This is a genomic window from Alcaligenes sp. NLF5-7 (assembly GCF_024266725.1).
In the GTDB taxonomy this organism is placed as follows: domain Bacteria; phylum Pseudomonadota; class Gammaproteobacteria; order Burkholderiales; family Burkholderiaceae_B; genus Alcaligenes; species Alcaligenes phenolicus.
Window position 1 is genome coordinate 1955451 of record NZ_CP100755.1, and the last position, 115343, is coordinate 2070793.

107 protein-coding genes and 1 tRNA gene (3 of these 108 running past the window's edge) are annotated in these 115343 nt (G+C 56.9%); 60 read left to right on the plus strand and 48 right to left on the minus strand.

Annotated elements, in window-relative coordinates; all coding sequences use genetic code 11:
- Window positions 1–43, minus strand: the beginning of a protein-coding gene (locus MID00_RS09080; protein ID WP_254500202.1) for a 2OG-Fe dioxygenase family protein. It extends 785 nt beyond the left edge of the window; 43 of the gene's 828 nt are visible here — the first part of the coding sequence; the start codon lies at window positions 41–43; its stop codon lies beyond the left edge, outside the window.
- Window positions 1–1451, minus strand: the 5' portion of a protein-coding gene (locus MID00_RS09085; protein ID WP_250756278.1) for a radical SAM protein. Its footprint begins 46 nt before the window's first position; only the first 1451 of its 1497 coding nucleotides appear in the window; the start codon lies at window positions 1449–1451; its stop codon lies off the left edge, out of view. The genes MID00_RS09080 and MID00_RS09085 overlap by 89 nt, the downstream gene beginning before the upstream one ends.
- Window positions 1452–1860: 409 nt before the next feature.
- A complete protein-coding gene (locus tag MID00_RS09090; RefSeq protein ID WP_254500203.1) occupies window positions 1861–2664 on the minus strand; it encodes an AraC family transcriptional regulator in 804 nt (267 codons plus the stop codon).
- A 334-nt stretch (window positions 2665–2998) separates the two neighbouring features.
- Here MID00_RS09090 and MID00_RS09095 point away from each other — a divergent pair, with 334 nt between their 5' ends.
- The 4 genes from MID00_RS09095 (at window position 2999) to MID00_RS09110 (ending at window position 8122) form a co-directional block, all read left to right on the plus strand.
- Window positions 2999–4954 (plus strand): sigma-54-dependent Fis family transcriptional regulator, encoded by a 1956-nt coding sequence (locus MID00_RS09095; RefSeq protein WP_254500204.1) that lies wholly within the window; start codon window positions 2999–3001, stop codon window positions 4952–4954.
- 158 nt (window positions 4955–5112) lie between these two features.
- Window positions 5113–6930 carry an NAD(P)/FAD-dependent oxidoreductase gene (locus MID00_RS09100; RefSeq protein ID WP_250756276.1) on the plus strand — a complete coding sequence of 606 codons (1818 nt, stop codon included), beginning with the start codon at window positions 5113–5115 and terminating at the stop codon, window positions 6928–6930.
- 596 nt (window positions 6931–7526) lie between these two features.
- Window positions 7527–7871, plus strand: coding sequence for a BON domain-containing protein (locus tag MID00_RS09105; RefSeq protein ID WP_009456877.1), 345 nt, complete (start codon window positions 7527–7529; stop codon window positions 7869–7871).
- Between the two features lie 53 nt (window positions 7872–7924).
- Window positions 7925–8122 carry a CsbD family protein gene (locus tag MID00_RS09110; protein WP_009456875.1) on the plus strand — a complete coding sequence of 66 codons (198 nt, stop codon included), beginning with the start codon at window positions 7925–7927 and terminating at the stop codon, window positions 8120–8122.
- Window positions 8123–8202: 80 nt separating this feature from the next.
- Here the strand turns inward: MID00_RS09110 and MID00_RS09115 are convergent, their stop codons facing one another.
- Window positions 8203–9108, minus strand: coding sequence for a LysR family transcriptional regulator (locus MID00_RS09115; protein WP_254500205.1), 906 nt, complete (start codon window positions 9106–9108; stop codon window positions 8203–8205).
- Window positions 9109–9216: 108 nt separating this feature from the next.
- Between MID00_RS09115 and MID00_RS09120 the strand changes: the two genes are divergently transcribed.
- The 4 genes from MID00_RS09120 (at window position 9217) to fabG (ending at window position 12973) form a co-directional block, all read left to right on the plus strand.
- The gene (locus MID00_RS09120; RefSeq protein WP_254500206.1) at window positions 9217–10095 is read left to right on the plus strand and encodes a pirin family protein; all 879 of its coding nucleotides are present in this window, start codon (window positions 9217–9219) and stop codon (window positions 10093–10095) included.
- 165 nt (window positions 10096–10260) lie between these two features.
- Window positions 10261–10887: an isochorismate family cysteine hydrolase YcaC gene (gene ycaC / locus MID00_RS09125; RefSeq protein WP_009456862.1), complete on the plus strand. Its 627-nt coding sequence runs from the start codon at window positions 10261–10263 to the stop codon at window positions 10885–10887.
- A gap of 91 nt (window positions 10888–10978) precedes the next feature.
- Window positions 10979–11920, plus strand: coding sequence for a pirin family protein (locus MID00_RS09130; RefSeq protein WP_009456860.1), 942 nt, complete (start codon window positions 10979–10981; stop codon window positions 11918–11920).
- A 312-nt stretch (window positions 11921–12232) separates the two neighbouring features.
- Window positions 12233–12973 (plus strand): 3-oxoacyl-ACP reductase FabG, encoded by a 741-nt coding sequence (gene fabG / locus MID00_RS09135; protein ID WP_009456856.1) that lies wholly within the window; start codon window positions 12233–12235, stop codon window positions 12971–12973.
- A gap of 200 nt (window positions 12974–13173) precedes the next feature.
- Here the strand turns inward: fabG and proP are convergent, their stop codons facing one another.
- Together proP and MID00_RS09145 are read right to left on the minus strand one after the other, a co-directional pair.
- Window positions 13174–14706, minus strand: a complete 1533-nt coding sequence (gene proP, locus MID00_RS09140) for a glycine betaine/L-proline transporter ProP (RefSeq protein ID WP_022983652.1) — start codon at window positions 14704–14706, stop codon at window positions 13174–13176.
- Between the two features lie 253 nt (window positions 14707–14959).
- Complete coding sequence (locus MID00_RS09145; protein WP_026483606.1) at window positions 14960–15904, minus strand: LysR family transcriptional regulator; 945 nt, start codon at window positions 15902–15904, stop codon at window positions 14960–14962.
- A gap of 106 nt (window positions 15905–16010) precedes the next feature.
- On the opposite strand from MID00_RS09145, the gene MID00_RS09150 reads away from it, so the two are divergent.
- The 6 genes from MID00_RS09150 (at window position 16011) to MID00_RS09175 (ending at window position 22503) form a co-directional block, all read left to right on the plus strand.
- Window positions 16011–17495: an amidohydrolase family protein gene (locus tag MID00_RS09150; RefSeq protein WP_088451816.1), complete on the plus strand. Its 1485-nt coding sequence runs from the start codon at window positions 16011–16013 to the stop codon at window positions 17493–17495.
- 121 nt (window positions 17496–17616) lie between these two features.
- Complete coding sequence (locus MID00_RS09155; RefSeq protein WP_026483608.1) at window positions 17617–19029, plus strand: hypothetical protein; 1413 nt, start codon at window positions 17617–17619, stop codon at window positions 19027–19029.
- 19 nt (window positions 19030–19048) lie between these two features.
- A complete protein-coding gene (locus MID00_RS09160) occupies window positions 19049–19894 on the plus strand; it encodes a serine hydrolase (RefSeq protein WP_009456850.1) in 846 nt (281 codons plus the stop codon).
- Window positions 19895–19916: 22 nt separating this feature from the next.
- Window positions 19917–20741, plus strand: a complete 825-nt coding sequence (locus MID00_RS09165) for a carbon-nitrogen hydrolase family protein (RefSeq protein ID WP_009456848.1) — start codon at window positions 19917–19919, stop codon at window positions 20739–20741.
- 29 nt (window positions 20742–20770) lie between these two features.
- A complete protein-coding gene (gene hutG / locus MID00_RS09170) occupies window positions 20771–21574 on the plus strand; it encodes an N-formylglutamate deformylase (RefSeq protein WP_254500207.1) in 804 nt (267 codons plus the stop codon).
- An 80-nt stretch (window positions 21575–21654) separates the two neighbouring features.
- Window positions 21655–22503 carry a putative RNA methyltransferase gene (locus tag MID00_RS09175; RefSeq protein ID WP_254500208.1) on the plus strand — a complete coding sequence of 283 codons (849 nt, stop codon included), beginning with the start codon at window positions 21655–21657 and terminating at the stop codon, window positions 22501–22503.
- Here MID00_RS09175 and MID00_RS09180 read toward each other — a convergent pair.
- A complete protein-coding gene (locus MID00_RS09180; protein WP_250756271.1) occupies window positions 22500–24089 on the minus strand; it encodes a diguanylate cyclase in 1590 nt (529 codons plus the stop codon). The two genes, MID00_RS09175 and MID00_RS09180, sit on opposite strands and share 4 nt — an antisense overlap.
- Before the next feature lie 267 nt (window positions 24090–24356).
- Between MID00_RS09180 and acnA the strand changes: the two genes are divergently transcribed.
- Complete coding sequence (gene acnA, locus MID00_RS09185; RefSeq protein ID WP_137430534.1) at window positions 24357–27110, plus strand: aconitate hydratase AcnA; 2754 nt, start codon at window positions 24357–24359, stop codon at window positions 27108–27110.
- A gap of 127 nt (window positions 27111–27237) precedes the next feature.
- Window positions 27238–28653 (plus strand): MFS transporter, encoded by a 1416-nt coding sequence (locus tag MID00_RS09190; protein ID WP_022983646.1) that lies wholly within the window; start codon window positions 27238–27240, stop codon window positions 28651–28653.
- On the opposite strand, the gene MID00_RS09195 is transcribed toward MID00_RS09190, so the two are convergent.
- A complete protein-coding gene (locus MID00_RS09195) occupies window positions 28650–29504 on the minus strand; it encodes an aldo/keto reductase (protein ID WP_022983645.1) in 855 nt (284 codons plus the stop codon). The genes MID00_RS09190 and MID00_RS09195 overlap by 4 nt on opposite strands.
- 301 nt (window positions 29505–29805) lie before the next feature.
- Between MID00_RS09195 and panB the strand changes: the two genes are divergently transcribed.
- Both panB and MID00_RS09205 read left to right on the plus strand, forming a co-directional pair.
- Window positions 29806–30627, plus strand: coding sequence for a 3-methyl-2-oxobutanoate hydroxymethyltransferase (gene panB / locus MID00_RS09200; RefSeq protein WP_009456821.1), 822 nt, complete (start codon window positions 29806–29808; stop codon window positions 30625–30627).
- 64 nt (window positions 30628–30691) lie between these two features.
- Window positions 30692–31657, plus strand: a complete 966-nt coding sequence (locus MID00_RS09205) for a LysR family transcriptional regulator (protein WP_009456820.1) — start codon at window positions 30692–30694, stop codon at window positions 31655–31657.
- A gap of 63 nt (window positions 31658–31720) precedes the next feature.
- On the opposite strand, the gene MID00_RS09210 is transcribed toward MID00_RS09205, so the two are convergent.
- From MID00_RS09210 to MID00_RS09225, 4 genes are read right to left on the minus strand one after another with little or no spacing between them, the layout of a single operon-like run.
- On the minus strand, window positions 31721–32098 hold the full coding sequence (locus tag MID00_RS09210) for a RidA family protein (protein ID WP_035269810.1): 378 nt from the start codon (window positions 32096–32098) through the stop codon (window positions 31721–31723).
- Complete coding sequence (locus tag MID00_RS09215) at window positions 32098–33003, minus strand: alpha/beta hydrolase (RefSeq protein ID WP_254500209.1); 906 nt, start codon at window positions 33001–33003, stop codon at window positions 32098–32100. Before MID00_RS09215 ends, MID00_RS09210 begins: the two co-directional genes overlap by 1 nt.
- Window positions 33003–33875 carry a tryptophan 2,3-dioxygenase gene (gene kynA / locus MID00_RS09220; protein ID WP_021447253.1) on the minus strand — a complete coding sequence of 291 codons (873 nt, stop codon included), beginning with the start codon at window positions 33873–33875 and terminating at the stop codon, window positions 33003–33005. Before kynA ends, MID00_RS09215 begins: the two co-directional genes overlap by 1 nt.
- A gap of 19 nt (window positions 33876–33894) precedes the next feature.
- On the minus strand, window positions 33895–34074 hold the full coding sequence (locus MID00_RS09225) for a hypothetical protein (RefSeq protein WP_021447252.1): 180 nt from the start codon (window positions 34072–34074) through the stop codon (window positions 33895–33897).
- A 114-nt stretch (window positions 34075–34188) separates the two neighbouring features.
- On the opposite strand from MID00_RS09225, the gene MID00_RS09230 reads away from it, so the two are divergent.
- The 12 genes from MID00_RS09230 to MID00_RS09285 all read left to right on the plus strand — a co-directional run bounded on the left by MID00_RS09230 (window position 34189) and on the right by MID00_RS09285 (window position 45818).
- Window positions 34189–34677: an Lrp/AsnC family transcriptional regulator gene (locus tag MID00_RS09230; RefSeq protein ID WP_009455426.1), complete on the plus strand. Its 489-nt coding sequence runs from the start codon at window positions 34189–34191 to the stop codon at window positions 34675–34677.
- A 170-nt stretch (window positions 34678–34847) separates the two neighbouring features.
- A complete protein-coding gene (locus tag MID00_RS09235) occupies window positions 34848–35540 on the plus strand; it encodes a GntR family transcriptional regulator (protein WP_009455428.1) in 693 nt (230 codons plus the stop codon).
- A gap of 35 nt (window positions 35541–35575) precedes the next feature.
- Entirely contained in the window at window positions 35576–37288 is a 1713-nt protein-coding gene (ilvD, locus tag MID00_RS09240; protein WP_254500210.1) for a dihydroxy-acid dehydratase, read from the plus strand.
- Between the two features lies 1 nt (window position 37289).
- A complete protein-coding gene (locus tag MID00_RS09245; RefSeq protein WP_254500211.1) occupies window positions 37290–38186 on the plus strand; it encodes an NAD(P)-dependent oxidoreductase in 897 nt (298 codons plus the stop codon).
- Window positions 38187–38199: 13 nt separating this feature from the next.
- Window positions 38200–39030 (plus strand): hydroxypyruvate isomerase family protein, encoded by an 831-nt coding sequence (locus tag MID00_RS09250; RefSeq protein WP_254500212.1) that lies wholly within the window; start codon window positions 38200–38202, stop codon window positions 39028–39030.
- A 3-nt stretch (window positions 39031–39033) separates the two neighbouring features.
- Entirely contained in the window at window positions 39034–39981 is a 948-nt protein-coding gene (locus tag MID00_RS09255; RefSeq protein WP_254500213.1) for an NAD-dependent epimerase/dehydratase family protein, read from the plus strand.
- Between the two features lie 53 nt (window positions 39982–40034).
- A complete protein-coding gene (locus MID00_RS09260; protein WP_021447249.1) occupies window positions 40035–41075 on the plus strand; it encodes a TRAP transporter substrate-binding protein in 1041 nt (346 codons plus the stop codon).
- A gap of 68 nt (window positions 41076–41143) precedes the next feature.
- Window positions 41144–41647: a TRAP transporter small permease gene (locus MID00_RS09265; protein ID WP_254500214.1), complete on the plus strand. Its 504-nt coding sequence runs from the start codon at window positions 41144–41146 to the stop codon at window positions 41645–41647.
- On the plus strand, window positions 41640–42932 hold the full coding sequence (locus MID00_RS09270) for a TRAP transporter large permease (RefSeq protein ID WP_026483626.1): 1293 nt from the start codon (window positions 41640–41642) through the stop codon (window positions 42930–42932). The genes MID00_RS09265 and MID00_RS09270 overlap by 8 nt, the downstream gene beginning before the upstream one ends.
- Before the next feature lie 15 nt (window positions 42933–42947).
- Window positions 42948–43274, plus strand: coding sequence for an NIPSNAP family protein (locus MID00_RS09275; protein ID WP_009455446.1), 327 nt, complete (start codon window positions 42948–42950; stop codon window positions 43272–43274).
- Complete coding sequence (locus MID00_RS09280; RefSeq protein WP_250757268.1) at window positions 43274–44224, plus strand: 2-hydroxyacid dehydrogenase; 951 nt, start codon at window positions 43274–43276, stop codon at window positions 44222–44224. Before MID00_RS09275 ends, MID00_RS09280 begins: the two co-directional genes overlap by 1 nt.
- A gap of 466 nt (window positions 44225–44690) precedes the next feature.
- On the plus strand, window positions 44691–45818 hold the full coding sequence (locus tag MID00_RS09285) for an alpha-hydroxy acid oxidase (protein ID WP_254500215.1): 1128 nt from the start codon (window positions 44691–44693) through the stop codon (window positions 45816–45818).
- Between the two features lie 166 nt (window positions 45819–45984).
- Here MID00_RS09285 and MID00_RS09290 read toward each other — a convergent pair whose 3' ends face one another.
- Both MID00_RS09290 and MID00_RS09295 read right to left on the minus strand, forming a co-directional pair.
- Window positions 45985–47118, minus strand: a complete 1134-nt coding sequence (locus MID00_RS09290) for an LPS O-antigen chain length determinant protein WzzB (RefSeq protein ID WP_083054915.1) — start codon at window positions 47116–47118, stop codon at window positions 45985–45987.
- Between the two features lie 1093 nt (window positions 47119–48211).
- Window positions 48212–48287: transfer RNA gene (locus MID00_RS09295), tRNA-Thr, on the minus strand.
- A 247-nt stretch (window positions 48288–48534) separates the two neighbouring features.
- On the opposite strand from MID00_RS09295, the gene cysP reads away from it, so the two are divergent.
- Genes cysP through cysW form a run of 3 tightly spaced genes read left to right on the plus strand, consistent with a single transcriptional unit; the run spans window position 48535 to window position 51275 of the window.
- A complete protein-coding gene (cysP, locus tag MID00_RS09300; protein WP_042485687.1) occupies window positions 48535–49539 on the plus strand; it encodes a thiosulfate ABC transporter substrate-binding protein CysP in 1005 nt (334 codons plus the stop codon).
- Window positions 49540–49542: 3 nt separating this feature from the next.
- Entirely contained in the window at window positions 49543–50433 is an 891-nt protein-coding gene (cysT, locus tag MID00_RS09305) for a sulfate ABC transporter permease subunit CysT (RefSeq protein ID WP_051359144.1), read from the plus strand.
- Window positions 50430–51275: a sulfate ABC transporter permease subunit CysW gene (gene cysW, locus MID00_RS09310; protein ID WP_254500216.1), complete on the plus strand. Its 846-nt coding sequence runs from the start codon at window positions 50430–50432 to the stop codon at window positions 51273–51275. The genes cysT and cysW overlap by 4 nt, the downstream gene beginning before the upstream one ends.
- Window positions 51276–51555: 280 nt before the next feature.
- Here the strand turns inward: cysW and MID00_RS09315 are convergent, their stop codons facing one another.
- From MID00_RS09315 to petA, 5 genes are all read right to left on the minus strand, one after another.
- Entirely contained in the window at window positions 51556–51981 is a 426-nt protein-coding gene (locus tag MID00_RS09315) for a ClpXP protease specificity-enhancing factor (RefSeq protein ID WP_254500217.1), read from the minus strand.
- 6 nt (window positions 51982–51987) lie between these two features.
- Window positions 51988–52596: a glutathione S-transferase N-terminal domain-containing protein gene (locus MID00_RS09320; protein ID WP_009455466.1), complete on the minus strand. Its 609-nt coding sequence runs from the start codon at window positions 52594–52596 to the stop codon at window positions 51988–51990.
- A gap of 126 nt (window positions 52597–52722) precedes the next feature.
- A complete protein-coding gene (locus MID00_RS09325; RefSeq protein WP_009455467.1) occupies window positions 52723–53577 on the minus strand; it encodes a cytochrome c1 in 855 nt (284 codons plus the stop codon).
- A gap of 19 nt (window positions 53578–53596) precedes the next feature.
- A complete protein-coding gene (locus tag MID00_RS09330; RefSeq protein WP_009455468.1) occupies window positions 53597–54985 on the minus strand; it encodes a cytochrome bc complex cytochrome b subunit in 1389 nt (462 codons plus the stop codon).
- Window positions 54986–55035: 50 nt separating this feature from the next.
- The gene (petA, locus tag MID00_RS09335) at window positions 55036–55680 is read right to left on the minus strand and encodes a ubiquinol-cytochrome c reductase iron-sulfur subunit (protein ID WP_035269839.1); all 645 of its coding nucleotides are present in this window, start codon (window positions 55678–55680) and stop codon (window positions 55036–55038) included.
- Between the two features lie 126 nt (window positions 55681–55806).
- Between petA and mscL the strand changes: the two genes are divergently transcribed.
- The gene (gene mscL, locus MID00_RS09340; protein ID WP_009455470.1) at window positions 55807–56262 is read left to right on the plus strand and encodes a large conductance mechanosensitive channel protein MscL; all 456 of its coding nucleotides are present in this window, start codon (window positions 55807–55809) and stop codon (window positions 56260–56262) included.
- A gap of 181 nt (window positions 56263–56443) precedes the next feature.
- Here mscL and MID00_RS09345 read toward each other — a convergent pair whose 3' ends face one another.
- Window positions 56444–57220, minus strand: coding sequence for a Nif3-like dinuclear metal center hexameric protein (locus MID00_RS09345; protein ID WP_009455471.1), 777 nt, complete (start codon window positions 57218–57220; stop codon window positions 56444–56446).
- 25 nt (window positions 57221–57245) lie between these two features.
- Here MID00_RS09345 and MID00_RS09350 point away from each other — a divergent pair, with 25 nt between their 5' ends.
- On the plus strand, window positions 57246–58418 hold the full coding sequence (locus MID00_RS09350; RefSeq protein ID WP_009455472.1) for a S1C family serine protease: 1173 nt from the start codon (window positions 57246–57248) through the stop codon (window positions 58416–58418).
- Between the two features lie 279 nt (window positions 58419–58697).
- Here the strand turns inward: MID00_RS09350 and tatC are convergent, their stop codons facing one another.
- The 23 genes from tatC to MID00_RS09465 form a co-directional block, all read right to left on the minus strand.
- Window positions 58698–59465, minus strand: coding sequence for a twin-arginine translocase subunit TatC (gene tatC / locus MID00_RS09355; RefSeq protein ID WP_009455473.1), 768 nt, complete (start codon window positions 59463–59465; stop codon window positions 58698–58700).
- Window positions 59462–59956: a Sec-independent protein translocase protein TatB gene (gene tatB, locus MID00_RS09360; RefSeq protein WP_254500218.1), complete on the minus strand. Its 495-nt coding sequence runs from the start codon at window positions 59954–59956 to the stop codon at window positions 59462–59464. The genes tatC and tatB overlap by 4 nt, the downstream gene beginning before the upstream one ends.
- A 22-nt stretch (window positions 59957–59978) precedes the next feature.
- Window positions 59979–60212: a Sec-independent protein translocase subunit TatA gene (gene tatA / locus MID00_RS09365; RefSeq protein WP_021447245.1), complete on the minus strand. Its 234-nt coding sequence runs from the start codon at window positions 60210–60212 to the stop codon at window positions 59979–59981.
- 12 nt (window positions 60213–60224) lie between these two features.
- Window positions 60225–60593, minus strand: a complete 369-nt coding sequence (locus MID00_RS09370) for a histidine triad nucleotide-binding protein (protein ID WP_009455476.1) — start codon at window positions 60591–60593, stop codon at window positions 60225–60227.
- 83 nt (window positions 60594–60676) lie between these two features.
- Window positions 60677–61030 (minus strand): phosphoribosyl-ATP diphosphatase, encoded by a 354-nt coding sequence (locus MID00_RS09375; protein ID WP_021447244.1) that lies wholly within the window; start codon window positions 61028–61030, stop codon window positions 60677–60679.
- Window positions 61027–61431: a phosphoribosyl-AMP cyclohydrolase gene (gene hisI, locus MID00_RS09380; RefSeq protein ID WP_009455478.1), complete on the minus strand. Its 405-nt coding sequence runs from the start codon at window positions 61429–61431 to the stop codon at window positions 61027–61029. The genes MID00_RS09375 and hisI overlap by 4 nt, the downstream gene beginning before the upstream one ends.
- Window positions 61431–62222 carry an imidazole glycerol phosphate synthase subunit HisF gene (gene hisF / locus MID00_RS09385; RefSeq protein WP_035269852.1) on the minus strand — a complete coding sequence of 264 codons (792 nt, stop codon included), beginning with the start codon at window positions 62220–62222 and terminating at the stop codon, window positions 61431–61433. The genes hisI and hisF overlap by 1 nt, the downstream gene beginning before the upstream one ends.
- A complete protein-coding gene (hisA, locus tag MID00_RS09390; RefSeq protein WP_009455480.1) occupies window positions 62219–62959 on the minus strand; it encodes a 1-(5-phosphoribosyl)-5-[(5-phosphoribosylamino)methylideneamino]imidazole-4-carboxamide isomerase in 741 nt (246 codons plus the stop codon). Before hisA ends, hisF begins: the two co-directional genes overlap by 4 nt.
- A 77-nt stretch (window positions 62960–63036) precedes the next feature.
- On the minus strand, window positions 63037–63684 hold the full coding sequence (gene hisH / locus MID00_RS09395; protein ID WP_254500219.1) for an imidazole glycerol phosphate synthase subunit HisH: 648 nt from the start codon (window positions 63682–63684) through the stop codon (window positions 63037–63039).
- Window positions 63685–63704: 20 nt separating this feature from the next.
- Entirely contained in the window at window positions 63705–64292 is a 588-nt protein-coding gene (gene hisB / locus MID00_RS09400) for an imidazoleglycerol-phosphate dehydratase HisB (RefSeq protein WP_009455482.1), read from the minus strand.
- 25 nt (window positions 64293–64317) lie between these two features.
- Window positions 64318–65622, minus strand: a complete 1305-nt coding sequence (gene hisD, locus MID00_RS09405; protein ID WP_035269855.1) for a histidinol dehydrogenase — start codon at window positions 65620–65622, stop codon at window positions 64318–64320.
- Window positions 65623–65751: 129 nt separating this feature from the next.
- Window positions 65752–66426 (minus strand): ATP phosphoribosyltransferase, encoded by a 675-nt coding sequence (gene hisG, locus MID00_RS09410; RefSeq protein WP_009455485.1) that lies wholly within the window; start codon window positions 66424–66426, stop codon window positions 65752–65754.
- Window positions 66426–67685, minus strand: coding sequence for a UDP-N-acetylglucosamine 1-carboxyvinyltransferase (murA, locus tag MID00_RS09415; protein ID WP_009455486.1), 1260 nt, complete (start codon window positions 67683–67685; stop codon window positions 66426–66428). The genes hisG and murA overlap by 1 nt, the downstream gene beginning before the upstream one ends.
- The gene (locus tag MID00_RS09420) at window positions 67678–67926 is read right to left on the minus strand and encodes a BolA family protein (protein WP_009455487.1); all 249 of its coding nucleotides are present in this window, start codon (window positions 67924–67926) and stop codon (window positions 67678–67680) included. The genes murA and MID00_RS09420 overlap by 8 nt, the downstream gene beginning before the upstream one ends.
- A 4-nt stretch (window positions 67927–67930) precedes the next feature.
- On the minus strand, window positions 67931–68689 hold the full coding sequence (locus MID00_RS09425) for an ABC transporter permease (RefSeq protein WP_254500295.1): 759 nt from the start codon (window positions 68687–68689) through the stop codon (window positions 67931–67933).
- Window positions 68690–68784: 95 nt separating this feature from the next.
- On the minus strand, window positions 68785–69576 hold the full coding sequence (locus MID00_RS09430) for an ABC transporter ATP-binding protein (protein WP_254500220.1): 792 nt from the start codon (window positions 69574–69576) through the stop codon (window positions 68785–68787).
- 186 nt (window positions 69577–69762) lie between these two features.
- On the minus strand, window positions 69763–70434 hold the full coding sequence (locus MID00_RS09435) for a phospholipid-binding protein MlaC (protein ID WP_009455492.1): 672 nt from the start codon (window positions 70432–70434) through the stop codon (window positions 69763–69765).
- 38 nt (window positions 70435–70472) lie between these two features.
- Window positions 70473–71252: a VacJ family lipoprotein gene (locus MID00_RS09440; RefSeq protein WP_254500221.1), complete on the minus strand. Its 780-nt coding sequence runs from the start codon at window positions 71250–71252 to the stop codon at window positions 70473–70475.
- A gap of 40 nt (window positions 71253–71292) precedes the next feature.
- Window positions 71293–71769 (minus strand): outer membrane lipid asymmetry maintenance protein MlaD, encoded by a 477-nt coding sequence (mlaD, locus tag MID00_RS09445; protein ID WP_009455494.1) that lies wholly within the window; start codon window positions 71767–71769, stop codon window positions 71293–71295.
- A gap of 21 nt (window positions 71770–71790) precedes the next feature.
- A complete protein-coding gene (mlaE, locus tag MID00_RS09450) occupies window positions 71791–72576 on the minus strand; it encodes a lipid asymmetry maintenance ABC transporter permease subunit MlaE (protein WP_254500222.1) in 786 nt (261 codons plus the stop codon).
- Window positions 72573–73397 carry an ABC transporter ATP-binding protein gene (locus MID00_RS09455; protein WP_254500223.1) on the minus strand — a complete coding sequence of 275 codons (825 nt, stop codon included), beginning with the start codon at window positions 73395–73397 and terminating at the stop codon, window positions 72573–72575. Before MID00_RS09455 ends, mlaE begins: the two co-directional genes overlap by 4 nt.
- 152 nt (window positions 73398–73549) lie before the next feature.
- Window positions 73550–74080 (minus strand): chromate transporter, encoded by a 531-nt coding sequence (locus tag MID00_RS09460; RefSeq protein ID WP_021447240.1) that lies wholly within the window; start codon window positions 74078–74080, stop codon window positions 73550–73552.
- Entirely contained in the window at window positions 74077–74652 is a 576-nt protein-coding gene (locus MID00_RS09465) for a chromate transporter (RefSeq protein WP_254500224.1), read from the minus strand. Before MID00_RS09465 ends, MID00_RS09460 begins: the two co-directional genes overlap by 4 nt.
- 723 nt (window positions 74653–75375) lie before the next feature.
- Here MID00_RS09465 and MID00_RS09470 point away from each other — a divergent pair.
- The 16 genes from MID00_RS09470 to tssG all read left to right on the plus strand — a co-directional run bounded on the left by MID00_RS09470 (window position 75376) and on the right by tssG (window position 94971).
- Complete coding sequence (locus MID00_RS09470; protein WP_254500296.1) at window positions 75376–77730, plus strand: 3-hydroxyacyl-CoA dehydrogenase/enoyl-CoA hydratase family protein; 2355 nt, start codon at window positions 75376–75378, stop codon at window positions 77728–77730.
- Window positions 77731–77749: 19 nt separating this feature from the next.
- Window positions 77750–78943, plus strand: coding sequence for an acetyl-CoA C-acyltransferase (locus MID00_RS09475; protein ID WP_009455514.1), 1194 nt, complete (start codon window positions 77750–77752; stop codon window positions 78941–78943).
- Between the two features lie 226 nt (window positions 78944–79169).
- Entirely contained in the window at window positions 79170–79766 is a 597-nt protein-coding gene (locus MID00_RS09480; RefSeq protein ID WP_121739824.1) for a DUF3540 domain-containing protein, read from the plus strand.
- 2 nt (window positions 79767–79768) lie between these two features.
- The gene (locus MID00_RS09485; protein ID WP_254500225.1) at window positions 79769–82120 is read left to right on the plus strand and encodes a type VI secretion system Vgr family protein; all 2352 of its coding nucleotides are present in this window, start codon (window positions 79769–79771) and stop codon (window positions 82118–82120) included.
- Window positions 82121–82155: 35 nt separating this feature from the next.
- On the plus strand, window positions 82156–82623 hold the full coding sequence (locus tag MID00_RS09490) for a hypothetical protein (protein ID WP_254500226.1): 468 nt from the start codon (window positions 82156–82158) through the stop codon (window positions 82621–82623).
- A 119-nt stretch (window positions 82624–82742) separates the two neighbouring features.
- A complete protein-coding gene (locus MID00_RS09495) occupies window positions 82743–85265 on the plus strand; it encodes a pentapeptide repeat-containing protein (RefSeq protein WP_254500227.1) in 2523 nt (840 codons plus the stop codon).
- Complete coding sequence (locus MID00_RS09500; protein ID WP_254500228.1) at window positions 85265–86326, plus strand: pentapeptide repeat-containing protein; 1062 nt, start codon at window positions 85265–85267, stop codon at window positions 86324–86326. Before MID00_RS09495 ends, MID00_RS09500 begins: the two co-directional genes overlap by 1 nt.
- A 9-nt stretch (window positions 86327–86335) precedes the next feature.
- A complete protein-coding gene (locus tag MID00_RS09505) occupies window positions 86336–87145 on the plus strand; it encodes a DUF4150 domain-containing protein (RefSeq protein WP_026483655.1) in 810 nt (269 codons plus the stop codon).
- Complete coding sequence (locus MID00_RS09510; RefSeq protein WP_009455524.1) at window positions 87142–87594, plus strand: hypothetical protein; 453 nt, start codon at window positions 87142–87144, stop codon at window positions 87592–87594. Before MID00_RS09505 ends, MID00_RS09510 begins: the two co-directional genes overlap by 4 nt.
- A gap of 187 nt (window positions 87595–87781) precedes the next feature.
- Window positions 87782–88852: a type VI secretion system protein TssA gene (gene tssA / locus MID00_RS09515; protein WP_254500229.1), complete on the plus strand. Its 1071-nt coding sequence runs from the start codon at window positions 87782–87784 to the stop codon at window positions 88850–88852.
- Window positions 88853–88879: 27 nt separating this feature from the next.
- Complete coding sequence (tssB, locus tag MID00_RS09520; RefSeq protein WP_009455528.1) at window positions 88880–89437, plus strand: type VI secretion system contractile sheath small subunit; 558 nt, start codon at window positions 88880–88882, stop codon at window positions 89435–89437.
- Between the two features lie 12 nt (window positions 89438–89449).
- Window positions 89450–90943 (plus strand): type VI secretion system contractile sheath large subunit, encoded by a 1494-nt coding sequence (tssC, locus tag MID00_RS09525; protein ID WP_009455530.1) that lies wholly within the window; start codon window positions 89450–89452, stop codon window positions 90941–90943.
- 50 nt (window positions 90944–90993) lie between these two features.
- A complete protein-coding gene (locus MID00_RS09530) occupies window positions 90994–91476 on the plus strand; it encodes a type VI secretion system tube protein Hcp (RefSeq protein ID WP_009455532.1) in 483 nt (160 codons plus the stop codon).
- A 29-nt stretch (window positions 91477–91505) separates the two neighbouring features.
- Window positions 91506–92048, plus strand: coding sequence for a type VI secretion system baseplate subunit TssE (gene tssE / locus MID00_RS09535; protein ID WP_021447237.1), 543 nt, complete (start codon window positions 91506–91508; stop codon window positions 92046–92048).
- Window positions 92045–93931 (plus strand): type VI secretion system baseplate subunit TssF, encoded by a 1887-nt coding sequence (gene tssF, locus MID00_RS09540; protein ID WP_009455539.1) that lies wholly within the window; start codon window positions 92045–92047, stop codon window positions 93929–93931. Before tssE ends, tssF begins: the two co-directional genes overlap by 4 nt.
- Window positions 93928–94971 carry a type VI secretion system baseplate subunit TssG gene (tssG, locus tag MID00_RS09545; protein WP_254500230.1) on the plus strand — a complete coding sequence of 348 codons (1044 nt, stop codon included), beginning with the start codon at window positions 93928–93930 and terminating at the stop codon, window positions 94969–94971. The genes tssF and tssG overlap by 4 nt, the downstream gene beginning before the upstream one ends.
- A 3-nt stretch (window positions 94972–94974) precedes the next feature.
- Here the strand turns inward: tssG and MID00_RS09550 are convergent, their stop codons facing one another.
- Together MID00_RS09550 and MID00_RS09555 are read right to left on the minus strand one after the other, a co-directional pair.
- A complete protein-coding gene (locus MID00_RS09550) occupies window positions 94975–95565 on the minus strand; it encodes a hypothetical protein (protein ID WP_254500231.1) in 591 nt (196 codons plus the stop codon).
- On the minus strand, window positions 95562–95951 hold the full coding sequence (locus MID00_RS09555) for a TssQ family T6SS-associated lipoprotein (protein ID WP_026483661.1): 390 nt from the start codon (window positions 95949–95951) through the stop codon (window positions 95562–95564). The genes MID00_RS09550 and MID00_RS09555 overlap by 4 nt, the downstream gene beginning before the upstream one ends.
- 186 nt (window positions 95952–96137) lie before the next feature.
- Here MID00_RS09555 and tssJ point away from each other — a divergent pair, with 186 nt between their 5' ends.
- The 6 genes from tssJ to MID00_RS09585 are packed head-to-tail and all read left to right on the plus strand — an operon-like array spanning window position 96138 to window position 105134.
- Window positions 96138–96641: a type VI secretion system lipoprotein TssJ gene (gene tssJ, locus MID00_RS09560; RefSeq protein WP_235484320.1), complete on the plus strand. Its 504-nt coding sequence runs from the start codon at window positions 96138–96140 to the stop codon at window positions 96639–96641.
- A gap of 23 nt (window positions 96642–96664) precedes the next feature.
- The gene (tssK, locus tag MID00_RS09565; protein ID WP_009455549.1) at window positions 96665–97987 is read left to right on the plus strand and encodes a type VI secretion system baseplate subunit TssK; all 1323 of its coding nucleotides are present in this window, start codon (window positions 96665–96667) and stop codon (window positions 97985–97987) included.
- 14 nt (window positions 97988–98001) lie between these two features.
- Window positions 98002–99258: a DotU family type VI secretion system protein gene (locus MID00_RS09570; RefSeq protein ID WP_254500232.1), complete on the plus strand. Its 1257-nt coding sequence runs from the start codon at window positions 98002–98004 to the stop codon at window positions 99256–99258.
- On the plus strand, window positions 99255–102854 hold the full coding sequence (tssM, locus tag MID00_RS09575; protein ID WP_254500233.1) for a type VI secretion system membrane subunit TssM: 3600 nt from the start codon (window positions 99255–99257) through the stop codon (window positions 102852–102854). The genes MID00_RS09570 and tssM overlap by 4 nt, the downstream gene beginning before the upstream one ends.
- A gap of 1 nt (window position 102855) precedes the next feature.
- Complete coding sequence (gene tagF, locus MID00_RS09580; RefSeq protein WP_254500234.1) at window positions 102856–103599, plus strand: type VI secretion system-associated protein TagF; 744 nt, start codon at window positions 102856–102858, stop codon at window positions 103597–103599.
- An 8-nt stretch (window positions 103600–103607) separates the two neighbouring features.
- On the plus strand, window positions 103608–105134 hold the full coding sequence (locus MID00_RS09585; protein WP_254500235.1) for a PEGA domain-containing protein: 1527 nt from the start codon (window positions 103608–103610) through the stop codon (window positions 105132–105134).
- Window positions 105135–105215: 81 nt separating this feature from the next.
- On the opposite strand, the gene MID00_RS09590 is transcribed toward MID00_RS09585, so the two are convergent.
- Together MID00_RS09590 and MID00_RS09595 are read right to left on the minus strand one after the other, a co-directional pair.
- Window positions 105216–106130 carry a DMT family transporter gene (locus MID00_RS09590; RefSeq protein WP_083054887.1) on the minus strand — a complete coding sequence of 305 codons (915 nt, stop codon included), beginning with the start codon at window positions 106128–106130 and terminating at the stop codon, window positions 105216–105218.
- 84 nt (window positions 106131–106214) lie between these two features.
- Complete coding sequence (locus tag MID00_RS09595; protein ID WP_254500236.1) at window positions 106215–107606, minus strand: PLP-dependent aminotransferase family protein; 1392 nt, start codon at window positions 107604–107606, stop codon at window positions 106215–106217.
- A gap of 128 nt (window positions 107607–107734) precedes the next feature.
- Between MID00_RS09595 and MID00_RS09600 the strand changes: the two genes are divergently transcribed.
- The gene (locus tag MID00_RS09600; RefSeq protein ID WP_203145835.1) at window positions 107735–108598 is read left to right on the plus strand and encodes a DMT family transporter; all 864 of its coding nucleotides are present in this window, start codon (window positions 107735–107737) and stop codon (window positions 108596–108598) included.
- Between the two features lie 78 nt (window positions 108599–108676).
- Here the strand turns inward: MID00_RS09600 and MID00_RS09605 are convergent, their stop codons facing one another.
- Window positions 108677–110167, minus strand: a complete 1491-nt coding sequence (locus MID00_RS09605; protein WP_125301999.1) for a nucleobase:cation symporter-2 family protein — start codon at window positions 110165–110167, stop codon at window positions 108677–108679.
- Between the two features lie 1002 nt (window positions 110168–111169).
- Here MID00_RS09605 and MID00_RS09610 point away from each other — a divergent pair.
- Both MID00_RS09610 and MID00_RS09615 read left to right on the plus strand, forming a co-directional pair.
- Window positions 111170–115144, plus strand: coding sequence for a type I polyketide synthase (locus MID00_RS09610; protein WP_254500237.1), 3975 nt, complete (start codon window positions 111170–111172; stop codon window positions 115142–115144).
- On the plus strand, window positions 115059–115343 hold the 5' end (the start) of the coding sequence (locus MID00_RS09615) for an SDR family NAD(P)-dependent oxidoreductase (RefSeq protein ID WP_254500238.1). 3402 nt of this gene lie beyond the right edge of the window; the window shows 285 of its 3687 coding nt (coding positions 1–285); the start codon lies at window positions 115059–115061; the stop codon falls past the right edge of the window. The genes MID00_RS09610 and MID00_RS09615 overlap by 86 nt, the downstream gene beginning before the upstream one ends.

Genomic DNA, 115343 nt, shown 5'->3' on the forward strand with positions numbered 1-115343 from the left:
AAAGCTTCAATATGTTTTCTTGTAATGCCGCGATAGAAATCACAGGCTGACTCTTCTACTGCCCTTATTGAGTCGAATTTTTTCTCTAACGGACCCAGACAAAGTCCGGCGCAGAACCCTTCTATTTCACAGCCCTGACAGAAGTCTGGATTCTGTTGTCGTAGGCTCGCGTGCTCCAAATAGGGTTTTTCGTTCAAGATTTTGGTTTCATCACGAATATCTCCCAGCAAAGTGGAGCCTGCTTTGCAAGAAAATACTGATCCATTAGGTTCTATGCTGAATTGAGCACCTTTAGCCGAGCAGTTTTTGAAGCCCCGGTAACTCACTGTGTTGAAGCCCAGCATGACCTGAAAAATCTGGTGCCAGTAACCAGTTAAAACCACACCCTTTTGGCGGCCGTACTGGATAACATGCCAGAGTCGATCAACGATGTTAGCGGTACCGTATGTAGAGTAAAAAGTAGGGTCAAAGTCGACTACAACCCCAATTTCTTTAGCTCCTACCTCAACGGCTAAATCTACAATCCCTTCATTGAAGTCGTCCCATGTAGCAGAGGTCAGAGCTGCGTTGAGGGCTACTCGATTGTTGTGCTGCTGTAGCTTTTTCAGGCCGTTCATGACAATGGGCATACTGTCATTCCCATTTTTTAGTGGGCGGCTGGGACTGTTTGGTGAGTCCACACTGACACAGACGGCAACTTGGTATTTGCGGAATGTTTCGGCTACCTCATCGGTGATTAGAGAGCCATTCGTTACCGTTGAATAGTGGATAACCATTCCATCATTTTCTCCACGCCCAAATCTTTCAAGAACCGCTTTGATGGTTCGCCAGTTCAGAAGAGGCTCCCCTCCAAAGAATTGAACCATGACCTCCTGAACCCCCTCGGACCGCGCTACGTTGAGTGCGGACTCTACATAGGTCACCCCATCTTCTGGCTTCATGGAGCGATTTTTTGGACTGTATTGGTGTTCGAATCGCTCTTTAGATGCATACATTGAGTTTTCAATGTTTATTTTTATGCTGTCTTTAGCGACGATTCTGGATTCTTCTATTTTTTTTATTTCATCTTCTGCCGACATTTCCTTGCCTTGAATTCCTTCAAAGCAGTAGGTGCATCCAAAGTTGCAGGCATTGGCTAAGACTAACTGAATAATATTTATTTTTTTATTTATTTCTTTCTTTGATGTTTTTTCCTCTTTGTCTTCTATCAATATTTTTCTTGCTATTAGTTGCTGGATCAGCTCTTCTTCTCTATCTCTTGCACCCTCTGTAAAGAGGTGGCTTGAAACCGATTTTCCGTCTTTAAAGGACTGGAGAATATTTTGGCCAGCGTCATCCAATAAGAAAAGGCCTCCCAGCAGTCTGTGGTAGGTTGCAGTTCTATCGCCGATACGTTTCTGGACAGTGTCTTTAGATAGAGTAAATATTTGGGTTTTCACTGCGTTTATCACAAAGCAATCCTCATCCTGTAGATGTGTGAGAGGCCACCCTTGCGGGTGGCTCGGTAAGCTACTTGGTTAAACGAGTAGCTAATTCCACACCAGGCTGACCAAGAGTCCCACCTACAGTGCCACCTACGGTACCGCCAACCGTCCCACCAACCGTTCCACCAACTGTGCCACCCACAGTACCGCCGACCGTACCAGCCATTGGGTTTACTTTGCTGTTAAATGTCATGGTCTTTCCTTTTTAAGCATTTTTAAAAGAATTTTTTACCTTATTTGTGAGTAAAAAATTTCGTTTTGAAGTCAAAGAAAATAAACAGAATGTACAAATAAATATTCAGTAATTTTTTTGAATTCAGAGAGATGCTAGTTATAAAAATGTAAAAAGGTCTTGTACGATCGTGCAAATTTTGCGTTAGCTGCGGAGCATTAGGTCGGCCCAACGGCCAGGTGGAAGCCCGTACACCTTGGAGAAGTGATGCGTCATATGGCTTTGGTCGGTGAAGCCACAAGCGGCAGCGACGTCAACTAAGGCTGTGCCAGTGATAATCATTCTTTTGGCTTTATCCAGACGTCTTAGACTCAAGTAGCGATAAGGGCTTGTTCCAAATAAGGCGCGAAAGTCTCTTGAGAGGCTCCATCGATCTGTGCCTGAAATTTGTTCTAGTTGATCCATGGTAACTATCGCACTGGATGTGTCGAGCATGAATTGCCGGGCTAGCTCAGCTGCTTTGTAATTTAGCTTTCTTCTTTGCCTACCTGTCTGTGATGCACTATGAAGAGCTTGGGCAATATCATAGATTCCATCTTCTTCTTCCAGACTATCAAGTTGAAAATCCAAACTAATGAGCATATTAGAAATGGCTGACACAATTCTTTGGTCTGATGAAATACCTCCAGGAATAAAAGGTAAAGGATTTCCACCAATTATTTCCTGAATTATTTCAGGTTGAATATAAAGAATTTTATAGTGAAAACCTGCCTCCGTTCCTGCCTCACCATCATGCAGTTCGTCGGGGTGAATCACTACTGCATTTCCTGGCAGGCTATGCCGCATGGTTTTTTGGTAGTTAAAGCTGTGAACACCATTGAGGGTGATGCCTAGTGCATATGTGTCGTGCCTATGAGGTGCAAATCCATAACCAGAAAAGAAGGCTTCCATCCTTTCTATTTTTGAGCTTGTTTGAGTGATTCTTGTCCAATCTTTTTTGTTTTCCATTTTTTGGCCTGGGTTTCTGATTTTTAGTGAATTTCCTTAGGCGGTTAATTGTTTTTGTGATTTGTTAATCATTTTATATTGTTTTATTATTTTTTTCATATCCATTGTTTGGTTTCTGTTTTTTGTTGATTTTTGAATATATAAAAAACTCTTATATGGAAATTTCTTTTGGTTATTGATGTGTGATTTATTGACTATGACATGACAGGGGAATGGCGAGCTTGCTGCACCGCATCTCAAGGAAAACCTCCATGTACGGCGGCTAAGCATGGCGGCACACTGAAAGATAGGCCACGCCCGCCCGGGGCTTGGCCTATTTTCGGGATGAGGTCTGATGCAGTCTTCACATGTGGCACACGTCCAAGAGATCACGGCTGTTTGGCAGGGCAGCCTGTCCCGGCGCGATCAGGCTGTGGTCCACAGCTGGAGACGATGCATTGAGCATCACAGACTGGACCCGGCGCAGGCTTGCGAGGCCTATATCGTGCCGGACTCCCAGTTGCGCGAGCACCGCCAGCAGTCCGAAGCCCTGATCAATATTGCGCGCTCCGGGCTGGAGCGTCTTTATCAGCAGGTCTCCGGGCTGAATTACGTGTTGCTGCTGTCCGATAACAAGGGCGTCACGGTTGATTTCCTGGGCTCGGATGGACAGCGTGATGCCTTGCGGCAGGCCGGTCTGTATATGGGCTCGGAGTGGTCTGAAGAGCGTGCAGGGACCTGCGCGGTGGGTACTTGCTTGCACACGGGCGAGGCCCTGACCATTCATCAAAACGATCATTTCGATCATATGCACGCGCCCCTGTCCTGCACGGCGGCGCCTATCTATCATTACGACGGCGAGCTGGCTGCGGTGCTGGATTTATCCTTGCTGCAGTCGCCGCAGGCCAAGGCCAGCCAAGGTTTGGCCCTGCACCTTGCCAATGCGGCGACCCGCCGTATTGAGCTGGCCAATTTGATGGCCTGTCACCGTCAGGAATGGATTTTATGCTTGTCGCAGTCGCCGGAGTTTCTGGATATTGATCCGGAAGCGGCTATTGCGATTGATGGCTCCGGCCGTATCAAGGGCATGACGCATACGGGTGCTCGCATTCTGGCGCGGGCGGCGGGGGTGGATTGGCGTAATCCTGCGGGCTTGTTGGGGCAGAGCTTGATGCGCTTTCTGCATCTGGAAGTGGACCAGTTGCCTACCTTGATGCGTTACCGCCCCACGCAGGAGCGTGTCGTTATGGCACGTGATGGCAGTGTGCTGTTTGCCCATGCCATTGAACCCCGACGTGTGTTGAGCAACCGGTCTGTGGGGATGGATGGGGCAGCCGTGGATGCCGCCTTGCCACAAGCCTTGCGAGGTTTGGCAGGCACAGATGCGGCCATGCAGTCCATGCTATTGAAAGCCGCGCGTTTGGCAACGCGGGAAATGCCGGTGTTGTTGCAGGGCGAGACAGGTTCGGGCAAAGAGTATTTGGCACGTGCGATTCACACGGCCAGCGGTCGTGGCGGGAATTTTGTGGCCGTCAATTGTGCGGCCTTGCCCGAGAGCCTGATTGAAAGCGAATTGTTTGGCTATCTGGCCGGTACGTACACCGGCGGTGCTGCACGGGGCCGTGCGGGTTTGATCGAGGCGGCTGATGGAGGCACCCTGTTCCTGGACGAGATCGGCGATATGCCGCTGGCCCTGCAAAGCCGTTTACTGCGGGTGCTGGCCGAATCCGAGGTGATGCCTTTGGGCGCACGCACTGGCAAGCGCGTGGACCTGCGTGTGATTTCAGCCAGCCACCATGATTTAAGTGCCTTGGTAGAGCAAGGCCGCTTCCGTGCGGATTTGCTGTATCGCTTGAATGCGGCAGTGCTGGCCTTGCCCGCTTTGCGTCAGCGTAGTGATCTGGAATGGTTGGTGCAGCAGATATTGCATCGGCGTAATAAAGGCGATGTGCCCGGTTTGTCTCCCGAGGCCTGGCAAGCGCTGCAAGCCTACGAGTGGCCGGGTAATTTACGCGAGCTGGACAATGCGCTGGTGCTGGCATTGGCCTTGGCGGAAGGTTCCTGCATTGAGGTGCAGGATTTGCCGGAGGCCTTGCGAGAGCGGCGTCTGGCCACATCTACAGGCAGCCCAACGGCCGCAGCCGTCTCTGCCGGAGAGTCGTCCTGGCAGCAGGTTTTGCAGGCCTGTGGCGATAACGTGAGTGCAGCGGCCCGGCAGTTGGGTATCAGCCGGTCCACCTTGCATCGTTATATCAAACGGGCAGGCGTAGCTCGCCAAGAGTCGCCCTCTGACACAGGTTGCGACACCTGATGCACCACCTGTGTCACCGCTGGCACAGTTTCACCGCCTTAAAACAGGCAGCGCCCCTTTAAAACAAGCCACTCCCGGTTTGGCACGGTGTTTGCTATGTACTCCATAGCTGGGCAACAAAAGCCCGGCGCAACATTAAAACGATATGGAGACAAATCATGCAAACACAGCAGCAACTGCAGCCGTCTGCGCGACAGTTGGACACGGTTCTTGAACAGCTGACCCATGCGCTTGCCAGCAATGCACCGGACGATGCGGCAGCCCTGTTTGCCGAAGAATGTTTTTGGCGTGATCTGGTCATGTTCACCTGGAATATCCGAACCATGGAAGGGCGCGACCAGATCCGCGACATGCTGACGCAGCAGCAACAAGGCGCCGTGTCAGCCAGGTTCGAGCGCGACAGTGCCGAGCCGGTCAGTGACGACGGCCAAGGTCTGGTGGAGGGCTGGTTTCGTGTGGAAACTGACCTGGCGCGTGGCTACGGCCATATTCGGGTCAAGGACGGGAAGATCTGGACCTTCCTGACCACCATGTCGGAATTGAAAGGGCACGAGGAGCCTTTGGGTGTGCGCCGCCCCATGGGGGCCGAGCATGGCATTCGCCGTGGGCGTCAGACCTGGCAGGAACGTCGTCAACAGGAGCAGGCTGAGTTGGGCACGACCGAGCAGCCCTATGTGCTGGTGATCGGCGGCGGGCAGGGTGGTATTGCGCTGGGCGCGCGTCTGCGGCAGTTGAACGTACCCGCGCTCATCATTGATCAACATGCCCGCCCTGGCGATAGCTGGCGCAAACGCTACAAGTCGCTGTGCCTGCACGACCCCGTCTGGTACGACCACCTGCCTTACATGCCTTTCCCCGATAACTGGCCTGTCTTTGCACCCAAGGACAAGATTGGCGACTGGCTGGAAATGTACGTCAAGGTGATGGAGCTGAATTACTGGAGCAGCACCGTATGCAAGAAGGTGCGCTACGACGAGTCCAGCCAGACCTGGGAGGTGGAGATCGAACGTGATGGCAAGCCCATGACGTTACGGCCACAGCAATTGGTCTTTGCTACGGGCATGTCCGGCAAGGCAAACGTGCCCAGCATAAAGGGGCAGGATGTGTTCAAGGGCGAACAGCAGCACTCCTCGCAGCATCCCGGACCAGAAGCATATGCGGGCAAGAAAGTAGTGGTGATCGGGGCCAATAACTCGGCGCACGATATTTGCGCGGCGCTGTGGGAGGCGGGGGCGGATGTCACCATGGTGCAGCGTTCGTCCACGCATATTGTGCGATCCGACTCCTTGATGGAGATCGGCTTGGGAGATCTGTATTCTGAACGGGCACTGGCATCGGGAGTCACCACGCGCAAGGCAGATTTGCTCTTTGCCTCTCTGCCGTACCGCATCATGGCGGACTTCCAGATCCCTGTGTACGACAAGATCCGCGAGCGCGATGCACAGTTCTATCAGAAGCTGGAGGAGGCAGGCTTCATGCTGGATTGGGGTGACGATGGCTCCGGTTTGTTCATGAAGTATCTGCGTCGTGCTTCGGGTTATTACATCGATGTGGGCGCTTGCGAACTGATTATTGATGGCAGCATCAAGCTGAAGTCCCGGACCGACATCAGCCATCTGACAGAGAACGCTGTGGTACTGACAGACGGCACGGAACTGCCTGCGGACCTGGTGGTGTATGCCACGGGCTACGGTTCCATGAATGGCTGGGTGGCCGATCTGGCAGGCCAGGAAATGGCGGATAGGGTAGGCAAGTGCTGGGGTCTGGGTTCGGAAACCACCAAAGATCCAGGGCCCTGGGAGGGCGAGCAGCGCAATATGTGGAAGCCAACGCAACAGCCGAACTTGTGGTTCCACGGCGGCAATTTGCATCAGTCGCGTCATTATTCCCAATACCTGGCCTTGCAGCTTAAAGCGCGTCAGGCTGGCTTGCCGGTGCAGGTTTACGGGATGCAGGAGGTGCATCATCTGCGTTGATCGATAGTGACTTTGTTGCTTGGGTAAGAGTGCGCAGTCTGCACCTTGTTCTGATTTTGGCCAGATTATCAATTCGATGATCTGGCTTTTTTTCGCTTGTCGGCTGCGGAGGGTGTGTTTGCGCGACAAGCATCGCGGCTAAGGCGGTGGTTTTGTTAGCAGCCCTGCTAAATTTTTTACTTTATGTATCTGCCCTGAGCGGCTCCTATCCAGTGAGCGAGGCTCTGCTTGACTGCTCTGTTCGTGCCCAGAATTTTTCGCCTCAAAGGGGCCTCCGTTTCTTCGTCAGGAACGTATGGAAACCAGCCGTGCTGCGTGTCAGGGCGGATTTTGTCTGGCCTGCATGATGGCCAGGATTGGCCTGAAACAAGCCGCTTTCCATAAGTGAGGTGAATAGGGATGTATGAAGTTTGAAGAAAATACTTATAAAGAAAACGCTTGTAGCATTTTGTAGTTTTCAGCCTGGTCGGGAATGTTACGGTGGAACCATCCATCGCAAACAACGAAATTTTTGTTGATTGATTTGGACTCCTTTTAATAGCAGGGATAAAGGGTTTTTAAATTAAAAATTCCCTTTCTGATATTGGAGAACTTATATGAAAAAATCCGCCATCCTATCCAGTGTGTTGATGACTACTGCTTTGAGTTTTGGTCTGCAAAGCGGTGCAATGGCTAATGAACCAGCCGTTAATCAGGATCACTCGGCAAGCGCAGGCGAAGCCGTCAGCGATACCTGGATCACCACCAAGATCAAGGCTGATCTGGCCAGCACCAAGGATTTGAAGAGCACGGATATCTCTGTTGAAACCAATAATGGCGTCGCAACATTGACCGGTACCGTGCCCAGTGAAATTGAGCACAAGAAAGCCGTTGCTGCAACGGAAAGTGTGAAAGGCGTTGTGAAAGTCGATTCGTCGGGATTGAAAGTAAAACCGGAATAAAAGTTCCGTCATCAATCCTAATTGTGAATTCCCGTTGAAACAGGAGAGCGACTATGAATGAAGATACGATCAAAGGTAAATGGAAACAGTTGTCTGGCAAGATTCAGGCCAAATGGGGAAAACTGACCAATGACGATATTGATGTTGCCGAAGGCAATACCGAATATCTGGTCGGTAAAATTCAGGAGCGCTACGGCATTGCGCGTGAGGAAGCTGAAAAGCAAGTTCGCGACTTTAATGGCGGCGCCTGATCCCCTGGCTTGATTGCCCAGGACTATAAAACGCCCTGCATATGCAGGGCGTTTTTCTTTGTGCCTTGGCAAGGTTGCTGTCAGTCCTCATCCATCTGCTGGTAGCGTTCGACGAGGTAATCCAGCAATGCTCGCACAGCTGGCATCTGCCCCCGGCGGGAGGAAAACACGGCATGAATGATTTCGCGTCGTGGAGCCCAGTCCGGAATCAGTTTCACCAAAGAGCCGTCGGCCAACTGATCGCAGACTACCAGGGTAGGCAACTGCACCACACCAACGCCTTTTAGTGCTGCGCAGCGCAAGGCCGTCATATCGGTGGTAATCAGGCGAGGCGTGTGATGCAGCACGGCTTGTGCGCCATCGGGACCATACAAGGTCCAGGTATGGCTTTGCTGTGGCAGCCCCAATGCCAGGCTGGGATAGTCCGCCAGATTAGCGGGTGAGCCGGGCATTCCGTGGCGGGCAATCAGCTCCGGGCTGGCTATCAAACATTGGCTGCGGTCAGACAGAACACGCATCACCAGATCGCTGTCTTGCAATGGTGGCGGGCGCACGCGGATCGCCATATCCAGCGCTTCCCCGATCAGGTCCACGCGCCGGTTGGTGGCATCCAATTGCACCGTGACATGCGGGTAGCTGACCATGAAGTCGGCCAACATATCACTGACATGGGCGTTCAGTAAGGTGATGGGGCAACTGAGGCGCACCACACCGCGCGGCTCGGCACGTGTCAGTTCGATGGCTGCCTGTGCCGCTTCGGCCTCTACCAGCATGGCCTTGCAGTGCTCGTAATAGGTCTGGCCAATCTCGGTCACGGTAAAGCGGCGGGTGGAGCGCTGGATCAGCCGCACTCCTAGACGCTCTTCCAGTGCAGCCAGCCTGCGGCTAAGTGTGGATTTGGGTAAACCCAGTGCGCGACCGGCCGGGGCAAAGCCGCCGTGATCCACAATCTGAACGTAGAAGTACAAGTCGTTTAAATCTTGCATGGCAGTTTTATCGTTCCATAAATGGAACATAGATGGCCGATTTAGGGGGCTACTGGCTTCGTTGTCCCGAGTTTATTCTGTCTCTTATGTTGAAACAAGGAGATGGACATGAAGAAAATTCTTGGTATCTATAGCGCTCCCCGTCCTCACTGGGTGGGCGACGGCTTCCCCGTTCGCTCCCTGTTTTCGTACCACACACACGCAAAACAGTTGAGCCCCTTCCTGCTGCTGGACTATGCCGGCCCTGCCGAGTTTGCTCCCAGCAACCACAAGCGCGGCGTTGGCCAGCACCCACATCGGGGTTTTGAAACCGTCACCATCGTCTACAAGGGCGAGGTTTCACACCACGACTCCACGGGTCAGGGCGGCACGATCGGCCCCGGTGATGTGCAGTGGATGACGGCCGGCTCGGGCATCTTGCACGAGGAGTATCACTCCGACGCTTTTGCTCGTTCTGGCGGCACTTTGGAAATGGTACAGCTGTGGGTCAACCTGCCTGCCAAAGACAAGCGTGCTCCCGCTGGCTATCAGGCCATTACCGATCAGCAAATTCCTGTGGTCGCACTGCCTGATGCTGCTGGCATGGTGCGCGTCATTGCCGGTGAAAAGGATGGTGCTGCTGGCCCTGCCAAGACCTTTACCCCCATGAATGTATGGGATATGCGTCTGAATCAGGGTGGTATTGCCGAGCTGGAAAGCCCTGAAGGCTGGACAGCCGCCTTGGTGGTGCTGCAAGGCACCGTACTGGTCAATGGTCAAAGCGTGGCTCGTGAAGGGCAACTGGTCGTGCTGGATCGGACAGGCAGCCAGTTCAGCGTGGAAGCCAATAACGACGCCGTTGTCCTGCTGATCAGTGGTGAACCCATTGATGAGCCCATTGTGGGACACGGCCCCTTCGTCATGAATAGCAAGCAAGAGATCTTGCAGGCTATGGATGACTTCAATAATGGCCGCTTTGGTGCCATGGCATCGGGATCGGCATCGTAGTAGTGCAAGGCTGGGGGGGCTGCGTGAGCCGCCCTCGCAGTTTGAACAGAGGGCCGATGGCTGCCCTGATACGTAATTTGCAGCGCGATACCACCAGCGCTGTGGCAGTACCGGGTACTACCTTGTGGTACCCGATCTTTTCAATCCCCTTTGAGGAAAACTGAGATGACTACGCCCTACAAACGTCTTGATAAAGACCAAGCCGCTGTTTTGCTGGTTGACCACCAAACCGGATTGCTGTCCCTGGTTCGTGACATTGATCCAGACAAGTTCAAGAACAATGTGCTGGCTCTGGCCGATCTGGCCAAGTACTTCAACTTGCCCACCATTCTGACCACCAGTTTTGAAGAAGGCCCTAATGGTCCTTTGGTCCCGGAGCTGAAAGAAACCTTCCCGGATGCGCCTTATATCGCTCGCCCTGGTCAGATCAATGCCTGGGATAACGAAGAATTCGTCAAAGCCATCAAGGCAACGGGCAAGAAGCAGCTGATTATTGCCGGTGTGGTGACTGAAGTGTGCGTGGCTTTCCCGGCCCTGTCGGCTTTGGAAGAAGGCTTTGATGTGTTCGTGGTCACCGATGCGTCGGGCACATTCAATGAACTTACGCGTCACTCGGCATGGGATCGCATGTCCTCGGCCGGTGCTCAGCTGATGACCTGGTTTGGCGTGGCTTGCGAACTGCACCGCGACTGGCGTAACGACGTGGAAGGTCTGGGTGCCTTGTTCTCCAACCATATCCCCGACTACCGCAACTTGATCAATAGCCATACCAAGTTCACATCCGGTAAGTAAATCGCTTCGGCGCTGCGCTGGTCACTTGAGTGGCCAGCGCTTTTGGCTGTTTGAAACCCAGCCCCCAGATCTGTTTTCAGGAGTTCGACCCATGAGTACACACAGTTCCGAAGTCTCTTCATCCTTTGATTGTCCCGAAGACATCAACGGCGAAAAACATGTTCAACGTGTTGCCGGGCGCGGCGCACAAGTGGGTGGGGGCATTACCGTCAGCCGGATTCTGCCTTCCTCGCAACGGCGTATGGTGGGGGCCTGGTGCTTCCTGGATCATGCAGGGCCCGCCGTGTTCACGTCGGGATCCGGCCTGCGTGTGGGCCCTCATCCACATATTGGCCTGCAAACCTTTACCTGGATGATTCAGGGCGAGGTTCTGCACCGTGACAGCTTGGGCCATGTGCAAGTGGTCAAGCCTGGTCAGGTGAACTTGATGACAGCGGGACGCGGTATCAGCCATACCGAGGAGTCTTTGCCCGGCGAGGACAAGCTGCATGCGGTTCAGCTCTGGATTGCCTTGCCGTCCAAGGACGCCACCTGTGAACCCGCTTTTGACCACCATCCTGACTTGCCTCATTGGCGTGAGGACGAGTGCGACTTTACCCTGCTGGCCGGTACCTATGCACAGCATCAGGCACCCAGCAAAATGTATTCGCCTATGGTGGGGATGGATTTGAGCAGCTCCAAGGCTGGGGAAGTGAGACTGAATTTGAACCCCGAGTTTGAGTATGGCTTTTTAGTCGTGCAAGGTACCTTGGGTATTCAGTCCGAGCAGTTCGAGGCCAATGAATTGGCCTATGTGGGCCGTGGCCTGACGCAGTTGAGCTTGAGTCTGAGTGCCGGTAGCCGAGTCATTGTGCTGGGTGGCGAGCCGTATACCGAGGAACTGGTGTTGTGGTGGAATTTTGTTGGTAAAAACAAGGACGTGATCGGCCAGGCACAACGCGATTGGCGTGCGGCCCATGAGCGCTTTGGTGTGGTGCATGGCTATGACGGTGAGCCCTTGATTGCGCCGGATCTGCCATGGGCAAGCAACTGATTTTCATTGACGGCTGCTGGTTCTGATCGTCTATTGCGATGACGCTGGCCGTGGTTTGCTGGCTGCCTGTCCTGGTTTCCGAGCAGGGCTATGGCGCATGTGTATTTCGCCCTTATCCCGCTGTTCAAGTGGCCCCTTTCGGGGCCATTGTGTCTGTGTACAGTTTGCCCACCGTGACTGGCGGTCTGCTTGTGATCGGAGTACAAAACAGTGTGCTGGTGCAAGCAGGTCCACAGGAAAAGGTCTGTACGGCTGCGGTCAAGCCCTTTTGTTTGCACAACAGCGTTGAACAATTTCTAAAAGGTAGCTGGAATGCGATTGAAAGATAAAGTGGCCATAGTCACCGGTTCGGCAGCTGGAATTGGTTTGGCAACGGCCAGGAAGTTTGCCCAGGAAGGGGCGATTGTGGTGTTGTGCGATCGTAATGCGGATGCCGTCAATCAGGCAGCGCAGTCTTTAAGTGGTAATGGCGTTACCGCCGTAGGCTACACCGTGGATGTGACGGACCGTGCACAGATTGACGCCATGGTGGCGGATGTGAAGCAAAAGTTTGGCCGCATTGATGTGCTGGTGAACAATGCCGGGATCACCAAGGACGCCAAGCTGGTACGCATGACCGAGCAGCAATTTGATGATGTGATTGATGTGAACCTGAAAGCGGTTTTCAACTTCACTCAGGCCGTGGCCGCGGTGATGCTGGAGCAGGAAAGCGGTTCCATTCTCAATGCTTCCAGCGTGGTGGGTTTGTACGGCAATTATGGTCAAACCAATTACGCGGCCAGCAAGTTCGGGGTGATAGGATTTACCAAAACCTGGGCCAGGGAGTTGGGCCCCAAGGGGATACGCGTCAATGCCGTCTGTCCCGGTTTTATCGAAACAGACATTTTGAAAACCATCCCCGAAAAAGTGCTGCAAGGCTTTCGTGATCATTGTTGGTTGCGCCGCATGGGCAAGCCTGAAGAGATCGCCAATGTGTATGCGTTTTTGGCCTCGGATGAAGCCAGCTTCATCAATGGCACGACGCTGGAAGTGTCGGGCGGTTTGACGGTTTAATACCGTGCTCTGAACGATGGCTTGGAGGACTCCTGCTTGAATCCTGAGCCGCCACAAAAAATCCTGAATCTGACTTGAAGCAGATTCAGGCTTTTTCTACGGGAACAAGCGGTTTGGCGTTGTCGCTGTGAAAGTTGCAGGGGGCGGTTCAGGCCCCCCATCCGACAGCACCTACCCTCTATATAGAGAGGACTGTTTCATTAATCCAGCTCGGGGTGGCGGTCCACCAGACGCTGGCGTTTTTGCTTCAAGGCTTCCAGTTCTTCCTCGGCCTTGGCAATGGCTTCTTCCACATCTTGCACGCTTTGTTCGATGTGGTCATACGCTTCTTGCAGCAGTTCCTTGGCTTCCTTGCGGTTGGAGGCGGTAGGTGTATCGCCGCGCAAGGGGCGGTTCGCCGTTTCGGGCAGGAACAGGGCGGTAATCAAGCCGATGACGCTGGCAAACATCAAATAGTAGGCAGGCACCAGCAAGTTGTTGGTCTGCTCCACCAGCCAGGCCGCAACTGTAGGCGTCAGGCCCGCCACAATGATGGCGATGTTAAAGGAGGCGGCCAAGGCGCTGTAACGTAGCCGGGTCGGGAACAGGGCGGGCAGGGTAGAGGCCATGACCCCGGTCAGGCAGTTCAGTAAAACGGCCAGAATCAGCAGCCCCAGGAAGATCTGCACATTGCTGTCGCTACCAATAAAGTGAAAGGCGGGAATCGCAAAGATCAGCAGGCCCAGACTACCGGCCATCAGAAAGGGTTTGCGACCTATCTTGTCGCTGACAAAACCCACCACCGGTTGCACGAACAGCATCCCTATCATCACCACCACAATAATGAAGACACCATGTTCTTCGGCGTAGCCCAGGCTGCTGGACAGATAGGTAGGCATATAGGTCAGCAACATGTAATAGGTGATGTTGGTGACCAGCACCATGCCAATACAAATTAGCAGGGCTTTGCGGTACTTGGAGAAGATCTCGCCAAAGGAAACCGTGGGGCGCTCTGTCAGGGCGGCGCGGTCTTCTTTCTCCATCTTTTCCAGTTGCTCGGTAAAGGCGGGAGTCTCTTCAGCGGCATGGCGCAGGTACAAGCCCAAAATACCCAGTGGACCGGCAATCAGGAAAGGAATGCGCCAGCCCCAATCCTGGAAGGTCTCTTCGGTCAGGGACGTTTGCAGCAGCACGACCAAACCGGCGCCCAGAACAAAGCCCGCGATAGAGCCAAAGTCCAGCCAGCTACCCAGGAACCCGCGCTGCCGGTCGGGCGCGTATTCGGCCACAAAAACTGCCGCGCCAGTGTATTCACCGCCTACGGAAAAGCCTTGGGCCAGCTTGCACAGCAGCAGCAAAATGGGTGCCCAGATGCCGATGGATAGATAAGAGGGAATCAGACCAATCAGGAAGGTGCTGATGGCCATGATGATGATGGTCAGGGAGAGCACTTTCTGACGGCCGAACTTGTCCCCCATCAGCCCGAAGAACACACCGCCTAGAGGCCGCACCAAAAAGGGCACCGAGAAGGTACCCAGGGCGGCGATGGTTTGTACTGCGGGAGAGGCATCGGGGAAAAAGACTTTACCCAAGGTGGCGGCCACAAAGCCGTAAACGCCAAAGTCAAACCATTCCATGGCGTTGCCCAAGGCAGCGGCGGTTACGGCTTTTTTAAGTTTGCTGTTGTCTACGACGGTAATGTCGTCAATGTGAAGCGGCTTGGCGTTGCTGGATGCCGCGGAGGACTGCGTCATATGGCTTCTCCTGGAGAGCAGGACAATGACCTGCAGGTTCGCCCTTGTGCTGTCGATCCCAGAGAAGGAGCACTGGCATGACGGCATTGTGATCAGGCGAGGCTTGGAGGCGATTCTACGTCCAGCTTTGCTGTTCGTCTATCGAAGGGAAAGGGTCGAGCAGTCAGGGCCAAGTCGCGAGAAAAACGGGACGCGACTTGCCGTCCTTATTGTTACTGAGCCCAAGCCTGTCTCCCACCACATTTGCACATACTTACAGGGCGCGGCATCCAGGCGGTAAAGGAGCTTTTTTCACGTAGGCTCGCACCTCATCGACCAATGCCGCCGCCGCGGGCGTCAAGTCATGTTCTTGGTGAAACATCAGACACAAGGTACGGACCAGCGTGGGGGCCTGCAGCAAGGAGAAGCTCAGACCGGGCATCAACACCCGTTGTGCCGCCAAGGCGGGCAGCAGGGCAATGGCCAGACCACTTTGCACCAGCGCTGCTTGCGAGGTGGTGCTGGACGCTTCATAAAACGGGGCCGAGGTTTCGATGGGCAGGTCCGGGCGGGACTGCAGCACCGCCATGATGCCGGTTTCGTCTACGACGCCCACCAGCTTGCGCTCATTCAGAGCAGACCAACTGACCGTGTTGTTGGCATCCGGTTTGATCAGCTTGTCGTCGCTGCGATAGAGCACGCCAAACTGGTCTTCCAGTAAGGGTTGACTGTCCAGCCCTTGGACATCCGCCCAGGGACTGGTCAGACCAAAGTCGATCTCCCCAGCCACGATCTGGCGCTGAATGCGTCCCGAGTTGTCATCCCGTAAATACAGGCGGACCGCCGGATGCTGCTGAGAGAAATTCGCGGCCGCCGGTGCTATCAAATCCGTAATGGCCGACGGCGCTGCGGCCACACTGACCCGCCCGCTTTTCAACTCCCCATAACGCATGACATCGCTGATGGCGCCATCAAAATCTGCCAGCAGGCGGGTGATGCGCGGCAGGAACTCCTGACCAATAGGCGTCAGGGATACACGCCGACTGGTGCGGTTGAACAAGGTGGTATTCAGGGCAACTTCCAACTGCTGGATCAGGCCCGTGACCGAGGATTGTGTTTGAAAAAGACGACGCGCGGCATGGGTGAAACTGGCCTCCTGGGCCACGGCGACAAACGCGTTCAAGTGCTTGAGCGTGATGTGCTTGGGAAGTCTGTCCATATCATTTTCTGATTAATCAATTAACTTAAACAATTTTTCATATTAATAATACCTTTGGATAATGCGGTCAACTCCCCTTTTTGTGGGAGGGTTAGTGGAGACGTAGATGCAGACAGACGACCGCAGGCTGGACGTCAAGATCAGCAATGGCTGGATTATTGATGGCTTGGCCACCCCGCGTTGGCGTGGTGATGTGGGTATTCGAGAAGGACGGATTGTCGCCGTGGGCGACTTGAGCGCCTGGCACGCCGATCAATCGGTGGACGCCAGCGGCCATGTGGTGGCTCCTGGATTTATTGATACTCACGGCCATGATGATTTGATGTTCATCGAGCGGCCTGTTCTGGACTGGAAAACCAGCCAGGGCATTACGACGGTTGTGGTCGGCAATTGTGGCGTCAGCGCTTTCCCGGCTCCTTTGCCTGGCAACTCGGCAGCGGCTTTGGCCTTGCTGGGCGATTCTCCCTTGTTTGCAGACATGGCGCAGTACGTGCAAGCCGTGCGCAAGCTCAAGCCCATGATCAACGTGGCGGCTCTGGTCGGTCACGCGAATCTGCGCATGGCCGTGATGCAGGACCCCTTGTCCCAGCCGAATGCCGATGAACAAAAGGCCATGGAAGCCTTGCTGGCCAAGGCCTTGGAAGAAGGCGCCGTGGGCTTTAGTACCGGCCTGGCTTACGAGCCCGGCTGCATGGCCGAGCCGGCCGAACTGGAAGGTCTGGCCCGTGTTGCCGCTTCCAAGGGCTCCTTGCACACCAGCCATATTCGCAATGAAGGCGACACGGTGCAGGAGTCGGTAGAAGAAGTGCTGGCGGTAGGCCGCCAGACGCAGTGCGCCACCCTGGTGTCGCACCACAAGTGCATGATGCCGGCCAACTGGGGCCGCAGCAGCCATACCTTGGCCAATATTGATCGGGCCCGCGCCGATGGCGTGCAGGCCACCCTGGATATTTATCCCTATTCGGGCAGCTCCACGATCCTGATCCCCGAGCGCGCCCACACCATAGACCAGATTCGTATTACCTGGTCCGAGCCTCACCCCGAGTGCAATGGCCTGTATCTGGCCGAGATTGCCGAGCAGTGGGGCTGCGACCGGGAAACTGCCGCACGGCGTTTGCTGCCTGCTGGCGCGATTTATTTTGCGATGGACGAGAAAGAAGTCCAGCGCATTTTCAGCCACCCATGTTGCATGGTGGGCTCGGACGGATTGCCTGCGGATGCGCATCCCCACCCTCGTTTGTGGGGGAGTTTCACGCGCATTTTAGGGCGGTACGTACGCGAAGATGGCCTGATGTCCCTGGAGCAGGCGGTTGCCAAAATGACCGCCATGCCTGCCTCGGTCTTCGGGCTGGAAAACCGCGGCGTGTTGCAAGTCGGCGCCTGGGCGGATCTGGTGGTGTTTAATCCCGAAACGGTGCAAGATTGCGCCACCTGGGAAGAGCCCACCTTACCGTCTCAAGGTGTGCAGACCGTGTTTGTGAATGGCGTACAGGTTCACCCTGTTGCCCCGGAGCAGCGGCCCGGCCAGGTGCTTGATCGCGCCTTTGCCGCTCAGGCACAAAGCCTGGATGCGCCGATTATCCCGCTATAAGCGGCGCGTCGGACAAGAAAACAGTCGCTGTGACCTGGGGCGGTCAACCAGGGCAGGGCGATTGCATCACATGCAGGCCGGTTTTTGAAAACTGGCCAGGAAGGATCGTTAAGGAGACGACATGAGTGTCATTCAGCAACAAATGCCAACGGGCAAGCGCAATGCTGCCATGGTGGTGTTTTTAATTGGCATGGCGATTGCCTTGTACACCCACTTTTACATGCCGGGTGAAAGCTCCCTGTGGGGCTTGACGCCGGTAGTGGTGTTTGCGCTTATCGCCTTGTTGGGTGTGGATATTGTTCTGGCCACGATTGGTGCGATTGTATTGGGCGCCATCATGACCAGTACGACGCCCATTGCCATGGGCAAACTGCTGGCCGAGTCCCTGGGCTCGTTCATCGCCGTGGTGGGTTTGATTATTGTACTGGGCGCCGGGGTGGGTGAAGTGGCTGCCCGTACGGGTGCCGCCGAGCAATTGGTGCGAGCTATTGTGAAGCGTATTGGCTTGTCCAATCCGGTGCGTGTGCGTCTGGGCATCATGGTGGCCTCCACCTTGATCTGTGGCGCTCTGGGTACGCTGGCTGGCGGTAACGCCATTATTGCTGCGGTGGTGATTCCAATTGCCGCGGCCGTGCGTCTGTCCCCTCCCGCTGTGGCTGCCTTGTTCCAAAGTGCCGGTTCCGCCGGTCTGGTGCTGGGCCCATTCACCCCTAACGTGGTTACGGTCACGGGTCTGACCGGTCTGAGCTACACCGATTATCTGCTGGTTGCTGGCTTGCCCATGGCAGCGGCGACCTTGCTGACCGGCTGGTTCATGTCCGGTCGCATTCAGAAGATGACCAAGGACCATTTCCAGTACGAAGAAGCCTCGCAAGGTCAGGCTGCTTTTGACGTGAATGCCAAGGCTTCCCCCAAGGCTGTGCGCGCTGCCTGGGCTTTCTGCATCACCATTGTGGGTCTGGCTGCGGTGGGTATCGCCTCCAAGGCCGGTTTTGCTTACGCCATTATCGTGATGGTGTCTCTGGGTGCGGCAACCGGTCTGGCCGGTGGTATGAACCCACGTGAAATTCTGCAGGCCATGTATGCCGGTGCGGGCAAGCTGATCTGGATTTTCTTCCTGTTCTGGCTGTTCAACCCGGTGCTGGTGCTGGTGGATCAGCTGAACGCCTACCACGCCTTGCTGGATTCGGTGCAGCCCTATCTGGTCGGTATTAGTGGCGCTGTGCTGTGCATGTTGATTGTGGCCTTTAACGTGGTTGGTCACATACCGGGTGCTGCCGTGGCGCAGATGACTTTTACCGCCAAGATTTTTGGCCCCGTTCTGGCTGCGGCCGGTGTGGGCCCTGCAGCTACCGCTGCCGTTATTCTGGGCAGCTCGCAGATTGACTGGTTTGGTCCTTTCCCCTCTTCGGACATGTTCGGCCAGATGGGCCTGGCGCGATCCACTCAGCTCAAATACATGTTGTATAACGGCTGGGCGGTCATGATCATCAATTTGTTGATGTTCGCCGGTCTGTTCATGATTCTGGTCTGAGTACTGAAGGAGAGTGTGTATGTTTACCTTAGGAAGCGAGTTGCTGGATGCGCCACTGGTTCGTGAGCGCCTGCAGGAACGACTGGAGCCTTTGCTGACCCAGGAGTCCGCCCGTATTTCGATGGCGGTCTACGCTACCGACGGTACCTCCTTGTTCGAGTGGCATGCGCAGCGCGTCATGCCCTCGGCCAGCCTGATCAAAACGCCCATGCTCCTGTGCCTGCTCGAGCAAGTTGCTCAGGGCAAGCTGTCGCTGGATACGGTTTACCCTCTGCCCGAGGGCGACCGTACCCCTGGCACTGGCATCTTGAGCCAGCTGCCCGGCGTGCCCAGCCTGAGCCTGCGCGAGCTAGCCCTGCTGATGATTATCCTGAGCGATAACGTCGCCACCAATGCCCTGATCGACTTGCTGGGCATGGATAACATCAACGCCTGGAGCGCCCAGGCCGGTTTGCAGCATACGGATTTGCAGCGCCACATGATGGACATGAAGGCGCGCGAGGCCGGTAAAGACAACTGGACGACCGTTCAGGATGCCTGCTCGACCTTGCTGTATCTATTGCATTCGCCTGCCCTGCCGGAAAGCCTGCGTCAGCAGGGGCTGGACATGCTGGCGGATCAGCGTGAACGAGGTCACTTTGCGGCAATTTTGCCTTCTATCGCCCAACTGGCTCACAAGACCGGCTCCTTGCCCGGCCTGCGTCACGATGCCGGTATCTTGACGATGGGCGAACGCAGTGTGGTGCTGGCCGTGATGGCCGATGGCTTTACCGATGGCCGCACCAGCACCTCTTTATACGGTGGCCAGGGAGCGGGTGTCTTGTCCCGTCTGGCCTTGGAAACGGCCCGCGCCTTGCAGTATTGAGCCGGTCCGAAAGGATAAAAGTATGTCTACGACACGTGTTGCCCTGGTTCAATTGGATAGCGGCCGCGACCGCCAAACCAATCTGGACCAGCTGGAACATTGGGTGCTGGCCGCTGCCAAAGACGGCGCACAACTGATTGTGACTCCCGAGTACAGCGATGTACGTGGTGATACGGAATGGTTGCAGCAAAATGCCACGCCCATTCCGGGTCTGGTGACCGATCACATGGCCAGCCTGGCGCGCCGCACCGGAGCCTGGATTCATCTGGGTTCCATGCACGAGCGCCGTCCTGATGATCATCGCCTGGGCAACACGAGCGTGACGTTTTCACCAGAGGGTGAAATCGTGGCGCAATACCGCAAAGTGCATTTGTACGATGCGGTGGTGAACGGTCTGGAATACCGCGAGTCCGACGATTTCTGCCACGGCCAGCGTCTGCAAAATGTGCAGGTCGGGGATCTGAATCTGGGTCTGAGCATTTGCTATGACATGCGCTTTGCCGAGCTGTTCCGTACCTTGCGTGCCCGTGGCGCGAATGTGCTGGTAGTGCCTGCCGCCTTTAATGTGCATACCGGCCGTGACCATTGGGAAGTGCTGTTGCGCGCCCGAGCCATTGAAAATCAGTGTTACGTGCTGGCCGCCGCGCAGATCGGCGGTCCCGGTCCTGCCATGCCGTGCCTGGGTCGCAGCATGATTATTGACCCTTGGGGCACCGTATTGGCCTGTATGCCTGATCATCCAGGCTATATTTGCGCCGATCTGGACCCCGCTCGCGTGCAGCGCATGCGTGAATCACTTCCGGCCTGGCAGCACCGCCGGGGTGATCTGTATCCTATTCCTTCTTGATTGTGTGCTGAAACAGACTGGAGTCTGCCATGACCGTACCTGCTGCCTTTGAGTTTTATCCGGGCACTGCCCCCTTGTTGATTTCCATGCCCCACTCGGGCACCTACGTGCCTTCGGACTTGCTGGCGCGTTTTACGGAGTCAGCGCGTCAGGTGCCGGATACGGATTGGCATATTCCACGCTTGTATGAGTGCGCCCAAAAATTAGGTGCGTCCGTGCTGGTGGCGACGTATTCGCGGTTTGTGGTGGATCAGAACCGCCCGCCTGACAATGCCAGCCTGTATCCCGGTCAAAGCGTCACCAGCCTGTGTCCCGTGGACACGTTTGGCGATGAACCCATCTACCAGCCTGGCCAGGAACCGGACGAGCGTGAGGTTGCCCAGCGTCGCGAGACCATCTGGTTGCCGTATCACCAGAAGCTGGAAGAAGAGCTGACGCGTTTGCTGGCCCTGCATGGCCGTGTGGTCCTGTGGGATGCGCATTCGATTCGTGCGGTCGTGCCGCGCTTTTTTGAAGGCCGTCTGCCGGATCTGAATTTCGGGACCGCCAATGGTCAGAGTTGCGATCCAGCCTTGAGCGAACGTCTGATGAAAACCGCCTCGGCCAACAAAGATTACAGCAGCGTGTTGAATGGTCGTTTCAAAGGTGGCTACATTACCCGCCACTATGGACGTCCCGAGCAGAACATCCATGCTGTGCAGCTGGAAATGGCACAGTGCTGCTATATGGAAGAGCAGTGGCCCTTTGAGTACAAGGAAGAGGCTGCCCGCAACATTCAACCCCTGATTGAGGCCTTGCTGCGCGACGCGCTGGCCTTTGCGACCGAGTCGTAAATTCATCCTGAGCCCCGGCACAGACAGGCCGGGGCGCTACACTATCGCCTTGGCCACGGTGGCCGTAGAGCGACTCATTCATGTCTGACCTTTCCCCGCCCCTGTTCGAGAAACTGTGCTGTCCTTTGGACGGCTTGCCGCTCTCGTTTGAGGCTCCCAGCTGGCGCTGCCCCTCGGGCCATTGTTTCGATACGGCCAGCCAGGGCTATATCAATCTGCTTCCTGTACAAAACAAGCGTTCACGTGATCCGGGCGACAGCAAGGACATGGTGGCGGCGCGGCGTCGTTATCTGGGGTCCGGGGTGTACGAGCCTATCGCCGCTGGCGTGTGGCGTGCCTTGATAGATGGCCTGGAAGGGGAGGCGCCTTATGCCTGTCTGGATGCGGGCTGCGGCGAAGGCTATTACCCGCGTTATTTGCGTCAGCAGGATCAGGATGGGCAGTTGGCCCTGATTGGTCTGGATATTTCCAAGTGGGCCGTCATGGCAGCGGCGCGCAGTTCCTCGGACATACGTTGGCTGGTGGGTAGCAATGCTCAATTGCCCGTGCCGGATGGTGCTTTGGATGCCTTGCTGTGCATGTTTGGCTTTGCCGTGCCCGAGGAGTTCTTGCGGGCGTTGAAGCCGGGCGGTATCTGGGTGCAGGTGGAAGCGGGGCCAGACCATTTGCTGGAACTGCGCCGCATTATTTATCCGACCTTGAAAGCCGATAAGGACGAGACTTTGCAGTCCCCGGTCGGTTTCAGTCTGGAAGCTGTTGAACGTGTCCGTTGTCAGATCAGCCTTGATTCACAAGAGAAAATTGCCGATCTGCTCTTGATGACGCCACATTTGTTCCGAGCCAGCGCGCAAGGGTTGGAGCAGGCTCGTCAATTGACGAGCCTGGATATTCAGGTGGATGTGCGTATCAAGGTCTTGCGTCGTCTTTAAGCTGATCTGCTCTGAGCGTCGCTGGCAGCAGGATCGCAAATTTCTACGCGGTTGCGTCCATTGCGCTTGGCCTTGTAAAGCGCTTCGTCCGCCAGTTTCAACACCGTGCTGTGTTCTCGGGCATGCAAGGGCCAGTGTGCCAGCCCGATGGAAATCGTAATGGGTGAGCCAGTTGGGCTATTGGTTTCGCTGATCAAAATGCGCAGGCGCTCGGCCAGTTGCACGGCCTGGTCTACATCCTGATCGGGCAGGAAAATACAGAACTCTTCACCCCCGACCCGACAGATCAGGTCCGTATCGCGGGTGCAGGCCCGCATGGTGTCGGCCAGAAAGCTCAGCACCAGATCGCCCACATCGTGCCCGTAGGTGTCGTTCACGCGTTTGAAGTGGTCAATATCCACTGTCAGCACGGAAAAGGGGGTGTCCGTTTCTTTCCATTGTTGCAGCACAACAGCCATGCCTCGGCGGTTGTTCAGCCCGGTCAGCGGGTCGGTATTGCGCTCCACATCCATGACGCCCATTTTGCGATTCACACGCTGCAAGCCCAGCAACATGGCCAGCTTGATCTGGCGGGACTCGAAATACCAGGCATGAACTTGTTCGATGCGCGAGCTGGCCTTGGCTGAGTCCAGATGCGGAGCCTGGCGAGCCAGTTGTCGCAAGGGTTTGGCGATCAGCATGGCCAACATCCAGATCAGGATCTGCACCGCCAGGAAAAAGGGGATGGAATTGCGCAGCACCTTGCCCAGCAGGACCGTTAATTCATCCAGCACCACTTTGGTGGGACTTTGCACCACAACGCCCCATTTCACATCGTTGCTGGGCGCAAAACCGGCCAGCATGTCTACACCTTTCACGTTGCGCAGGGATAGAGCGCTACTCTCGCCCTGGCTGACAGCGTCAATGGCCGGGTTGCCGTGTATGACTTCGCCAATCCGGGCGACGTCACGGTGGAAAATCAGCCGTTTGTGCTGGTCGACCACATAAATGTAAGATCCATCACGATAAAAGTGCTCGCCTAGTAAGGCGTTCAGGCTATTGGGCTCGTGCAGGTAGATGGAACCGCCTACCAGGCCCTTGTAATTGCCTTCCGCATCAAAAATCGGGTGGGACAGGAAGATCAGCAAGCGCCCGGTTGCGGACAGATAGGGCTGACTGACCACGGGCTTCCTGGTTTTCAGTGCCAGTTTTGTGCCCTCCCCTCGTAGTGTCGTGCCAAGCAGGTTGAGCTGTTGAGGAGCATTGGCCAGAACCCGGCCCTCGGTATTCAGAATCAAAACCGAGTTAAAGCTATTGTTTTGTTCTTTCAGGCGCCTTACCTCGTCACGTAGCATGGGCTCGTTGCCCTGATTCAGGGAGCGGGAGAGTTCATTGGCGCTATAACGAAGTTGCTGTTGCAAATTGGCGATGAAGGCATCGGTGCTGCTGGCCAGTTTCAGCGCGTAGGCGCGGTTCTTTTCCAGCGCTTGCTCGATCAGCAAGGAACGCTCCGCTGAATAGGCTCCATACAAGGTGTAGCCCATGGTCAGCAGACTGCTGGCAGTAGCCAGCAAGAGAATCAGCCGGCGCAGATCAACAAAAAACATGAGGATGGGCGAACGCTCGAAGTAAAGGGAGGGGCTGGGGAGGCCGAACAGACGGTCGTAAGACGCCTAAAGCATTATACGTAAAGAATGTTTCCGAGTTTGAGGAGGTGTGACCCAAGGCCACAGGAAGGACGTCGCGCAGGGCAGGGGATTACGCCAGAGTGTAAGATGTGAAATGGTCTAGACCAATAGACAGTTACCACATGTGTATCGCTGGCTGGGTAGATTGGATGGTATCGGCCGGCACTTTTCCATGGAGATCCCGATATGAAAAGCGTAGATAGTTTTAAGGCTTTGCACCAGTTGGATGTCGGCGGGCAGTCCTACGACTACTATCGGTTAGATGCGGTTCGTGGAGATGGCCTGGATGTTGCCAGCCTGCCTTATGGCTTGAAGATCCTGCTGGAAAACTTGCTGCGCACCGAAGACGGTGGCGATGTCACGGCCGATGATATTCGCGCCCTGGCCGCCTGGGACCCTGCTGCCGAGCCCGATCGTGAAATCGCCTTTACCCCCGCACGCGTTGTGCTGCAGGACTTTACCGGTGTGCCAGCCGTTGTGGACCTGGCCGCCATGCGTGAAGCCATGCAGGCCTTGGGCGGTGACCCGCAAAAAATCAACCCCCTGGCACCGGTAGAGCTGGTTATTGACCACTCGGTGATCGTGGACGACTTTGGCAAGCCCAGCTCGTTTGAACGCAACGTGGAAATCGAATACGAGCGCAATATGGAGCGCTACCAGTTCCTGCGCTGGGGCCAAAGTGCTTTTGATAACTTCAAGGTCGTGCCACCGGGCACCGGTATTGTTCACCAGGTGAACCTGGAACATTTGGCCCGCGTGGTCTTTACGCGCGATGAACAAGGCCGTCAGCTGGCGTATCCCGATACCTGTGTGGGTACGGACTCGCACACGCCTATGGTGAACGGTCTGGGCGTGGTGGCCTGGGGCGTAGGCGGTATCGAGGCCGAAGCTGCCATGCTGGGCCAGCCCATTTCCATGCTGATCCCTCGCGTTGTGGGTTTCAAGCTGACGGGTCAAATGCCTGAAGGCACCACGGCTACCGACCTGGTGCTGACGATTACCGATATGCTGCGTCAGCATGGGGTGGTCGGCAAGTTTGTGGAGTTCTACGGTCCCGGCGTCAGCGCTGTGCCTTTGGCCAACCGTGCCACTATCGGCAATATGAGCCCTGAATACGGCTCCACCATCTCCATGTTCCCCATCGACGAGGAAACCCTGCGTTATATGGAGCTGACGGGCCGCAGCAAAGAGCAGATCGAACTGGTACGCGCCTACGCCAAGGCTCAGGGCCTGTGGCACGATCCGCAGCACGAGCCTCGCTACTCCGAGCGCCTGGAGCTGGATCTGTCCACCGTCGTGCCTTCGATTGCTGGTCCCAAGCGTCCTCAGGACCGTATTGCCTTGTCTTCCTCCAAACCGGCATTCCGTACCGCTGTGCGCGACTTGCTGGGCGACGATGTAGCGACCTACGATGAGGCCGTGGAAGAAAGCTTCCCCGCGTCGGACGTGCCTTCGCACAAACCGCCAGCACCTCGGAAAGCGGCGGTGGAGTTTACGCTGGCCGATGGCAGCAAGTGCACGCTGGATCATGGCTCGGTCGTCATTGCCGCGATTACTTCGTGTACCAATACCTCCAACCCCAGCGTCATGATGGCCGCCGGTCTGTTGGCCAAGAAAGCCGTGGAAAAGGGCTTGAGCCGCAAGCCTTGGGTGAAAACCAGTCTGGCCCCCGGATCGCGCGTGGTCACGGACTACTACCAGCGTGCAGGCCTGACTTCCTATCTGGATAAGCTCGGTTTTGATCTGGTTGGCTACGGGTGCACTACATGTATCGGTAACTCTGGCCCCTTGATTCCAGAGGTCAGCCAGGCCATTAACCAGAACGATCTGGCCGTGGTGTCCACGCTGTCCGGTAACCGCAACTTCGAGGGCCGTATTCACCCCGAAGTGAAGATGAACTACCTGATGTCGCCACCGCTGGTGGTCGCCTACGCCTTGGCGGGCACCATGGATATTGACCTGTACCACGAGCCTTTGGGGCAGGGCAGCGATGGCAAGGATGTATTCCTGAAAGACATCTGGCCGTCTGCCGCTGAAGTGCAGGACGTGATCAGCAAGGCGATTGCCTCGGATATGTATCGTGATGGTTATGCCGATGTGTTCGCCGGTGACGAGCGCTGGCGCTCTCTGCCTACCCCCAAAGGGGATCGTTTCGAGTGGCAGGATGATTCCACCTACGTGCGCAAACCGCCTTACTTCATTGATCTGAAGCGCGATCCAAGCCCCGTCTCGGACATTCGAGGTGCGCGCGTGCTGGCCAAGCTGGGCGATTCAGTGACAACCGATCACATCAGTCCCGCCGGTTCGATTGCGCGTACCTCGCCTGCGGCAACGTACTTGATGGATCACGATGTCAAACCGCAGGATTTCAACTCCTACGGTTCGCGTCGCGGTAACCATGAAGTCATGATTCGCGGCACTTTCGCCAACGTGCGTCTGCGCAACCAATTGGCTCCGGGTACAGAAGGCGGCTATACACGCGACTTCACGCAAGATGGTGCACCAGTGGCCACGATTTACGATGCCTCGCGCAATTACTTGAATGCCGCTGTCCCGCTGGTGATTCTGGCCGGCAAGGAATACGGCTCGGGTTCTTCGCGTGACTGGGCGGCCAAAGGTACGGTGCTCTTGGGCGTCCGTGCAGTTATTGCCGAGTCCTACGAACGTATTCACCGCAGCAACCTGCTGGGCATGGGCGTGATGCCTTTGCAGTTCCCGGCTGGTCAGAACGCCGAAACCTTGGGCCTGGCGGGGGATGAAATCTTTGATATTGAAGGCATTACCGCCCTGAATCAGGACAAGATTCCCGAGAAGGTCAAAGTGCGTGCGGGCGATATCGAGTTCGAGGCTCTGGTCCGAATTGATACGCCTAGCGAAGCGCATTACTACCGTCACGGCGGTATCATGCAGTACGTTTTGCGGGGCTTGTTGAAAGCGTAAGCCTGGCAGCAGGTCAAGGCGTGTGCATGCACGCCCAACAGTGCGTCAGTTGTGCCCTGTGCAACTGGCGCACTGGTGTGTTTGAAGGGCCGGCACTGTTGCCGGCTCTTTGTTTGGATAAAGAAAAATGGCAAATACCCAAGAAGCGTCTTGGTCTGAACTCCTGTCTGGCCGTAATGGCTTGCGCTCACTGGCCTTGGCCGGGGGCGTGGCCGTTCATGCGATCAACGTGTACGTGGCGACCACGATTCTGCCCTCGGTGGTGGAGGATATCGGCGGGCTGGAGTACTACGCCTGGAATACCACGCTATTTGTGGTGGCCTCGATTCTGGGCTCGGCCCTGTCGCCACAAGTTCTGGAAAAACTGGGTCTGCGTCACAGCTTCTTGATGTCCTTGCTGTTCTTTGCCATTGGCACGACCCTGTGCGCGGCAGCGCCTTCCATGCCTTTCCTGCTCTTTGCCCGCACGATTCAAGGTTTGGGCGGCGGCTTGCTGCTGGGCCTGAGCTATTCTTCTATCCGGCTGGTATTTGAAGAGCGACTTTGGCCGCGCGTCATGGCCTTGGTGTCCAGTATGTGGGGCGTGGCAACCTTGTCGGGCCCGGCGATTGGTGGGATATTTGCCCAGATGGGGCAGTGGCGTCTGGCTTTCTGGAGTGTCCTTCCTTGTGCTGCTTTGCTGGCTATTCTGGTCTGGACGCAATTGCGCGATGCGCGTGCGCCTGAAACTCGTAAATCCGGTTCCACTTTGGGCAAGGTATTGCTGCTGACCGCTTCTGTGCTGGTCATGTCCGCAGGTAGCCTGTCTACTTCCTGGATGATCAATCTGGGCGGTGTGCTGGGCGGGGCGATTCTGGTTTATTTGATGGCGCGTGCCGACAGCAAGTCGGCCAGTCGCCTGTTTCCGCAGGGTACTTACTCCATCAGCACGGCCTTGGGCAGTCTGTATGCCGGTATTGGTCTGGTCAGCGTGGCCGTGGCAACGGAAATTTTCATTCCGTATTTCCTGCAGATCATCCACCACATGAGCCCGCTGAAAGCAGGCTACCTGACGGCCTTGATGTCAGGCGGCTGGACCCTGGGTTCTATTGCCAGCTCCAGTCGGGGGCTGAAAACCGGGGATCGCATGATTATTGCCGGGCCTGTATTGTCGGGCCTGTCTCTGGTAGCGCTGGGTGTCTTTATCCCGTGGGTAGGCTTGAGTGAAGGCACGGACTATTCCTGGGCCTTGTACCTGTCTTTATTGGGAGTCGGAGTGGGGATTGGTCTGGCCTGGCCGCATTTGCTGACGCGGGTATTTCATTCCGCGCCCAAGGGGCAGGAGAATATTGCCTCGGCCGCCATTACCACCTTGCAGTTGTTCACTATGGCATTGGGTGCGGCCTTGGCAGGAATCATTACGACAGCCTCGGGCTTTGTGGACCCCGGTGGGGTGCAGGGCGCACGCCAGTCGGCGCAGGCTCTGCTGTGGTTGTTTGCCCTGGCGCCCCTTCTTGCAGCCTTCTTGTCCGGGCCTGCGCGTCGGGTGCGCCCCAGGGCTTAGTCCTGGACGGTGCTTTTGGGCAGGCGGAACAGTTCTGGATCCGGGCCAAGACGGCCGTCGGCCTGATCCAGGCTGGCAATGGCGGCCATATCGGCTTCGCTTAGCTCAAAGCTGAAAATGTCCATATTGTCGCGCTGGCGTTCGGGGGAGTTGGACTTGGTAATCACCATATTGCCCAGCTGAATCTGCCATCGCAGCATGATTTGCGCCACGGAACGGCCATGTTCCTTGGCAATCTTGTTCAACACCGGGTTGTCCCACAGCGTGCCCAATCCCAGCGGGCTCCAGGCTTGCGTCTGGATGGCGTGGTCTTCGTGGTAATGGCGCGATTCAGCCTGCTGAAATCCGGGGTGCAGCTCGATCTGGTTCAGTACGGGCAGCACACCTGTCTTGTCCAGCAAGGTTTGCAGGTGCTGGGGCAGGAAGTTGCACACCCCAATCGACTTCACACGACCTTCATTGCGCAGATTGATCAGCGTCTCCCAAGTCTGGATGTACTGGCGGTTCTTGGGCACGGGCCAGTGAATCAGGTACAGATCCACATAGTCCAGCTGCAGCTTGTCCATGCTTTCTTCAAAGCCTGCACGGGTATTGTCGTGGCCATGCATGTCATTCCACAGCTTGGTGGTCACAAACAGCTCTTCGCGTGGCACCTTGGACTGACGAATCCCTTGGCCCACCTCGGCCTCGTTACCGTAGATGGCGGCGGTATCGATCAGGCGGTAGCCTGCTTCGATGCCACTGCACACCACATCGGCCGTTTGCTCGGCAGGTACCTGCCACACGCCCATGCCCAGTTGTGGCGCACGGTTATCGTCATGGAAGGTGATTGTTGGGGGGGTAGTCGACATAGGTCTCTCCTCGGTTGAGTGCACGGCAAAACAGCCAGGACATGGCTGATGAAACCACCGCGCATTGGGAACGATCGGGCTCTAGAGTACAGGCGGTGTCAAAGCAAAAGTCCTTTAAAGGACATGAATCCGCATGGGATGGACACGCGAAGCTTGTACGTAGGCAGGAAATTAGCTTATTGTTTTTTGTCCTGCGGCGATTATAGAGGCGTCGACTGGATTTTTTCTTAAGATGTTGCAATCTGCATCATTCATGATCCCATATAAGCTTTAGCTCTATGGGATTCCAGCTGGAGTAAGTATGAGCGTACATACCACGCAGGTCCGCGTTAGCGTACCCGCCTTGATCGCCTGCAAGGGCAAACAAAAAATTGCTTCATTAACAGCCTACATCGCGCCTATCGCACGTATGCTGGACGAGCACCTGGATATGATTCTGGTGGGCGATTCGACCGCTATGGTGGGCTATGCCATGCCCGATACCTTAAGCATTACGGTCGATATGATGGCGGCCCATGCTGCTGCCGTGGTGCGTGCGACTCAACATGCTTGTATTGTCGTGGATATGCCGTTTGGCAGCTATCAGGAATCACCCCAGCAGGCATTTGCCAATGCATCGCGTATGCTCGCCATCAGCGGTGCCCAATCGGTGAAGCTGGAAGGCGGTCAGGCCATGGCTGAAACCACGCGCTTCCTGGTCGAGCGCGGCGTGCCCGTGCTGGCACACGTGGGTTTGATGCCCCAGTACGTCAACACCATGGGCGGTTACAAGGCTCAAGGCATGACAGATGCCGCTGCCCAACGTGTGCTGGAAGACGCTGTGGCTCACGCACAGGCGGGTGCCTGGGGTGTGGTGCTGGAAGGGGTGGCAGAAGGTCTGGGTCGCCGTATTACTGAAACCATCGCCATTCCGACCATCGGTATCGGTGCTTCTCCCGCATGCGATGGCCAGGTTCTGGTCACGGAAGACATTCTGGGTCTGACCAATGGCAAGATCCCCAAATTCGCCAAACCCTACGCGGATGTGGGTGCCTTGATCTCCCAGGCAGCCGGTCAATACGCGGCTGAAGTGCGTGATGGTTCTTTCCCCACGCTGGATCAATGTTTCGGTGTGAAACGCTAGTCCGGCTAACTATTCCGCATTAGAATATTCCGTGTTGATAAATGCGGCATTCACATAGAACGACATGGAAATTCGCCAATTAGAAGCCTTTGCAGCGGTGATGTCTGCTGGCAGTGTTACCGCTGCTGGCAGACTGCTGGACCGCTCTCAGCCAGTGGTTAGCCGCCAGATCCAGGAGCTGGAACAGGAACTGGGCTTCAGGCTTTTTACCCGCACCCGTCCGCAGGTCACCTTGACTGAACAAGGGCGCGAGTTCTATCTGGAAGCCCGGCCCGTGCTGATGAATCTGGAGGTGCTGCAAAGCCGCGCTCTGGAAATCGCCCGTGGGGGCCTGCGACCTCTGCGCATTGTGACTACTCACGCCTTGGCGATTGGCTTGGTGCCGCAAGCGCTGGGCATCATGGAGCAGCACGATCCGGCCTTCAAGCAAAAGCTGATTATTGATACGGTAAAACCGGAAGAGGTGGTGCAAGCCATTGACGAAGGACGGGCAGATCTGGCGGTGACCAGTTTGCCGCTGGACATTGATGGCTGCACCTTGCATTGGTCAGGTCAAAGCCCCTGCCTGCTGGGCATGGCCGTCAATCATCCCCTGGCCAAACAGGAACTGGTGCGTCTCAGTGATATTCAGGGCACCCCCCTGATTTCCATCCAGAACCGCCACCGCTTGCGCCATACCCTGGCAACCGCCTTGCTGCGTGCCAGTCCGGAAGCCCCGGAAGATATCCGTCATATCGAGGTTGCCTCCTCGTTGGAGGGCCTGGTTCTGGCCAGCCAAGGGGTAGGCGTGTCCTTGATTGACCCCTTTACCGCCCACGGCCTGCCACTGCCCAACGTCGTGCTGCGCCCGATTGATATCCACGTGCCTTATATGGTCGGTGTGGTGTCCTTGCGATCCCGCGAACTGCGTCCGGATGCGCAGCGCCTGGTCGAAGCCATGCGGCAGTATGTGCTGCAATTCATCCCGCGCTTTGTGCTGGGGGACGACACCGGCTTACCAAGTACGCAAGACCCGTTTGACTCACTGTAATCAACACGCTTGTTGATCAAGGCTCGGGCGGCTTTGCTGGATGCTCGTCCGCCTCTGCAGGCCTTAGGGGATCATCGCGTACGCCAGAACTTCCAGCTTCATGCCCGGCTCCACCAAGGCTGCAACGCCAACACTGGCGCGGTTGGGGAAGGGCGCGGAGAAAAACTCTCTGTACACCTTGTCGATGCTGTCCATGTCGGCAACATCGGTCATGTAGATCAGCACTTGGGTGACATTTTCCAGGCTGCCACCGGCCGCTTGCGTGGCCCGTTGCAGATTGGCAAAGGTCAGGCGAGCTTGCTGCTCGATGCTTCCCGTATCAATGCTGCCGTCCGGCCGGACAGGTCCGTTCACCGTAAACAGCATTTCCCCCTTGGCTTTGACGGCCCAGGAAAACGCTTGCTTCAGGGGTGGCAGCCCGACGTCGACAACTTGTTTCATCACTTGCTCCGAGTAGAGGTGACCGGCAAGGACGCAAAGAGCGCGTGCGTGGCATCGCCCAAGCGGGTGTTGGGACGAGCCTGGTCAAGAATGACATCGAAGTGGTTGCGTGCTGGCATTTCGATGGGGGGCAGATACCGGACACCCAATGCATCAAGCGCATCGGCAAAAGCCTGACTCTGGCGTTTGAACTCCGAGGTTTCGATTTCTCCCCAGCTGATGATGGCGGGCGGAAAGCCCGTCAGATCAAGCAGTTGGGGGCTGATCGCCTGTGCGCTCGCCGTGTCCAGAGACAGTGCCTCATTGATGCTGGTGCCAATCAGGGGCTGCAGGTCGTAAATGCCTGAAACCAGTACCGCCGCTGCGGGTGCCCCTACGGGTAAATCGGCATCATCTTTCCATCCACGCAAGCAGCACATGGCAGCCAGATGCGCGCCGGCAGAACTGCCGGAAACGACGATGCGTTGCGGGTCAAAGCCCAGTTCTTCGCCATGTTGATGCAGCCAGCGCAGAGCCTGGCGGCACTCCAGCACCATGTCGTGGACAGAGGCTTGCGGTGCCAAGGTGTAATCAATGGCGGCAAAGGCAATGCCGGCCTCGGTGCAGTTCGGGGCCGAGAATACAGAGGAAGCCTTGGAAAGCTCCTGCCAGTAGCCGCCATGAATAAACAGCAGCAGCGGCGGGAGGGATTCCGAGTCGTGGGGTGCAGGTAAAAAGAGGTCAAGCTTATGCGCAGCGGCATTGCCATAGGCAAGCTCGGCATGCCGAGCTCCGCTTTGCAAAGCTGCTGCGCTAAGTGTGGCGTAGTCCTCGATGTAGGGCGCGTAGTTCCCGCCTATACAGGAGCTGGGCGAATATTCGCGTTCGCGCTCCTGCGCGGAGAGTAAGTCGTGTGGAGCCTGCATTACAGCGCGGTCCGAACAGTCCAGATTTCAGGGAACAGCACCACATCGAGCATCTTGCGCAGGTAGCTGACGCCGCCTGTGCCGCCCGTGCCGCGTTTGAAGCCGATGACGCGCTCAACAGTCGTGACATGGCGGAAACGCCAAAGACGGAAGGCGTCCTCAATGTCGGTCAGCTTCTCGCCCAGCTGGTATAGATCCCAGTGTGCATGCGGGTCACGGTAGACCTCCAACCATGCAGCTTCCACCTCGGGGCTGGCTTCGTAGGGCTGTGTCCAGTCACGGTCCAGGTGATCGGCGGGAATGGCAAAGCCCTGGCGGGCCAGCAGGCGTAGCGACTCGTCATAGAGCGAAGGGGCACGGTACGCCTTGTCGACCATCTGGAGCAGGTCTGGCCTATGGGCATGGGGCTTGAGCATGGCCGCATTCTTGTTGCCCAGAGCAAATTCAATGCAGCGATACTGCGCGCTTTGAAAACCGCTGGAGCTGGCCAGATAAGGGCGCATCGCCGTGTATTCCGGCGGGGTCATGGTCGAGAGCACGGTCCAGGCACTGACCAGCTGCTCCATGATGCGCGAGACCCGCGCCATCATCTTGAAGGTGTCGGCGTAGCGGTCGGCTGCGATGGCTGCAGTGGCGGCGGTCACTTCATGCAGCATCAGTTTCATCCAGAGTTCGCTGGTCTGGTGCTGGATGATGAACAGCATTTCGTCGTGGGCAGGCGAGAGCGGGTGTTGAGCGCCCAGCACCTCGTCCAGGTGCAAGTAGTCGCCATAGCTCATGGATTGGCTGAAGTCCAACTGCGCTTTTTCTTCCGAAACAATGCGCTCTGTCTCGCTGATTCCCTTGTCAGCCGATGCTTTGGAAGCATTCATTTGTTCTGTTCCCGGTACGTTAATAATGATCTGCGCGACCTGTGGAACAGGTCGCGTGGGTCGATAGAAAATCAAAGTCGCGTTGCGCGCCGAGGGGAGTTTGCAATGCATCTTGCCCGAAGGTCTCCATCAGCGGCAGGATGCGGTCACCTGAGTAGGCGGGCATAGGGGTAAAGCTGAAATGGGTCTGTGGTTTCATAATTTCATCCCACTTAAATTTATGCGTTGATCTTATGGATTTAAGGGTCTTGCGCCAAGCTGTTTTTTATAGAAGCATAACTTTTTCTGAAAAACTTAAAAAACGGGTTTTTTTATGCAAATAGAACTGGATCAGGTGGATGGCAGTTTGCTAGCCGAGCTGCAAGGAAACGCCCGGCTGACAACAAGCGAGCTGGCACAAAAAGTGGGCATATCGCAGTCGCCTTGCTGGCGCCGGATTCGACGTATGGAAGAAGCCGGGCTTATTTCAGGCTACCACGCCCGGCTGGATCGGCGTGGCCTGGGTTATGGCGTGGTGGCCTTTGTCAGCATCAGTGTGGACTTTCAAAATGAAGAGCGTTCGGTGCAATTTGTGGAGGCCGTGCGCGATATTCCGGAGGTGGTGATGTGCCACGGCATTGCCGGTCCGGCGGATTTTTTGCTGATGGTCGTGGCCAAGGATCTGGACAGCTATTCGGAATTGTTGCAACGAAAATTGCATCGTTTACCCGGTGTTCGGCAAGCGCAGACCAGTTTTTCCTTGCAGGAATTCAAGGGCCTTAACGCGCTGCCAATCCCAGCAATGGCCGGCTCTGCAGCCTGATCAAGTGCTCTGCAAAAGCTGATGCGCGGCTCGCTCACAAAGCGTGTCGAGTCGCTCATCACGAATCAGGTGGCTAAGGGTTAGCTCTGATTTGTTGTCGTAGAAGTCCGTCCTTAGAATTGATCAAAAATCACAAATCTTTGCTCGAATTCACGTTGTGACGGAATTTAATGAAACATTCAGATGCTGCAAGCACAAGCGCTCCGCTCGAAGCTTTTCAACCCATCGTTCGGCAATCCGTCAACGAAGCGGTCTATCAAGCCCTACGTAACAAGCTGATGCACGGTGAGTACCGTGCGGGCCAAGTGCTTGGCATTCAGTACCTGGCCGATGCGCTGGGCACCAGCACCATGCCCGTGCGCGAAGCATTGCGCCGTCTGGTGGCACAGCAGGGGCTGGAGCCTTTGCCTAACGGCACTACCCGTGTTCCTTTGATCACCAAAGCCTGCCTGAGCGATATTCGCCGCGCCCGTGTTTTGATCGAAGGCACCGTCACCGAATGGGCGGGGCCTTTCCTGACTCCGTCCGTGCTGGATCAGCTGGAACAACTGGCGCAAGAAATCACCCAAGAGCGCCGCACGCCCAAAGGCGTGGCCAGCAGTCTGGAAAAAAACCGGATCTTTCATTTCACGATTTACGGAGCCGCTCAGTCTCCCGTCATGCTCGCCATGATCGAGAGCCTGTGGCTGCAGTCGGGCGCTTACTTGCGTGAAACCCGCGAGCAGCTACACAACGAAGACTCTGCCGATCACCTGCACGAATCCACCGTCAAAGCGCTGCGCGCGGGCAATTTTGCCCAGGCGCGCCAATACATTCAGGAAGATGTTTCCTGGATCTTCGACCGCTTGGACCTGGCCGATTAAGTCGATCTCTCAACTACTCATCACCACCAAAGACCATGCTAAAAAAACATAGATCAAAAGCAGTGACCGAGGGAGTGACTCGCACCCCACACCGAGCCTTTCTGCGTGCAACAGGCCTGGACGATGATGATCTGGACCGTTCGATGGTCGCCATCATTGGAACCGCCGGAGACAACACACCCTGTTCCAAATCGCTGGGCCCACAAGCAGACAGCGTTCGCCTGGGTGTAGCCCAAGGTGGTGGCGTACCCGTCATGATGAACACGATTTCCGTGTCCGATGGCACCTCCATGAACCACGCTGGCATGCGCATGAGCCTGGTCTCGCGCGAGATGATTGCCGACAGCATGGAAATAGCCGTGCGTGGCCATGCCTATGACGCTCTGGTTGGTTTGGGCGGTTGCGACAAGACGCTGCCCGGCACCCTGATGGCCATGGCGCGCCTCAATGTCCCTTCGGTTTTCATTTACGGTGGCTCCATGTTGCCAGGCTACTCGCCCGATGGCACTGAAAACACGGTGCTGACTGCCATTGAGGGTGTGGGTCGTTATCAGACTGGGGCGATTTCCCTGGAGCAACTGCACGGCATTGAGCGCACCTGTGCCATGACCGTGGGCTCCTGTCCGGGCCAGTTCACCGCCAATACCATGGGTATGGTGGCAGAGGCTTTGGGCATGTCCTTCCTGGGTTCGTCGACCACCCCGGCGGTTTACAGCCAGCGGCACGCACTGGCTCGCCGAGCCGGTCGCCGCGTGATGGAGATTCTGGAAAACGGGGGTCCTTTGCCGCGTGATCTCATCACCCGCAAGAGCCTCGAAAATGCCGCAGCGGCTGTTGCAGCGACTGGCGGCTCGACCAACGTGGCCTTGCATATCCCTGCCATTGCACACGAAGTGGGCATTCGCTTCACCATGGATGACTTGGCCGAGGTGTTCAACCGCACGCCACTGATTGCCGATTTGCAGCCCGGCGGCCGTTATCTGGCCCGCGATCTGGACGTGATTGGCGGCGTGCCTGTAGTGCTCAAGGCACTGTTGAAAAGCGGCCACCTGCACGGCGATGTATTGACCATTACCGGCGAAACCTTGGCCGAAGCCCTGGAGAGCTTCCCCGATGTGGATGGCCGTATCGTGCGTAGCAGCGATCAGCCCATCCATGCGTCGGGCGGTCTGGTCGTGCTCAAGGGCAATCTGTGCCCCGATGGCGCCTTGCTGAAGATTGCCGGCTTGAAGTCTCTGGTTTTTGAAGGCCGTGCTCGCGTCTTTGAAACCGAGGAAGATTGCATGGCCGTGGTATCCAAGCAGGCCTACGAGACTGGCGATGTACTGATCATCCGCAACGAAGGGCCCAAAGGCGGCCCCGGCATGCGCGAGATGTTAAGCGTTACCGCCGCTATTTACGGCCATGGCAATGGCGAGAAAGTGGCACTGCTGACCGATGGCCGTTTCTCCGGCGCGACACGCGGCATGTGTATCGGCTATGCCAGCCCCGAAGCGGCCGCCGGTGGGAACATCGGCTTGGTGCGCGACGGCGACCGTATCACTATCGATGCCACGCAAAGCAGCATGCAGCTGCATGTGTCCGACGAGGAGCTGGCTGCACGCAGAGAGCAATGGAAACCCTACGTACGAGATCGTTTGGCTGGCGCGCTGGAGAAGTACGCACGCCTGGTTGGACCGACCAATGAAGGGGCAGTGACCCATTCGGGTGCTGCCGAGTGGCCGCAAGAACAGCTTGAGGACGTATAAGATGAAACTCGGTTTTTGCGGTTTGGGATTGATGGGTGCTGCCATGTTGCAGCGCCTGTTGAAAGCGGGTCACGAGGTCAAAGTCTGGAATCGCTCCAGGGAAAAGGCCGAGCCGCTGGCAGCGCTCGGCGCGCAGATTGTGGGCACGCCACGTGAAGCGGCTGAAGGCACCGACGGCGTCTTGTTATGCCTGTTTGATGCCAAGGCTGCCGAGGCCGTGGTGTTCGGTGCGGACGGGATTGCTCAGGCTGTGGGCCTTAAATGGCTGGTGGATCATTCCAGTATTGACCCTGAGGCCACACGCAAATTGGCCGCCCGTTTGCTGGAAAGTTGCGGAGCGGACTGGATTGATGCTCCGGTGTCTGGCGGTATTCCCGGCGTGGAGGCCGGTACCCTGGCCATCATGACGGGCGGTAGTGAAACCCATATGGCTGAAGCCGAGGCCGCCATGCGCGCCTATGCCGGCAATATCACGCATATGGGGCCTTCCGGTACCGGGCAGGCGACCAAGCTGTGCAACCAGGCCATCGTGGCGACCTCGATTGCGGCGTTGGCCGAAGCCATTGGCTTTGCCCAGCGCAATAACATCAATGTGGACAAGCTGGCCCCGGCGCTGGCGGGCGGTTGGGCGGATTCCAAGCCTTTGCAGATCTTTGCTCCGCGCATGATAGAAGCCCAGGCAAAAAGCATCGGTGCGCTGTCCACCATGCTCAAGGATATCGATACCTTGATCGCCAATGCTCAACAAAGCGGTGCGCCTATGCCGGTTGCGGCCAGCGTGCAGCAAATGTTGCGCGTGGCAAGCGCCATGGGTTTGGGTCAGGCCGAAGTGTCTGCCTTGGTCAGCGTTGTGCTGCCTGAGCAGCGTGATGCCTTCCTTCGCCAGATAGACGCATAAGACAGGCGGCCCCATGCAACTATCCGCTAATCTCAGCTGGTTGTATCGGCATCTGGATTGGAGCGAACGTTTCGAGGCTGCAGCGGCTGACGGTTTTCAGGGCGTCGAGATTTTACTGCCCTATGACTATGCACCCGACTGGTACGCCAGTCAGTTGAAAGCCGCCAAGCTGGAACTGACACTGATCAATACGCCGATAGGCGAGGGGCAGGGCAGGTTGGGCTGGGCGGCCATTCCCGGCGCACAGGTACAGTTCCAGGAAGCTTTTGATCGCGCCCGTGCTGTGGCACAGGCTACCGGCTGCCGCCGTATCCATGTGATGGCGGGCGATGTCAGCCCCTTCGCGCAGGAAGATTGCCGGGCTGCACTGCTTGGCAATCTGGAACAGGCTTTGGCCTTGGCTGAAGCGGATGATCTGGTGCTGACGCTGGAAGCGCTCAACCGCAGCGATATGGCCGGGTATTTCTATTATTTGCCCGAGCAGGTCATTGAGGTGCTCCAGCATTTCAATTCCCCGCGCCTGCGTCTGCAGTTTGATTACTACCACTGCGTCAAAGAAAGCCTGGATGTCCCGTCCAGCGTGGCGACCTGTGCTCCCTGGATTGGCTATGTGCAGATCGCGGGTGCCGATGGTCGCTACGAGCCTGATATTGCACAGCATGATTTGCTGGCAGGCGTAGCCGCTTTGCCCGCCTTGGCTTACGACAGTTGGCTGGGTTGCGAGTATCAGCCTCGCGGCTTGCCTTCAGAAGGTTTGGCTTGGTGCCAGCCCTTGCGTGATCGTGGTGTGCTGGCTGCGCCACGTCAGCGTGATGCTGCTTGCATGCAGGCTGCCGGGAGATAAGCCATGAAGCACGTCTTGATTACCGGCGCCAACGGCTACATCGGTCAAGCGCTTGCTCGTGCGGCGGCCAAACTGCTTGCGGCTAATGAGATTCAAAGCCTGACGCTGACGGATCTGGATTTTGAAGAGCAAGGCTATCACCATTTGCCTGGGCTGCGCTGCATTAGTGGTGACTTGTCCGATAAAGCCGTGCTGGAGGCGGTGCTAAGGCCAGCACCCGACACGGTTTTCCATCTGGCCTCGGTGACCAGTCGGCTGGCTGAAGAGAATTTTGCACTGGGTTTGCGCGTCAATATAGACGGCACGATAGGCTTGTTTGAGCATCTGCGACAGCAAGGCCAGTGTCCCGTTGTGGTGTATGCCAGCAGTATCGGTGTCTTTGGTACGCCACTGCCCCAGCATGTGGATGACAACACGCCCGTCGCACCCACTTTAAGTTACGGAACGCAGAAGCGGATGGTGGAACTGCTGCTTGCCGATTACAGCCGCCGGGGTTTTCTGGATGGCCGCTCGGTTCGCTTGCCTACTGTGGTTGCCCGCCCCATGACTGCTGAAACAGCCTTGTCTTCATTTGCCAGCTCTTTGATCCATGCCTTGGCTGCTGGAAGCACTTACGAGTGCCCCATCGGCCCCCAAGGCTGGATCTGGCTGCTTTCCTTGCCCGCCTGTGTGCGGCACCTTCTGACAACAGCGAGCCTGGAAGCCGCTCGCTTGCCCGCTAGCCGAGTGTGGAATCTTCCCGCCCAGCGTCTTCAGGTGGCAGACCTGGTACAGGCTGCCAAATCCCGCTATGGCCGGGGGGCCGATGCGGGATTGAGCTTTCAGTCCAACCCTCAGTTTGACCAGCAGTTTGCCCAGTGGCCGCCTTTGACAACGGCAATCGCCACGCAGTTGGGTATGCACCATGACGGCGATGCCGAAACCTTGATTGAGCAGGCCCTTGTCTCCTGACGGGCCTGGCTAACTATACCTATAACGATCTACCACCAAAAAAGGATTTCCCCATGAAGAACCGATGGATTTCTCGCCTGTTGGGTATGGCCTTAACCAGCCTGGCAGTGGCAGCTGGTCCCGCAAAAGCGGACAAGCCTGTGGAGCTGACTTTCTCTGCCTGGATTCCGCAAACGCATGTGCTGGTGGCGAACTTCATGAAGCCCTGGGCCAAAGAGGTGGAGCAGGCCACTGAAGGGCGCGTCAAGATCAACTTTCTGACCAAGGCCGTGACCAACCCGGTTGGGCACCTGGATGCGGTACGCAATGGGATTGTGGATCTGGCCTTTATTTCCTACTCCTATTATCCCGGCAATTTTGATTTGATGAAGTTTGCCATGCTGCCGTTCTCGGGCAATAGCGCCGAGTCTACTTCGCTGGCGGCCTGGGACATCTATAGCAAGTACCTGCAAGATGCCAAAGAGCATCGCGGTATCAAATTGCTAGGCATTTATGGTCATGGCCCAGGCAGCGTCTACACCACTGACAAGCAGGTACAGAACATTGCCGACTTCGAGGGCCTGAAGCTGCGCATTGGTGGTGGCATGCAGGCCGACTTGTCCAAGGCCCTGAAGGTGAACGCGGTTGTGAAGCCCGCCTCCGAATCGTATGAGCTGCTGAGCACTGGCGTGGTGGACGGCGTGCTGTTCCCGCCCGAGTCTGTGGCCTCTTTCCGCCTGGATACGGTGGTCAAGCACGCCACGGTTTTTCCCGGTGGCCTCTATGCGGATCTGCACGGCATCATCATGAACCCGAGCGCCTTTGATCGTTTGTCTGAAAAAGACCGCGAGATTCTGATGAGCCTGTCCGGTGAGCATATTGCTCGCCTGGGCGGCAAGGCCTGGGGGGATGCAGACGTGGCCGCCATGAAGATCCTGGAAGAGCACAAGGTGCAGTTTCACCCTGCCAGCGATGAGCTGATCGCCGCCGTTAAAGAGCGCACGGCATCCTTCGAGCAGGCATGGTTGGATGCCGCCAAGGCCAAGGGCATAGACGGGCCTGCTGTACTGGCCGAGTTCCGTGCCGACCTGAAGCAGCGGGAAAGCGCGAATTGATCAGCACACGCAGACTGTCTTGAACCTGCTGTGCGCCTCGTGCGCCAGCAGTCCCGGAGCTACAAAGCATGAACTCCATTCTCTCTTTATTAAGAGCGAGTCTTCGACGTTTGACCGAGTTATGCATGGTCTCGCTGGCCTTGCTGACTCTGGCTGATGTATTAGGGCGCTACATTTTCAACGTATCGGTCATGGGGGCGGTAGAGCTGACCGAAATACTGATGGTAGGTGTCATTTTCTGCGGCATCGTGTTTGCCACCATGGAGCGTGAACACGTTGTTGTTGATTTAGTGCCTATTCCGGGTGGGGAGAAGGGTGTCCGTGTCGTCCATGTCACCAGCCACCTGCTGGCTGCTGGAATCAGTGCCTTGCTGGCCATGGTCAGCTGGACACAAGCCGAGTCGGCGGCCGAATACCTGGATCAGACCACTTTGCTGGGGCTGCCATTGGCTCCGGTTGTTTATTTCATGAGCATCATGCTGTTCGTCAACACCATCGTGGAGCTGGCTCAGCTTCGCCGGGATCTGAACGCAGACACCGCCCATCTGGAAGAAGAGGCACAGAATGACTGAAGCACTGATTGGCTTTGCAGCCATGCTCCTCTTGATCTTCCTGCGGGTGCCGGTGGCGTTTTCCATGGCCCTGGTGGGCTTTATTGGCGTTGGCATCATGCGCAATTGGCCTTCTGCCTATGCCATGACCGGCGCAGTCGTGCGTGAAAGCGGATTTCAGTATTTGCTGTCCGTGTTGCCGTTGTTCATCTTGATGGGTAATTTCATTACTCAAGCCAAGTTGTCCAAAGAACTGTATGCGGCGGCGTATGCCTTCCTGGGCCATCGTAAAGGTGGTTTGGCCATGTCTACGGTGGTGGCCTGTGGTGGCTTTGGTGCCGTGTGTGGCTCCAGCCTGGCAACAGCGGCCACCATGTCCAAGGTGGCTTATCCGGAAATGCGCAGACTGGGCTATAGCCGTGCGCTGGCTTCCGGTTCCATCGCTGCCGGTGGCACGCTGGGCATTCTGATTCCGCCCTCTATTGTCATGGTGGTCTATGCCATCTTGACCGAGCAAAGCATAGGCAAGATGTTTGCTGCCGGTATTTTGCCAGGCCTGCTGGCCATTATTTTCTATCTTCTGGCGGTGCGCTGGACGATCTGGCGTGACCCCAATGCGGGCCCTCCCGGCGAGCGCATGAGCTGGAAAGAGCGTTTGCTTGCGTTGCGCGATGTCTGGGGCGTGCTGGTGCTGTTCATCATCGTCATGGGCGGTATTTACGGCGGGATCTTCAGTTCTACCGAAGCGGCGGGGATTGGTGCGTGTGGTGCCTTCCTGTTCGCGCTGTTGCGTGGCCGTTTGACCTGGCAAGTGCTTTCCAACGTGCTGGTCGAGTCGGCGCGTACCACGGGGATGCTGTTCATGGTGCTGATCGGAGCCTTGCTGTTTTCCAGCTTCATCAACTTCACCTCCATGCCTGGCGATTTGCAGGATTGGGTGCAACAGTTCGATATGAGCCCGATCGTGGTGATTCTGCTGATTTGCGCGATTTACATCGTGCTGGGCAGTGTGTTGGAAAGTATGTCCATGGTCTTGCTGACCGTGCCTATTTTCTACCCCTTGGTGCAGCACCTGGGCTTTGACCTGATCTGGTTCGGCATCATCGTGGTGGTGGTTACGGAAATCAGCTTCATCACCCCGCCCGTGGGCATGAACGTGATGGTCCTGAAAAGCCTGCTGCCCGACGTGAAGATGAGCACGCTGTATCGGGGTGTGACTCCCTTCGTGGTAGCCGATGTTTTCCGCCTGGCCGTGCTTTTGGCCTTCCCGGTCATCTCACTGCTTTTGCCCAAATACCTTGGATAAAAACGGAATCGCAATATGATTATCGACCAGAGAACCTACACCATTCCCACCGGCCTGCTGCGCGATTTCCTGTCCTTGTATGCGACGGAAGGACGTGCCGTACAGATTGAGCATCTGGGCCCTTGCCACGGTTACTACACCACGGAAGTGGGCGAGTTGAATCAGGTGGTGCACCTGTGGGCATACGAAGATATGGCTGACCGAGAGGCCCGTCGTAATGCCTTGGAGGCTGACCCCCGCTGGTTGGCCTATCGCCGTAAAGCCGCCGCTGCGGGGCATGTCATACGCCAGAGCAATGCACTGTTGAAACAAGTCGATTTCGACGTTTTTACGAGCGAATGATGACCATGAGCCAGAAAATTCTTCAAGCCTGCCCCTTGCCATCACCGCTGGCGGGCAAACTGCCCGCCTTGTGCCCGGTCGAAACCCTGAGCGATGCGCCTGATCAAGCGGCGTTCTTGCGTGAGCACGGAGCTGAATTCACGGTGCTGATCACCACCGGAACGCAGGGTGCAGACAAGGCACTGATTGATGCCTTGCCAAACCTGAAAGCGATTTGTAGCTTGGGCGTTGGCTACGATGCCATCGACCTGGATGCCGTCCGTGCGCGTGGGGTGATGCTGAGCAATACGCCGGATGTTCTCAACGATTGTGTGGCCGACTTGGCTATTGGTTTGTTGATCGATGTGGTGCGTGGCATTTCGGCCTCTGACCGTCATGTCCGGCGTGGCGACTGGCCGCGTGTCGGCCCGACCATGCCCAGCACTCGGGTCAGTGGCAAGCGCCTGGGCATGTTAGGCATGGGCCGAGTAGGCCAGGCGATTGCACGTCGCGCGATCGGCTTTGATATGGAAATCCGCTATCACACACGCAGTGCGAAGCCCCAATTGCCTTGGCGGCACGAACCTTCATTGCTGGCTTTGGCGCAATGGTGCGATTTCCTTATTGTCGCTTGCCCAGGCAGCCCAGAAACGTATCATCTGGTGTCTGCCCAGGTCTTGAAAGCTCTCGGGCCCAACGGCTACCTTATCAACGTCGCTCGTGGGTCTGTGGTGGATGAAAAAGCATTGGTGGCGGCCCTTGAGAATGGCCAATTAGGCGGCGCCGGGCTGGATGTGTTCGAGAACGAACCCGATGTGCCTGCCGCGTTGCTGAGTAACGAGCGGGTAGTAGTGCTACCCCATGTAGGGAGCGCAACCCGTGAAACCCGAGCCGCCATGTGCGAACTGGTGGTGAAGAATGTGGAGCGTTTCGTTACGCAAGGCAGTCTTGTGACGCCGGTTAGATTGTAAAGACTGCCTCAGGAATAATGCAGCGGTTTCAAGCTTCTGGCTTGAACCGCTGTTTCTTTCTGAGCAAGTGTTAGCCAGTATTGTCTGGTTTGCAAAGTGTTGAGTACTTGTTAAGCACCAGGTTACGAAGTTGCCCTATTTATAGGGTTGGAATAACGGCTCTGTTTTCGACTGACGACCAAGTGCTGAATCTGGAGATGGGTCGTATTAGTGAGAAGTCCGTGAAGAGCAGGAGTTAGCTAGCCAAGGTGTCGGTGTATCTTTTTGGTCGACCCTTGTACGATCCACCGTTTGCCCGTCGTCAGATTGGTCGCCTGTTCTTGCCAAAACTTTCTCCTTTGGCTGAGCAGAAACAGACGTGTTTTCTTTGCATGGAGCGGTGCTTTCAACTATATACTTGATGCTTAAACAATTAAATTGAATCGGGTCTTGAACGCCCGGCATCAGGTGGGAGACAGCTTGCATCATGCGGCTCAATATTCAGGATTTTCAGTTAGCGGCTCAAAGTAGCCTGCCACGCTTTGTCTATGATTATGTCGCAGGCGGGGCGGAGGATGAGCTTTGTCTGGCACGCAATCAGGCAGATTTGCAGGCTCTGACTTTATCGCCACGTAGTCTGCGTGATACGTCGGCGGTATCAACAGAAATAGAGGTCTTTGGACGCCGATGGGCTGCGCCTTTTGGTGTCGCTCCCGTTGGCTTGATCGATGTCGTGCGTCCACGTGGGGATCTGCACGCGGCGCGTGCCGCAGGCAAGGCGGGCTTGCCGTACATTTTGTCCACCGCCTCCAATAGCCCTTTGGAACAAGTGCGTGAGGCCTGTGAAGGCCCATGCTGGATGCAGTTGTATGTGATGCAAGACAGAGGCATGGCCAACTCCATTCTGGATCGCGCCCGCCAAGCCGGGTTCGAGGCCTTGGTTTTGACCGTCGATGTGCCTGTAGGCGGCTATAGAGAAAAGGACATACGCCATGGCTTCAAACTGCCGTTCCGTCCAGGCCCCCGCTTATTGCTGGATATGGCTTCGCAGCCGCGCTGGTTGTGGCGCCAAGCCTGGGCGGGACAGCCCCAGTTCGTCAACTTGATGCCTACAGAAGGGGCCAGTTCAGCCCAGGCGCAAGCGGCCTTGCTGGCACGGAGTATGGACCGTCGTCTGGTGTGGGATGATGTTTCCTGGCTACGTTCCAAGTGGGACGGTCCGTTGCTGGTCAAAGGTGTGCTCCATTCTGAAGATGCACGTCAGGCCTTGCATTACGGTGTCGATGGGCTGATTGTGTCCAATCACGGTGGCCGACAACTGGACTGCGCACCTTCAACAATCAGTGTCCTCCCGCAAATCATGGATGTCGTCAAAACGCAGATGCCGGTGTTTATTGATAGTGGTTTTCGGCGGGGTTCGGATGTCGCCAGAGCCATTGCTTGCGGAGCAAGTGGCGCATTCTTGGGGCGCGCCGTGGCCTATGGTTTGGCTCAAGGTGGCGAACAGGGTGTTGCACAGGTGCTTAGCCTGATCGCCCAGGAACTGGAGCGAACGATGATTCTGTTGGGGGCGAGTCGCCTTGATGAGTTATGCGAATGTTGTATCTCGACATAGTTAACCACTGAGCTCTAATCTCGCTTCCCCATAGGAACGGATATCAAAGTTTGGATAAATAGAAACAAGTTTTTTGACCATGTAAACGAGCATTCTTAAGGACTCAGCACCTTTAGTTTTGAGACTTAAACTATTAATCGCCTATAGCTAGTTCCCTGATTGTGGATCAGGCTATTTTCGTGATTTTTTCCTGTTCTATTTGGCTGGCTCTAAGCAATCTGCTTTTCGTAGTCATACCTGGGTTTTTTTGTCGAAATGCTTCTCGACAAAGTATCCATAAAATCCCCACCATTGCACCAAACATGCTTCCCAAAATTACAATTAGCACGCGTTGAGGTTTGTCGCGTTTTAACGGTAGTGTAGGAGCTCGTTGAGTGAAGTATGAAATAGCATCTACTTTGTAGTTTCGCAAAGGCTCAAGCTGCTCAAGTTCACGCTTTATTTCGTAGTAGTTGGGTGGGTAAATAATGGGGGTGTTTTCCCAGGTTTCGAGCTCGGCGCTCAGATACTTTTCTCCCAGCATAAAAAGACGTCTGCTGTCGCTGAGATCAATTATCGTGGAGCCGCCTGTTTGGCGTGCCACTACGTAGTCTGTAATACCGGCCAGCTTGGCAGTATGTAGGGCCGTCTTAAGATTGTCGATGCTGTGCTGTCGGTCTGTTGATAGCTTGAATTCGATATTATTTAGATCGGTTTGTCGAGAAAGTATCTGTGCGTTCAGTTGATCGTTGAATTCCTTGTCAACTTGGTCAAATGCAAGCTTGTTGATCCAGCTGAGATAGCCCGTTAGTACCTCCTGGGCCTGTTCGGCTGTATGCGCACTAAATGAGAACTTGTAATAAGGTGCGATCTCATCAATGTTAGGGGCTTTGATTTTGAGCTGGTCGACCAAGTCCAGCAATAGTATGTGGTCATCTTTCGGGTCTTCCGTCTTTTGGAGGTTGTAGTACTCGGTGTCGCTGAGGTAAGCCCATTGATTTCTCGAAATAGCCGCTTGAGCAACGAAGGTGTTGAACAGCAGGGCACTTAGAGCGCTGGGGTCAATTGATTGATTGCCAGTCACCCGTGCCATTGCGCGACGTTGATCCAGATAGGTACTAATTTGTTCTACTCGAGGAGAACTGACATAAGCGACAGAGGTCCATTGCTCTTTGGCCGTCAAAGCATAAATCGCAGAAAACACTAAACCCGCGAGCAGACATCCGAATAAGATGATGCGTCCTTCCCAGAGTCCCTGCACAAGTTGCACCAAATTTATATCGCCATCTTGTGCCGCATTGCGTAGTTGAAATTCTGACATTAGAAAGCCATCCTAAACTGTTTAATGATAGAAGCAGAGGCTGCCTTGGAGTCGTGTGGAGGCACGCCTAATATCGAACTACAAAGTGCGGCTGCACGCTATCTCAGCAGATAGCTCCAGCGGTTACCAGGTAGACCTGAGCCCAGAGAAAGGGGTGTTATGCAGGCTACTGTGCACCATTGTGAATCGCTTGCTTATCTGTTCGAGCCCTCGAGCTTCAGTTCATATGCAAGTGTTAGTTTTTTGACTACAAAGCATTTCTGTCTTAGCTGTCTCACTGGAGAAAAGAGTGCTATATCAGAAAGCCCTGCATATGGTTTAAGTTTCAATATTTTTATTTATTTGGTGCCAGGGTTGGCCCTACGATATCTATGTAGAAGGGATCATTGTCTAAGAGTAAACATGAAATAAGTTAACGAAGGCGGCTAACCCATACAGCAATAGTGTTACAGAACGGCAAGAGAAATCTCTTTTTTTTACCAAATTGGATGATACCCCACAACCTCGGGGATTGCATAAGTCCTTTGCTGGCTAATTTAAAATCAATAAACTTACTGCCTATATAAGCAATAGTTATTATTTGTTTTTGAAAATTGAATGTCTTATGTCGTAAGATATATTCATATTTATTTTTAAAATAAACTTTTAAATAAATGGTCGAAGATGTCAGAAAGAAATTATTAGATATTTTCTTTTTTGAAAATCTTTGAGATCTGGGGCTCTATGTGTTTCTGTTAATGCTTAGAGGAGTTGCTCCGCTTTAGCGTACAGACAGAGGAAACGGCTAGTTCTACTCGGCAGAGTATGCTTGCAAAGACGGTGGGCTTGCGCGTGCTTATCGCTGCGTCTATGTCTCCAGCCTCCTTTTTTAGTTATTTTATGGAGCCTAGCTACTAAGCCAGGATTGTGCAGGTGTGGGTCTGTCGGTATGGAAAAAGTTGCAAGCCCAGCTTCGATTGGACATTGAATTGAATCGACGTGTGCGGTACTAAACGGGATCTTCTGCGATCTCGCGGACTCTTATTGTGGCGCCAAAAACGAAAAGGGCCATCATTTCTGATGACCCTTTTGTGCGGTGACCCGCAGATATTCGTGGTGCCGGCTAAAGGAGTTGAACCCTCGACCTTCGCATTACAAGTGCGCTGCTCTACCAACTGAGCTAAGCCGGCGAATTGACGATTATAGCCGGGTTTTTCGCCAAGAAGCAATCATCAGAAAAATATTGCTGTGGTGCACACCACGCCAGCCTAGCCAATAGATAGGTTCTGGTTATAAGAGCATGATGAAAATGTCGTTTTAAATGCCTTTTCCCCTACCCATAATCTGATCTATCCAAGCTGCGCTTATATAGATAGCACGCGATTGAACATCAGTGACGGGCTCCGAAGGCCGCGTCCGGGACCTTTGGGGAACACCATGAAATTGAAGTCTGTTGTTGGCTCTGCCTTGTTGTTGGCGTCTTTGCTGGGTGGCACGGCCAGTGCCCAGGTTTCTTTGCTAAACGCCTCGTTTGACGTGGCGCGCGAGACCTTTGCGGCGATCAATCCCAAGTTTGTTGAACACTGGAAAGCGACGACTGGTGAAGACATCAAGATTGACCAGTCGTTTGCAGGCACCTCCCGTCAGGCCCAGGACATTATTCAGGGCAAGAAAGTAGACACTGTCACCTTCAACCAGGTTACTGATATTGAATTCCTGGCCGAGCGCGGCGCGGTGGCCAAGGACTGGGCCAGCAAGTTCCCGAACAACAGCTCGCCTTACTACAGCACCATCGCTTTTCTGGTGCGCAAGGGCAATCCCAAGAACATCAAGTCCTGGGACGATCTTGTGCGTGACGATGTGAAGCTGGTGTTCCCGAACCCCAAGACCTCGGGTAATGCCCGCTACACCTATTTGGCGTCCTGGTTGTACGCCAATGAGGCTTTCGGCGGTGACGAAGCCAAGATCAAGGAGTTTGTCGGCAAGGTGCTGGGGAATGTAGAAAGCTTCCCCACAGGTGGTCGTGGTGCGACCGTGGCGTTTGCCCAGAATGGTCAGGGCGACGTTTTGCTGACCTTTGAATCCGAAGTGATCAATATTGCTGCCAGCGACGAGTTCAAGGGCAGCGAGCTGGAAGTGGTGGTGCCCCCTGTCAGCGTATTGGCCGAGTTCCCGGTAGCCGTGGTGGACCGTGTGGTCGACCAGAAAGGCACTCGCAAGGAAGCAACCGAATATCTGAAGTTCCAGTACACCCCCGAGATTCAGCGCCTGCTGGCTGGTTTCAACTACCGTGTGACGGATCCTGCCGTGGCCAAGGAGTTCGAGTCCAAGTACGCGCCGGTCAAGCTGATCAATCCTACTGATGTTCTGGGTTCCTGGACTGACATCCAGAGCCGCCACTTTGCTGCTAACGGGGTGTTGGACCAGTTGCTGGCCAAGTAATTCATGAGTCGTACTCTTGTGGGCGGGGCGCAGGATTCCGGGGCGAAGGCTGCGCTAAAGCCCATCTTCTTTCTGCGCCGCCCCGTCATGCCGGGTTTTGGACTGAGCTTTGGCTTTAGCGTCCTGTACCTGTCCATTATTGTGCTGCTGCCTTTGTCGGCCTTGTTCATGTACGTCAGTGACATGAGTCTGGCCGATTACTGGCGTGCGGTGACTGATAAACGCGTTGTCAGCAGTTATCAGGTCACGATCAGTGCCGCTTTTTACTCCACTGTGATTGCCAGTGTGGTGGGCTTCATCATTGCCTGGATTATCACGCGCTTTGAGTTTCCGGGGCGCCGTCTGATTGATGCTTTAGTGGACCTGCCGTTTGCCTTGCCAACGTCGGTAGCAGGTTTGACCTTGGCGACGCTATTTGTGCCTGGTGGCTGGTTTGGCCAGTTTCTGCCGGAGGGTTGGAAGGTTGCTTATCAATACCCCGGTATTGTTTTGGCCATGACGTTCACCAGTTTGCCCTTTGTGGTGCGTATCGTGCAGCCCGTGATTGAAGAGCTGGGTGCCGAGTATGAAGAGGTTGCCCACACCTTGGGTGCCAGTGGCTGGCAGACCTTCAGCAAGGTGGTGTTCCCACCGCTGATTCCTGCTCTGGTGACTGGAGCGTCTCAAGCTTTTATTCGTAGCCTGGGTGAGTTTGGCGCAGTCATCATGATTGCGGGCAATATTCCCTTCAAAACTGAAGTGTCGTCCCTGATGATTTTTGTGCGGCTGCAAGAGTTCAATTACCCGGCCGCTGCCGCGATTGCCTCGGTGATCTTGATCGCATCCTTGCTGCTCTTGTTCACCTTGCAGATGGTGCAGAATCGTCTATTAGGCTGGCAGCGGAGGGCACCATGAGAAAAACACCTAAAAGCACGGCAGACCGCCTGATTTTGGCCTTGGGCATTGTGTTGGTGCTGGGGCTGCTGGTAGTCCCCTTGGTACTGATTTTCTCCAAAGCCTTGGCCGATGGTTTGCCTGCCTTGTGGAGCAATCTGCAAGAGGACTATATGCTGCATGCCATCGGGTTGACTCTGTTTGTGGCGGTGCTGACGGTGCCCCTGAATATGGTCTTTGGCATCTTGCTGGCCTGGTGTCTGACGCATTACCAGTTCCGTGGTCGTCGTCTGCTAAGTACCTTGGTGGATTTGCCTTACGCGGTCTCTCCGGTGGTGGCGGGCCTGTGTTACCTGGTGGTCTACGGTGTGGAGTCGTCCCTGGGGCAATGGCTAAGCGCGCGTGATATTCAGTTGATGTTCGCCTGGCCGGGTATCTTGATGGTCACTATCTTTGTGACGACGCCTTATGTGGCTCGTATCCTGATTCCCATCATGCAGGCTCAGGGCTCGGATGCACAGGCGGCGGCTCTAAGTCTGGGCGCCAATGGCTGGCAGATCTTCTGGCATGTGACGCTGCCGGATATCAAATGGGCCTTGCTCTATGGCGTGGTGTTGACCAATGCCCGTGCGATTGGGGAGTTTGGGGCCGTGTCCGTGGTGTCGGGCACCATCATGAATCAGACTTTGACCTTGTCCTTGCTGGTGGATCAGCTGAACAACGATAACAAGGCTGCAGCGGCCTTTACAGCGGCTGCGCTGCTGGCGGTATTCGCGATTGTGTCTGTGATGCTCAAGAGTCTGCTGGAGTGGCGTGTGGCGGCTGGGCGTCGCCGTAATCAAGCGGAGGCAGTACAAGGGTAGATGGTGGGCTGGAGGTTCGGGAAATATTTTCAGTGGCGTTAGGTGGCTGAGTATTCCCTGAGGTGGTTTAAGCAGCTGATACTGATCTGCCAAGCCAAGCCAAGCCAAGCCAAGCCAAGCCAAGCCAAGCCAAGCCAAGCCAAGCCAAGCCAAGCCAAGCCAAGCCAAGCCAAGCCAAGCCAAGCCAAGCTAAAGCCAAAGCTAGGGTGAATGCCGAGCTTGGAACCCAAATAAATAGAGCCCCATGCGGGGCTCTATTTTTGTCTGCGTCGAACGCGCCTTATTTGACGATCTTCAGGTGCGAGACCTTGTCAGCGTCTTTCTTGGCAGTGGGAGCTTCCGGTGCAGCTTCAGGAGCGGCGTCCGGTGTGTCACCTTCTGCGTAAGGCTCGGACTCCACCACCTCAAAACCCATACCAGCGCCTGTTTCGCGTGCGTAAATGGCCGATACAGCTGCCACGGGTACGAAAATGTCTTCCGTGACGCCGCCAAAGCGGGCCTGGAATTCAATGTAGTCGTTGCCCAGGATCAGGCCATTGGTGGCCAGATGTCCGATATTCAGGGTGATTTGTCCATCCTGAATATGGCCGCGTGGAACAACCGTGTTGGCGTCTACCGTGACCACGATGTGTGGGGTGTATCCGTGGTCGGAACACCATTCATGTAGAGCGCGCAGCAGGTAAGGCTTGGTCGAGGTTTCTTGCATAGTGGATTAGCGACGCATGACTTTTTCGGAAGGAGTCAGTGCTTCAATGTAAGCAGGACGCGAGAACACGCGCTCGGCGTACTTTTGCACAGGAGCAGCGCTCTTGGGCAGTTCGATACCGTAGTGGTCCAGGCGCCAGAGCAGGGGAGCGATCGCCACGTCCAGCATGGAGAACTCTTCGCCCAGCATGTACTTGTTCTTCAGCAAGATGGGAGCCAGCTGCGACAAGTGGTTGCGGATTTGCTGACGGGCCAGTTCCTGTGCCTTGGCATCTGCGTTGCGGCGGTCTTCCAGGGCGGCCACGTGCACAAACAGTTCCTTTTCGAAGTTGTACAGGAACAGGCGTGTGCGGGCGCGCATGGTGGGGTCCGCAGGCATCAGCTGAGGATGCGGGAAACGCTCATCAATGTATTCATTGATGATGTTCGATTCGTACAAGATCAGGTCACGTTCTACCAGGATCGGCACCTGTCCGTAGGGGTTCATGACGGCGATATCTTCAGGCTTGTTGTACAAGTCGATGTCGCGGATCTCGAAATCCATGCCTTTTTCAAACAACACGAAACGGCAGCGCTGTGAGAATGGGCAAGTTGTTCCAGAGTAGAGCACCATCATGGTAGGAGATTCCAGTCGTAGAAATAAAAACAAGAGCCTCACGGCTCAGAATTTAAAACCCTGCAAGGGGTTTTAACAATAAAAAGCCGGGCAGGCTAGTTAGGCCTGCCCGTCTAGCATAGCGTTTTACTTGATGTCTTTCCAGAAAACGCTGTTCAGGCGCCATGCAACGGCAAAGAACAAGAGCAGGAACAGGATCACGCCCACGCCAATTTTCTTGCGCTCCAGCTGCACAGGCTCGGCCATCCAGTCCATGAAGTTGGCCAGGTCGGCCACGTCGCTGTCGTATTTGGCAGCAGCCTTGGCGTTAACAGGCTCAAGCTTGACGGTGTCAGTAGCGTGACCGGTGTAATCGGCCAATACTTCTTTCTTGACGTCGGAGAAACCGGCTGGATCGTAAGTAGCCGTGGTCTTGACCCATTCCTTGCTGCCATCGTCCTTGGCTTCCTGGGCCACGGTCGTGCGGTGCAAGGTGACGCCACCTTGGCGCTCCCACATGGCGTGAGGCATACCCACGCTTGGGAAGACCAGGTTATCCCAGCCGGTTGGGCGGGATGCGTCACGGTAGAAAGTGCGCAAGTAGGTGTAGATGTAGTCCGCGCCACTAGGGCCCAGGTTGGTGGACTTGGCACGCGCAATCACGGACAGGTCCGGAGGAGCAGCGCCAAACCACTTCTTGCCCATTTCGGGGGTCATGGCGATCTTCATCAGATCACCCACCTTGTCCGAGGAGAACAGCAAGTTTTTCTTGATGTCCTCTTCGGTCAGGCCGATGTCTGTCAGCTTGTTGTAGCGCATGGAGTTGGCGCTATGACAGTTCAGACAGTAGTTCACAAACAGTTTTGCGCCATTTTGCAACGCCGCCATGTCATTCATGCGGTCGGGCGCGCGCTCCAGGGCATAGCCACCTTCGGCGGCACCAGCCACCGTGCAGGTAAGGGACAAGGCCAGAGCGCCAAGCAGTTTCTTAATCATGGTCATTCCGTTTCGTGTTGGGGGCCTAGTGAGGGCGGAAAGTCACGCGATCAGGTTCGGGTTTGAACGTACCCATGCGGCTCCATACTGGCATCAGCAGGAAGAAGGCCAGGTAGATCACCGTACCGATCTGGCTCAGCAGGTTGAACAAGTCGTTCGGAGCCTGTGTGCCCAGGTAACCCAAGATCAGGAAGTTGATGATGAAAATCGCGTACAGCACTTTGTGCCAGGTAGGACGGTAGCGAATCGACTTCACAGGCGATTTATCCAGCCAAGGCAGGAAGAACAGGATCACGACCGTACCACCCATGGCCACCACGCCCCAGAACTTGGCGTCGATAACACGCAGCAGCACAGCAACAGCGATCAGGACAGCGGGTACGACCAGGCGCCAGATACCGGGCAGCTTGCCTTTGACGAACAGCACCAGAGCACCCAGCACGGAAGCACCGGCCAGAACCCAGGTAAAGTCGGCAGTCGTGGCACGCAGCATGGAGTAGAACGGCGTGAAGTACCAGACAGGAGCAATGTGCGGAGGAGTCTTCAGTGCATCGGCAGGGCTGAAGTTGTTGAACTCCAGGAAGTAGCCGCCCATTTCAGGGGCAAAGAACACAATCGCGGCAAACACAATCAGGAAGCCCGCCACACCCAGGATGTCATGCACGGTGTAGTAAGGGTGGAAGGGGATGCCATCCAAAGGACGACCTTGAGCGTCTTTGGGGCCTTTCTTGATTTCCACACCGTCGGGGTTGTTGGAACCCACTTCGTGCAGAGCGATCAGGTGAGCCACAACCAGACCCAGCAGGACCAGAGGCACCGCAATCACGTGCAGAGCAAAGAAGCGGTTCAGGGTGGCGTCGGACACCACGTAGTCACCACGGATGAAAATAGCCAGGTCAGGACCAATGAAAGGAATGGCCGAGAACAGGTTAACAATCACCTGGGCGCCCCAGTAGGACATCTGGCCCCATGGCAGCAGGTAGCCCATGAAGGCTTCAGCCATCAGACAGAGGAAAATGGCAACGCCAAAGATCCAGACCAGTTCACGTGGCTTGCGGTAAGAACCGTAGAACAAGCCGCGCAGCATGTGCAGGTACACCACCACGAAGAACATGGAAGCGCCTGTGGAGTGCATGTAGCGGATGATCCAGCCACCGGGCACTTCACGCATGATGTATTCAACCGACTCAAAGGCCAGCTTGGCATCTGGCTTGTAGTTCATGACCAGGAAAATACCAGTCACGATCTGGATAACCAGCACCAGCAGTGCCAGAGAGCCAAAGAAGTACCAGAAGTTGAAGTTCTTCGGCGCGTAATATTCTGACATGTGCTCTTTGTACATGGATGTCAGGGGGAAACGCCTGTCAATCCATCCCAAGAGTCCTGTCGTTTCGACGGTTTTCTCGCCAGCCATGAAACGGCTCCTTTATCTTTTTAAATAGTACGTATTGGGTTACAGCCGCCTTAGGCCTTGTTGTTTTCGTCTACGCCGATGGTAACCATCGTGCCGTCAGCCGAGAACTCGTAGGGCGGGATTTCCAGATTGTCTGGAGCAGGCTTGTTGCTGTAGACGCGGCCGGCCAGGTCGAACGTGGAGCCGTGGCAGGGGCACAGAAAGCCGCCTTCCCAACCACCGGGCAGACCAGCGCCAGCGCCAGCAGCCAGATGCGGGGTAGGGGAGCACCCCAGGTGGGTGCAGATACCGATACAGATAAAGATTTCAGGGCGACGCGAACGGTATTCGTTCTTGGCGTACGCAGGGGTGTAACCGGGGCGATCCGAGTCAGGGTCGGCCAGCTGGCTGTCCAGCTTGGGCAGTGCGTCCAGCTGCTCTTTGGTGCGGTGCAGAATCCAGACGGGTTTCCCGCGCCATTCCACGGTGCGCATCTGACCGGGGGCGATACCGGAAATATCGACCTCTACGGGAGCGCCGGCCGCTTTTGCTTTCTCGGAAGGAGCAAAGGAGCTGACAAAGGGAACAGCTGTCGCCACACCAGCGACACCACCTAATGCACAGGCGGTGGCGACCCAGGTGCGGCGCGAAGGATCGGGCGGAAGATTGAAATCAACCGCGCCTATGGCATCGGGCTGTGTCGTATTCTGACTCATTCTAGTATCCTTATTCCTGCCCGACTCGGGCAATACCACAATTTACGGATTTGGGCCTGGGTATATTATTCAACCGCACATTATACGCGTTACCCAGCGCAGCATAACTTGATCAAAGGTGAACATATGAACAAGGCTCGAGGTTTCCTGAACGAATTCCGGGAGTTCGCAGTTAAGGGCAACATGATGGACCTTGCGGTCGGTGTCATTATTGGCGCTGCTTTTGGCAAGATTATCGACTCGCTGGTAAAAGACATCGTCATGCCCGTCATCAGTTTCATCCTTGGCGGCGAAGTGGATTTTACCAACCAGTTCACGGTCTTGCGTACACCAGAGGGCTTTACCGGCCCAGAAACCCTGGAAGCTCTGAATGCGGCCGGTGCTGTTGTTTTGTCGTGGGGTAACTTCCTGACCATTTTCATCAACTTCATCTTGCTGGCCTTCGTGGTGTTTTGCATGGTCAAGATGATTAACCGTATGCGTGCCACCGTGGCCAAGGCTGAAGCTGCTGAGGCCGTACCCGAACCAACCCCTGAAGACGTCATCTTGCTGCGCGAGATCAGGGATTCGCTGAAAAAATAAAAGCCCGGACTTATCAAAGCTTTAAGGTGCCTTTCGGCACCTTTTTGTTTATGTAAACCCACCGGCAGGGTCAAGTTTGCCCGCGCCGGATGCCTGATTTTAGCCTTTCAGGGCCTGGGCTTGTCTAGCCTGTGGCGCTTTAAAGCTTGTTCAAGGTCATATGTGCGGGTTTTTGATGAAATCAGATCGGGTTATCCAGATCGATGAACTCCACTTCTATGCCAAACTGGCGAGCGATTTCTTCGCCCAAAGCCTTGGCCCCATAGCGTTCGGTTGCGTGATGGCCGGCTGCCATGAAGGCAATATTGTTTTCCTGCGCACTGTGAAATGTCTGTTCCGAAGCCTCGCCGCTGATGTAGAGATCGGCCTGCGCAGCGATGGCGCTATCAATAAAGCCCTGTGCCCCTCCTGTGCACCAAGCTATTCGGCGGATTTTCCGTTGTAAATCGCCAACAACCAGTGGCTGCCGTTGTAAATTATTGCAAACTGTCAGGCTGAATGTTTCCAGTGAAACTGGGGTTGGCAGTTCACCCAGCCAGACCAGTCCATCCGGACCACAGGTTTGTGCCACGCCGTCTGCGTCGCGCAGCACCTCGATGCCTAACTGGCGAGCCAACTGGGCGTTATTGCCCAGGACAGGGTGAGCGTCCAGGGGCAGGTGATAGCCCAGGAGGTTAAGCTGATGCGTCAGGACGCGTTCGATACGAGTTTTTCGGGCGCCTACAATGCACGGGTTTTCGTTTTTCCAGAACCAGCCGTGGTGCACCAAAATTGCGTCCGCCTGGCGGGCAATAGCGGCATCAATCAGTGCCAGCGAGGCCGTCACGCCGGTGACGAGTTTGCCAATATAGGGCTTGCCTTCGACCTGAAGCCCATTGGGACAATAGTCCTTGAAACGGGCGACATCCAAGGTGCTATTGAGCCAGCTGGCCAGTTCGGCTGTTGAAACCTGAGTCATGGAAATCCTTATCTGAAAGAGTGCTATGCGTCGATTGTGGCTAGTGTTTGCTCAAGCGGTGACAATTTGTCTGGCGGGCTTTTTTATTGTAGTGACGCTGCGGCCGCAGTGGGTGGGCGCGCCCGAGGCTCCCGTCCGTTCTACGAATACGGTGGTTTTGCCTGCACCGGTTCCGCCCCTGGTCCCCGCGGCTGCTATGGAGCAGGATGGCCCGCTGTCGTATGCCTCGGCTGTCACTAGCGCCGCGCCGGCGGTCGTTAATGTGTACACCAGCAAGCATTTGGAAGGCAATTCCCCCTTGCTGGAAGATCCTGATCTGCAGCGCCTGTTTCGCGAACTGCCCGACTTGATGGGTCGCCGCTCCACAATCAACCTGGGTTCGGGCGTGATCGTACACGAGCAGGGTTATATCCTGACCAATTACCACGTGATTGAAGCGGCTGATGCCATCGAGGTGGCATTATCGGATGGACGTCAGGCCAAGGCGCGTCTGATTGGCTCGGACCCTGAAAGCGATCTGGCCGTGCTGAAAGTGGATCTGCCCAAGCTGGCTGTGATCCAGACCCAGGAACAGGATCAGTTGCAGGTGGGCGATGTGGTGCTGGCCATTGGCAATCCTTTCGGAGTGGGTCAGACCACGACGATGGGCATTGTCTCCGGCTTGGGACGCAATCGCCTGGGCATCAATATTTACGAAAACTTCATTCAGACCGATGCCGCCATTAATCCCGGCAACTCGGGTGGGGCCCTGGTGGATGCGGTTGGCCGTCTGGTGGGAATCAATACCGCTATTTATTCCGAAACGGGCGGTTCGCTGGGTATCGGTTTTGCCATTCCGTCCTCGACTGCGCTGGCCATCATGAACGAAATTATCCGTAATGGTGAAGTGACGCGCGGCTGGCTGGGCCTGGAGCCACAGGACATTACCCCGGACCTGATCAAGTCTTTCAAACTAAAGAGTGATGCAGGTGTGATTATTGCCAGTGTGCAACGTCACGGTCCGGCTGCCGAGGCGCATTTGCAGGTGGGCGATATTGTGTTGCGCTTGAATGGTCAGCAGGTGGCCGATTCAATTGGCCTGCTCAATCAGATTGGCCCAGTGCAACCCGGGCAGACCGTGACATTAAGCGTATTGCGCGATGGCAAGGAGCTGGACGTTCCCGTCAAGGTCGGTATGCGACCTCAGGTGCGCAAATAGGGCCGGCAGCTTCTCCTCTTCGCTGGAGTTCACCGAAAGGGCGTAACGGTGCGTTCAAGGCCTTGCAGGCCGTACAGGCTCTTGGGTAGTGTGTGATGCTTGCGTGGTCAGGCGATTTGCATTTGGCTACGCTGTTTTGCAGATCGTAGTGGCGCGAAGGCTTGGCAAGGTATCTAAAAAAATGGCTCTCTGGGCTACTCCTTTTGGAGCAAGGCAAGAGAGCCATTTTTGGGTCTACACGCCATGTGACGCGTACAAACAGGTGTTGCTTTGATCGTTTTACAGATCCAGCTCGCGGCCTTCGCTGTTTTCCGCTTCCCGTTTCTTGATCAGGCTGGCGGCCAGAATCCCTAATTCATAAAGCAGGCATAGCGGGGCGGCCAACAAGATCTGGCTGACCACATCGGGCGGAGTCACGATAGCGGCGATCACAAACGCGCCCACGATTACATAACCACGGATTTCGCGCAGCTTGGCTACCGTTACAACGCCTGTTTTCACCAGCAAAATCACGGCGATAGGCACTTCAAAGGTAATGCCAAAGGCCAGGAACATGGTCATGACAAAGCCCAGATAGGCTTCGATGTCCGGTGCTGGTGTAATCGATTGCGGGGCAAACGAGGCGATGAAGTGAAACACGGTGCGGAACACCACGAAATAACAAAACGCCATGCCGGCAATGAACAGCAAGGTGCTGGTCATGATCAGCGGCAGAGCCAGCTTCTTTTCGTGGTTGTACAAACCTGGCGCAATAAAGGCCCATGCCTGGTAGAGCACGATAGGCAAGGCCAATACGAATGATGCCATCAAGGTGACTTTGACCGGCACCATGAAGGGGGTAATCACCCCGGTGGCAATCATGCGCGTACCCTCGGGCAGAGAGCTCATCATGGGCTGGGCCAGCACATCATAAATGGCCGAAGCGCCAGGATACGTAAACAGCACGATAAAAATCCCGACCACGGCAATGACCGCGCGCAGCAGGCGTGTACGCAGCTCGACCAGGTGGGAGATGAAGGTATCTTCTTGAGGCGCTTCGGTGCTCATGCCGTCGGTCCTTTAGAGGGTTGGGCGGGAGCATCCGTAGGACGGGGAGCGTCGTCACTGGCTGGCGCACTGGGCGCTGGCTGGGCGGCTGCATCCGTATCGGGCTGACTGGCAGCCGATTCTTTCGCGGGGGCTGCGTCGGGGCTCGCCTTGGCGCTCTCGGCGGTATCCGAGAAGGCCTTGCGTGCGGACTCCGACGCGTTTTGCAGGGTGTCGCGGGCTTCTGTCAGAGGCTGGCTGATGCTTTTGCCCGTGTCCTCGACCGAACTGCGCACCGAGCGCGCGGCGTCCTCCATCTGGTCTTTGAGCTTGTTCACCTCATCCAGATTGATTTCGCGTTGAATATCGGTCTTGACCTCGTTAACGTAGCGCTGCGCGCGGCCAAGCAAATGGCCGACGGTGCGCGCTACTTTAGGAAGACGTTCGGGACCGATGACGATCAGGGCAACCACTCCAATCAGGAGCAGTTCGCTAAAGCTGACATCAAACATTCAGACTCACACAAGAAGGGGATCAGGCGCGATCGGACTTTTCCTTGGCCTGCACGTCGATCGTTTGAGGATCGGCAGCGCGTTGGCTGACGGTTTCGGGTGTTTTTTCTTCTTCACCCACGTCTTTCATGCCTTCTTTGAAACCTTTGACTGCACCGCCCAGATCCGAGCCGATATTACGCAGTTTCTTGGTGCCGAAAACCAGGGCAACGATGACCAGAACGATCAGCCAGTGCCAAATGCTAAAGCTACCCATAATGTATCTCCCTTAAGCAGCCATGGCTGCGCGTTGTTGCCATGGGCGCTCACCGCCCAAGATGTGCATGTGTAAATGGTTGATTTCCTGCCCGCCATCCAAACCGTTGTTGATGACAATGCGGAAACCGCCTTCAGGGCCGGGGCGACAACCAGCCTGTGCGGCCAGGGAAGGTGCCAAAGCCATCATTTTACCCAACCATTCACTATCCTGGCCTGATACGTCCTGCATGGACACGACGTGTTTCTTGGGGATTACCAGGATATGGATAGGTGCAGCTGGGTTGATGTCGTGAAATGCCAGAAAGTCCTCGTCCTCGTACACTTTTTTGGACGGGATCTGATCGGCAGCAATTTTACAAAACAGACAGTTCTCGCTCATAGCAACCTCGGTAGCGAAGCACTTGCTGGGCAAGTGCCAAAAATCTAGGTATCAGGACAGTGTAGCGCGTCTAAATGACAGAATTACACCTGGTCCTTAGGGCGCGAAGCTTTTTCTTCCAGCCCAGATGTACCTTCGCGGCGCAGCAGTTCTGTCAGGACATCGCGGGGCTCCAGACCGTAGTAAGTCAGGGCCACCAGGCTATGAAACCACAGGTCTGCCGTTTCGTAGACGATGCGCTCGCGTTCTTCATCCTTGGCAGCCATGACCAGCTCGGTCGCTTCTTCCCCGATTTTCTTCAGGAATGCATCCGGTCCCTTGGCCAGCAGCTTGGCGGCGTAGGAAGAGGATGGGTCCCCGCCTTGTGCAGGCAGGCGGGACTTCAGGGTGCGGCCAAGATGATCAAGGATGGTCTCGACAGTAGGTTGTTCGCTCATCGGTAAATATGCTCCGGGTCTTTCAGGACGGGGTCAACCGCCACCCATTGTGCCTGATCGCTCTGGCCTTGCAGCTGGCGATAAAAGCAGCTTTCACGACCCGTATGACAGGCGATCTGGCCAACCTGCTCCACGCTAAGCAAAATAACGTCGCCATCACAGTCCAGGCGCAAGTCGCTGACGTGCTGCACGTGGCCGGATTCCTCGCCCTTGCGCCACAGGCGCTGGCGGGAACGCGACCAGTACACGGCGCGGCCGGTGCTGACGGTCTCTTGCAGGGACTCCTGGTTCATCCAGGCGACCATCAAGATTTTGCCCGTGGCCTGGTCCTGCGCAATCGCGGGGATCAAGCCTTGTTCATCAAAGCGGATTTCAGCCAGCCAGGCCGGTAAGTCAGCCATTAGCGTCGCACCTGAATACCTTGCGCAGCCATGAAATCCTTGGCTTCGGCAATAGTGTGTTGACCGTAGTGGAAGATGCTGGCGGCCAGTACGGCACTGGCGCCGCCCTTGATCACGCCATCGGCCAGGTCTTGCAGGCCGCCCACTCCACCAGAGGCGATAACGGGAACGGAGACCGCCTCGGACACGGCACGAGTCAGTTCCAGATCAAAGCCGGATTTGGTGCCGTCGCGGTCCATGCTGGTCAGCAGCAGTTCGCCGGCGCCGTATTCGGCCATGCGGGCTGCCCATTCCACCACGTCCAGGCCGGTTCCACGACGACCGCCGTGGGTAAAGACTTCCCAGCGTGGTGCTTCGTTCTCAGCACTGACACGGCGTGCATCAATGGCGACGACCATGCATTGCTTGCCATGGTGATCGCTGGCGGCACGCACCAGGTCCGGGTTGCTGATGGCGGCGCTGTTAATGGACACCTTGTCCGCACCGGCATTGAGCAGGCGCTGGATGTCGGCCACTTCACGCACACCACCGCCCACTGTCAGGGGGATGAAAATCTGGCTGGCCACCTGTTCGATGATGGGCAAGATCAGATCACGGTTGTCCGAGGTGGCCGTAATGTCCAGGAAGGTCAGTTCGTCGGCGCCCTGGTCGTTGTACTTGCGGGCGATCTCGACCGGGTCTCCGGCATCGACCAGATCCACAAAGTTGATGCCTTTGACCACACGGCCAGCGGTCACGTCCAGACAAGGAATGATGCGGCAGGCTAATTCGTTGGTGACGTCCTGGCTCATGCCTGGTACTCGTCAGCGAAGGTTTGCGCCTCGGCAAAATTCAGGGTGCCTTCGTAAATGCTGCGACCCAAAATCACACCTTCGATGCCTTCGTGCTCTACGGCACACAGGTCTTCGATGTCTTTCAGGTTGGTAACACCGCCGGAGGCGATGACGGGAATCTTCACGTGCTGGGACAGCTTGACGGTGGCTTCGATGTTCACGCCAGTCAGCATGCCGTCGCGGCCAATATCGGTGTAGATAATGGACTCGCAGCCGTAGTCTTCAAATTTCTTGGCCAGATCCAGTACGTCGTGGCGGGTCAGCTTGCTCCAGCCGTCGGTGGCGATTTTGCCGTCACGGGCATCCAGGCCAACAATGATGTTGCCAGGAAAGGCGCTGCAGGCGTCTTGCAGGAAACCAGGGCTTTTGACAGCGGCAGTGCCAATAATGACATAGCTCATGCCAGCGTCCAGGTAGCGCTCGATGGTATCCAGGTCGCGGATACCACCGCCGATCTGTACGGGAATTTCACCGTCGATGGCAGCAATAATGGATTTGATGGCTTCGCTGTTCTTGGGCTTACCGGCAAAAGCGCCGTTCAGGTCCACCAGATGCAGGCGCCGGGCCCCTTGTTCCAGCCATTGTGTTGCTATTTTGGCCGGATCATCCGAGAAAATAGTGGCATCGTCCAGGTCACCCTGGCGAAGGCGCACACAACGCCCGTCTTTGAGGTCGATGGCGGGAATCAAAAGCATGGTCTTTAGCCGTAAAAAACGTAAGAAATACTGGGTCGGAAAAAGTCAGAACAACGCCGGGAAGCTTGCTTGAAAAATCATGGCTTCCAGTTGGCGAAATTCCGGAACAGTTGCAGGCCGTTGTCTGCGCTTTTCTCAGGATGGCATTGCAACGCAAAAATATTAGCGTTTGCTATCGCCGAGGTAAAGCGTTGGCCATAGTGCGTCGAACCACAAGTTTGATCTATATGCAGCGGATCGACAAAGTAGCTATGAACAAAGTAAAAGAACGCGCCATCCTCAATGCCAGCCCATAAGGGATGATCCTGAGTCTGGTGTACGCGGTTCCAGCCAATATGGGGCACTTTCAGCCCGGGGCCGGAGGCGTGGTCGCTGCTTTTGTAGTTCGGGCCCTCAAAACGGCGCACTTGGCCGGGAATCAGACCTAAACAGGGGACATTGCCTTCCTGACTGGAATCGAACAGCATTTGTTCGCCTACGCAAATGCCCAATAAGGGCTTGTTGCGGGCGGCTGTCAGCAAGGCATCACGCAAACCGGATTGGTCCAGGTGGGCCATGCAATCGGGCATGGCACCCTGGCCGGGTAAGACAACCCGGTCCGCATCCAGAATGGCTTGAGGGGTTTGAGCAAGAACGATGCGCGCATCAGCTGCGGCGGCATGCAGTGCTCGGGCAACCGAGAAGATGTTGCCCGAACCGTAATCGACAATAGCGATAGTGGTCACGATGTGTGTCCGAAGGACGTTTACAGAACCCCTTTGGTCGAAGGCACCACGCCTTCGCTACGTGGGTCCAGCTCCAGAGCCATACGCAATGCTCGGCCAAAGGCTTTGAACACGGTTTCGCACTGGTGGTGTGCGTTTTCGCCGCGCAGGTTATCGATGTGCATAGAAACCAGGGCGTGATTGACAAAACCCTGGAAAAACTCGCGTGCCAAGTCTACATCGAACTGGCCGATTCGTGCGCGGGTAAAGGGCACAAAATAAAACAGGCCGGGGCGACCGGAGAAGTCCACCACTACGCGCGAGAGCGACTCGTCCAATGGTACATAGGCATGGCCGTAGCGGCGCAGACCGGCTTTGCTGCCTACGGCCTTGGCAAAAGCCTGGCCCAGCGCGATGCCGATATCCTCGACAGTGTGGTGATCATCGATGTGGGTGTCGCCCTCACAGTGCACGTCCAGGTCAATCAGACCATGGCGGGCGATCTGGTCCAGCATGTGGTCCAGAAAGGGCACGCCGCTGTTGAGCGAGTGACGGCCGGTGCCGTCCAGGTTAACGGCCACGCGGATGCGGGTTTCATTGGTATTGCGGGTAATCTCGGCGGTGCGCATATCAGTGCCGGCGGCAAGGCCGGTATCAGGATTGGTTCAATCGGAATTGCGCGCTGGCAGCGTGGGCGTACAGGCCCTCGCCTTGTGCCAGCGTAGCGGCTATGGGTCCCAGTGTTTGGGCGCCTGATTCTGAAACCTGAATAATGCTGCTGCGTTTCTGGAAATCGTAGACGCCCAAAGGTGACGAGAAACGCGCAGTGCGTGCCGTCGGCAGGACATGGTTAGGCCCGGCACAGTAATCGCCCAGCGATTCGGAGCTGTAGGGGCCCAGGAAAATGGCGCCAGCATGGCGGATTTTGCCCAACAAGTCCTGGGCATTACGGGTAGAGACTTCCAGGTGTTCCGGCGCGATATGGTTGCTGATCTTACAGGCCTCGTCCAGATCGCGGACGTGGATCAGGGCACCGCGACCAGACAGGCTGCGACGGATGATGTCCGCGCGTGGCATGGTGGGGAGCAGACGTTCGATGGCCGCTTCAACCTGGTCCAGGAAGTCCGCATCGGGACACAGCAAGATGGCTTGGGCCAGCTCGTCGTGTTCAGCCTGGGAGAACAGGTCCATGGCCACCCAGTCAGCAGGAGCACTGCCGTCGCTGATGATCAGGATTTCGGAGGGGCCGGCAATCATGTCGATGCCAACGACGCCAAAGACGCGGCGTTTGGCAGCGGCGACATAGGCGTTGCCGGGGCCGACAATCTTGTCTACCGGCGGGATGGTGTCCGTACCGTAAGCCAAAGCGCCTACAGCCTGCGCGCCACCAATAGTGAACACGCGATCGACACCGCCCAGGGCGGCAGCCGCCAGCACGATGGGGTTGCGCACGCCATCGGGTGTAGGCGTGACCATGATCAGCTCTGGAACACCCGCCACTTTGGCAGGAATGGCGTTCATCAGAACCGAGGAGGGGTAAGCGGCCTTGCCACCGGGGACATACAGTCCCACACGGTCCAAGGGGGTAACTTGCTGGCCCAGCACGGTGCCATCGGCTTCCGTGTAGGTCCAGGTTTCAGTGCGCTGATGCTCGTGGTAACGACGCACACGCTCGGCGGCCTGTTCCAGTGCCTTGCGCTGATCGGCAGGCAGGCTGTCCAGAGCCGCAAACAGTTCTTCTTTGGAGATTTCCAGTGCCGAGGCCTGTTCAACAGCCAGTCGGTCAAAGCGCTGGGTGTAATCCAGCAAGGCCGTGTCCCCCTCATGCTGGATACGATGCAGAATTTCGGCACAAGCGTGCTCGATAGACGCGTCTTCGGACGCTTCGTAAGCCAGTAGAGTGCGCAGTTCGGCATCGAACTGGGCGGATTGGGAGGTCAGGCGATGGATCAGTGACATGTCGCTATGGGAAAAAGCTAAGGTTCAAAGGCCAGTGTATAACATTTCGCTTAGGCAAAAGGCGGTCTGCGCCTTTTGCGCAAGCAGGATTGTCAGGCTGTTTATCCCCCGCCCGTGGCAGGGGAAGTTTTACTCGTCTACCGAAGCGCGAGAGAAAGCGTCGATCAGGGGTTGCAACTGGGCACCACGGTTCTTCATGGCAGCCTGATTGACGATCAAGCGCGAGGAAATGGGGGTGATGTCTTCCACTTCCACCAGCTTGTTGGCACGCAAGGTGCCGCCGCTGGAGACCAGGTCCACAATGGCGTCGGCCAGACCGACCAGCGGAGCCAGTTCCATGGAGCCATACAGCTTGATCAAGTCCACATATACGCCTTTGCTGGCGAAGTGCTCGCGGGCAGCGCGGGTGTATTTGGTGGCGATACGCAGGCGCGAACCTTGCTTGACGGCCGAATGGTAGTCAAAGCCTTCGGCCACGGCCACACACAGGCGGCAACGGGCAATGTTCAGGTCCACGGGCTGGTACAGACCGCCGGGGTGCTGTTCCATGTGCTCGTACAGCACGTCCTTGCCGGCAATCCCGATATGGGCGGCACCGTATTGCACGTAAGTTGGCACGTCGGTGGCACGCACAATAATCAGACGCAGGTCCGGGTTATTGGTGGGCAGGATCAGTTTGCGCGACGTTTCGGGGCTTTCCAGCACCTTGATGCCTGCCTCTTCCAGCAAGGGCAGGGTTTCGTCAAAAATCCGGCCTTTGGACAAGGCCAGCGTCAGAGGTTGATTTAAACCGGCGGGACTCATTAGGTTTCCTTGCTGCTGATTCGCTCGATGTTGGCGCCTACGGCTTGAAGCTTGGCTTCCATGCGGTCGTAGCCACGGTCCAGATGGTAGATGCGTTCGACGGTAGTGTCACCCCGAGCCGCCAGGCCTGCAATGACCAGGCTGGCTGACGCACGCAGGTCGGTTGCCATGACGGTGGCGCCAGTCAGGTAAGGAACGCCGGTAACGACGGCCATATGGCCTTCGATATCGATCTGTGCACCCAGTCGGTTCAGTTCCTGTACGTGCATGTAGCGATTTTCAAAGATGGTTTCCACGACCGAGGCGGTGCCGTCGGCAATGGTGTTCAGTGCCATCAATTGAGCCTGCATGTCCGTGGGGAAGCCGGGGTATTCGCTGGTACGGAAGCTGACCGCCTTGGGGCGACCATTCATGCTGGCCTTGATCCAGTCCGAGCCGGTTTCAATCTGCAGTCCGGCTTCGCGCAGCTTGTCCAGCGTGGCGCCCATGGCGTCAGCATCGGTATTGCGCAAGGTCAGTTCGCCACCGGTAGCGGCAACGGCGCACAGGAACGTACCGGCTTCAATACGGTCGGGGCAGATGGTGTGTTTGGCACCGTGCAGGCGCTCGACACCGTCAATGACGATACGGTCGGTACCGTGGCCCTGGATCTTGGCACCCATTTTGATCAGCAGCTCGGCCAGATCAATAATTTCCGGTTCGCGGGCTGCGTTTTCCAGAATGGTTTGGCCTTCAGCCAGAACGGCGGCCATCATCAGGTTTTCGGTGCCGGTGACTGTCACCATATCCGTGCGCACCACGGCACCGCGCAAGCGTTTGGCGCGGGCATTCACAAAGCCGTGCTCGACATGGATTTCTGCACCCATGGCCGCCAGACCCTTGATGTGCTGATCCACAGGGCGTTGGCCAATGGCACAACCACCGGGCAGGCTGACGCGTGCCTCGCCAAAGCGCGCCAGCAGGGGGCCCAGCACCAGAATGGAGGCGCGCATGGTTTTCACCAGTTCGTAGGGCGCTTCCAGATTGGTGATGTTGCCTGCATTCAGCTCCAGCGTGCCATTGCGCTTCTGGGTGACACCCAACTGTCCCAACAGCTTCAGAGTAGTGTCGATGTCACGCAGACGCGGGACATTGTCCAGGTACACCGTGTCAGCAGCCAGCAGACTGGCGCACAGAATGGGCAGGGCGGCGTTTTTGGCGCCAGAGACGGTGATCTCGCCATTCAGGCGTTGTCCGCCTGTGATGCGTAATTTATCCATTCGGATTGGCCTTGTATTCGTCGGGGGTAAGCGTGCGCATGGACAGGGCGTGGATTTCGGCTTTCATCCGGTCGCCCAGGGCTTTGTAAACCAGTTGGTGACGCGCAATCAGGCGTTTGCCTTCAAAGGCGGTGCTGACGATCAGGGCCTCAAAGTGCGAACCATCGCCTTGCACTTGCAAGTGTTCACAGGGCAGGTTGTCGGCAATGTATTGGTGAACTTGTTCGGGGGTCGGCAACATGAAATCAATTCCGTAATTTATAGCCTGAGGCAAGCAGGCGTAGCGAAATCAGACACAGCGCAACAAAGACGCTGGCGACAACGGTCAGGCTGAACCAGGGAGAAATATCCGAGGCGGCAAAAAAACCGTAGCGGAACCCGTCAATGGTATAGAGCAACGGGTTCCAGTGTGAAACAGTTTGCCAGAAGGGTGGCAGGCTATGGATGGAATAGAACACACCCGACAGAAAGGTAGCAGGCATGATCAGGAAGTTCTGGAATGCCGCCAACTGGTCGAATTTTTCAGACCACAAGCCGGCGATCAGACCCAAGGCTCCCATGATGCCGCAAGACAGGACGGCAAAGGTCAACACCCATAAGGGTTTGGAGACAGGCAGAGAGACAAAGAACAGTGACACCAGCCAGACACAGAGGCCCACACAGACCCCGCGGGCGATGGACGCCAGCAGGTAGGCGGCGAAAATCTCGCGGTGCGAGAGCGGGGGCAGCAGGATAAAGACCAGATTGCCCGTGATGCGGCTTTGAATCAGTGATGAGGACGGGTTCGCAAAAGCGTTTTGCAACATGCTCATCATCATCAGGCCCGGAATCAGGAAGGCGGTGTAGGGCACGGAGTCGTATACCGTGACGCGGCCTTCAAGGACGTGGGCGAAAATCAGCAAATACATCAGCGCTGTCAAAACGGGCGCAGCAATGGTCTGAAAGCCCACTTTCCAGAAACGCATCAGCTCCTTGCGCAGCAGCGTAGGAAAGCCCGAGCCCATCTTGGGCTGAGGGGGCAGGCTCAGGGTGCCGATCTTGGCAGCGGGGGCGTCCGTGTTTTGAGGTACGCCCCAGTGTTTGGGAGAATTGTTCTGGTTCACAGTGCGACTCCCATTTTTCCTTCGTTGTGCATGATGCGCACAAATGCATCCTCCAGATCGTGGCCGCCTGCGCGCTCCATAATGGCTTGCGTGGTATCCAGGGCGACGATCTTGCCACTTTTAAGCATGGCCAGGCGACCACAGAGGGCCTGGGCTTCTTCCAGATAGTGGGTGGTCAGCAAGATGGTGTGGCCTTGTTGATTCAGGCGAATAATGAACTCCCACAGCGTGCGGCGCAGGTCCACGTCCACACCGGCAGTGGGCTCATCCAGAATAATGACAGGGGGGCGGTGCACCAGCGCCTGGGCGACCAGAACGCGGCGCTTCATGCCGCCGGACAAGGCGCGCATGTTCACATCGGCCTTGTCGCTCAGGGCCAGATTGGCCAGAATCTCGTCGATCCAGTCGTCATTGTTTTTCAGGCCAAAGTAGCCCGATTGCAGACACAAGGTTTCACGGACGGTGAAAAAGGGATCGTAAACAATTTCCTGGGGCACCACGCCCAGCGATTGGCGGGCTTTTTGATACTGGGTGCGCACATCGTAACCACAGACACTGACCTGGCCGCTGGTGGGACGGGTCAGGCCGGCCAACATGGAAATCAGGGTTGTTTTGCCGGCGCCGTTAGGGCCGAGCAAGCCGAAAAATTCACCATGTTCGATAGTCAGGCTGACCTGATCGACGGCCAGAAAACCGGCATCGGAACGGGGAGGGGAAAACAGGCTTTTGAGTCCCCGGCTTTGGGGAGCGAAGCGTTTACTGACGTTATCGAGTTTGAAGGCGGACATGGCAGTTTGGGTTGGCCTGACGCGGGTGTGGCGGGGGAAGTCGTCGCTGTAGCGTCTTTGTTAACTAAACAGGCCTACGCATGGGCGTAGACCTGTTTGGGGGTGATCAGGCTCTTTATTATAGAGTACGACTCTGGTCTGCTTAAGAATGCCCGACCAAAGCGCCCGTGCTTGCCACGGCCTGCCTTAACTGTTTTGTTTGTTCAGCGCCTGAATCAGGCCATCAATACCACCTTGCTCAATTTGCTGGGCAAACTGGTTGCGGTAGTTTTGAATCAGCCAGATGCCTTCTACGTTCAAGTCGTAGATTTTCCAGCCTTCCGGTGTTTTTTCCAGGCGGTAATCCACACCGACCGGGCCACCGTTGGACTGAGTCAGCGAGGAGCGCACCACCACGTCGTCTGCATTGGAATCGCCACGGAAAGGCAGGATGGTCAGCTGTGTCTTGTCATCCACGCGGGACAAGGCGCCACTGTAGGTGCGAACCAAGGTGCCCTTGAACGCTTCGACCAGTTTCTGACGCTGTTCGGGGTTGGCTTGACGCCAGTAGCGGCCCGCGGACAGACGTGTCGTCTTTTCCAGGTTCACGTAGGGCATGATGTTTTCGTTCACGGCAGCCAGAATGGCAGCGCGGTCACCCTTGCGGATGGCGTCGCTTTCCTTGACCACTTGCAAGGCTTGATTGCCGACCGATTCAACAAACTTGTTGGGCTCCCCTTTGGGATCTGCAACTTGTGCCTGGGCTGCGATGGCGTGCAAACACAGAGCCAGGGCCGCACAGACGGTCAGGATCCAGGAAATCAGGCGAGAGGGGGAGGACTGCAAAGCAGTCCCGCCCAAGGCGGGACGGGAAATCATAAAAAACTCCAGAAGAATGTTCTGCGGGCAGCGCGTTTTTATTCGTCTGCGTCCGAGTAGTCAGGTAGGTCCTGGCTGGTGTCGCCACCGGTGCGGCGGGCTTGCACCATCGCATGGCGTCTTTGCAGGTAAGCGTCGCGTATGAAGCTGTAGCGGTCAAGGGCGATGTCGTTAACAAGTTTTTCTGCATCCAGCACGCCAGCACGGGCATCCAAGGCCCACAAACCCAGGATGCTGTTGCGTACCGGTACATCCTTGATCGCCATGATCGGACCCGTGGAGGAGAAGCCCTCCAGGAAGCTGGTGCCACGTGCCACACCGTCGCGAACGGTGCTGGGGCCAAAGAAGGGCAGAACCACGTAAGGGCCAGACTTGACGCCCCATACGCCCAGCGTCACACCAAAGTCGTTGGGGATGCGCTTGGAGCCATTCATGGTGGCAACGTCAATACAACCGCCCAGGCCCATGGTCGAGTTGAACAGGACTCGGCCCAGGGTGTTGAAGAAGTCAACGTGCTCGCCTTGCAGGAAGCTGTTGACGGCCGACCAGGCATCGCCCAGGTTGTTGAAAATGTTACTAATACATGTGCGTGCAGGCTGCGGCGTCAGGGCGTTGTAGCCTTCTGCAATCGGTTTGATCAGCGCGCCGTCCACGGTTTCGTTAAAGGCGTAGATGCCACGGTTCATGCCTTCCCAAGGGTCCTGGGGGTTGGGGTTGGGCACACTGGCGCAACCGGCCATAAGCGCAGCACTGGCACCGATCAGGCTCAAACGGACTCCACGAGGCAGGGAGTAAGAGCGGCGAGTTGTTGTATTCATGGTTGTGTCGTCTGTAATGAGCATGAACGGGCGGGTTTGCTTACTCCGATTTGGAGCCGCCGTCCTTGGAGGCCGTGTTGTAGAGGAACTTGCTGATCAGTTCTTCCAGCACAACCGCGCTTTGAGTATAGGTAATGGTGCTGCCACCTTGCAGGTCCTTGTCGTCGCCACCAGCAGTCAGGCCAATGTACTGTTCGCCCAGCAGGCCTGACGTCAGGATGGAGGCCGAGGTGTCGACAGGAAACTTGTAGTGCTCGTCCATATCCAGGGTGACCACGGCTTTGAAGTCCTGGTTGTCAAAACCAATGGAGCCTACCCGGCCAACGACCACACCGCTGGCCTTGATGGGAGCGCGTGGTTTCAGGCCACCCAGATTATCGAACTTGGCCGATACCTGGTAGGTTTTTGCAAAGGAAAAAGAACTGAGGTTACCCGCGCGCAGGGCCAGGAATGCCAGTGCGACCAGCCCCAGCAAAACAAACAGGCCAACCCAGAAATCGGTTTTCTCGCGATTCATAGTTGAGCAATTCCTAAATAGTTAACTGAACATAAGGGCGGTGAGCAGGAAGTCCGTGCCCAATACCGCCAAAGCGCCGCTGACGACCGTGCGTGTGGTCGCGCGAGAAACGCCTTCGGGCGTGGCCTTGGCATGCCAGCCCATATACAGCGCAATCAAGGTCACGATCAGGCCAAACACCAGGCTTTTGATCACTCCGTTGAGTACGTCATCAATCACATCGACACCGTTTTGCATTTGCGACCAGAAGGCGCCTGCATCAATGCCGATCATCTGCACACCGACGACATAGCCGCCCAGGATGCCGACCATGGAGAACACGGCGGCCAGAATGGGCATGGCAATGATGCCGCCCCAAAATCGCGGTACCAGCAGGCGGCGCAAGGGGTCCACCGCCATGACTTCCATGGCGGCAATCTGTTCACCGGCCTTCATCAAGCCGATTTCAGCGGTTAACGATGTACCGGCCCGGCCTGCAAACAGCAGGGCGGTGACGACCGGTCCCAGTTCACGTACCAGAGACAGGGCGACCAGCAGGCCCAATGCCTCTTCGGAACCATAGCGGTTCAGTGTGTAATAACCTTGCAAGCCCAGCACAAAACCCACGAACAGGCCGGAAACGGCAATGATCAGCAGCGAATAATTGCCAATAAAGTGGATTTGCTGGGAAACCAGACGAGGGCGACGCCACAGCAGGGAGGAACGGGCCAGCAAGGCCACGAACAAACGGCTGAAGGCACCCAGACCATAGATGCTATTGCGGACTGCAGCGCCTAGCGCGCTAATCGGGGCGGTGATGAAATTCATGAGCGCGTCGTCCGACTCTGGAGCCAGGCTTCAAAAGCCGGGGTGACGGGATAGTTAAAGGCGATAGGGCCGTCGGGTTCACCACGCAGGAACTGCTGCACGTAGGGATCCCTGGAAGCGCGCAGCTCGGTGGGCGTGCCCTGGGTCAGCAAGCGTCCCTGGCCAACAATATAAACCTGGTCGGCAATCGCAAAGGATTCAGCCACATCGTGCGTAATCAGCACCGAAGCGCAGTTCAGGCGGTCGGTCAGGTCGCGAATCAGCTGCGCGGTAATGCCCATGGAAATGGGGTCCAGACCGGCAAAGGGTTCGTCGTACAGAATCAGCTCGGGCTCCAGCACAATGGCACGGGCCAGGGCAACCCGGCGGGCCATACCGCCAGAAATTTCATTGATGCCCAAATGGGCAGCCGCGCGCAGGCCAACGGCGTCCAGCTTGTCCAGTACACGGTCCTGAATGGCGGCTTCGGAGTCGTTCGTCAGCTCCCGCAGGGGAAACGCCACGTTTTCAAACACGTTCAGGTCCGTAAACAGGGCACCCTGTTGAAACAGCACACCCATGCGTTGGCGCGTCTGGCGCAGAGCCTCGCCGTCCAGCTTGGCCAAGTCCTGGCCAAAAACCGTAACAGTCCCTTTCTGAGCACGAATTTGTCCGGTCGCAGCACGCAGAAGTGTTGTTTTTCCGGAACCTGACCCCCCCATCATGGCGACGACCTGACCTTTCTGAACGGTCATGGACACGTCCGCGAGCACGGTAAAGGCACCGTAGCCCAGCGAGGCGGAGTCCAGATTTAGTACGGCTCGGTCAGTATTTACAACCATGTCGCGGGCAAAAGGGGATAAAAGGACCTGCTATTGTACCGCTTGCAGCTCTGGCGTCTCAATGTCTTGCGTGCTATGGGGCGGGATTGTGGCTCTTGATACTTCAAACCGGCTTTGGTGGTGAAGTCGCCCTTTTTTGTGTCGAATTTGTTTTAGATAGCGGGTTGTATCAAGGCGAACAGCAATCCGCCGCCTGCCAGCAACCATAAAGGGTTGATGCGACTTAGCAGCAAAATGGCCGTACAGGCCAGAGCCGTGCCCCAGGCCCACAGTCCGCCTTGGGCCGCTTTCAGAATTGTGCCGCTGGCGGCCAGGATCATGCCGGCGGCAATGGGCAGCAGACCAATTTCAATGGCGCGGATGATGCGTGTGCCCTCATAGCGCTTCCAGATTGTTGCCAGGTAATAGATCAGCAGGGCAGAGGGCAGGAAAATGGCGACGGATGCGGCCAGGGCACCGGCCCAGCCAGCCGCCTTCCAGCCCACCAGGGTGACAAGCAAGGATTTCGGGCCGGGTGTCAGGCGCGACAGGGCGAACAGATCCAGAAATTCCTGATTGCTGAGCCAGCCATGGATTTCTACCGATTGCCGGTGAATCTCCGGGATGATGCTTTGCCCGCCCCCTATGGTCAGAAAAGACAGGGGCGCAAAGACGCGCATGAGCTGGAGCAAAACCGTGATCATGATTGCTCCACCGCTTTGTCTCCAAGTTGCAGCCAGGCATACCAGACGGACAGCGGTGCACAGATCAGAATAACGGGGATCAGGCTCCATTTCATGACGAAAATGCCGACAAAAACGGCCAACATGAGGGCAATGGGCACGATTCCGGTGGCTGCGCTGCGCGCCGAGCGTACGCCCATTTCAAGAGACAGGCCAATAGCGGCAGCGGCAATTCCGGCCATGACTTGAGGCACCAGGGTAGAGCCCGTCAGTTGTTCCAGACCAATCAGCATCAAAATGGCCAGCAGTAGCGGGGGAAGCACCATGCCCAGCGTGGCAACTAACGCCCCAGGCCCGGCCAGCAGACGATAACCAATCCATATAGAGAGGTTCACCACATTGATGCCGGGCAGTGCTTGGGACAGCGCCAGACCGCTAAGAAAATCTGCCTGGCTCATCAGGCCCCGCTGAACAACAAACTCACGCATTAACCAGCCACTCAAGCCCCCACCAAAGCTGGTCAGGCCAATGCGGGCAAAGATCAGAAATAGAGCGCTTAAGGATAAAGGGGCAGCTTCTTGAGACCGGGTCATAGAGCAATGAAGGCGGATAGGGCTCGTCAAAAGTGGAAGTTTGAACATTCTGGCATACAAATTAAGCCGTTTTTGCCCTCTTGTGCGCTCGGGTGGCGGCCTGATCCTTCTGGCTGGGGGTGCGGCGTGGCCTTTATTGGCAAGAAAACGGCTGTCGGGCAGCGGTCGTTCAAATTTTTTTCCACCCTCAAGCGCTGCTTTTTTGTTTGAAATATTTAAAGATAAAAATTAATTAAAATGGGTGCAAAAATTAAATAAAAAATGAATTGAAATAAATAAGAAAAGTATTAAAAAAATAACTTGAAACCATGTGTGATGCCCACTTGAGGGGACGGGTGCTTCCGGCGGCTAATGAAGGGTGTAATGAGCTTTTTATGGGTTCAATCTGTTGAAATAAAAGAGATTGAAACGATCGTTTGAATTTATGGTGGGTTGCTGGAGCGGCTGAGCAGCCCGATCCGGATCCAAACATGGACAGTTTCATGAAGATGGATTTGATCTATACCCATCTTTGATTGAAAATAAAAAAGACTTTATGGTCGTAAAAGCGGTTGTGCGTGTACGATTATTCGATTGCCTCGCATCGTAGAGCGTCCGTTTGGGACCTTATGCTGCGTGGGGTTTCAGTTTCCTGGAGACAAACCTATGACATCTAGTTCAGCCAGTGCAGTGACGGGCAGTGCCCGTACCTTGCGTCGGGTCGCCGTGTGCGGTGCCGGCGTCATGGGCGCGCAAATTGCCGCCCATTGCGTGAATGCAGGCATACCAGTAGTTCTGTTTGATCTGCCCGCCCGCGAGGGGTCCAAAAATGGCATCGCCCTGCGTGCCATTGCCAATCTGCGCAAAATGAATCCCGCTCCTTTGGGTACGCCAGACCTGGCCGACCTGATCGAGCCCGCCAACTACGACGACAACCTGGACCGTCTGGCCGATTGCGATCTGGTAATCGAAGCCATTGCCGAGCGTCTGGACTGGAAACAGGATCTGTACCGCAAGATCGGGCCAGCACTGAACCCTAATGCCATCATCGCCAGCAACACGTCCGGCCTGTCCATCACTTCCCTGGCAGATGTTTTGCCGGAAGCGCTGCGTCCACGCTTTTGCGGCGTGCACTTTTTCAATCCGCCACGCTACATGAGCCTGGTGGAGCTGATCCCCACGAAATACACCCAGCCAGAGCTGCTGGATGTTCTGGAAACCTTCCTGGTATCGCAACTGGGCAAGGGCGTGGTTCGCGCCAAAGATACCCCCAATTTCATCGGTAACCGCATTGGTGTTTTTGGCATTCTGTCCGTGTTCGAGCAGGCTCGTCGTTTCTCCCTGACTTACGAGCAGGTTGATGAATTGACGGGTACACGTCTGGGTCGAGCCAAATCGGGTACTTACCGTACCGCTGACGTGGTTGGCCTGGACACTCTGGCACACGTGATTCGCACCATGCAGGATCAGCTGCCCGATGACAGCTTCAAAGCACACTTTGGCCTGCCACCAGAAGTGCAGGGCCTGATTGATGCAGGTGCTTTGGGTCAAAAGACCGGTGCCGGTTTCTTCCGCAAGAAGGGCCGTGAAATCCAGCGTTTCGATGCTCAACAGCGCGATTACGTGGCTGCTGACCAGAAAATCGATCCTGATGTCGCCGCCATTCTGGCTGTACGTGACCCGGCTGAGCGCCTGCGCCAGCTGCGCGAGTCCGACAAGCCTCAGGCTCAATTCGTGTGGGCCGTACTGCGCGATACCTTCCACTACAGTGCCATTCATCTGCAAGACATTGCCGACAACGCCCGTCAACTGGATCTGGCCTTGAAATGGGGCTTTGGTCACAAGCAAGGCCCGTTCGAGATCTGGCAGGCTGCCGGATGGCGGCAGGTGGCCGAATGGATCAACCAGGATATTCAAGACGGCAAGACACTGAGCAGCCAGCCGCTGCCAGACTGGGCGACTCGTGGTCCTGTGTGGGAAGCGCAAGGCGTGCATACCGCTGCCGGTTCCTGGAATCCGTCGCAAAGCCGCTTTGAAGGCCGTAGCGATTTGCCTGTTTACCTGCGCCACATTGGCACACCTTTGCTGGTGGGCGAGGTCGAGTCTCTGGAAACCACCACGGTTTTCGAAGATGAGTCGGTTCGCTGCTGGACGCTGCCCGCACCGCACCCACAAGACGTGCTGATCGTGTCCTTCAAGACCAAGATGCACACGCTGAGCCCTGGTGTGGTCAATGGCATGTTCAAGGCGATTGAGCTGGCTGAAGCCTCGTATCAGGCTCTGGTGGTGGCCCAGGATGGTGATCCATTCTCCGCAGGCGCTGACCTGAAAGCCATTTTGCCCGTGTTCGAGAAAGAAGGCGTGGCCGGTGTTGAGCCTGTAGAGCGCGCCATGCAGGACATGGTTCTGCGTATCCGCTACGCCCAGGTGCCTGTGGTGGCTGCGGTTGCCGGTCTGGCTCTGGGTGGTGGTTGCGAACTGGCTGTGCATTGCGCACACCGCGTCGCTCACTTCGAGTCCTACATTGGTCTGGTTGAAGTGGGTGTGGGTCTGGTTCCAGGCGCAGGTGGTCTGGCTTACTCGGCTCGTCGCTCGGCTGAACTGCAAGCCATGGGTGCACCTGATGCCCCGTTGCTGGCCTACCTGAAGCGTTTTGCTCTGGCTATCGCCAGTGCACAGGTGTCGCGCTCCGCTCTGGATGCGCGTCAGCTTGGCTTCCTGAAAGAGTCCGACACCATCGTCATGAACCGTCAGGAACTGGTTTATGTGGCCGTTCGTCAGGCACAGGCTCTGGCCAGCGCCGGTTGGCGTGCTCCATTGCCACGTCGCTTCCCGGTTGCCGGTCGCGATGGCATTGCCACGCTGAAAGCTCAGCTGGTGAACATGAAAGAAGGTGGTTTCATCTCGGAATATGACTTCCATATTGCCGAGAAGGTCGTAACCGTGATCTGCGGGGGCGATGTGGATCCAGGCTCGCTGGTGGATGAAGCCTGGATGATGGCGCAAGAGCGGCAGGCCTTCCTGGAGCTGCTCAATTCCCCCAAGACCCAGGAACGTATTACTGGGATGCTGACCACTGGCAAGCCAGTGCGTAACTAGAGCGGATCAAGGAGTAGACATGACTGTACAACAAGCTTATATCGTCGCTGCCAAGCGTACGCCCATCGGAAAAGCGCCTCGCGGTGTGTTTTCGTCCTACCGTCCTGACGAGCTCTTGGCGGAAGCCATTCGCGGCATGCTGGCCGATGTGCCCAAACTGGACCCTGCCGCCATTGAAGAAGTGGTAGCTGGTTGCGCCCTGCCTGAAGGCCCGCAAGGTTTTAACGTTGCGCGTATTTCTGCCTTGCTGGCAGGCCTGCCGCATACCGTGGCCGGGATGACCGTCAACCGCTTCTGCGCCTCGGGTTTGAGCGCCATTGCGATTGCGGCCGACCGTATCCGTACGGGCCAGGCAGACATCATCGTGGCTTCGGGTGTGGAATCCATGAGTCAGGTGCCGGTGATGGGTGTGAATACCACGTTCAGCCCCGAGATTTTCACTTCGGACGAGAACTACGGGATCGCTTACGGCATGGGTCTGACCGCTGAAGAAGTAGCGCGTCAGTGGAAAGTCTCCCGTGAAGATCAGGACGCGTTTGCCTTGGCCTCGCACCAGAAAGCCGTCAAGGCTTGGGAATCGGGCGAGTTCACGGGCGAAGTTCTGCCTGTGACGGTGACACGTCGTCAACCGAACCTGAGCACGCAGGAAATCTCCGTCAAAACTCAAGTGGTTGATCGCGATGAGGGACCACGCCCTGATACCAGCCTGGAAGTGCTGGGCAAGCTGCGCCCCGTATTTGCGGCGCGTGGCTCGGTCACGGCCGGCAACAGTTCGCAGACTTCGGACGGGGCAGGTGCCTTGCTGGTTGTTTCCGAACGCGCCTTGCGCGAGCACAATCTGACTCCGCTGGCCCGTTTCGTGACTTTCTCGGTCCGTGGTGTGCCACCAGCAATCATGGGTATCGGTCCTAAAGAAGCCGTGCCTCATGCGCTGGCCTTGGCTGGCCTGAAGCAAGACCAGATGGACTGGATCGAGCTGAACGAAGCCTTTGCTGCTCAATCTCTGGCGGTGATTCGTGATTTGGGCCTGGACCCCGAGCGCGTCAATCCGCTGGGTGGTGCTATTGCCATGGGTCACCCTCTGGGTGCGACTGGTGCCATGCGTGCCGCCACCGTGGTTCATGCCTTGCAGCGTCGTCAGCTGAAATACGGCATGCTCACCATGTGTATCGGTACAGGCATGGGAGCCGCCGGGATTTTCGAGCGGACATAATTTCCGATCTGCTGCTGTTTCTATCGTTGCTGGACAAAGCCGCCTTCGGGCGGCTTTTTTATTGGGGCGTCCCCCGCATCGGTGGGCAATAGCACAATACGTGTAAGCAAATTTGCTTAAAACCCGCTAAATGTCAAAAAAGTAAAGTTTTGTTGTTGTCATAGAGTAGACATGGGCTCGGGCCATAGTCCTTTTCATTGTGTTGAACAGCTCACACGGAGGATGTATGGGATTGCCCTCGCGCATGGTGTCCAGCCTGCACGTTCCCCCCATGTTCTGGCAGGGACGGGTCAAGGCTCGTCTGGAGTCGGGGCAGTTTGAGGTCGACTGCGGCGAGCGCTGCTGGATTGTGCCGCAGGCCGTCAGTTGCCTGGTGCAGCCGCAAGTGGGTGACAAGGTCTGGGTAGGCGGTGCCGATGGCGAGCAGGCCTATGTGTTCGCCGTGCTGGAGCGTCCCCAGGGTGGGGCTTTGCATCTGGTCGCCGACCAAGGCTTGCATGTGCAGGCGGCGCAGGGTGGGGTACATATCCAGTCCGAGGCGGACCTGACTTTGCAGGCAGGTGGCCATTTGCGCCAGTCTGGCCGGGAGATGAGCCTGACCGCAGGCACGCTGCGGATTTTGTCGCGCGTGCAGGAAACCGTGGCGGATCGCCTGTCCCAAGTGTGCAATCACGTATTTCGTCTGACTGAAAAAGAGGAGCGTTGGCGTGGGGGCCGCATGGACGTGCAGGCCCAGCATCAAATGCGTTTGCATGCCCGCCATACCTTGATGACTGCGCGCGAGCTGGTAAAAGTCGACGCTGACCAAATCCATATGGGGTAAGTATGCTGACAGAACGCCTTGTACAAGTGCATAGCCCGCTCGGGCCGGAAGTCTTGCTATTTCAGGCTCTGCAAGGTCGGGAAGCCTTGTCCCAGCCTTTTGAATTGCAGGTGGATGTGGTCTGCAATACCCCCTTGCTGGATTTGCGCAGCTTGCTGGGCGAGTCCCTGAGCCTGGAAATCAAAACGCCTTTTGCGGTGCCGCGCTTTCTGGATGGTCGTATCAGTGCATTTCGCCTGATGGGTAAAACCGGCCGCAGCGATCGCTTCTACACGTATCGGGCCACCTTGCGCCCCTGGCTCTGGTTCTTGAGCCAGAACATGGACAGCCGGATCTTTCAGGAAAAGACCGTGCCCGAGGTCTTGCAGGATGTGCTGGGCCGCTACCCCTTTGCCTGGGAGTCGCGCCTGACGCAGGACTATCCGCGCCAAACCTATTGCGTTCAGTATCAGGAAAGCGACTTTCAGTTTGTTAGCCGCTTGATGGAACGCGAGGGGATTTACTACTGGTTTGAGCACCGTAATGGCGCCCATACCCTGGTGATGGCCGATGATGCCGGTCAACATGCGGCTGCGCCCTGGCTTTCTGAGCTGCCCTTTGTTTCCCCCGATCGGGTAGCGCATCCCGATGTTGAGCATATCCATGCCTGGCACCCGTATGAGCAAGTCACGCCGGGCCGCTACGCGACCGCTGACTACGACTATTGCAAGCCGGGAGCCAGCCTGGACGCCACGCGCAGCAACCCGGCTGAACACGCCTTGGGTGATTTGGAAGTCTACGAATGGGCGGGTGGCTACACCGAGCCTCAACATGGTGAACATTACTCCCGCTTGCGGTTGGAAGCCTTGCAGGCGGTCCGCAGTCAGGCACAGGCCCAGACCAACGCGCGTGGTGTCGCGCCGGGTTATTTGCTGTCCGTGCGCAATCATCCGCGCCCCGAGGACAACCGCGACTATCTGGTGACTCAGGTCGATTACGACTTTCTGGATGTAGGCCATACCGGCGAGAGCGGCATGGCCAGCCACTACTTCATTGATTTTCTGGTGATCCCGTCCAGCCAGCCGTATCGCCCGTTGCGACGCACACCTATTCCGCGTACCTACGGCCCGCAAACCGCCAAGGTGGTGGGCAAGAGCGGCGAGCAACTGTGGACCGATCAATATGGTCGCATCAAGGTTCAGTTCCTGTGGGATCGTTATGGGCAGGCCAATGAAAACAGCTCCTGCTGGCTGCGAGTCTCCAGCCCGTGGGCAGGTGGCGGCTTTGGGGGCATTCAGCTGCCCCGAGTGGGCGACGAAGTGATTGTGGACTTTCTGGGGGGCGACCCGGACCGGCCCATTGCTGTCGGTCGTGTGTATAACGCCAGTAATATGCCGCCCTGGAATCTGCCGGACAATGCTACACAAAGCGGCTTTTTAAGTCGTTCCAAAGACGGTGATCCCAGCAACGCCAACGCCTTCATGTTCGAGGACAGAGCCGGGCAGGAGCGTATCTGGCTGCATGCCGAGCGCAATCTGGATACGGAAGTCGAGGGTGATGAAACCCATACCGTCGACGGTAACCGGACTACTGTGGTCACAGGCCATGACACCTTGAGTGTCACGGCAACCCGCACAACAACGGTGCAGGATCTGGAAACCGAGACATTCAATAGCGGCGTCGTACGTACGGTCATCGGGGATCTGGTTGAAACCATAGAAGGCGAGCAGACCCGAACTCATACCGGTGATGTGACGCGTACCGTGACAGGCAATGTCACCGATACCTTGACCGGCGATCTGACCCGAACCATCACCGGCGAGGTCACTCATACGGTCACGGGCGATGTCACGGATTCCATCACCGGCACTCGTAACTCCACCCAAACCGGCGACTACACCCGCACGATTACCGGCGCGGTGGATTACACCGTGACTGGCGATGTCAAAGAAACCATTACAGGTGATGTGGACCTGACCACCACCGGCAATATCACTGACACCCTGACTGGCAATCTGACCAAAAGTATTTCTGGTCCTGTGGACATTACCGCCTCAGCGGGCGTGAACATCACCACGCCTAGCTGGAAGGTGAATGTCACGGGCATTGAAAAGTGGTGGATTCCGCATACCGAAAAAGTGACGGGGTTCCGCCTGAACGGCACGATTTCCTCGCTGGATGCCTGGGGTATTCGGGCGCAGGGCTATCTGGTCAATTTCCAGGCTGCCGTCATGAAGATGGACCACTCGGCCTTCAAGGACGAGAAAGCCTACGCCGCGATCAAGACCAGTGCGGTGTATCTGGGCAAGCAGGCGGTGCGCGTCGGCAGTTCGGCTCTGCGTTTGGCCAAGTCCGGCTTGCACATCTTTTTTTAAGGACGTCCGCGACGATGCTGGGACAGATTATATGGATGGCTTTCAGCGCTTTGATGGGAGCCATCATGATTTCGATTGGTATTGCTCTGGAGTGGCGGGATTGGCTGCCTTATCTGGTCATCTTGCCCATGTTGATCGCAGTGGGTGGTTTTGTGGCTGGGTATAGGGGTTTTACGCGCTATTGGCGTGCTCGTCCTGAGGAACGCTTGTATCAGCGCCTGCATCGTGCCGAGGTCGTACCGCAACAGGCCGTGATCGTATCTCAGGATGAGCTGCTGCCAGAGGTCTTCAAATCTGCTTATCCGCTCGTGCGCCTGGGTCTGGACGTGGATGGCCAGAAAACCCATGTGGATGTGCTGGTGCAGCCCGAACTGAGCAAGCGATTCAAGCCGGGTAATTGGGTCAGCGTACTGTGCGATCCGGCCAATGCTCAGCTGTGTGCTCTGAACCGTGAACAGGTGACCTTGCAGCTGAAACCCGCCGCTAACTCCTATGGGGATTGATTGATGGTGGCGCTGGCTTCGCAGTTGATCGGGGATGACGCACACGTGGGTCCGGAGCAGTCAGGCAGTGCTCCTGCTCCAAGTCAGTCCTGCTCGTGCTCTCCCAAAGGACAAGTCCCATGCGCATCGTAAAGCCCTTGCGCTTGGGTGTTTTGGCACGCCCCTGGAGCTGGCGCGGACAACACGCGCTAAGCGTGTCGGTACAGGCCTGGTGCTCCATGGATGCCCCGCATGTCTTGAGCACCGATGCACGTATGTGGCAAAGCGTATCCGGCCTGACGCAGGACGACGATGTGCTGGACCTGGCCTTGCCCAAACCTTGTGCAGAGTTTCTGGTCTCTGGCCATGCCTGCGCTCCTGGTGGTGAGCCGGTATCCCAACTGGCCGTACAAGCGCGTGTCGGCCCGATAGAAAAGCAGCTGGCTGTATTTGGGCAACGTCAGTGGCGGCAAGGCAGACCGGGGGAGGCAGAGCCTTTTACCCGCGTGCCTTTGGATGGCAGCCGTAGCTGGGGCGGGCCGCAGTATCCCGATAATCCCGCCGGCATGGGAATGGAAGCAGCCAGTCCGGGCGAACCGCTTTGCTTGCCGCAGGTAGAGCCTTGGGAAGGGCGCTTGCACCGTTCTGGCCAGCAGGGCCGTCCAGCGGGTTTGGGGCCGGTATCGCCTTTGCGACCACGTCGCTTTCGTTTGGCGGGCCGTTATGACCCCGCCTGGCAGCAAGGCGATCCCGGCATGATGCTGGACAGCCTGGACCCACATTTTTTCAATGCTGCTGAACCGGACCAGTGGTGGCGTGAGCAAGGTCATTGGCCCGCAGACAGTTCTTGGGAACTACACCATCTGCACGCCCAGCGACCCCGGTGGAGTGGCAGCTTGCCGCAGTGGGAGGCGATCTGCTGGTATCAGGATCGTCGTCTACCTGGTCTGCAAAAGCTGGACCTGCGGCACACCACCGTTTGGTTCTTTCCTGATTTGGGCCACATGCTCCTGCTGTACCAAGGGAGCGTGCCGCTTCAGGATGCGCAGGCGCAAGATGTGAACTTATTAATGCCTGCCCTGGAGTCCTTGGGGCAAGCGCGTGGCCAGGATCATTACGAGCAAGTGCTGCGCTTGCGTAGCGAAGGCGATCAGGCCGGATTATTTGCCTTGCGTGATCAGGATTTATTACCTGCTGACTGCTGCGGACCTTTGGATGATTCTCTGACTAACTCAGACGACCCCTTGTCCCTGACCATGCGGATGCGCCTGGAGCGCTGGGCGCAGGACGCGGCACAGGAACACCCGGCTTGGCAGAACGAGCTGTTTTCCTTGGCGCAGGCTGGGCCTCCCAAACCTATGGATGTGGACCGAACGGATTGGGTGCAGGAAGTGCGCCAAGCCAATCGCCAGCAATGGGATGCGCGTCAGCAGATGGAAGAGGGCATGGCGAAAGTGCAGGACTTGCAGCGTGAATCTCCCTTTCAGGATCAGGCCAGCACTCGTGTGACGGCTCGTGATACACAGCGCATGTTGTGCGAGCTGGATGCCACAGCCAGCGATCAAGCCCCTGTGTCCGGCTTGCTATCCAAACCCATGGAGCAGGCCAGACGTGCGATGCAAACTTATGCCCCTGCACCGCCTGTTGCCTCTGATCTGCGTCAGCAGCGTTTGCGCAGGCGAGTGGAGTTGATTCTGGCCGGAACTCGCAATCTGTCTGGCCTGGACTTGAGCGGTTTGCATTTGCAGGACTTCGATTTCTCCGGGGTGCGCTGTGTTGGCACCTGCTTTAACGATGCGGTTCTACGGCAAGGCACGTTTGCAGGAGCTGATTGCTCGGGAGCCACATTTGTGCGGGCGCGATTGGAGCAGGTTCAATTCAATCAATCCCAATTGGATGATGTGGATTTCAGCGCGGCAGTACTGCAATCCGTACAGTTTCGTCAGGTGCAGGCGGCCCGATGGCAGCCGCGCGAGTCCAGCTGGCAGGATGTCTTGTTCCAGCAGTCGAACCTTCAGGAGCAGGAGTGGCTGGATGTGGACTTGCTGCGCTGCACCTTCGAGACCTCGCAGTTAAGTGGCGTGCAATATTTGATGCGCTCGCGCTTGTCCGAATTGTCTTATCTGGATTGCCAGTTACAGCAATGCGCATGGCTGGACTGTGATCTGCGGGACCTGTCCTTGAGGGGCTCCAGCCTGGAGGACACGTCCTGGCTGCTGGGTCTGTTGGACGGTGTGCTCGATTGCCGTAACAGCCGCTGGCGTCAAAGCGTGGTGTCCGGCGTGGACATGCCGGGGTCAGACTGGCGCGGTGCCCGCCTGGAAGAAAGCAATTTGCGTGGGCTGGATTTGTCGCAATCCTGTTTTGAACAGGCCCAACTGATTCGCTGTGATTTATCCGGTGCCAATCTCCAGGGGTCGCAATGGACGCAGGCCCGCCTGAGCGACTGCATTCTGATCGAGACTGACTTTGGCCAAGCCATCATGAACAAGGTGGATATGAGCAATAGCCTGGCCGGGGGCGCGAATGTTCAAGGCACGATGCTGGACACCGTGAACTTCTTCCGCGCTGATTTGACGGGCTTGCAAACGGATGCGCGTACCCGCAGCCGCAATCTGTATTTACGCACGGCACGTCGCGATCCTGCCGGGGGGCAAGTCTGATGGACGCACATGCTTTGCGTTTGCGCATTCGGCAAGGCGAGCCTTTGCTGGGGCTGGACATCAGCGATCTGTATTTGCCACCGGGCGATTATTCAGGAGCGGTGTTCATCGCTTGCCGTCTGCCGCGTGTGCAAGCCTTGGGCGTCAATCTGGCGGGTAGCCGCTTTCATCAATGTGACTTGAGCGGAGCAGTACTGGACGCCAGTGTGCTGGATGGCTGCGCCTTTATGGAATGCGTGTTGATCGGCTTGTCCTGCAAGCATGTCCAGGCCAGGGAGGTGATGTGGCAGGACTGTGATTTACAGGGCGCTATCTGGCAAGGCGGAGCCTGGAGCGACAGTCACTGGGCGCAATGCATTTTGCAAACGGGCAACTTCGACCAAGCTCTTTTGCAGCGTTGCACTTGGACTGGCTGCCGCGCAGGGGACTTGTCCTTGCAGTCTACCCGTCTGGAAGATGTGGTGGTCACCGAAATGGACTGGCGGGGCAGCACTCTGGCCGGTAGTCGCTGGCACAGGGTGACGGCCAAAACCTGCAATTTCCAGGGCATGGACCTGTCGGGGCTGGATTTCAGCGGCAGTGTCTTGATGGAGTCCGACTTTACTCAAGCGGATCTAAGCCACGCCCGTCTTTGCGGCACCAATTTCAAGTCTGCCATCTTGAATCAGGCCGTGCTGAACAAGGTCCAAGCCAAGCAGGCTTTATTTGTTCAGGCACAGGCCCAAGGACTGCAGATTCGGGAGGCGGATCTGACACAAAGTCTGTGGGCTCAAGCCCACGCTCCCGAGGCAGATTTTCGTGGCTCTTTTTTGCAGCAGGCCTACTTCGCGCAGGCAGTGTTGGAGCGGGCCCGTTTCGAGCATAGCCAACTGCGCTATGCGGATTTCTCGTATGCAGATTGCCGCCGTGCTCGCTGGGATGGCGCACATTTTGAGCGCACCCAGTTTCATCGTTGCTTGCTGGACAAGGCCGGGCAAGAACAGGCCGCAGGCTGCCTGCCCAATGACCCGGCCTTGCATGAGTCTGAGAGCTGGACCGCGCGTCATATGAATCTTGAATAAGGAGCCCTGATGTTTGCCAATTGCCAACGGGGCGGCATGGATATTGCCTTCCCCGACATCTGCAAGACACCACCGGCTCTGTTGCCGATTCCTTACCCGAATTTTGCGACGGGCCTGATGGGTATTCCCAATGCCTGGAACATCCTGTTGCAGGGTGGGCCTGCCCATAACTTGCTCACAACGATACCCTTGAGTAATGGTGACAATCCGGGTGTGGCTTTGGGCTTGATCTCGCAAACCGTGATGTCGCGTTCGCGCTCCATTACCTGTGTGCCTAATGTGCTGTGGAAGGGAATCCCGGCGACCCGTCTGACTAGCTTGAGCATGCAGAACACGGTGAATACGGTGGGCATGCGGGTAGTGCCCAGCCAGTTCAAAGTGCTGTTGCTAGGTGGCGGTGGTGCCGGGGGCGGCGCCGGTAAAGGCGGCAAGGGTGTGTCGGGCAGCGGGCCGGAGGCGGCGCGTAAAGCGGCAGCACGTGAAGCCAAGCGGGCGCAGCTTAAACGCAACCGGCGTCGGGGTGCGCAGCGAGAGCGCGAGGTCGAGGCCGAGCTGAAGCAGGAAGGCCACGAGGTCATGGGCACGCAGGTGTCTGCAAAAACCCCATTGACCCGCCGTGTGATCGATATACTGATCAAGGACAAGAACACGGGCAAAATCCGGGCGGTCGAAGTCAAGAGCGGGGGAGCGCGCCGCTCCGCAACCCAGAAGGCCAAGGACAAGGCAATGGAGAGCAAGGGCGCAGAGTTGATTGGCAAGAATGCACCCAAGCAGCCACTTCCCAAGAACATACGCATACCTACGGAGGTACGACATTGAAAACGCACACTGATCCCGTTAAATATGACGCTGTGGACTGGCATGTGGGCGGGGACTACCCCTCTGATCTGGGCCCGCAAGGTGGTCGCACGCACATCGGCATGTATCTGGCCTGGCTGGTGGAAAAAGGCCTGCTGGCCAATGCTTTTATGGACCGCTACCCCAACGAGGTGCGCCAGTGCCGTGATCACATGATCAAAGGCTCGCAACTGCTGCAAGAGTGTTGCGACGATGTGCTGGTCAGCGAAGACATGTCCGAGCAGGGCAAAGCCTTTAGCGATTTTTACTACGACGAGCTGTATCTGGATGATTACGTGGATACGCTGGACGACGAGGTTTTGCCATCCATCTATCACGTGCCTGACGATTGGGACAGCTACGAAACCTTGCGGCCGGTTCTGGAGCAGCGCTACCAGCACTGGCGACAGGAGCAGGGGCTGGACGACTAGCACCTAGCTGATCTCTATTTGCTTCCTTTGAAAAGCGCTGCCTGCGGGTGGCGCTTTTTCTTTATTTGCTTCAAAAAGAGCGTAAATACATCCATTTTGCAAAATAAGTAAGGAAAAATTTTCGTCAAAAAGGTGTCACCTTCAGTTCCTAGACTGGCTCCGTGATCAGTTATCCGAGACGACAGCTATGGTCGAAGGAATACAGGAGCAGTGGCAGCCAGCCTGGATTTTGGCTCCCGAAAACGCCCACTACGGCGAGAACCTGGAATACGAAGCCGACTTTCTGGCCTTGATGCAGGCTTTGCAAGTACAGGGCGAGCAGCAGTTTGGCCAAACTATTATCCCGGCTCAGGTTCCGGACTGGACGCGCATCGTGCGCCTGGTGCAGGACTTGCTGGACCGCTCGGCAGATATTCGCTTGCTGGTGGTACTGGCCCAGGCGAGATTGCAGACAGGTGGGTTGCCCGCCTTGGGGGAGGTGTGCGACTGGCTGTTGAGCGCCCTGCAACAAGGCTGGGAGCACGTTCATCCGCGTCTGCACGACGATGGCGAGCTGGACCCCTTGCCGCGCGTCAATGCGCTGGCCGGGCTGTCGGCTATTGATGGTCTGGGTCGCCTGATGCGTGAGGCTCCCGTGGTCAGCCTGGGGCATCGTCAACTGAATTTACGTGAAGTCGGCTATGTGCTGGATGGCAGTCAGAAAGATAGCGGCCTGCCGGGTCGTGACCATCTGGTTGAAGAGCTGCGCCGTGCCTTTGCCGCCGGCCAAAGCCAGACCGTGGCCTTGAGTCGTCTACGTCAGTTCCGCCAGGAGCTGGAGGCCCTGGTGCATCGTCATCTGGATGCCGAGTGGTCCGTGCGTCTGGACGGAGCCTGGGACACCGTGGAAGCCGCCTGCGCAGTACTGGACGCGGCAACCTCACTATCTGCTCCTTCCGCTCCCGAGCCTGTGCAGGCAAGCGACCCCACCATTCCTGTGCCCCCGCAACCTGCTCATCAGGTCGCTCCGGTGATGGGCTTGGCGAGTTGGCAAAACCTGCATGTTTCATCCCGTGAAGAGGTGGTGTTGTTGCTGGACAAGCTGGTGGCGTATTTCGAGCAGCACGAACCCAGCCATCCTGCCCCTTTGCTGCTGCGTCGTGCCCAGCAACTGGTGCCCATGGGTTTTCACGAGCTGATTCGTGACCTGGCACCCGGTGCCTGGGATCAGATCCAGGTTTTCATGCCTCGATCCGAAGTGGCGACAGCCGCTTCTTAATTCCATAAATCAACTGGAGAAGACCTGATGTCTGTGAAATCCAATTCTGGCAGCGGCCAGAAATTCCTTGGGCGCAATCGGGCTCCGCGTGTGCAAATTGAGTACGACGTTGAACTGTACGGCGCCGAGCATCGTGTGCAACTGCCATTCGTGATGGGTGTGCTGGCGGATCTGGCCGGACACAATACGGAGAACCAGCCGGAGCTGGGCGAGCGCAAGTTTATGGAAATCGACGTGGACAACTTCGATGACCGCATGAAGTCCATCGCACCCAAGCTGAACATGCAGGTTCCCAACAGCCTGAAGGGCGATGGCGTGCTGGGAGTGGAAGTGTCTTTTGACTCCATGGACAGCTTCTCCCCGGCTGAACTGGCCCGTCAGATCGAACCTTTGGCTCGCCTGCTGGAAGCTCGTACCCAGCTGGCGAATTTGCTGACTTATATGGATGGCAAAAGCGGGGCGGAAGAACTCTTGTCCCGTCTCCTGCAGCAGCCCGAACTCTTGCGCGCCCTGGCTGGTCGCCCGCCCCAGGCCCTGACGATGGACGAGTCCCAGCCCGATCAGGACAACGAGCCCAAAGCATAAGGAGCCCACCCCATGACTTCCACCCAGACATTGACCGCCACTCGCGACACGGCCCAGCTGGATGAACTGTCCAGCCTGTTGCAGCAAGAGTTTCGTCCCAAAACCGAGCAGGCTCAGCAGGCGGTTGAGTTTGCCGTCACCACGCTGGCCGAGCAGGCGTTGGACCAGTCCGTGACTTTGAGCGATGACGCCTATCAAACCATTCAGGCGGTGATTGCCCAGATCGATCAGAAGATGACCGAGCAGATCAATCACATCCTGCATCACCCCGAATTTCAGCGGCTGGAAGGGGCCTGGCGAGGTTTGCACCATCTGGTCAGCAACACCGAAACTGATGAGCTGCTGCGCATTCGGGTGATGCCCGCGACCAAGAAGGAATTGGCGCGCAACTTGAAGCGCTACAAAGGGGTGGCCTGGGATCAAAGCCCCTTGTTCAAGAAGGTGTATGAACAGGAATACGGCCAGTTTGGTGGCGAGCCCTTTGGCTGCCTGGTGGGGGATTATCACTTCGACCACAGTCCGCCGGATGTAGAGATGCTGGGGGAACTGGCCCGTATTGGCGCGGCGGCCCACAGCCCGTTCATCGCGGGAGCGGCGCCTTCCGTGATGCAGATGGAGTCCTGGCAGGAGCTGGCCAATCCGCGTGATCTGACCAAGATCTTCTCCAACACCGAGTACGCCGCCTGGCAAAGCCTGCGCGAATCCGACGATGCCCGTTATCTGGGCCTGGCCATGCCCCGCTTTCTGGCGCGTTTACCTTACGGTGCACGTACCAACCCGGTTGATGAGTTCGACTTCGAGGAAGACACCGACGGAGCCAGCCATGACCGCTACACCTGGGCCAACTCGGCCTACGCCATGGCGGTCAATATCAACCGATCCTTCAAGCATTTTGGCTGGTGCACGGCAATTCGCGGTGTGGAGTCGGGCGGTGCGGTCGAGAACCTGCCTTGCCATACTTTCCCCACGGACGATGGTGGGGTGGACATTAAATGTCCCACGGAAATTGCCATCAGCGACCGCCGCGAGGCCGAGCTGGCCAAGAACGGATTCATGCCCTTGGTACACCGCAAAAACTCGGATTTTGCGGCTTTTATCGGCGCCCAGTCCTTGCAGAAGCCCCAGGAGTACTACGACGCAGACGCTACCGCCAATGCCCGTTTGGCTGCGCGCTTGCCCTATCTGTTTGCCTGCTGCCGTTTTGCGCATTACCTGAAATGCATTGTGCGCGACAAGATCGGTTCCTTTCGCGAGCGCGACGATATGGAGCGTTGGCTAAACAGCTGGATCATGAATTACGTGGACGGCGACCCGACCAACTCTTCGCAGGAAACCAAGGCACGCAAGCCGCTGGCCGCCGCCGAAGTCTCGGTGCAGGAAGTACCGGACAACCCCGGTTATTACGCTGCCAAGTTCTTCTTGCGTCCGCACTACCAGCTGGAAGGCCTGACGGTTTCCCTGCGCCTGGTGTCCCGTTTGCCGTCGCTCAAAGGCGAGCAGAACTGATTCCCACCCTGGCCTTTTGATGGCCTTATTCGACCTCCAAGGAGAAAAGCGTGTCTGTTGATATGTTCATGAAAATTGAAGGCGCCAATGGCGAATCCAAAGACTCCAACCACAAGGATTGGACCGATATCCAGTCCTTTTCGTGGGGTGCCTCGCAACCGGGCAGCATGAGCTCGGGCGGTGGCGGTGGCCAGGGTAAGGCCAATTTCAACGATCTGCATGTGGTCGCCCGCATCGACAAGGCTGCGCCTGCCGTGATGAAGCACTGCGCCAGCGGCAAGCACCTGGGCAAGGTGGAGCTGTCGGTGTGCAAGGCCGGTGGCGAGCAGGTGGAATACACCAAAATCACCCTGGAAGAAGTGCTGGTGACTTCGGTTCAGCTCAATGCCGAGCGCGATGTGGAAAGCGTAATGGTCAATTACTCCTTCCAGGCCGCACGCGTCAAACAGCAGTACTGGGAACAGTCCGACCGCGGCAGCAAAGGTGCTGAAACGCTGGTGGCCTGGGACATCAAGCAAAACAAAGAAGCCTGATCGGGCTTGGGTTTTCAGGCAGGGCCGCTATGGACCGCTTTCGCTTACCGGGACGCCGCGGGGCCGCGCTGATGCGCGGTCAGGCGGATCGCTTGCAACCTTGTCTGCTGGACAGGCTGACCGACGAGCGGCCCGATCAAACCTGGGAACCTCCCCAGCCCATGAGCCAGTACCAGATGCGTCAGGCGGTATTGCGCGATCTGGGTCATTTGCTCAATACCCCCAATCAGGGCGCTACCCCCTTGATGCAGGCCTTGGCTCATGTGCGCCGCTCCTGCCTGAACTACGGCATGAGCCCGCTGGCGGGCAAGACCATGAGCGAAGTGGAATGGCTGGATGTGGAAGAAGCGCTGCGTACCGCCATCCTGCATTTCGAGCCGCGTATTCTGCCCGATACCTTGCAGGTGCATTGTCTGGATCACAGGGCTCAGCGCGATTTGCATAACGTCTTGAGCTTGCGTATTCAGGGCCATGTCTGGTGCGAGCCGTATCCGCAGGAATTCTTGCTGCGCACCAGTATTGATCTGGAAAGCGGGCAGTTGGACCTTGAAGAGAGTTACGCGTCGGGATGAATCCGGAGCTGCTGCATTACTACAACCGTGAATTGGCTTACCTGCGCGAGCTGGGAGCCGAATTTGCGCAAGCCTACCCCAAAGTGGCGGCCCGTCTGGGTGTGCACGATACGGCGGTGGCGGACCCCTATGTCGAGCGTCTGCTGGAAGGATTCAGCTTTCTGACGGCTCGCATTCAGATGAAGATGGACGCGGAATTTCCCCGTCTAAGCCAGCAGTTGCTGGATGTGATTCAGCCTTCCTGGTTGATGCCCACCCCTAGCATGGGACTGGTGCAGTTTCGTCCCAGCATGAGCGAAGGTGCTCTGGCCAAAGGCTTTACCATGCCGCGCCACACCGCCTTGCGCTCCCGTATTCCAGCCGGAGAACAAACCGCCTGCGAGTTTTCTACTTGCCATGCCGTGGACTTGTGGCCCATGAGCTTGTCGCAGGTACGTTTAGGCGATGTAGCAGCTGATCTGCCTCTGGCGGCTTTAGGTAGCCGGCAGGCCGCGCAAGCTCGTTCGGCCTTGAAACTGGACTTCACGGTGCATGGCGGTTTGACACTGGAGGAGCTGGCTCTGGATGAGCTTAGCCTGCATCTGGACGGCCCGGAATCTGACAGCAGCTTGCTGCTGGATGCCTTGCTGCGGCAGGCGTTGGGGGTGTTCATCCAAATGGAGGACGAGGCCCCACAATTCCTGGCTACGTCTGATTGTCTGACACACGATGGCCTGGAAGATGATCAAGCCATCTTGCCCATGGTGTCTCACGAGTTCTCCGGCCATCGCTTGCTGCGGGAGTATTTCGCCTTGCCGGGCCGTTTTGCTTTTGTACGGCTGCGTGGTCTGCAAGCAGCTATCGCCAGAGGACGTGCGCAGGAGCGAAAAAGCCGCCGCTGGAGCCTGCATATTGTCCTTAAGCAGGCTTGGCCCGATCTGGCGGCACGCGTTGGCCCTGGCCATGTGCGTTTGTATTGCACGCCGGTCGTGAATTTATTTCGACGACGCAGTGAACGCATGGCCTTGCGCCCACAGGCAACAGATCATCATGTGGTCATGGACAGAACGCGTCCCATGGACTTTGAAGTTTGCCTGATGGAGCAAGTGCAAGGACATGGCCGACAGGGCACGGACGATGTGCTGTTTCGCCCCTTGTATGCCAGCACGGCGCAGGATGCAGGACGCTATGGCAGTTACTACACTGTGCGACGCGAACCGCGTGTCGTGTCTGATACCCAGAAACGCTGGGGTGGCCGCAGCAGTTATGGCGGTAGCGAAGTGTATTTATCTCTGGTGAATCAGCACGAGCAGTCCGAGTTTTTCGGCATGAATCAGATCAGTGTCACGGCCTGGTGCAGCAACCGTGATTTGCCCTTGCTGCTACCGCGCTCGCCCGAGTCTGACTTCAGCCTGCAGGTTTCGGCCCCTGTGGCCGGTGTCAGTTTATTGGGTGGTTTGACCCGTCCTCGACCTGCATCAACCGGCGGCCGTCAGGCCTGGGATTTGATTTCACAGATGAGTCTGGCCCAGTTGGGTGTGGCCCAGTCCGACCCTAAGCAGGCTGCAGGTCGCTGGCGTGCCTTGCTGGCCCCGCATGTGGACAGCGCTGATGCCGGTGCCTTGCGTCAGTTGGCTTCCATTGTGGCGGTGCAGGCACGGCCTGTGCAGAGGGCCATGCCGGTGCCAGGACCCTTGGTGATGGCGCGTGGCGTGCATTTTGAGGTCACGCTGGACCAAAGTGGTTTTCCCGGTGGCCGTCCCTTTGTTCTGGCCGCCGTGCTCAGTCGTTATCTGGCCCGTCATGTCAGCCTGAACAGTTTTGTCTCTACCCAGTTTCGTTCCGAGACAGGGGTGGAACTGGGAGCGTGGGGGCCGCAAGCAGGTACGCGGGCGGTGTTGTGAACCGGGCCGAGCAGGAACAGCTAAAGCCCCAGGCTTCTTTGGAAGAGCTGGGCCGTATCATTCAGCAATGGCCTTATGGCCATGATCTGTTTCGGGTTTTGCGGGCCGTCGATGCCTTGCAAGCCGCCCAAGGCCAGCCTCGTTTGGGAACCGCGCCTACGCCTCGCCAAGAAGATGTGCGGGTAGGTCAGCCGCCTAGTTTGGCTTTTGCGGCCTCCAGTGTGCAAACCGCTCGTTGGGACGATGAACAACTGTATCTGGATGTCCAGGGTTTTGGCTTGTGGGGGCCCAACGGCCCTTTGCCGCTGCACATGACGGAGTACTTTTTTCAGCGTAGTCGCAACTTTGGTGACCGCGCTGGTGTGGCCTTTCTGGACCAGTTTCATCACCGTCTGTTTTTACTGTTTTTCAGAGCCTGGGCACAAGCGCAAGCGGTCTGTGACCTGGAACATGATCAGGATGGTTTTACGCGCTGGTTGGCCAGTCTGGCCGGAGTCGGGAGCCCGAGTGCATCGGCTCCCATGAGCGACCATGCGGTCCATTTTCAGGCACCCGCGCTGGCGTCTCAAACCCGTAGTGCGCCTGCTCTGCAATCGCTACTGGCCAGCTATTTCCAATTGCCCGTCAGCATTCAGCAGAACGTGCCGGTTTGGGTAGCGCTGGATGATCAAACCCAGGTCAGCCTGGGTCGCAGTTGTTCGGGGCTAGGGAAAAATTCCGTTCTGGGTGCACGTATTCTGGACGTGCAGCAAACCATACGAATACGGATTGGCCCTTTGAGTCGGCAGGACTATGGCCGCTTCTTGCCAGGTCGTCCGGCCTGGCGGCAATTGCGCTATTGCCTGGCTTTGTATCTGGGCTTGGAGTGGTCGGTTCAGTTGCAATTGGTGCTGCAAGCCAGCGAACAGCCTGATCTGGGTTTGGGGGCGGGCTTGGGCCTGGGCCAGGAAACCTGGCTGGGCTCGCCCGGCACGCAGGACAGAGCGGATCTGTGCCTGTTTCTGGACAGCCGTCCAGATTGGCAAGATCCGCGCAGCTAAGGCCTAGGCCTGACGCATTCCCTGCAAAAGATCGAACTCGTTTTCCTTGTCGGACAAGGTGCTGACCCACTCCGGGGCGCGACCCAAATCTGGCTGCCAACTGGCTGCCGGAATGGTGCTGTCGGTGCTGGGTGAACTGGCTGGTTTGGCTGCTGTATCGAAGGGGTGCTTGTCCGAGGGCGCAGGCATGGGACCACCGACCGGGACCATGCCGGGAACATGCAGATCTGCGAAAGGATCGGCCGCCGGCGCAGCTGCCAAAGGCGTTTCATCCTGTGTGACGGGGCTGACTCCCGATTCCACCCGGTAGTGCATTTCCCCCAAGGTCAGGCGATCCCCATTCTGCAAGGTCTTGACCTGTGCCAGTGCCAATTCGATGCCATTCACGGCGACCTGACCGTCTGCGCTAGCTCGTTGAATCGTCAGCACATCGTGCTGGCGACGCAGGTAAGACAGCACGGGCGGCGTTTGATTGTTATCGGGCAAAACCAGATCAGCCTGAGTCCAGGAACCGCAGACCAGACCGGGTTCAGGAATAGGGCGCGGGGCTCCACCGGACTCTGCTTGCAAACGCCAATCTACAGCTGTGCTCATGGCTGTGCTCCTGCCACTTTTTCATAAACCGGGCCCCAGGTGGGGTGACCGCGCTCGGCCTGGGCCAGGGTAAAGCCAGGGTCTACAGCCCGTGCCTGCTTGAAACGCTCTTCACACAAAAAAGTGTAGTCGCGCACGCAAAAGCTGAAGGCCTGCAGTTTCAAGGCTTCGCTGTATTGATTGGGTGCGGCAGCAGGCAGGGTGCTGGAGCGGCCCACTTGCCGGATCACGGTGCTGTAGTCACCTTCATTAAAGGCAGAGCGTATTTGCTCCAGTTCAGCTTCGGCAGCCGGGCTGAAAACAGCCACTGGCTTGTTCTGAGTTTGGGCGCAGGCTGTCAGTAAAAGGGCCAGAGCCGGAACGATCAGGCGGGCAGGTAAATACATGGCAGGAAAAAGAAAAGTTGTACTTGCCCTCAAGACTAGGAAAGGAAAAAGACAGCCACATGACATGACGCGGACGGTTTTGTAAGAGTTGTTGCGCAAGGGTAAGCACCGAAACACCCCGTGTCCTTAACAAAGTTGTCGTATTCATGCTTTTAGATGGGGCGCATTGCCATTCAAGGAGACATCGTGACCGTTCGCCGATTGCTTCGTTTGTGCGCGCTGCTGATGCTGGGGTTGCTGGCCTCGTGCGCGTCCACCTCCAGTCGCATGGCCGTGCCCTACGAGATTGTTCTGACTGCGGATGAACAGCTCAACCCGGATGCCACGGGTCGGCCTTCCCCGGTACAGGTGTTTGTGTTCGAGCTGCGCTCGGGCAGCACCTTTGAATCCAGGGACTTCTTCGCCCTGCAGTCCGACCCGCAACAAGCCTTGCAGGCGGATCTGCTCAATGTGGAGCAGATCGTGCTGCGCCCCGGCCAGACCCATACCTTCAAACGGCCGGGCGATTTGCAAGCCACCGCTGTTGGCGTGGTCGTAGGGTATCGCGAGCTGGATGCCAGTGTGTGGCGTGTCCTCTTGCCGCTGCCCGAGTCGCGCACCACCAATATCTACAAGTTCTGGCAGTCGGCCCCGGACGCCGTCCAGGTCAGTCTGCAATTACGCAAGAACGCCATTCATGTCGTTGATTGATGGGCGTGGAACGGAATATTTCAATGGATAAAGTCATTTGGACCGAAGGGCTGTTTTTACGGCCTCAGCATTTTCAGCAGATGGAGCGCTATCTGGAGCACTATGCCCACGCCGGAAGGCGGGCTGCGCAGCCGTTTTGCTGGGGCTTTGAAACCTTGAGTCTGGACGAACAGGCCCTGAGTATGGGCAGTGTCGCCTTACGCGAAGCGCGCGGTTTGTTGCCGGATGGCACGCCCTTTGATTGCAGGCCGGGAGCGATGCAGATTGTGGCCTGGACGGCCCCCGAAGTGGTGCGTCCCGAGCGTCTGATGCTGGTGCTGCCTCGTCGTCAGGCCGGGCGAGCAGAGATTCAGTTTGATGGGCACAGCTCGCGTCGTTCGCGTTATGTGGTCAGCGAGCAGGATTTGTATGACAGCAGTGGTTTGTCACCTGAACCCTGCCTGTCGCAGCTGGGGCGTTTGCAGCCTGTTTTGCTGCCCGAATCCGAGGTGTATGAAGACAGTGTAGCCATGCCCGTGGTCCGCATTATGGAGCGCAGACCCGACCGCTCGCTGGTGTTGGACCCGGATTTCATTCCCCCTATCTTGTCCATTCAGGCCCATGCCCGGCTAAGTGCTCTAAGCGCGGATGTACAGGCTTTACTGCAGGCCCGTGCCCAAGCTCTGGCAGAACGCCTGGGGCCGGGAGGGCGCGGGCAGGGCGATGTGGCCGACTTCATGATGCTGGAGCTGGTCAATCGCTATCGGGCTGCCTTGTGGGCCATGGAGCAGCGCGTACATGTACATCCTGGCGAGCTGTATCAGGCCTGGATGGAATTGCATGGTGCTTTGGCTACCTACACCCAGGACGGGCGTCAGCCGCTGATCTGGCCTTCCTATCAGCATGACGATCTAGCCCAGTCCTTTTTGCCGCTGGTGCTGGAGTTGCGCCGTGCTCTGTCCGTGGTCCTGGAGCAGCAGGCGGTGTCGATTGCGCTGGAGGACAAGGGGCAGGGCGTACGTCTGGCCCAGATTGCGGATCGTGCGCTCTTGCGGCAGGCGGGTTTTGTGTTGGCCGTGCAAGCCGATTTGCCCGCCCAAACCGTGCGGCAGCATTTTGCGGCACAGGTGAAATTGGGGCCGGTAGAACGCATCCGCGATCTGGTGCATCTGCAATTGCCGGGCATCGGTTTGCAGCCTTTGTCTGTCGCGCCACGAGCCTTGCCGTATCACGCAGGATTCACCTACTTCGAGCTGGAAAAAGGCGGCGAGCTGTGGCGTCAGCTGGAGCAGAACGGCGCATTGGCCCTGCATTTGGCCGGAGACTTCCCCGGCCTGCAACTTGAGTTTTGGGCAATACGCCGCTGACCCGGAGCATGGCTATGAACGAGACAGTTTCCTGGAATAACGGCCCGGTCCCGGACGAGCGCCGATCGCGGGCGGATGCACCGCGTTTTGTTGCGCAGGGGGCCAATCCCCTGTTGGAGGCCGCCAACCCTTTGCTGGTGATGGTGTCCGATATACGCCGCAGTGCCCGACATGCAGATCCGGCAGGTCTGCGTGCCAAGCTGGTGGCTGAAATCCGGCAATTTGAATTGCGCGCACAGGCCGTGCCCGTGGCCAATGAAACCATTTTGGCCGCTCGTTATTGCCTGTGCACGACCTTGGATGAGGCGGCCGCGCTAACCCCTTGGGGGCAAGCCGGAGTCTGGTCCTCGCACACTTTGCTGGTCACTTTTCATAATGAAACCTGGGGCGGCGAGAAGTTCTTTCAGCTTCTGGATAAATTGATGCAAAGCCCGGCGGCGCATTTACAGCTGTTGGAGCTAATGTATTTCTGCCTGGCTTTGGGTTTTCAAGGCCGCTATCGCGTGCATGAGCAGGGCGCCAGCCAGCTGGAAACCGTGCGCCAACGGCTGTACATGAGCTTGCGCCAGTATGGGCAGACGGTACCAGCCGCTCTGTCCCCGCATTGGCGCGACAACCCGGCGCAGAAAGTTGGCAAGCCTTTGCCTGTGCCTATCTGGGTGGCCGTTTGTGTGGCCTTGCTGCTGTGCTTGTTGATGTATCTGGGTACCAGTCTGTTGCTGAACCGGCAGTCTGATCGGGCTTTCGAGGACATTGTGGCTTTGCGCCTGCCGGCCTTGCAGACACAGGGCCAACCACCGTCTAGTGGCGTCGCACCGCCAGCACCTTTGGCCTTGGCAGAGCTGCTGGCCCCCGAGGTGGCCGAGGGTCTGCTGACCGTGCGAGATCAGGCCGATCGCAGCGTCATTATCCTGCGCGGCGACGGCCTGTTCGATTCAGGAGCTGACCAGATCCGTGCGCCGTTGCTTCCCGTTATTGCACGTATCGCCGATGCGGTGGAAGCCGCGCCGGGCTTGGTGCTGGTAGATGGCTATACCGATAACGTCCCCATACGCAGTGTGCGCTTTCCTTCCAATTTTCATCTCTCGCAGGCTCGTGCCGATTCGGTCAAGGCCGTCTTGCAGGAGCGCTTGAGTCAGCCAGAACGTGTACGCGCACAAGGCCGGGCCGATGCTGCGCCTGTGGCAGACAATGGCACCGCTCAAGGTCGGGCACAGAACCGACGGGTGGAGATCACGATCGTGCCCTTGAGCAAGGAGGCCGGGCAATGACACGTCTTTTGAGTCTGGTCTTTAGCCGTAGCGTCTGGACCTTTGTGGGTGTGCTGATTCTGCTGGTGCTGATCTGGTTGCTGGGGCCTTTGTTGGCGATTGGCCAAACCCGGCCATTGGAAACCGAGCCGTCGCGCTGGATTGCGATGGCTGTGGTGGTGGTGTTCTGGTTGCTGCGCTTGTTGTGGCGCAGCTGGCGTGAAGGCCGCTTGAACGCGCAGTTGCTAGGCCAATTAAGCCGCCCGGCGCAGAAGGCATCAGCATCGAGCAATACGGCTACGCCGCATCCTTTGCAAAGCCAGTTTGATGAGGCCATCGAACTGCTCAAGCGGATTCGCTTCGGTTCGCATATGGGCGGACGCTTGCGCTCCTTGCTGTCGCGTCAGTACGTGTATCAGTTGCCCTGGTATGTGTTCATCGGTGCACCCGGAGCAGGTAAAACCACAGCGCTGGTCAATTCCGGCTTGCAGTTTCCCTTGTCGGAGCGCTACGGAAAAACGTCTCTGCGAGGGGTGGGGGGCACGCGCAATTGTGACTGGTGGTTTACCGACGAAGCCGTCCTGTTGGATACGGCAGGGCGCTACACCACGCATGAAAGTGATCCGGTGGGGGATGAACAGGAATGGCGTGGTTTCCTGGGCCTGCTCAAGCGCTATCGCCGCAGGCAGCCGATAAATGGCACTTTGCTGACTATCAGCGTGCCAGATTTGTTGTCCAGCACGGCCGCGCAACGTCACGATCATGCGCAGGTCTTGCGCCAGCGCCTGGCTGAATTGCGCGAGCGTTTGGGGATTCAGTTTCCTATCTATGTGCTGGTCACCAAAATGGATTTGCTCCAGGGCTTTCAGGAGTATTTCGACCATTGTGATCGTCAGGAACTGGAGCAGGTCTGGGGCTTCACCTTGCCTTATGAAAGCTCGCGCGAAGCGGGATTTTCCTTGTCGCATACCTATGGGCGCGAGTACGAAGCCTTGCATCAACGCCTGGAGCGTGGTCTGGCGGCCGTGATGGCCGAGCAGCCCAACGAAAGCGTGCGTGCCGAAGCCTATCTGCTGCCACAACAGTTTGCTCGCCTGGGGCCGGTGCTGGAGGAGTTTCTGGAACAGGTGTTTAGCCAGTCCCGCTTCGAGGCACCCCTGTTGCTGCGCGGCGTGTACTTCACCAGTGGTCGGCAAGGAGGTGTGCGTCTGGATCAGGTGCGGGACTCCATGCGCGAGTATCTGGAAGTGGATGTGCAGGCGGATCAAGCGCAGCCAGTGGCCGGTCAGGGCCGCAGCTACTTTCTGACCCAGCTGCTGAAAGAGCTGATCTTTCAGGAGGCCGGTGTTGCAGGCCGCGACGAGCGCTGGGAGCGCCGCGTGCGCTTGCGTCATTTTCTGGTCTACGGTCTGGTGGCGGTGGGTGTGTTGCTACTGGGGCTGGCCTGGAGTCGCAGCTTTCTGTTGAACCGCAGCTATGTGGAGCAGGTTGAAGGACGTGTTCCGCAGGCTCAGCAACAGGCGGACCAAACACAGGTGCTGGATACCACCCCGGCGGTCGGCTTGCTGCCTTTGCTGGATATGTTGTCGTTGCTGCCGCAAAGCGATCAGTTTCCCTTGAATGCGCCCGGTTTGGAGCGGCGCATGGGCCTGTATCAGGGTGACAAGATGAAGGCCGCTGCCGATACCGTCTACCAACGCGCTTTGGAGAAATTGCTGGCCCCCTTGCTGGCGCGTCGTATCGAAACCGTGTTGCGTAGCGAGCAGGCGCAGGACCTGGAGTACGGCTACGAGGCCCTGCGCGCCTATTTGATGCTATACGACACGCGGCGCTATGACGCTGCCCATTTGCAGACCTGGTTGCTGGGCAGTTTGAAGCAGGACTTGCCGGCTGGCTTTACCCAGTCGCAATACGACAGGCTGGAGAGCCATGTCCGTGCAGTGACGCAGGCGGGCTTGCTCTTGAATCCCTTCCCGCGCAATGAAGCCTTGATTGAACAAAGCCGGGAACGTCTGGCGCGTATCAGTCTGGAGCAGCGCACTTATAGCCGCATGCGCCGTATTCTGGCCGCCACACCCGGTTTGATACCTATGTCGGTCTCAGGCATGGCCGGGCCATACGCGGCCTCTGTATTCAAGCGCGAAAGTGGCAAACCGTTAACCGAAGGGATAGACGGTCTGTACACCTACGAGGGGTACTGGACCGTGGTTGAACCACGTATCGACAGCGAATTGCAGCAGATGCGCGAGGATGACCGCTGGATTCTGGGGCTGGATACGGGCGCAGGGCAGTCCGAGGCGGCGCGTCGTGCGGCAAGCCAGGAGCTGCGTCGTCTGTATCTGCTGGATTATGTGCGTGTGTGGGATGAGTATCTGGCTGATTTGCGCCTGCTGCAAGGCGGCAGCTTGCTGGAAAACATTCAGTTGGCTCGGACCTTGTCCATGGCCGATTCGCCCTTGAAGCAGTTGGTCCAGCAGGTGGCTTTGCAAACTCGTCTGTTGCGAGAGGATGCGCAGCAGGGGGCCTCCTTGGGGGCACAAGCCAAAGTGCGGCTGGACGATACCCGGCAGGCGCTGGAGCAGATGTTTGGCCCGGTCGGGTTGGAGGGTAGTCGCCGTAATGAGCCTCAGGCCAAGCAGGTAGAGGCCATCGTGGATCAGCACTTCGAGCCTTATCACCGCCTGGCTTCCAGTAGTGGCGGGGCACCAGCGCCTATTGATGGAACCTTGGAGTTGCTGGATGAGTTCTATGCTTTTTTGACCTCCTCGGATGCTGCTCTGCGCAGCGCGGGTACACCGCCGCAGTCCAATGTCTTGACCAAGTTGCAGGCAGAGGCAGGTCGGTTGCCTGGGCCTTTACGTGATGCGCTGGATCAGTTTTCGGTAGGTGCTTCTGCCGAGATCGCGTCGCGGACTCAAGCCAGTTTGGGGCAGTTGGTAAATGCCACTATTGGTCAGTTTTGCCGTAGTGCGATTGCCGGTCGATATCCCTTCGCCGCTCAATCCAGGCAGGATGTCGCACCTAATGATTTTGCCCGCATGTTTGCGCCGGGTGGCTTGATGGATGCCTTTTTTCAAGAGCATCTGATGCATCAGGTGGATATGTCAGGTGGACGCTGGCGTTTCAAACCGGGCATAGATGGGCAGGCAGCGGCCAACTTCCGTTATCTGGATGCGTTTCAGCGTGCGGCTGTGATTCGGGATGTGTTCTTCCCGGCAGGCAGTAATCAACCGCGTATTGATATGGCGTTCACTCCGGTTCAGCTGGATGCAGAACTGTCGCAAGTGCTGCTGGATGTGGATGGCCAGGTGCTGCGTTATGCCCATGGCCCACAGGTTGCCATGGGGGTACAGTGGCCGGGGCCGCGCGGGGGCCGTCAGGTCAGTCTGGAGGCACAGCCACAGTCCGAAGGCTCGGGGATGAGGGCGACCGGTGCCTGGGCGCTGCTGCGCTTGCTGGACAAGGCACAGCCTGTATCGGGCGCGTCTGCCGGGGCCCAGCGCTTGTCCTTTGCCTTGGGAGGTCGCCAGTTTGTGGTGGATGTGGTGGCCAATAGCTCCAAAAATCCGTGGCGTTTGGCGGAGATGAGAGGGTTTAGCTGCCCGGGGAGCCACTGAGATGCGCCAGGATGATTTCGGTTCCAGCCCGGTGGTGATGTGGTACGGCAAGATTCCGGCCATGGGGGACTTTGTGCGCAGACGTATGCCCGAGCCGATTTTGTTGCCGTGGGAGCGCTGGTTCAGCAGTGGTGTCAGCCAGATTCGTTCGCCCAGCAAGACGGCTGGAGCCAATATGCCCAGCTCGCCCGTCCATGCCTGGGGATTTCTGATGTCCTTGCCGCATGGGGGTGTGCAAGCAGGGGCGGTTATGCCCAGTCAGGACCGGGTTGGGCGCGAGTATCTGGTGTGCGCTTTGGTGCCTTTGAATGCCGAGCAATGTCGGCGTGTCCGTCTGCCTGTACTGGCCAATATGGTTGAGCAATTGGGCCTGTCCTTGCAGCAAGGGGTGCGGTTTTGCTGGGCGGCAACCCAGTTGGATCAGACTTTGTGTAGTGCCGTGCCTTATGCCGGTTTGCTGGCGGAGAGTGCCGCCGCCCAGTCCGAGCAGCGTGATGCCGGGCAGGACATTCTGGATGTTTTGTATGGCTCTCGTGCGCCGTCTGTGCCACAAGACCCGTGGGCTGTCCTGCAGCCTTGTCTGGAGCCCGGCTCCCACCGTAGTTACTGGTGGTGCCTGGGCATGAACAATCCTGGCTGGCGCAGCGTGACGCACAGTGGCGAGCTAAGTCTGGCCCTGTTTCGGCGCTTGTTCGTGTCAGCAACAGCGGCAGATGCAGCAAGCCGCGCTTATCAACCATGGTGAGATCCCTCATGAAACGTACAAACTCTGCCAAGGATGTCCAGGGTCGCCCTTTGGGGCAGATTCTGGACTCTTTGCTGCTGGACCAACGGCTGGTGATTCTGGATCAATTGGCTTTGCAACTGGCCGAGCTGCATGAGAGCCAGGAATGGTATGGCGCGCTGGGGCTGGATACGGTGGTTTTGAGTGATGAAGGTCTGGTTCAGTTATTGCCGCTGGAGCAGAACATGCACAAGCGCAGTCTGGCACAGGCGCGTGCTCAGGGTATGGCCTTTGATGAGCCTTGCGCGGCCCCCGAGCAATATGTGGATGATCCTGTGCGGCCTGCTGGCCCTTGGACGGATGTCTACGCTTATGCGGCCTTGCGCTGGCAACTGACAACGGGCTTTCCTCTGATGGCCGCCCCTTGGCGGCAGTTGAAAGATCCTGTGGTGATGGACGAGGACGCGGACGGTCCGACGCAGGCCATGTTGCAGGGTCTGGCCCTTGACTGGGTGCAGCGGCCTCAGTCCATGGCTTCTTACCGAAGGCTGGAACGATTGGGGCAAGTGCCAGAGCCTGTGCCCGCACATGCTCCCGCTGCGCAAACTGTGCTGCCGATTACGCCTGAACGGCGGCCTTCCTTGCCATTGTGGCTGGCGGGCTTGGCAGTAATCGTTCTGGCAGGGCTGGGGGCGGCGTATTGGAGCGGCGATGGCGATACTTCCGGGCCCGCTGTTGCTTCGTCTGATGCCAATCGTCCGGCGGTGGTGGGCGACACGCCTGAGGAGTCCACATCAAGGCCGGGACCGGGATCAATCACGTCGGAGTTGCAGGGCGGGCTGGTAGCGGATGGAGAGTCCAAGCCGAATGATGTGGCTGCTTTGGGTGCAGGGGTGGGGTCTGCCTCCCAATCGGGGCAGCCTTCGGTGGCAGGATCAGATCAGCTTGGGTCGCAGTCGACAGGTGCACAAAATGACTCGGTGACAGGGCAGCAATTAGCCCAGGCTTCGGGCTCGCAAGCCGCGACAACAACGGAGTTGAAACTGCTGGCCGAGTCGGGAGCTTTGCAGCCTGCTTTGCCAGTTCAAACACAAAACACATCGGATGATGCAGCTCGCCTGGTTTTGGCCGATCATGCTGCCGGAACAGCCGGAACAGCCGGAACAGCCGGAACAGCCGGAACAGCCGGAACAGCCGGAACAGCCGGAACAATGGGAACTACCGGGACTGCCTCGGCCGATGCTTCAGGACTTGCCACAAGCACACAAACCGAATCCTCTGAGCCTACCGCGCAAGTCGATCATGTGGAACAACCGGAGCCGGTCGCTGCCAAGCCTGCGCCACCTGCCAAGGGCACAATCGCCCTGGATATACGGCCTTGGGGGGAGGTCTATGTGAATGGCCGAAAGCAAGGTGTCAGCCCGCCTTTGAAGTCCTTGTCACTGGCTCCAGGCTCGCACCGCATTGTTGTCAAGAATGCGGGATTGCCAGAGTTCAGCACAACAATTCGAGTGCGCTCAGGAAAGACGGCCAGCGTCAGTCACGAGTTCAAATAGGCTGCGAGAACCGAGAACCGAGAACCGAGAACCGAGAACCGAGAACCGAGAACGAAGACGCTTGAAGGCGGCGTAGCTGACTTACGTCGTCTTGCGCTTGCCGATCAGCCCTGTAGCCAGCAATGTCCCGAACAGAACGGTACTCATACCGATCAGCATCTGTGCGGTCAGGGCCTCGTCCAGCAGCAAGGCACCCCACAACACCCCAAAAGGTGGCACCAAAAAGGTCACCGTAATGGTTTTGGAGGGGCCGACATTGGACAGAAGGCGGTAAAAAATCAGATAGGCGACGGCCGTGCACAGCAGGGATAAGGACAGCGCAGCCCCCCAGGCATGCAGGCCCGGAAACTGTGCGGGCCACCAGTAAATGGCTGCGGGCAATAGAACCAATGTTGCGCTGACCATGCTGCCTGCTGCTACTGCCTGTGGCTGCACGCCGCGCAGATAGCGGGCGGTAAAGTTGGCGGCAATACCGTAAAACACTGTGGCCAGCAAAGATGCCAGCACAGCCCAGCCTTCGGCGCCTTTATTGAAGCTGAGCTTGTCGTACACCAGAATCAGAATGCCCAGAAAGCCCAGACACAGGCCCAGAATGCGGCTGGGTGTCAGGCGCTCTTTCAACCAGACTCGTGCCACCAGTGCGCCGAACAAGGGAGCCATGGCATTCAAGACGGCCAGCAATCCCGACTCCAGTCGCAAGGCTGCGAAGGCGTATAAGGAGAAGGGCACGGCGGCATTCAGAATGCCCAGCGCAAAGATGGGTTTCCAGTTCGCCAGAAAGATGGGCAAGCGTCCCGTGGCGGTGATGTAGCTCATCAAGGCCAGGGCGCTGACACCGACCCGTATGGCGGTCAGGGGAAAGGGGCCAAAGTCGGGGACCGCTTGCAGCGTAAATAAAAACGAGCCGCCCCAGATGGCGGCCAGCAGGAATAAATCGCGTAAGTCTTTGGGGGACATGGGAGTCAGATTGGTGGCGGCGGTCCGCATGGGCCGCATAACAGAGCCGATTGTAATCCTCTGGTAGCGACCAGGACACTGATGCGGGGCGTTCAAGTGGAAGGTCTGAAATCCCTTGATGCTTTAAACAGACAGCTCGTTGTTCAAAGCCCGTTTCAGGACGTTGAAGACGCGTTTGTCCCCGCATTGAGCGACGTTGAAGCGCAGAAACTGGACAGCATCAGGAGCTTGGCTGAAAACAGGGCCAGGGGCCAGCACGATGCCATGGGGTAGACAGGCGCGTGTCAACGTCAGGGCATCATGCCCGGCGGGCAGACGGACCCAGAGAAACATGCCCTCGCGGGGGCGCAGCCATGGCGTCAGGCCAAGTTGCTCCAGCTGTGCCACGGCATGATCCATGGCTTTGGAGAGCCGGTATCGAACTCGTTCCAGATGTTTGCGATAGCCGCTGTCGCCAAGCGCGCTGTTCAGAATATGCGAGGCCAGGCGGTTGCTGCTGAAACTGGTGGCGGTACGCAAGTCGACCAGGCTCTCGATCCATGGAGTCTGGGCCGCGATATAACCGCAGCGCAAGGCGGCCGACAGTGTTTTGGAAAAACTGCCTATCTGTACTACGCGGGACAGCCCATCCAGTGCCGCCAGTCGGGTAGCGGGTCGGGTCTCCAGATCCCCGAAAATATCGTCCTCAATAATGTAGAGGTCGGCGCGTTGCGCCATGGCCAGCACGCTATGGGCCGTCATGGCCGAAAGACGTGCGCCGGTTGGATTGTGTATGCCTGAATTGGTGATGTACAGGCGGGGTTTGTGTTCTTTAAGGGCAGCCTCAAAGGCCGCCAGATCAGGGCCCTGATGAGTATAGGGCACGCTGGCGATTTTGGCCCGATGCGCTCGCAGCAGCGCATGGAAATTGAAGTAGCAGGGGTCGTCCACCAGGACCGTATCGCCTGGCTCCAGAAAGAAGCGACAAAGCAGGTCAATAGCTTGAGTGCCCGAGTCGGTCAGCATGATGTGATGCGGGGCAGCATCTATTTCGGACTGCACGAGACGACGGGCCAGCATTTGTCGCAAGGGCTCTAGGCCCAGAGGCGAGCCGTAGTCCGTCAAGTCCGCGCTGGGGCTACGGGCGGCCTTACGTAAACCGCGGCGCACTCCTTGGTCATACATCCAATCCGAGGGCAGCCACCCACAGCCGGGCATCAGGACATCGGCCTCGGCTTCCAAGGATTGGCGCGAGATCCATAAAGGATCGATATCTTTTTCCAGAGCTGGCTCCAGTGCAGCCAAGCTGAGTGGAGCCAAAGGAGCCGTCACATAAAAACCGGAACCCGCGCGAGCCTCGATCAGACCTTCAGCGGCCAGCCTGCCATAGGCTTCGACAATCGTGGACACCGACACGCCCGCCGATTTTGCTTGTGCGCGTACGGATGGCAGGCGGGTGCCGGGCGGGTAGGTCCGTGCCGCGATGCGTTTACGTACGGATTGCATGATGTAGTCGATACGGGTCAAAGCAGACATGAGGCGGGCTCGGGTACGGTGTATGGGTCCGGTGAGAAGTACAGTTTTTTAAAACTGTACTGTACTGTGCCTGTGTATGCTGGCATAGCTGTGTTGTACTGACAAGCATCTTTGTTGGAGAGTGAATGATGGATAGCAAGGCAGTCAGCTGGCTAAATGGCTTTATAGGTGTAGCAATCTTCGCCGGATCTCTGCCGGCTACACGTGTTGCTGTTCTGGGCATGGATCCTTTTTTCCTGACTGGCGCGCGAGCGGTAGTCGCTGCCTTGTTGGCAGCGGTCTGGTTGCTGGTCGGGCGTGTGGCACGGCCAAAGCGATCAGACTTGTTACCCTTGGCCGTGGTTGGTTTTGGTGTCGTGCTGGGGTTTCCCTTGTTGACGGCGCTGGCCTTGCAGTACATCACTTCGGCGCATTCTATTGTGTATGTCGCCTTGTTGCCTTTGTGCACAGCCCTCTTCGGGGTAGTCTTGGCCGGAGAGCGGCATAAGCCCGTGTTCTGGCTGTGCTCTGTTTTGGGCTGCTTGCTGGTGATGGCCTATGCTGCGCGAGAAGGTCTGGATGCGGCCTGGCAAGGGGACCTGTATATGCTGGCCGCCGTGGTGGTGTGTGGCTTGGGTTATGCCGAAGGTGGACGCCTGTCGCGTCGTTTGGGTGGCTGGCAAGTTATTTGCTGGGCCCTGGTGCTCTCCTCGCCTTTCATGTTCGTCATGATGCTGTGGTTCTGGCCGCAAACATTCAGCAATGTGAATACAGCAGCCTGGTTAGGTTTCGGCTATGTGTCAGTGTTCAGCATGTTCCTGGGATTTGTGTTCTGGTATCGGGGGTTGGCGCAGGGAGGGATTGCCGCAGTGGGGCAACTGCAGTTGTTGCAGCCTTTTATGGGCCTGGGACTGGCTGCCGCCTTGCTGGGTGAGTCCGTCAATGCCAGCATGATCTGGGTGACTTTAGGCGCTGCCTTGTGCGTGGCGGGGGCGCGGCGCTTTGCTTCGTGATGGCAGAAGCCGGACGATAAAAAACCGGCCTGTCCCATTCATGGACAGGCCGGTTTCAAGACAAGCTGAGCAAGCGTTTTAGGCTTCCGCGTGCTTGGCTGCTTCTACCGCTGCATGCGTATCTTCTTTAGCACCATTAAAGAACAAGTTCAGCAGAACGGCAGCAATCGAGGTCAGCAGGATGCCCGATTCGATCAGCGGGTGAATGGCGTGAGGCATCCACTGCATGTAGTTGGGCGCAACCAGAGGAATCATGCCCACGCCAATGGAGATAGCCACAATCATGGAGTTGTTGCGGTTGGTCTTGTAATCCACGCCGGACAGAATGCGGATACCAGTAGCCGTCACCATACCGAACATCACAATCCCGGCGCCGCCCAGAACCACGGTGGGCAGGGACTCAACCAGGGCAGCCATTTTGGGCAGCAGGCCCAGAATGATCAAAATCACACCCCCGGCCACGCAGACAAAGCGGCTGCGCACGCCTGTCACGGCAACCAGGCCCACGTTTTGCGAAAAGCTGGAGTAGGGGAAGGTGTTGAAGATACCGCCCAGCAAGGTGCCCAGACCGTCGGTGCGCAGGCCGCGTGCCAGATCTTTCTGATCCACTTTCTTGCCTGTCATGTCGCTAAGAGCCAGGAACATGCCGGTAGACTCAATCAGCACCACAATCATGACCAGTGTCATGGTCGCAATGTGCAGGATATTGAACTTGGGCATCCCGAAGTGGAAGGGCAGAACCAGATCAACCCAAGCTGCATTGGCGACTTTCTCGTAGGTCATGATGCCCATGGCCGAGGCCACAACGGCGCCAATAACAATACCCAGCAAGACGGCCACGTTAGCCAGAAAGCCTTTGGCAAATTTGGCGATCAGCAGAATCGAGGTCAGCACGATGGCGGCAATACCCAGGCCAGTCAGGTTGGCGTAGCGCGGGTTCGGTACCGTTGCTTTCAGGGCCAGACCTTCTGGAGGTGGGGGCAAGGCCGAGCCGGGCATGGCCGCGGCCGATTGTGCGTGCTGAATCCAGGCCAGGTGGTCGGGGTTGATGACCGTGGGGGCGGTAGGGCCAACAGGGTTACCGAAAATCCAGTTGATCCCCACTCGCATCAGCGTAATGCCGATCATGGCAATAATGGTGCCGGTGACCACAGGCGGGAAAAAGCGCAGCATGCGGCTGACGGCAGGGGCGATGATCATGGTGATGATCCCTGCCCCGATGACCGTGCCAAAGAGCAACTGGGCTCCTTCCTGGCCGGGGTTGGCCTGTGCCATGGAGACCATGGGGCCGACAGCGGCAAAGGTCACACCCATCATGACGGGCAGCTTGATACCAAAATACTGCGTAAAGCCCATCGATTGGATGATGGACACGATGCCGCAGACAAACAGGTCAGCAGCAATCAGGATCGATACTTCTTCAGACGTCAGGTTTAATGCCCGGCCCACAATTAGTGGAACCGCGACGGCACCGGCGTACATTACCAGAACGTGCTGCAAGCCCAGCGCAGCAAGCCTGCCGTTCGGTAATCGTTCGTCGACGGGTGCGGTGGTCGCGTTCGTACCCATGAAATGTCTCCAGAGTGGATTAATTATTAGATGAAGCCATTTCAATGTAACGGCGTGCGACAGCCCTGTCATAAGACAATTCGTATAGAGCCTAGGTGGACCTAGCTATAGATGAGGGATAACCCCCAAAAAAAACGCCCTGATTTGGGCGTTTTTGATGCGGCTAAGGGAAAACACTGCTTTGGTGACACATGGTCAGGTCATGGGGGAAGGTCGTTGTATACCGGCACCAGTAACGGGTTCGCGCTCGTCGCGCGTATGTCGTGTTTGTATCAAAAATGAGTTTTTCACTACGACTTGATGGTTGTGTCAGGCCTATTGGAACGTCAGCAAGTGTAAGTTATGACTGCCTTGTAAGCTGCCTGATAGTCCTGAAAAAGCTCGTCTGGCGGCTTTAGCACAGCATCGGATTGTTACAGTGCGGCCCTGCCCGATTTCAATTCTTTATAGATTAGAACAACTGCGTAATGGTAACATTCGCAGCTGCTAATCTTTTTGCAGTGCAGCAGGCTACCGCCAAGTAGGCAGGATTTTTTGGCGAAGAACAGTCTTTGCTTAATGTCGAATTGAAGTTTTTATTTCGCTAAAGGTGGCGACGAAATAAAAAAATCTTTGATATTTTGCCTAGTGTCTTGATTAGACAGCCTTGGTAAATATACCCAAGGCTTTGTTATTTTTCAAACACTCGTTTTTTTTGGTTAACAATAAATAGAATAATATCGTCAGGGAATATTTTATTTGAATATTTTATTTTTAGCATTATTGCTTAAATAAAATTCGAAAATAAATATCATCGAATTGCATAGAGTTTATATATATTCCATGTAATTGGGGTTTGTAAATCATAGTAACGGGATGTAAGTTTCGCCATTGTTTACTGGTGTGCTGCCTGCGACACGGCTATGTCAGAAGTCGTTGTCCGAAATAGCGTTTTATCAAATATGACTATTCCGTGCTCCACGGTGACAGGGCAAGTCAGTAAAGATCGAAAGGGTAGGGTGCGTGTCTCAAAATACAGGCAAGGGTGCTAAGGAGTTAGAAGCATCCCGTACGGATATTAATAAAAGCAATACTGCGTCTGGAGCAATCGCCATTATTGGTATGGCGTTTCGCTTTCCGGGTGACCTGTCGCAGCCCGACCAGTTCTGGAATGCCTTAATTGAAAAACGCGACCTGGTTACGGAAATCCCGGCGGATCGCTGGGCGACGGCCGAGTTGCAACACGATAAAAGGTCCGAGCCGGGGCGTAGCATTACTTTTTCGGCTGGTGTCTTGTCGCGCATCGACGAGTTCGATGCGGACTTTTTCGGCATTTCCCCTCGCGAAGCCGCCTGGCTGGACCCCCAACAACGCTTGTTACTGGAGCTGTCCTGGGAAGCCATGGAGAATGCGGGCGTCTTGCCCTCCAGCATGGCCGGTAGTGACTGTGCGGTTTATGTTGGTATTTCCGGCCTGGATTACGGCATGCGCGGTCTGGACGATTTAGCCAGCCTGACAGCACATATGATGACCGGCAATACCATGAGTATCGCCGCCAACCGTCTGTCCTATATCTACGACCTGCACGGTCCGTCCATGGCGGTGGATACCGCCTGCTCGTCTTCTTTGGTCGCTTTGCATCAAGCCTGCTCAAGTTTGCGCAATGGCGAGGCTTCGACAGCCTTGGTCGGTGGCGTCAATCTGTTGCTGCACCCTTATCCCTTTGTTGGCTTTACCAAAGCGTCGATGCTATCGGCGGATGGCCGTTGCAAGGCGTTTGATGAGGCTGGTAATGGTTACGTGCGGTCCGAAGGTGGCGCGGTACTGATGCTCAAGCCCCTGGAGCAGGCGCTGGCCGATGGCGACCAGGTACAGGCCGTCATTTTGGCAACAGGCGTGAATGCCGATGGGGCTCGCAAGACCGGCATTACTATTCCTAGCTGCCAGGGACAAATTGAGTTGATGCGCTCCGTGCTGGAGCGCAGTGGCCTGACAGCGGCTGATGTTGACTTTGTAGAAGCCCACGGTACCGGTACAGCCGTAGGCGATCCTGTTGAAACCACCGCCATCAGCGCGGTGTATGGCAAATCGCGTGAACAGCGTTTGCCTATTGGTTCAGTCAAAGCGAACTTGGGCCATATGGAATCGGCCTCCGGCATGGCTGGCCTGGTCAAGACAGTGCTGGCATTGCAGCACCAAGCCTTGCCGCCCGCTTTGCACTTGAATACCCCCAATCCCGCCATTGATTTTGATGGTTTGAATCTGGAGCTGCTGCCCCAGGGCCGCGAGTTGCAGCGCACCGATGGCAAGCCTTTGGTCGCAGGACTTAACTCGTTTGGCTTTGGTGGTGCCAACGCCCACGTCTTGTTGCAGGCTCCTGTAGCGACAACTGCCCAATCGGCAACGGTGCCGAACTCGGGTTTGCCGCCTTTGGTCTTGTCGGCCAAGACAGAAGCCGCTCTGCGTGAGCAAGCGGGTAATTATGCGGACTTGCTGGACGGCAAGACGGCGCAAGATTTTTACGATGTCAGCTACGCGGTCACTCACCGTCGTCAGACTTTGGCTCGTTGTTTGATCATTCAGCCCGAAACGGTTGAAGAAGGCGTGGCGCAATTGCGTGCTTACGCGCAAGGCCAAGCCCCACAAGGTTTGCAAACCGTAGACGCCCTGAGCAAAGAAGGCCAATTGGCCTTTGTCTACGCCGGTAACGGAGCGCAGTGGCTGGGCATGGGCGTGACCTTGTTGCGCGGGTCCCCTCGTTTTTCGGCTTTGCTGTCCGAACTGGACGCCATGATGCAGCCCTTGGCGGGCTTTTCGCTGCTGGAGCAATTGCAGGCCGAACCTGCCGCTTCCCGCATGGACGACACGACAGTCGCCCAGCCCTTGTTGTTTGCGGTGCAAGTTATTGTGACGCGCATGCTGCGCGAAGATGGCATTGAACCTGATGCCGTGGCTGGCCACAGTGTGGGCGAAATCGCTGCTGCCTGGGCCGCTGGTGCCTTGGATCTGGAACAAGCCATACGCGTTATTTGTGCCCGTAGTCAGGCTCAAGGTCTGACTCGTGGCCAAGGCCGGATGGCCGTTATCGGTCTGTCGCACGAAGCGGTGAACACCTTGCTGGAAGGCTTGGGTGCGGACTTGGGCGTGAATGTGGCGGGGGTAAACAGCCCTTCCAATATCACTCTGTCCGGCAGTCTGGACGGCTTGCTGCGCATTCAATCTGCCTTGGAAGGCCAAAGCGTTTTTTTCCGCCTGCTGGATTTGGATTACGCCTTTCACAGTCCCTATATGGATGGCTTGCTGCCGCATCTGGAAAAGAGCCTGGGCGATTTGCAGCCCGGTCAGCAGGCTCCACAAGCCCGTTTTGTCTCGACCGTTACGGGCGACGAACTGTCCCCGCAAGAGCTGGGCGTGGATTACTGGTGGCGCAATATTCGCGAACCCGTGCAGTTCGAGCAGGCTATTGCCTGTCTGGCGAACCAGGGCTGCCGCGTATTTCTGGAAATTGGCCCGCACGCCATTTTGCAGCGCTACATTCGTGAAACCCTGACTCAGTGTGAGGTTCAGGGTGTGGTGTTGTCCAGCTTGCGCAAGCATGACGATGGCCCGCAGCGGCTGACTGATACGGCCTTGCATACCCTGGCTTTATTGCCGACCCAATTGAAAGCCCGTTTCCCTGTGGCAGGCAATCCAGTGGAGCTGCCCGTTTACCCATGGCAGCGCGAGCGTCATTGGTACAAGAACAGCACAGAAGGGATGCGCTCCATCGAGCGCCGTCGTGTACATGATTTGCTGGGTTGGCGTTTGCCGGATAGCGATATCAGCTGGGAAAACGTGATGGACCCGGTGATTTTGCCTTGGCTGGCGGATCACAAAGTGGGTGGTGCCATGGTGTACCCAGGTGCCGCTTACCTGGAAATGGCTTTGGCTGCAGCCCGCGAGTGGCTGGGCGAAGCACTGATCCTGGTGGACGAGCTGGATATTCTGGCTCCGCTGGTTTTTGATGGTGAACATGCCCGCAGCCTGCGTTTTGTGCTGAGCCCGCGTGATGGCAGCTTCCATATCAAGAGTCGCCAACGCTTGAGCCAGGACGAGTGGGTGGTACACGCCAGCGGTCGTATTCTGGCTTCGGATGAACGCATGCCCGTGGCGGAGCTCTCGCCCCTGGCCTCGGCTGAACTGCAGATTGATCGCGATCGACACTATCGCTTGGCGCATTCCCTGGGTCTGGATTACGGTCCGGCCTTCCAGGGTTTGAAAGCCTCGCAGGTGCAAGGTACTTATCTGAGTGCCGAACTGGAGATGCCCCTCAGCCTGGAGCAAGATGGCTATCTGCTGCACCCGGCCTTGATGGACGTGTGCTACCAGTCCCTGGTGGATTTCTTCGCACAAGATATTGAAGCAGGCCAAGGTGTGGCCTTGCTGCCTGTGAAAGTAGGCCGTTTCACCCTGTCTACGGAAGGGCAGGTAACGCATTTTCGTGCACACCTGCGTCGTAGCAGTGCCCGTTCGGTACTGGCGGATTTCGAGTTGTATGGTGCTGATGGCCGTTTGTTGGCCAGCGCCCAGGCCTGCCGTTTCCGTGCTGCGTATTTCTTGCGCCAGGATCGTCACGCGGTGTCCAACTGGCAAATTACCCCTTATCTGCGTCCTCATCCTCGCGATGAGCGAGTTGCCGTTACGCTCTCGCCTGAGCAACTGGCCCAAAGCGGCTGGGCAGCACTGGCTGACCAGCAGCAAGAGCGAGAAACCTGGTTCCAGCAGACTTTGCCTTTGCTGGATGCCTTGAGCCTGTCCTTTATTTATGAAGCCTTCCAGAACGTAAAGCCTTCCGAACTCAGCACCGAAGTATTGAATAGCCCGTATGGCCGCTGGCTAAGCGAGCTGCTGCGCGCTGAAGAGCTGCTGCAAGATGACGAAGGCTATCGTGTGGTGGAGCAGGGCCGATATGCCTGCCGCCCAGGACTTGTGGCGCACAATTTTGCAGGATTCGCCTAGCAGCTTGCCGCAACTGACTCAGATTGGTTCGGTCGGACGCCAATTGCCGGCCTTGCTGCGTGGCGATATTTCAGGCGAAAAACTGCTGGCTTCCTTGCGCCGTTCCCCCGTGGTTGAAGTGCTGTATGACGATGACCCCATGTATCTGGGTGTGCGTCTGGCACTGGAAACCCAGTTGCGAGAACTGGCTGCGAACTTG

Coding starts and splice junctions, on each gene's coding strand:
- MID00_RS09090 (WP_254500203.1), bottom strand. CDS start 2,664: ATGGAAAACAAAAAAGATTGGACAAGAATCACTCAAACAAGCTCAAAA.
- MID00_RS09095 (WP_254500204.1), top strand. CDS start 2,999: ATGCAGTCTTCACATGTGGCACACGTCCAAGAGATCACGGCTGTTTGG.
- MID00_RS09100 (WP_250756276.1), top strand. CDS start 5,113: ATGCAAACACAGCAGCAACTGCAGCCGTCTGCGCGACAGTTGGACACG.
- MID00_RS09105 (WP_009456877.1), top strand. CDS start 7,527: ATGAAAAAATCCGCCATCCTATCCAGTGTGTTGATGACTACTGCTTTG.
- MID00_RS09110 (WP_009456875.1), top strand. CDS start 7,925: ATGAATGAAGATACGATCAAAGGTAAATGGAAACAGTTGTCTGGCAAG.
- MID00_RS09115 (WP_254500205.1), bottom strand. CDS start 9,108: ATGCAAGATTTAAACGACTTGTACTTCTACGTTCAGATTGTGGATCAC.
- MID00_RS09120 (WP_254500206.1), top strand. CDS start 9,217: ATGAAGAAAATTCTTGGTATCTATAGCGCTCCCCGTCCTCACTGGGTG.
- ycaC (WP_009456862.1), top strand. CDS start 10,261: ATGACTACGCCCTACAAACGTCTTGATAAAGACCAAGCCGCTGTTTTG.
- MID00_RS09130 (WP_009456860.1), top strand. CDS start 10,979: ATGAGTACACACAGTTCCGAAGTCTCTTCATCCTTTGATTGTCCCGAA.
- fabG (WP_009456856.1), top strand. CDS start 12,233: ATGCGATTGAAAGATAAAGTGGCCATAGTCACCGGTTCGGCAGCTGGA.
- proP (WP_022983652.1), bottom strand. CDS start 14,706: ATGACGCAGTCCTCCGCGGCATCCAGCAACGCCAAGCCGCTTCACATT.
- MID00_RS09145 (WP_026483606.1), bottom strand. CDS start 15,904: ATGGACAGACTTCCCAAGCACATCACGCTCAAGCACTTGAACGCGTTT.
- MID00_RS09150 (WP_088451816.1), top strand. CDS start 16,011: ATGCAGACAGACGACCGCAGGCTGGACGTCAAGATCAGCAATGGCTGG.
- MID00_RS09155 (WP_026483608.1), top strand. CDS start 17,617: ATGAGTGTCATTCAGCAACAAATGCCAACGGGCAAGCGCAATGCTGCC.
- MID00_RS09160 (WP_009456850.1), top strand. CDS start 19,049: ATGTTTACCTTAGGAAGCGAGTTGCTGGATGCGCCACTGGTTCGTGAG.
- MID00_RS09165 (WP_009456848.1), top strand. CDS start 19,917: ATGTCTACGACACGTGTTGCCCTGGTTCAATTGGATAGCGGCCGCGAC.
- hutG (WP_254500207.1), top strand. CDS start 20,771: ATGACCGTACCTGCTGCCTTTGAGTTTTATCCGGGCACTGCCCCCTTG.
- MID00_RS09175 (WP_254500208.1), top strand. CDS start 21,655: ATGTCTGACCTTTCCCCGCCCCTGTTCGAGAAACTGTGCTGTCCTTTG.
- MID00_RS09180 (WP_250756271.1), bottom strand. CDS start 24,089: ATGTTTTTTGTTGATCTGCGCCGGCTGATTCTCTTGCTGGCTACTGCC.
- acnA (WP_137430534.1), top strand. CDS start 24,357: ATGAAAAGCGTAGATAGTTTTAAGGCTTTGCACCAGTTGGATGTCGGC.
- MID00_RS09190 (WP_022983646.1), top strand. CDS start 27,238: ATGGCAAATACCCAAGAAGCGTCTTGGTCTGAACTCCTGTCTGGCCGT.
- MID00_RS09195 (WP_022983645.1), bottom strand. CDS start 29,504: ATGTCGACTACCCCCCCAACAATCACCTTCCATGACGATAACCGTGCG.
- panB (WP_009456821.1), top strand. CDS start 29,806: ATGAGCGTACATACCACGCAGGTCCGCGTTAGCGTACCCGCCTTGATC.
- MID00_RS09205 (WP_009456820.1), top strand. CDS start 30,692: ATGGAAATTCGCCAATTAGAAGCCTTTGCAGCGGTGATGTCTGCTGGC.
- MID00_RS09210 (WP_035269810.1), bottom strand. CDS start 32,098: ATGAAACAAGTTGTCGACGTCGGGCTGCCACCCCTGAAGCAAGCGTTT.
- MID00_RS09215 (WP_254500209.1), bottom strand. CDS start 33,003: ATGCAGGCTCCACACGACTTACTCTCCGCGCAGGAGCGCGAACGCGAA.
- kynA (WP_021447253.1), bottom strand. CDS start 33,875: ATGAATGCTTCCAAAGCATCGGCTGACAAGGGAATCAGCGAGACAGAG.
- MID00_RS09225 (WP_021447252.1), bottom strand. CDS start 34,074: ATGAAACCACAGACCCATTTCAGCTTTACCCCTATGCCCGCCTACTCA.
- MID00_RS09230 (WP_009455426.1), top strand. CDS start 34,189: ATGCAAATAGAACTGGATCAGGTGGATGGCAGTTTGCTAGCCGAGCTG.
- MID00_RS09235 (WP_009455428.1), top strand. CDS start 34,848: ATGAAACATTCAGATGCTGCAAGCACAAGCGCTCCGCTCGAAGCTTTT.
- ilvD (WP_254500210.1), top strand. CDS start 35,576: ATGCTAAAAAAACATAGATCAAAAGCAGTGACCGAGGGAGTGACTCGC.
- MID00_RS09245 (WP_254500211.1), top strand. CDS start 37,290: ATGAAACTCGGTTTTTGCGGTTTGGGATTGATGGGTGCTGCCATGTTG.
- MID00_RS09250 (WP_254500212.1), top strand. CDS start 38,200: ATGCAACTATCCGCTAATCTCAGCTGGTTGTATCGGCATCTGGATTGG.
- MID00_RS09255 (WP_254500213.1), top strand. CDS start 39,034: ATGAAGCACGTCTTGATTACCGGCGCCAACGGCTACATCGGTCAAGCG.
- MID00_RS09260 (WP_021447249.1), top strand. CDS start 40,035: ATGAAGAACCGATGGATTTCTCGCCTGTTGGGTATGGCCTTAACCAGC.
- MID00_RS09265 (WP_254500214.1), top strand. CDS start 41,144: ATGAACTCCATTCTCTCTTTATTAAGAGCGAGTCTTCGACGTTTGACC.
- MID00_RS09270 (WP_026483626.1), top strand. CDS start 41,640: ATGACTGAAGCACTGATTGGCTTTGCAGCCATGCTCCTCTTGATCTTC.
- MID00_RS09275 (WP_009455446.1), top strand. CDS start 42,948: ATGATTATCGACCAGAGAACCTACACCATTCCCACCGGCCTGCTGCGC.
- MID00_RS09280 (WP_250757268.1), top strand. CDS start 43,274: ATGACCATGAGCCAGAAAATTCTTCAAGCCTGCCCCTTGCCATCACCG.
- MID00_RS09285 (WP_254500215.1), top strand. CDS start 44,691: ATGCGGCTCAATATTCAGGATTTTCAGTTAGCGGCTCAAAGTAGCCTG.
- MID00_RS09290 (WP_083054915.1), bottom strand. CDS start 47,118: ATGTCAGAATTTCAACTACGCAATGCGGCACAAGATGGCGATATAAAT.
- cysP (WP_042485687.1), top strand. CDS start 48,535: ATGAAATTGAAGTCTGTTGTTGGCTCTGCCTTGTTGTTGGCGTCTTTG.
- cysT (WP_051359144.1), top strand. CDS start 49,543: ATGAGTCGTACTCTTGTGGGCGGGGCGCAGGATTCCGGGGCGAAGGCT.
- cysW (WP_254500216.1), top strand. CDS start 50,430: ATGAGAAAAACACCTAAAAGCACGGCAGACCGCCTGATTTTGGCCTTG.
- MID00_RS09315 (WP_254500217.1), bottom strand. CDS start 51,981: ATGCAAGAAACCTCGACCAAGCCTTACCTGCTGCGCGCTCTACATGAA.
- MID00_RS09320 (WP_009455466.1), bottom strand. CDS start 52,596: ATGATGGTGCTCTACTCTGGAACAACTTGCCCATTCTCACAGCGCTGC.
- MID00_RS09325 (WP_009455467.1), bottom strand. CDS start 53,577: ATGACCATGATTAAGAAACTGCTTGGCGCTCTGGCCTTGTCCCTTACC.
- MID00_RS09330 (WP_009455468.1), bottom strand. CDS start 54,985: ATGGCTGGCGAGAAAACCGTCGAAACGACAGGACTCTTGGGATGGATT.
- petA (WP_035269839.1), bottom strand. CDS start 55,680: ATGAGTCAGAATACGACACAGCCCGATGCCATAGGCGCGGTTGATTTC.
- mscL (WP_009455470.1), top strand. CDS start 55,807: ATGAACAAGGCTCGAGGTTTCCTGAACGAATTCCGGGAGTTCGCAGTT.
- MID00_RS09345 (WP_009455471.1), bottom strand. CDS start 57,220: ATGACTCAGGTTTCAACAGCCGAACTGGCCAGCTGGCTCAATAGCACC.
- MID00_RS09350 (WP_009455472.1), top strand. CDS start 57,246: ATGCGTCGATTGTGGCTAGTGTTTGCTCAAGCGGTGACAATTTGTCTG.
- tatC (WP_009455473.1), bottom strand. CDS start 59,465: ATGAGCACCGAAGCGCCTCAAGAAGATACCTTCATCTCCCACCTGGTC.
- tatB (WP_254500218.1), bottom strand. CDS start 59,956: ATGTTTGATGTCAGCTTTAGCGAACTGCTCCTGATTGGAGTGGTTGCC.
- tatA (WP_021447245.1), bottom strand. CDS start 60,212: ATGGGTAGCTTTAGCATTTGGCACTGGCTGATCGTTCTGGTCATCGTT.
- MID00_RS09370 (WP_009455476.1), bottom strand. CDS start 60,593: ATGAGCGAGAACTGTCTGTTTTGTAAAATTGCTGCCGATCAGATCCCG.
- MID00_RS09375 (WP_021447244.1), bottom strand. CDS start 61,030: ATGAGCGAACAACCTACTGTCGAGACCATCCTTGATCATCTTGGCCGC.
- hisI (WP_009455478.1), bottom strand. CDS start 61,431: ATGGCTGACTTACCGGCCTGGCTGGCTGAAATCCGCTTTGATGAACAA.
- hisF (WP_035269852.1), bottom strand. CDS start 62,222: ATGAGCCAGGACGTCACCAACGAATTAGCCTGCCGCATCATTCCTTGT.
- hisA (WP_009455480.1), bottom strand. CDS start 62,959: ATGCTTTTGATTCCCGCCATCGACCTCAAAGACGGGCGTTGTGTGCGC.
- hisB (WP_009455482.1), bottom strand. CDS start 64,292: ATGCGCACCGCCGAGATTACCCGCAATACCAATGAAACCCGCATCCGC.
- hisD (WP_035269855.1), bottom strand. CDS start 65,622: ATGTCACTGATCCATCGCCTGACCTCCCAATCCGCCCAGTTCGATGCC.
- hisG (WP_009455485.1), bottom strand. CDS start 66,426: ATGAGTCCCGCCGGTTTAAATCAACCTCTGACGCTGGCCTTGTCCAAA.
- murA (WP_009455486.1), bottom strand. CDS start 67,685: ATGGATAAATTACGCATCACAGGCGGACAACGCCTGAATGGCGAGATC.
- MID00_RS09420 (WP_009455487.1), bottom strand. CDS start 67,926: ATGTTGCCGACCCCCGAACAAGTTCACCAATACATTGCCGACAACCTG.
- MID00_RS09425 (WP_254500295.1), bottom strand. CDS start 68,689: ATGGGCTCGGGCTTTCCTACGCTGCTGCGCAAGGAGCTGATGCGTTTC.
- MID00_RS09430 (WP_254500220.1), bottom strand. CDS start 69,576: ATGTCCGCCTTCAAACTCGATAACGTCAGTAAACGCTTCGCTCCCCAA.
- MID00_RS09435 (WP_009455492.1), bottom strand. CDS start 70,434: ATGATTTCCCGTCCCGCCTTGGGCGGGACTGCTTTGCAGTCCTCCCCC.
- MID00_RS09440 (WP_254500221.1), bottom strand. CDS start 71,252: ATGAATACAACAACTCGCCGCTCTTACTCCCTGCCTCGTGGAGTCCGT.
- mlaD (WP_009455494.1), bottom strand. CDS start 71,769: ATGAATCGCGAGAAAACCGATTTCTGGGTTGGCCTGTTTGTTTTGCTG.
- mlaE (WP_254500222.1), bottom strand. CDS start 72,576: ATGAATTTCATCACCGCCCCGATTAGCGCGCTAGGCGCTGCAGTCCGC.
- MID00_RS09455 (WP_254500223.1), bottom strand. CDS start 73,397: ATGGTTGTAAATACTGACCGAGCCGTACTAAATCTGGACTCCGCCTCG.
- MID00_RS09460 (WP_021447240.1), bottom strand. CDS start 74,080: ATGATCACGGTTTTGCTCCAGCTCATGCGCGTCTTTGCGCCCCTGTCT.
- MID00_RS09465 (WP_254500224.1), bottom strand. CDS start 74,652: ATGACCCGGTCTCAAGAAGCTGCCCCTTTATCCTTAAGCGCTCTATTT.
- MID00_RS09470 (WP_254500296.1), top strand. CDS start 75,376: ATGGGCGCGCAAATTGCCGCCCATTGCGTGAATGCAGGCATACCAGTA.
- MID00_RS09475 (WP_009455514.1), top strand. CDS start 77,750: ATGACTGTACAACAAGCTTATATCGTCGCTGCCAAGCGTACGCCCATC.
- MID00_RS09480 (WP_121739824.1), top strand. CDS start 79,170: ATGGGATTGCCCTCGCGCATGGTGTCCAGCCTGCACGTTCCCCCCATG.
- MID00_RS09485 (WP_254500225.1), top strand. CDS start 79,769: ATGCTGACAGAACGCCTTGTACAAGTGCATAGCCCGCTCGGGCCGGAA.
- MID00_RS09490 (WP_254500226.1), top strand. CDS start 82,156: ATGGCTTTCAGCGCTTTGATGGGAGCCATCATGATTTCGATTGGTATT.
- MID00_RS09495 (WP_254500227.1), top strand. CDS start 82,743: ATGCGCATCGTAAAGCCCTTGCGCTTGGGTGTTTTGGCACGCCCCTGG.
- MID00_RS09500 (WP_254500228.1), top strand. CDS start 85,265: ATGGACGCACATGCTTTGCGTTTGCGCATTCGGCAAGGCGAGCCTTTG.
- MID00_RS09505 (WP_026483655.1), top strand. CDS start 86,336: ATGTTTGCCAATTGCCAACGGGGCGGCATGGATATTGCCTTCCCCGAC.
- tssA (WP_254500229.1), top strand. CDS start 87,782: ATGGTCGAAGGAATACAGGAGCAGTGGCAGCCAGCCTGGATTTTGGCT.
- tssB (WP_009455528.1), top strand. CDS start 88,880: ATGTCTGTGAAATCCAATTCTGGCAGCGGCCAGAAATTCCTTGGGCGC.
- tssC (WP_009455530.1), top strand. CDS start 89,450: ATGACTTCCACCCAGACATTGACCGCCACTCGCGACACGGCCCAGCTG.
- tssE (WP_021447237.1), top strand. CDS start 91,506: ATGGACCGCTTTCGCTTACCGGGACGCCGCGGGGCCGCGCTGATGCGC.
- tssF (WP_009455539.1), top strand. CDS start 92,045: ATGAATCCGGAGCTGCTGCATTACTACAACCGTGAATTGGCTTACCTG.
- MID00_RS09550 (WP_254500231.1), bottom strand. CDS start 95,565: ATGAGCACAGCTGTAGATTGGCGTTTGCAAGCAGAGTCCGGTGGAGCC.
- MID00_RS09555 (WP_026483661.1), bottom strand. CDS start 95,951: ATGTATTTACCTGCCCGCCTGATCGTTCCGGCTCTGGCCCTTTTACTG.
- tssK (WP_009455549.1), top strand. CDS start 96,665: ATGGATAAAGTCATTTGGACCGAAGGGCTGTTTTTACGGCCTCAGCAT.
- MID00_RS09570 (WP_254500232.1), top strand. CDS start 98,002: ATGAACGAGACAGTTTCCTGGAATAACGGCCCGGTCCCGGACGAGCGC.
- tssM (WP_254500233.1), top strand. CDS start 99,255: ATGACACGTCTTTTGAGTCTGGTCTTTAGCCGTAGCGTCTGGACCTTT.
- tagF (WP_254500234.1), top strand. CDS start 102,856: ATGCGCCAGGATGATTTCGGTTCCAGCCCGGTGGTGATGTGGTACGGC.
- MID00_RS09585 (WP_254500235.1), top strand. CDS start 103,608: ATGAAACGTACAAACTCTGCCAAGGATGTCCAGGGTCGCCCTTTGGGG.
- MID00_RS09590 (WP_083054887.1), bottom strand. CDS start 106,130: ATGCGGCCCATGCGGACCGCCGCCACCAATCTGACTCCCATGTCCCCC.
- MID00_RS09595 (WP_254500236.1), bottom strand. CDS start 107,606: ATGTCTGCTTTGACCCGTATCGACTACATCATGCAATCCGTACGTAAA.
- MID00_RS09600 (WP_203145835.1), top strand. CDS start 107,735: ATGGATAGCAAGGCAGTCAGCTGGCTAAATGGCTTTATAGGTGTAGCA.
- MID00_RS09605 (WP_125301999.1), bottom strand. CDS start 110,167: ATGGGTACGAACGCGACCACCGCACCCGTCGACGAACGATTACCGAAC.